The organism is Kitasatospora sp. NPDC085895 (assembly GCF_040702125.1).
Taxonomy (GTDB): Bacteria; Actinomycetota; Actinomycetes; order Streptomycetales; family Streptomycetaceae; genus Kitasatospora; species Kitasatospora arboriphila.
The window spans coordinates 1-109601 of record NZ_JBFBJY010000015.1; the positions used below are offsets into that span (position 1 = coordinate 1).

The following is a 109601-nucleotide window of genomic DNA, read 5'->3' on the forward strand; positions in this document are numbered from 1 at the left end:
CGGGATCACCCCGGCCAGGCCATCACCCCGCCGCGGAAGGCGAACAAGAGCTGCCCACCGGAAGTCCACGAGGCCCGCGAGCGGGCCCGCCACCAGCACTCCTCCCAGCGCATCCTGGTCGAGCACGCCCTCGCCGACCACAAGCGCTGGAAAGGCCTGACCCGCTGGACCCACCGCCGCGACACACTCCCGGACACCTACCTCGCCATCGCCGGCCTGGTCTCCGACCGCACCGCCACCACCTGAACCGAGCCGCAGCCCAGGCCGCCGCAATCCCCGCCGCAATCACGCACCAGCTCGTAAGACCGTGTCCTATGCGGTGGTGGCTCGTTGGTCGTGGCACGGGGCGGGGTACGTGGAGTTGGATCGTTCCGGACGGGCTGTGGGAGATCGCGAAGCCGTTGATCTCGCCGGACCGGGTGCGGCCGCAGGGCGGTGGGACACCGTCCACCGCCGCTTCCTCATCTGGTCGAGGGCCGGGGTGTGGGGGCGGCTGCACGAGGCGGTTCTGCAGTGCCTCGGCGACGCTGGCCTGTTCGACGTCTCCCGCGTCGTCCTCGACTCCGCCCACGTGCGGGCCGAAAAACGGGCGGACTCACCGGTCCCAGCCCCGTGGACCGGGGCAAGCCGGGTTCCAAGATGCACATCTTGTCGGACGTGGGCGGACTGCCCCTGGTCGTCGACGTCACCGAGGCCAACACCCACGACAGCAAAGCCCGAAACCCGACGTGGAGGCCCACCTGGCGAGACGGGCCCGGGACCCGGACCGCTGGCGCAAGCCCCGGACGCCTCCACGCGGACAAGGCCTTCGATGTTCCCCCGTCTGCGAAAGTGGCTGCGCGGCAAGCGGATTGGCGTCCTGATCGCCCGCAGGGGCATCGAGGCGAGTGAACGTCTCGGGCGCCGTCGGTGGGTCATCGACCGGACCATCTCCTGGATGACCGGCTACCGCCGGCTCAGCCCCCGCTACGAACGCGATCCCGACAACTATCTGGCATTCCTCCGCTGCGCCGCAACCCTGTGCTGCTACGAACGCCTCATCCGCCTCACCACATAGGACACGGTCTTGGCTTGACTCTGAAGCTTCTATAGATCGTCAAGCTGTAGGAGACGGCCCGGGTGTGCCGCTGAATGCGGGGATCTTGGTCGCTGCTGCGTCAGCTGGTGGCTCGCCAGGAGCGTAGGCGCGGGATGCCCTGCCGCCGGCGCTCCGGACGCTCGCCGACCTCACCCCGTGGAGCTGCGCCGTGGCGGACGTCGCGGCCGCCTTCCCGCCCGCCGTCCCGCGGGAGGGCGGTGCGCCGACCCGGTGGCAGCTCGGCTTCACCGCCCCGGACGCCACCGGGCGGCCGTAGGCCTGCACCGCCGACTTCACCTGGGGCCTCCTGTAGGAGGTCCGCATCGAGGCCTGAACGGCGTACGCCGTTACCGGGTCGCCCCATCGCCCTCACAGCGGACGGCGCACCAGTCCACCAGCAGCAGGTCGAACTCCCGCATCAGTGCCGCCAGGCCCGGCACCGCGGCTGCCTCTGCCGCGGTCGCCGGGGTGAGACCGAGTTCGAGGACCCGGTCGCCGGCGCAGCGGCCGTACACGGCGACCGGCCCGACCCGGGCGGCGAAGGAGTCAACCACCCGGCCCTGCCCGTCCGGCAGCGCAACGCCCGCGTACGTCCGGGAAGCGGGAAGCAGTTCGAACAGCCGCTGCCGGGTGAGTGCGCCGGTCAGTGGTTGGGCGGGGTCCTCGCGCAGGTGCAGGCTCTCGAAGACCCGGACGGCGGACTCGCCGTCCCCCGCCGTCCGGGAGTGTTCCCGGTAGACCCGCATGACCTCGTGCAGCTGCGCCTCGACCTCTGCCAGGCAGCCGCGTTCGACCAGTTCGGCCTGTCGCCAGTCGTCCTCGTGGAGCACCAGGTCGTCCGCCGCTCCGTCCGGGGGCGCCAGTGGCGGCAGCCCGGCGCAGATCGTGGGCAGGGAGAAGGCGACCTCCTGCGGGTCGACCGTCCGGAACCGGCGAAGCGTCAGCACCGTCCGGCCGGCGGCCGGGGCCGAGGCCCTGTCGGCCGGTGCCGCGTGCAGCACCTCCCACAACGCCCCGGCGAGGCCGAGCCGGGTGTCCGGCTCGAAGGACTCCGGCAGCTGCGCGGCTGGCAGCTCGGTGCGACCGAACGGCCGGCCGTCCGCCGCGTCGACGAACACGACTTCGATCAGTCCGTTGTCAGGCATGCGCGCATGCTACCCAGCCGTGCGCGACCACCCGCCACCGAGTTTCCGGTGCTGGAACCCTGGCGCCGTCGAACCCTCTCGCGGGGGTGTGCAACACGACCGGCGCCATCGCGCCGGGCAGGCGCGGACCGGTCGGACGGCACTCGGGCCGCCGGAATCCCTGGTGCGCGCCAGGGGCGGCTGATGCCCCGTCACCCATTGGCGGAACCGTCCGCCGGTTTCCGGCCGCTCCCCGGTCTACCTTCGCTGACCTGCGTAAACGGCGGCATTGGCCACCGCGCCACGCCCGACCGGACGACGCAGGTGGCAGCCCGTCAGGTTGCGGAGCTGACGACCTGTCGGTTTCCTCGGGCGCAGGGCACGGAACAGGTGCTGGACAGCCCGGCCGCGTGCCCGCTCGGAGGAAACACCTATGCACATTTCACGCGTCGTCACCGGTTCCGCGGCCCTGGCCCTGGGCGCCCTCGCCCTGGCCGTGCCCTCGGCCGCGGCCGAGGACTCCGGCTTCACCATCAGCCCCCGGAGCGCGAGCCCGGGCCAGACCGTCACCATCAGCACGACGGCCTGCGGGCCGGACGTGACCTACGGCAAAGCCTTCTCCGATTTGACCGATCAGATCAACCTCCTCGCGGGCGATCAGAAGGGCACTCTGGTCGGGACGTTCCAGGTGCCGGAGGACGCCGCGCCCGGCGACAGCGGAATCACGGTGAAGTGTCCGCCGCGGATCCAGATGACGGGCACGCTCACGATCATCCCCCGCCCGAGCGGTGCGGCTGCGGCCGGTTCCGGAGGCGCAGCGGGCAACGACCCCCGCCCGAGCGGTGCGGCTGCGGCCGGTTCCGGAGGCGCAGCGGGCAACGATCCCCGCCCGAGCGGTGCGGCTGCGGCCGGTTCCGGAGGCGCAGCGGGCAACGACCCCCGCCCGAGCGGTGCGGTCGCGGCTGGTTCCGGAGGCGCAGCGGATGCCGACGGCAGCCAGGTCGCACTGGGCACTGTGCTGCTGGCCGGCGCCGTGGCCGGCGGTGCCGTCAAGATCCGCCGCCGTTTCGGTGCCGCGCGGGTCTGAACGGCCCGCCGCCGTCGCGCCAGCGCCCCGGATGCCATCGGCCCGGGGCGCCGGGCGCATTCCGCCCACGTACGCGAACAGGGGCCTGACCTACATGGATGCCGCGCACCGCACCCCGCTTCCCAAACGCTCGACCGTGCCTTCGACCGTCCTGGTGGTGTGTGCGCTCGCGATCGGCAGCTGGCTGGTGGGCCACGGCGACCACGCCGAACGACCGCCGCAGCCCTCCCCGGCCCAGGCCTTCCCCACGCCCGGCCTCCCCGCCTCCGCCGGGCCCGCCTCCGCCGGGCCCGCCTCCGTCCCGCCCGCCGGGGCTTCGCAGACTGCTGCCGCCCCGGGTGCCGCTTCAGGTGCCGACGGGTCGGCCGCGTCTGCGCAGGTCCGTCCCCTGCCGCCGTCCGATCCTGCCGGCGTCCGCATCCCCGCCATCGGTGTGGACGCCCCCCTGGCGAAGCTGGACCTCGACGCGGCGGGCGCCCTGCAGCCTCCGCCCCCGGACAACCCCCGCCTCGCCGGCTGGTACGGCGGCGGCCCCACCCCCGGGTCGACCGGCACGGCCGTCATCGCCGGCCACGTGGACACCCGCTCCGGGCCCGCGGTCTTCTTCCTGCTCGGTGCCCTCACCAAGGGCAGCACCATCGAAGTCGACCGCACCGACGGCCGGACGGCGGTGTTCACCGTCGACGCCGTCGAGTCCTACGCGAAGAAGGACTTCCCCGACCAGAAGGTCTACGGGAACTCCGGCCTGCCCGAACTGCGGGTGATCACCTGCGGCGGCGTCTACACCAAGGCGGGCGGATACGAGAACAACATCGTGGTCTACGCAACACTCTCCGCCGTCCGGTAGCGGCGCAGCCCGCGGCAGTGCGGCGGTGTACTGCACCACGGCGCTGAGATCGCCCTGTTGCGTGACGTCTACCGGGCCCGGCCGCACTGAACCCCCTCACCAGCGGCTCACGCAGCGTGGTAGCCAAGTTGTCTTTCGAGAAAAGAGCCGCGCGAAGCTTGGGCACAAGCGGCCTCATGCCGCTGCGCTGCTGCGCCCATGTGATGATGCCGATCTTGGCTAATGTGATCACGCGTCGGAGCTTTGCAGAGTGACCCCGCTCGCCGGGCTGAGCCTGCGGCACTTCCTGGCTCATCGGGGAACCGTCACTCGGTGACCGGCAGTGGGGAGAGCTCGGTGGACCCCGACATCACAGCTTCGATCTTCCCTGGTTCTCGGCCCCCCACTTGATGCGGCAGGCGAAGCAACGCGAGTGGCTTTCGGCCCGGCGCCGTTCGGCAGCCTTGGTGGTGACCTTCACGGTGCACCCGCAGACCGGGTAGGTGTGCGGGACACGGGGGTCTGCGCAGTGTCGGCAGGCGCGGCCACGTCTCCGTTCTTCCACTTGGGCATCGTCGGCCGTTGCGCGACCTTCTCCTGCCATTCGTGGCCGGCCGAGCAGCGCCACCAGGCGTTGAAGGAGGACTGCGGGGCGATCCGGTCCGGTGTCAGGGAGCCGTTGCGGCCCGAGTGCCATGTGGGTGACAGCGCGGGGTAGGCATCAGCGAGCGAGCGGGCGCACGGGCGACCCACCCTGGTGGACGGGCAGGCCGGGGCTGCGGGAGTCTTCACGGCCCCGCTCTGGAGGTTCGCCGACATCTTGTACGCCGTATGAGCAATGCATCAGCGATACGACAGTCCTTTTCACCCAAACAGAGCAGCTCGCCAAACGCCCACAGCGGGAGCTGCCGGTCCACGGCGCCCGCGCCCGTCATGTCCCGGACACCGTCGTCGCAGTCGCCACCCGGCCGCTGTTCGGCTCCGCGTACCTGCAGCTCCGCGTCGGCGTATCGATCTTCGCTCGCGCCGCCTTCCACAGTGAGAGGGACACCCGCGTGGCGCCTGTCGGGCCCCGAGACTGCTTCAACGCTGCGAGATGTCGGAGCCGCACGCTGCGGCCCGCGTGCCGGGGCCTTCACCCGCGACCGCACCACTCTCCACGTCATGCTCAAGGGCGGCGACTGGGCCTTCGGCTGCCAGCTCGTCGACGGCGCACCCCCGCGCCGCCGCGATCCGCCCCTGGCACATCGGCGAGGGCGCCCACCCCGCCATGGTGGCGGCCGCCGCCCGGTGCGGCTACGACCTCACCGGCCACCGCGGCGTCCAGGTCAGTCCCGACCTGCTGGAGTGGGCCGACACCGTCCTCACCGTGGACCAGTCCGTCCACGGCGCCCTCACCGCGCAGATCACCGGCCCCGCCACCATGGCCAAGGTCCACCTCTACCTCGACGGCCAGGACGTCCCCGACCCGTGGGAGCAGCCCGAGGAGGCCTTCATCGCCTGCGTCACCGTCGTCGAAGCCGGCGCCAACCGGCACCTCCAACCCGCCACCACCTGACCCAGGCCGACCCCAGCAGGGTGCCGGGCACCGCACGGCGGCGCCCGGCACCCTGCTGGGCGCGGGAAAGAGCTGTCCCTGCCACGGGGCTGCCGGACAAGGTGGGTGTCCGCTCTGCGACCTCGACGCCCGCGGCATGCAGGGGGAGGCGCTCAAGGGACGGGGCCGCCCGGCACGCCGTGGAAGCGACGACCCGTGAACGTCCGGGCCCGGTACGACCTACCGGGCCCGGACGGTGCCGTTCACGCGCTGGTGCGGCGGGTGGCCCGCTTGGCCGGTGTCGCCTTCTTCGCGGCCGCCGGCGCGGTCTTCTTGGCGGCCGCCGTGGTCTTCTTGACCGCGGAGACGGCCTTCCTGGTGGTGGCCTTCTTCACGGGCGTGGAGGCGGTCGTGGCCGCGGGGGTGGTGCGCTTGGCCGCGGTTCGCTTCCGGCCGGGCGCGGCTGCGGCGCTCTTCCCGGCGGTGAGCGAGCCCTTGGGGGCCTTGGCGGTGGCCGGGCCGGACTTCGGCAGCTTCTTGGCGCCGGAGACCAGGTCCTTGAAGCCCTGGCCGGGGCGGAAGCGCGCCACGTTGGTCTTCTTGACCCGCACGCGCTCGCCGGTCTGCGGGTTGCGGGCCATGCGGCCGGCCCGCTCCACCTTCTCCAGCGTGCCGAAGCCGGTGACCTGCACCCGCTCCCCGGCCACCACGGCACGGACCATGACGTCGAGGACCGCGTCCACGGCATCCTCGGCAGCGGCACGGCTGCCGAGCTGCCCGGCCACCGCCTCGACCAGCTGTCCCTTGTTCATGACGACGACTCCACAACCATATCGGGAACTGTTTGTCCTATTTCATCCCGAACATAGGGGCTGCTGGAGAATTCTGCCCGCCGATCAGCACCTCGTCTCCAGCCGCCTCCGTGTCAGTTCGGTGCGGTGGCACCGCCGCCCTTCTTGATGGCGTCGATCACGGCCTGGTGGACGGTCTGCAGTTTCTTGCCGGCGGGGATGTCGGTGGGGCTGCCTTGGACGGTGCACCACTCGTCTGCGTCGTCGTACTGGATCTCCAGCACGGCCTGATTGCCCTGCCGGGTGGTGCGCAGGGTGAGGTCGCCGGTGATGACGCCGACCTCGACGGTCATGACACCGCCGGGCCCGGCAGTGACGCCCATGGTGACCAGCGGGCCCTCGCTGGTGCCGCCCGTGCCGCCTGTGTCGTGGTTCTTGTCGGTGGTCATCGGGGTGCCTCCGTGGTGCAGGTGTCGAGCATCCGGTTCAGGGCTGCCTTCTCGCCGTCGCGGGCGAGGACCTTCTCACGGGTGTCGCAGGAGTTGCCCTGGGCGGCCCGGTGCGGGAACTTGTCCCGGCCGTAGCCGGCCATCGAACCCGCCGCGGCCACCGGCAGCGCGGCGAGCCCGCTGCGTGCGAGGGCGGCGAGGGAGGGCTGCGGACCCGGCCGGGCACCACCGGAGCGCGCCGGGCCCGGCGCGGTGGCGGGACGGACGGATTGACGCTGCCGGCCACGCCTCCACCCGGGGTGGTGCTGGTGCAGGCGGTGCCCGCCGCGGCGAGTGCGGCAAGGACGGCGGGCAGTGCGAGCCGGACTGCCCGGCGTGCGGTGCGGAAGGCTGCCATGGGTCACTGATACCCGCCCCGGGCCGGCTCATCGGCGGCGCAACGCCGCGGTCGGTGTCCGGGGGCTATGGCCGGTCGGTCGGGGCCGGTCCGGTGCCGTCGTCGGAGGGCAGGTCCCGCTCGTAGTGGACGAAGCGGTCGGCCGGGACGAAGGTGTCGTAGAGGCGGCGGGCGGGGTTGTCGTGCGCGGTGAGCCAGTGCAGGCGGGCCCAACCACGGGCGGTGGCGAGGTCGAAGAGGTCCTGGAGGAGCAGGCGGCCCGCCCCGAGCCCGCGGTGGGCGGGGTCCACGAAGAGGTCCTCCAGGTAGCAGACCTGGCCGGTGAGCCACGTGCTGTGGTGGAGCACGCTGTTGGTGATGCCGATGACCGTGCCATTGTGCTCGGCGACGCGGCCCAGTACTGGCTGGTGCGGATCGAGGAGCCGTCGCCAGGTGGAGTCGGTGACCGCTGCGGGCACGGTGGACTCGTAGAAGTCGAGGTACCCGGCCCACAGCCGGCGCCAGTCCTTCTCGTCAGCCGCGGCGAGGTCACGGATGATGATCGTAGGGGATTCGGACATCCGGGCTCCAGGTGAGCGTGGTCGCGAGCGCTTGTGGGCGAGCGGGCCGTGGTGACGGCGAGCACAGCGAGAGTCTCGCCCAGGTCCTCCACCCCGCTCCACCCGGGGGTGCAGCGAAAGTCGTCAACGGCCCTGCTGCGCCCCGCGGTATGGCCGTGCCGCGGGGCGCGGGCCGGTCCGGCTTCGGGCGGCTGGTGCTCGCGGGTGAAGCGCTGCAGGTGGGCGGCGTGCTGCCGCGGGGCCGGCCGGTGGTGGCCGTAGCGTCCCGGGGTGGAGAGGTTGGCTCTGCGGCCGTTCCCTCTTCCCCCGGCCCGGCCGCCCTCCCCCTGTTTGGGGCGGCCGGGCCGTATGCGTATTGCTCGCATGCCTGCACGGGGACGGGGCGGTGGGTGCCTCGCTCCGGTCCTCAGCAGGACGCCGGTTTTGTCAGGACGCGGGTGCGGTCGCCGGACGGCGGCAGTGGGGGTTGGCGTCGGAAGAGGGTTCCGCAGGGCCGCCGACGACACCCGGTGGCCCCTGGCCGAAGGCCGCCGGGAGAGCCCTCGGGGCGCCGCAGCCGGGTCGACGGCTGTGCAGGCTCTTCCGGCCGGCTTCAGGCTGGAGTGCATGAGCGAGCGTCTCTACGACGGCGAAGCCGTCCTGCACATCGGCGGAGCACAGTACCGGTGCCGGGCCTCACTGGTCTGGTGGACCGACCCGGCCCCCGCCCCAGTACAGGCCATAGGGCCGGCCCGCGGGCCGCAAGGTCTGGGCCGGTGGGAGGGCAAGCTCCGCCTGCACAGCGAGGACGACGCCGCCAGCGCCTGGTTCGCCTCCGACGAGCGCCATGCCCTCGTCCTCGTCCAGGGCCGGTTCGCCGCGGTGACGGTGGCCGACATGGACGGCCCGTTCCTGCTCGTGGACGGTGCCGGATTCCCGCCCTTCTGACCCTCCTGGAAGGCGCCGTGCCTCCCGCGTGCGCACACGGGAACCCCTACGTGTCGGGTCCCGCCGCGGACGCGTGTCCGGTTGCGAATTTCGGCTCCGGCCCGGCTGTCTCGCGGCCGGTCGAGCGCCTCTACGGCGGGCTGGGGCCGAGGTGTGGCTCCGGGGTCGGGCCGACGGCCGGCAGCGGGCGGTACACGGGTCGGTGTTCGTGACCACCCGGGAGTTCCGGGCCGCCCTCGCCGACCGGTAGAACCGCAGGTCTCATGGGTCCGATGCGGGCGGCGGACCGGTCCCGGCCGGATGCGCGAGGGCAGGGCTGCGCCGTTCGGCGTGCTGACGGGCGGTCATACTGGCGCTCATGAATGGTGATCGCCGTCCTCTGGGACTGCCGGAGTTCTCCGCCCCCGCCACCGACCGGCCGGACCCGGCCGAGCGGCGCCCGCTGCTGCCCGTGGACCGGGACCTGTTCCTGCCGCCGCCCGGCACCGAGCAGCCGGCCCCCGCACCCGCGCGCCGCCCCCTGGCCGACGGCGGGCTGACGTTCTCCGGCGACGCCTGAACGCGGCGCTCCCGCACCACCAGGCGGAACCGTCCACTGCCGCCACCGAGGCCGTACGCGGGACTGTGCTACCCGCGCGGCACCATGCCTGCCCGCCCTGCTCCTGGCCGGTGCCCGGCTCGACCGTCTTCCCCTGCGGTGAACAGGCCGCGTGGGTGCCGGCGGGCGGCTGGTCAGGTCCAGGCTGCGCGCAGCTGGTCGGTGTGGGCGGTGAGCCAGGTGGCGAAAGACTGCAGTTCGGGATTGAGTTCGCGGACCGCGTCGAGGTCGCGGGCGGCGGTGAAGCGTTCCTCGCATTCCGCGTAGTACTGGAACATGTTCCCGACTTCGTCGGCACCGGGGAAGCCGAGCGCGCGAAAGGCGTCCGGGGTCAGCGGCAGGTACTGCACGGGGACGCCGACGGCCTCGGTGAGAGCGGCAGCCATGTCGGCCAGTGGCAGGTGCTCACCGGCGATGCTGACGGTGGCGCCGATGAGGTCGGTGCCGCGCTTGAGGACGGACAGCGCCGTTTTGCCGATGTCGTCGACGGCGATGCCCGATAGCCGGCTGCTGCCCATGGGGAAGACGAGCTGGAGGGCGCCGTCCTCGCCGCGCTGCGGGCTGAAGGCCCCGTACAAGTTCTCCCAGTAGAACGTGGAGCGCAGGAAGGTGGTGGGCACGCCGGCGTCCGTGAAGTAGTGGTCGGCCTCGGCCTTCGCGTCGAAGTGCGGCACCGTGTAGGAGCCCTGCAGGACCGGTGTGCGCGGGTCGTCGGGGGAGAGGCACTCACGGGTGTCCTCCAAGGTGGACCAGACGGCGTGCTGGATCCCGGCGTGGCCAGCGGCGTCCGCCAGGGCCCGGGCCTGGGCCTTCTCCCGTTCGGCCGACAGGTGCTCCCAGAAGTTGGTCACCAGGTAGGCGCCGTACGCGCCGTCGAACGCCGCCCCCAGCGTGGCGGGATCGTCCATGTCGGCCCGGACCACCTGGACGCCGAGCCGATGCAGTTCCCGTGCGCGGTCGGAGTCGGTGTGGCGAGTGACAGCCCGGACGGCGAAGTCGCCGCCCTCGTCCGCGAGGACGGCCCGGGCGAACCCGCCGCCCTGCTGCCCGGTCGCCCCGAACACAGTGATGATCTTCTTCTCGGCCACGGCGCACCCTTTCCCAACCTCGCACCCGGCGCGGGCGCGGCAACCTCCAGCGCACCCCAACCGAGAGTTCTCGGCAATCCGAACCGGACCGATCGTCGGCGCGCAGCCCCCCCTCGGGGTAGCTGGACGGGGTGAGAAACCCGGTGAGAATGCCGGACCGTGTCCAAGGAGCGTCCTTCCGTGAAAGAACCTCCTCCAGCTCGCCGTCCGAGTGCTGCGCCCGCCGCGCCCCGCTTTCGGGATCGCCGTGCACCCCGGGCACGCTGCCGGTGCGGCGTGTTCACACCGTCACGGCTGGATGTGGGGGCGATCACCGATCGCTACGGTCACGTCACGGCCGGTCCGTCCTCGTCCGCCGCCAGTGGCCGTCTCGGCACGGTCAGGGTGAACACGGCACCCGGCCCGGCGGCAACGGTGAGGGTTCCGCGGTGCAGGCGCGCGTTCTCCCGGGCGATCGCCAGCCCAAGGCCGTTCCCCGGCGCAGAACCGCGTCCGGCCCCCCGGGCGGGATCCCCGCGGACGAACCGGTCGAAGACCCGGTCGAGTAGCTCCTCCGGCACACCGGGGCCGGCGTCGGCGACCCGGACCACGACGTCGGGCCCGGCCGCACGGACGCTCACCTCGACCGGTTCGGCGCCGTGCCGGAGGGCGTTGGAGACCAGGTTGGCGATCACGCCGTGGATCCGACGCGGGTCGATCTTTGCCGTGGTGTCTCCGTCCGCCAGGACACGGCAAGCGGTGGGCGCATCGCTGTGCGCGACGACGTCCGCCACCAGTCCGGCGAGGTCCACCGGCTCCAGTACGACGACGGCTTCGGAGGAGTCCAGGCGGGAGATCTCCAGCAGATCTTCGGTCAGGGTTGCCAGACGGCGCAGCTGAGGGGTGATCAGGGCGGCCGCATCGTCGCGGGTGGAGGGATCCTCCAGTGCCGCCGCCGCCGCGAGCAAGGAGGCGGTGGGAGTGCGCAGCTCGTGGCTGACATCCGCGACGAACCGGCGCTGCCGTTCCTCGTACCGGGTGAGGTGGTTGATCGTTTCTGCCAGGCGGTCGGCCATCCGATTGAACGACACGCTCAGATCCGCCAGTTCGTCACGACCGTCGACCGGCAGCCGGACCGTCAGATCGCCCTCCCCGAAAGCGTGGGCGGCGGCACCGGCCGCCCGCACCGGCCGCTGGACCCGTCCTGCGACCAGCCAGGCGAGAGCTGCACCGACGGCGACCGTGACCGTCGACACCACGAGGAGGCCGACCAGGTAGAAGCCCGCCTCGGCTGCGACCGGCGCGAAGGAGTGGAACTCCACGGCCACGAGCGGGGCCCCCGGGTAGCGGTCGGCCGGACCCTGCCGCCCCACTACGGCGCCGATCAGCAGCCCCGGCCGGTCGGGGGCCGGAACAGCCGCGAGGTGGTGTTCGTCGAGCAGGGCGATGTTGTCACCGCTGTCCAGGAAGCGCCCGAGCAGTCCGGGAAGCGCCTCCGGGGCGACCGGCATGGCGAACGTGCCCACCGAAGTGGCCAGCGGCCCGGGCCAGGCCCCGGATTCGTCGTACGGCGGGTTCGGGCCCGGAGCGGTGAAGCCGCCGTCGCCGTCCGGCTTCATCGAGTACACCAGGTAGGGGTTGAACTTCCGTACGGCGAGTGCCTCGTTGGCGCTCAGCAGGGCCGTGGGCCGGATCCCCTGCCGGACGGAGTTCGCCGCGGAGGTGAAGTCCGACAGCGCGCTCGACAGCGCCTGTGACCGGAAGCTCTCCTCCGCGCGTCCCGCAGCACCAGGTAGCCCAGGGTCGAGAGCACCAGCGACGGCAGCGACAGCGCGAGGACCAGGGTGACGGCGATCCGCCCTCGCAGCCCGAGTGGCCGCCTCACGGGAGGTCCAGACGGTAACCGACCCCGCGGACGGTGGTGATCAGGACCGGTCGGGCCGGGTCGTCCTCGGTCTTCGCCCGGAGCCGCCAGACGCAGGCGTCCACAATGCGGGAGTCCCCGAGGTAGCCGTAGTCCCAGACCCGGTCCAGCAACACCTGCCGGGTCAGCACCTGCCCGGGGTGGAGCGCGAACTCCAGGAGCAGGCGCAGCTCGGTGGGGTCAGCTCGAGCCGGTCGCCGTGCCGGGTGACGATCATCGCCCGGGTGTCGATCCGCACCGCTCCCAGCTCCAGGACCTCCGTGCTGCCGGATGCCGGGTCGACGGCCGGCGCCCCGATTGCCGGGGTGACCCGCCGGAGGACCGCCTTGATCCGGGCGTCGAGTACCCGCGGCTCCACCGGTTTGGCGACGTAGTCGTCCGCGCCGCACTCCAGCCCCACCACCACGTCGATGGGCTCCGAACGAGCGGTGAGCATGATGATCGGCAGAGTCCCGGCACGCCTGATCCGGCGGCAGACCTCGAACCCGTCCGAACCGGGCAGCATCACGTCCAGTACGACGCAGTCGACCTGCCGTGCCCCGGCGGCGAGGACGCGAAGCGCATCGTCGCCATCCGGTGAACCGAGGACCTCGTGGCCGAGGCCACCCAGGGCCAGCACCAGTGCTGCCCGGAGCCCGTCGTCGTCTTCGACGAGCAGTAGCCGTGCCATGCCCGTCCCTCCTCACCGTTGTTGTCCCCGCAGCCTGCTTGCGCTGTGTGTGAGCGACATGTGTGCCGTGTCACCGTTGGGCAACAGCCGCCATCCCGCGCTCCGGCGTGTCATGCCAGGCGGCCTCAATCCCGGTCATGGGCGAGCAACCGAGCCAACGCCCGAAGTGGGCGTCGTCGTACACGTCGGCGGCGCGTTCGTCCGGATCGGACCGCCGGAACACTGGCTGGCAGCCGGGCCGGGCGCACCCGTGTCGATACGGGGATCGCGACGATCGGCTGCCGCCGGGTGGCGTCCCACGGCTCCGGCAGGGGGTCGGCCGTGGCAGTCGGCGCCCCTGCAGTGGCACACGCCCACCGGACCTCCTCCGCGGCCGTTCACGAGGATGTTGCCGCACCGGGCGGATCCTACGAATCACTGGATGCTCCAGCGGTACGGATGGACGGGATCGGTGGGGCGGACGAAGACGTTGAGCTCGCCGTATCGACCCACGGTGACTTCCGTGGGAGTGGCGCGGTGATGGGAGGTCAGGTCTCGGTCCTCCAGTGGCTTCCAGCTGCCGCTGCCCCCGTCCCACTCCGAGCTGTCGACGGTCAGCAGCAGATGCATTGATGCCATGCAGGTCGCCCGCGGCCGCGCTGCTGCGCCACCCGACCCAGCCCTGCTGGGACAGGCGGCTGCCCGTGCCGTTCGTCCGGCCGGGCACCCCGGTTGTCACCGCTGCTCCGCGCCGGGCCCGCCCGCGTGGCCTGCTCCGCGCCGGGCCGGCCCGTCCGACTCCGGCCTTGCGTGGCAGGGGGCGGTGTTCAGGGCCCGGGGGAGCCGAAGGCGCACAGGGTGTAGCCGGTGGGTTCGACGGGGCATCTCACCCGCGCAGGGGCGGGAGCAGAGCTCTGGCCGAGAAGAATGACGGTCAGACCACCAGAGAGCGTCAGGGCCGCCCAGAGCCCGATCATCCACCACTGCCACCGCTTCACCATGTTCCCCCAACCCGGACTTGTCCGTGGTCACCCTAGGCGAGGCGAGACCGACGGTCTCCGGCTGCCGCCCCGCCGTCCTGCCTGCCCTCGGGCCCGGCTTGACCGGCCCCGGCCCGCACTACCGCATTCCGGTGGTGCCGGTGGGTCAAAGCCCTGTTGGGCCGGGCCGTTCATCCGGTTACCACCGCCCCGTGCGCCAGCGGCCTCGATGCTGCGCCGGCCCGGCCGGGCCGCTTGCCTGCCGCAGCGCGGCGCGACCGAGGCCGACGTCGCATGTGCACTGCTGCCCGGCCTGCCCACCTTTGTGCACTCGCCAGTAAGAAGCGGACGGCCGCTACGGTGTCTCTGGACACAAGCAAGATCCAGGGTAGTCGGACCGATGTGAGCGGGAGCCGGTCGTGGCTTCGAATGCGGGGCCGAACAACAGTTGCGGACCGCAGTCGCGTACGGGCTGAGTGCGGTGCACAGCGGGCGGAGAACGGCAGCGCCCAGGGCCGGCAGGAAGGTGTGGTGAGTTCGATCGGTACGGCCGATTCTGTGTTGACGGCGTGGCTGCGCACTCTGGATGCGCCCGGTTTGGGCCGGGTGCTCGCTGCGCGGCCGGATGCGGTGGCCGGCCCGGTGCCGCGCAGCCTAGGGGAGCTGGCCGAGCGGCTGCAGCGCCCCGGGTCGGTGTCCGCGGCGTTGCACCGGGTACCGCTGCCGGGAGTACAGACGGCCGAGGCGCTCGCGGCCCTGGCAGGTCCTGTCGGGGCCGACGGCCTTGCGGTGTTCCTCGGTGTCCCGCTGCCTGACCTGGAGGAGACGCTTCGGGTGCTGGCCGAGCATGCGCTGGTGTGGCCGGACGGGCAGGGGCGGCTGCACATGGCCGCGGCCCTGCGCCGGATGTGGCCTACCCCGCTCGGTCTGGGACCCGGCCTGGAGCAGCTCGCCGGGGCGAAGACATCCGAGGAGCTGCGCACCGTTCTCGCGGTGCTGGGTGTCGGGCAGCCCCGCAGCAAGGCCGAGCGGCTGGCCGCCGTGGTGGCGCACCACAGCGATCCGGTGAAGGTCCGGGCATTGGCAGACGGCGCACCGGCGCACGTCAAGACGATCCTGGAGCAGCATGCCGGCCTGGAAGCCGACGACACGAAGGCCGGTAGTGCACGTCCGCCGGGGCGTGGTCAGGCGGTGCAGTGGGCGCTGGAACGGGCGCTGCTGGTCCGGGTCCCCTACGGGCAGGAGGCGCCGCGGATGCCGGCCGAGGTCGCCCTTGCGCTACGCGGACCTGATTGGTGTCCGTCGTTCACCCCGAAGGCCCCGCTGCCGGAGCTGGTGGCGGTCACCGCCGAGGAGGTGGAGCAGGAGGCCGCCGCGGCAGTGACCGCGTTCGCCGGCCGGGCGGCCGCGGTGCTGGCCGAGTGTGCTCGCCGCCCGCCTGCGCAGCTGAAGGCCGGCGGCCTCGGGGCCAGGGAGCTCGCCCGCCTGGCCAAGGCCACCCGTACCGGCGAGCAGACGGTGCGCCTGGTGCTGGAGATCGCGCACACTGCCGGTCTGCTGGCCCGCTCCGGCGACCAGGTCCTGGCGAGCCCCGCCTACGACGCCTGGACCGAGCAAGAACCCGCCGGGCAACTGGTACTGCTGCTCCGGGCCTGGCGGCGCCACGAGGGCACGCCCAGCCAGTTCCGGGACCGGGACGGCAAGGCGTTGCCCGCCCTGGACAACCCGCCGTGCACCGGCTGCCGCGATGCCCGCCACAGCCTGCTCACCGCCGCGTCCCAACTGCCCGACGGCCACGGTGTACGCCGCACCAGCGAGCTGGGGCCCGCGGTGGCCTGGCACCGGCCACTGGCCGACCGGCTCCCCGACGACAAGACCGTATTCGCCACCCTGATCGGCGAAGCCGAACTCCTCGGCGTCCTGGCTCGCGGCACCCTGTCCCCACTCGGCGAGGCCCTGCTCGCCGACGACCACGACGCCCTCCTCGATGCCGCCGGCAGGCTGCTGCCGGCCGCCAGCACCACCGCCCTGATCGGAGGCGACCTGACCGCCGTCGCCCACGGCGTCCCCTCCACCCACCTGGCCACCGTGCTCAACGCCTACGCCGACCAGGAGAGCGCGAACGCCGCCACCGTCTGGCGCTTCACCCCCACCAGCATCCGCCGCGCCCTGGACGCCGGCCACAGCGCCCGACGCATCCAAGACGCCCTGGCCGCCATCACCACCGCCCCGCTGCCACAGCCCCTCGCCTATCTGATCACCGACACCGCCCGCACCCACGGACGCATCCGCCTCGCCACCGCCGCCACCGTCCTGCACAGCACCGAACCCCCACTCCTCGCCGAAATCGCCGCCCACCGCACCCTCGCCAAACTCGGCCTGCGCCAGATCGCCCCCACCGTCCTGATCAGCCCCAGCCCCCTCGCCACAACCCTCACCGCCCTGCGCGAGGCGGGCTACGCCCCCGTCGCCGAGAACAGTGACGGCACCACCCGCATCGAACGCCTCCCCGCTCAACGTGCCAAGACCACCCGCCCGCCCCGCCACAGCCGCACCGCTGCCGATGACCGATCCGCCATCCCCACCGACCTCGAAGGCCTGACCGATCTCGCCGACCGGCTGCTGACCGCCCCCGCCGCACCGGAGCCGAAACCGGCATCGGAGCCGGTCCGGCGCAGCACGCCCGGCCGCTCCGTGGTCCTGGAGGAATTCACCGGCAGCACCGAGGACGTGATCGCCTCCTACGCCACCCGCCTGTCCGGCAGCGACATCCGCCAACTCGCGCACGCCGTCGACCACGACCTGTCCATCACCATCGACTACCGGGCAGCCACCGGCCGCCACACCACCCGCACCCTCAGCGACCTCGACCTCGACCCGCCCCACCTGTACGCCTGGTGCCACCTGCGCGACGACGAACGCTGCTTCACCCTCGCCCGTATCCAAGGCGTCATGCCCACCTGAACGATCACCACCCTTGGCCGAACCAACCAGCCCCCACGCCTCCTCGGCCTGGCCATCAGGCCACCCGGGTTACACCGCAGGCTGCACAGACCCTCCTGATGCACCGGTGGGCCGAGCGCGACGGCACCTACGACGAACTGGTGGCTCAGCGCTCGGGGGCCCTCACGATGCTCCCGAGCCGGCGGGGACGGCGATGAACAACGGGATTGCACCGGCCGCCGGGGCCGCATCGGGCACCGCCGGAATCTGCGCCCCGTGCCCGGGCAGCGAAGGGCTGCCCGGTACAGGCGGCCGTTGCCTTCACCATCGGTCCTGCGGACGTCGACGCCTGACTCGACCCCGCCCCTACCGGCAGCGACGAACTCCGCGCGCTGCTCCACACCCCCGCCGGCGGCCGGCCCACCGTCACCCCGGTCAGCGCTTTTGCGTGAGCGACGTCCAGGAGGGCGTGTCCGCCTGACAGGCGGCTGATCCGCGGTGCCGGTGCCCTGCCGGTAGGGGGCGGGGCCTGTCGGGGCCTGTCGGTGGGATGCCGGTGGTTCGTCAGCGGAGGTCGGCACCTTTCCAGAGACGGCCGGCCGGAGCTCACCGGGCGGCCCGGTCCCGAAGGAGTCACCATGCACACCCCGGTCACCATCATCGGCGCCGGACTCGGCGGGCTCACGCTGGCCTGCGTCCTGCACCTCCACGACATCCCGGTCACGGTCTGCGAGGCCGATTCCTCCCCGACGGAGCGCACGCAGGGCGGGATGCTCGACATCCACGACTACAACGGGCAGCTCGCCCTCGAAGCGGCCGGCCTGATGGAGGAGTTCCGCGCCATCGTCCTGGAGGGCCGTCAGGCGATGCGGGTCCTCGACCGGGACGGGACCGTCCTGTTCGAAGAGACCGACGACGACACGGGCGGACGCCCCGAGGCGATGCGCGGCGAGCTGCGAGGCATCCTGCTCGCATCGCTCCCGGCCGGCACCGTTCGGTGGGGGCACAGGGTCGGCGACGCCCGCGCCCTCGGGAACGGCCGCCACGAGGTGACCTTCGCCGACGGCACCACCGTCGTGACGGGCCTGCTGGTCGGCGCGGACGGCGTGTGGTCACGGGTTCGGCCGCTGCTCTCCACCGCCACACCGCAGTACGTCGGCACCTCGTTCGTCGAGACCTATGTCAGCGGCCAGCAAGAATTCCCCACGGACGGCCAGTTGCGAGCGTAACCCCCCAGTGACGGTACGACGATTGGATCCGTCGACTTCGAGGGTGCGGTAGGTGCCCGCCCCGTCAGCTGAGGAAGGACTCAGGCCCGAGGCGGCCCCAGGCCACGAAGGCGGCCAGGAGGATGTAGACCAGGTCCACTGCCACGAGCTTGAGTTCGTGGCGCCGGAACCGGGTGACCGCCGCGCCGAGCATGAGTATCACCAGGCCGAGGGCAGCCAGTGGCACCAGAACCGGCGCGATGTCGAGTGTGGCGGGCAGGATGAGGCCGGCTGCGGCCAGGACCTCGACGGCTCCGATGGCCTTGACCCCGCCCGCACTGAAGTCATCGACCCATCGGCCGCTGGCTCCCGCGGCGGCGATTTTCTCCTTGGGTGTGACCACCTTGAAGACGCCCCCCAACAGGTAGACGGCGGCGAGCAGTCCGGCGACGATCCATAGTGCGACGTTCATTCAGCTTCTCCCTGAACGGATACGGATTTCGGCAGTGCACCCGAGACGGCGTTGACGCCGGTAACGGGAGTGCGTAGGGCCTCCCACTGCTGGCGTGTGCTCCCGTGTCGCTGTTCCACTGGTGCCCTCTATGACGGGGTACGCAGGCTGGCTGTGACAGAAGCAGACGTGACCTGCCTCACCTGCCGGGATGTCCCAGGCGGATGGCGAGGACTGGATGCTCTGTGCATCCTCGGACGAGGCGGCGAGGGCGACGCTATGTCATCACGCACCGTCACATTCGCGGCCAGATGGCTCCCCGGTAAGTGGCCGCCGGTGGGGAATTGGAACTGGCCGCCGACAGACCTACCTGTTCGACGCCGACACCCGGCACACCTCCGCCGCGAAAGCGGTCGGCGGCGGGTCGATGATCGCGCCCACGCCGGGCAAGGAGATCTTCGCCCACCGGGAGAGCGGCGACACCCTGCACACCTACGTGGCGCTGTCCAAGCCGCAGGACTGGTTCGCCGCGATCGACTTCACCGATGCCGCCACGGCCACCGCGCGGATCGCGGCAGAGTTCGACGACTGGGCACCGGAACTCACCGCGCTGATCACCGGCAGCGACACCACGCCGGTCCTGCGCCCCCACTACGCCCTGCCGACCGGGCACCGGTGGGACCGGGTGCCGGGGGTCACCCTTGTCGGCGACGCCGCCCACCTCGCGGCCCCGAACGGTGAAGGCGCCAATCTGGCCATGCTCGACGGCGCCGAACTCGGCAAGGCCCTCGCCGCACACCCCGGCGACGTCGAGGCCGCGCTCACCGAGTACGAGCAGGCCATGTTCCCCCGCAGCGCCGAGGTCGCCACCTTCGAAGGCGTCGAGGTCCACCGGATCGACTCCGAGGACAACACGGCCCACGGCCTGGTCACCATGTTCACCGAGTTCACCGAGAAGCGCCGATGAGCCACTCAAGCCCTGGGCCGATGCTCTCCTCACCACCCCCGGGCGGTCGCCGCGCGAGGCTGCCCGGGCCGGCCGGACCGCCCTGAACCCCTTCAAGAACCTGGGTGCATTCAGGAATCCTCGTCAACCGGAGGGCCGTCACATCCCGCCTCGGGTCGGCGCTGCCGGGGCCGCCCTGCCGGGGCGTTCCGGCACGCCGCACCGTGGCCGCCCGATCATCTCCGTCCCGCCGCAGTGGGACCGGGGGTGGACGGGCGGGTGAGCGTCCAGGAGGCGAGGAGGTCGAGGGCCCGTCTGGAGGGGGAGGCGGCTTCGGTCGTGTAGAGGAACAGGACGGTCTCACTGCCGCCGGGCAGGGGGAGGGTTTCGTACGCGACGGTGAGTTCGCCGACCAGGGGGTGCAGCAGCTTCTTGGAGCCGTGGGTCCGCTGGTGGACCCGGTGCTGCCGCCACCAGTGGTCGAAGTCGGCGCAGCGCTCCCGTAGTTCGGCGATGAGTGACCGGGTGGCTTCGTCGCCGGGGTCACGGCCGACGTCGAGGCGGAGGTTCTCGACTGCGGCGCGCGCCTGTGCCTGCCGGTCGACGAACAGGGCGCGTGCGTCCTGGTCGAGGACGTCGACACGGGCGACTGCTGCCGCTGCCGGTCGACCTGACCGACGAAGCCCGGGTCAAGGACGCGGTCGAGCGCGCGGTCGAGCGTTTCGGCGGCTTGGACGTGGTGGTCAACAACGCGGGCTACGGCTTCCTCACGGCGGTCGAGGAGACCGGCGACCAGGAGGTGCGCGACATGCTCGGCGTCCAGGTGAGCACTACCCGATGCTCCGGGCCATGGTCGCGGACCATCTCGACCTGCAGGGCCGTCAGCTCGGCGACCCCGTCGAGGGAGCCGCGGCGATCATCCGCCACGCCACGAACCGGGACAGCCCGCTGCGGCAGGTGCTGGGGTCGGACGCCCACGCCTTCGCCACCGCGAAGGTCGACGCACTGCGGGCCGACCTCGACGCCGCTGCCGCTTCCGCCACCGACTTCCCGGCCGCCTGATCCCCGCCGCCGGCCGGGCGATCCCGCCCGGCCGGCGCAGGACATCGGCCGACCTCGGTGCCCATGAGGCGTACATCAAACGCGGATGCGTCTACCTCGGCACCGTCACCACAGCCGCCCTCGTCATCTGACTCCGCACGTGATCGACCGGACGAGTCCTAGCGCCGTCGGTCCGCCAGCTCCTCGGACGACGCGTCCCACTGGTGCGGGACCTGCGGGAGGGGCGACGGTGCGCCCGTGCCGTCGTGCTGGAGCGAGACCGTGCGGGTGGGGGCGGGGATCGAGATGCCCTCCGTGCGGTACCGCTGGTGCAGGCGCTTGATGAACTCGTGCTTGATCCGGTACTGGTCGCTGAACTCGCCGACGCCCAGGATCACCGTGAAGTTGATCCTGGAGTCCGCGAAGGTGTGGAAGCGGACGGCACCCTCGTGGTCGGGCACGCCGCCGCTGATGTCGGCCATCACGCTGTCGACGACCTCGAGGGTGACCTTCTCCACGTGCTCCAGGTCGCTGTCGTAGCCGACCCCGACCTGGACCAGGATCGACAGCTTCTGCTCGGGCTGGGAGTAGTTCGTCATGTTCGTCCGCGCCAGGCGGCCGTTGGGGATGATCACCAGGTTGTTCGACAGGTTGCGCACCACGCTGTTGCGCCAGTTGATGTCGACGACGTACCCCTCCTCCCCGCTGGTCAGCCGGATGTAGTCACCGGGCTGGACGGTCTTCGAGGCGAGGATGTGCACGCCCGCGAAGAGGTTGGCGAGGGTGTCCTGCAACGCCAGCGCGACCGCGAGGCCGCCCACTCCGAGGGCGGTGACCAGCGGGGCGATGGACACCCCGAGGGTCTCCAGGGCGACGAGGACGCCCATCGACAGCACCACGATGCGGGTGATGTTGACGAAGATGGTCGCGGACGCCGCGACGCCCGTCCGGGACGCGGCCACCGACTGCACCAGCCCGGCCACCACCCGGGCCGCGCTGAGCGTCGCGATGACGATGAGCACGGCCGTCAGCGACTTGTCGACCAGCCCTCCGATCCGGGCGGTGAGCGGCAGCGCCGAAGCGGCCACCGCGGCCCCGGCGACCACGGCCGCCCAGGGGACGACGGTGCGCAGCGCGTCGACGATGATGTCGTCGCCGCTCCACTTGGTCCGGCCCGCGTGCTTGCCCAGCCACTTCATCAGGGCCCGCAGCACCAGACCGGCCACACAGCCGGAGGCCAGGGCGATGCCGGCCACCACCCAGTCGTGCAGGACCAGGTCCCGGGTCACCGTCACCGTCCCGCCTCCGCAGCGTGGAGGGCGAGGGAACGGGCCGCGGCCGGCTGCCGTATGTACTGTGTCGTCACCGTGTCGCCTGTCAGGTCGTGTGGTGCGCAGCCGCATTGGAGCGGATGTGCGCATTCCGAACGGACTGCCATCCTGCCCCATGGCCCGGTCGCCGCCACAGCCGGACCCTGCCTTCCGGCCGTCCGTGTCAGGCGTTCCGCGCGGTGATGCCCTGGGCGTAGTGGAAGAGGCCCGCCGGGTCGTATCGGTGTTTGACCTGGGCGAGGCGGGTGTAGTTGGCGCCGTAGTAGGCGTGCTGCCAGTCGGGGAGGTCGGGGTCGGGGAAGTTGACGTAGGCGCTGTCGGTGTCGAGGCGGCGGCGCAGGGTGCGGTGGGCGGCACGGGTCTGGGCCAGCAGGCGGTCCACCTGGTCGGACGGGGTGCCGGGCTTCCAGTGGGTGCCGATGTCGATGACGTACGTCGCGTCGCGGTGCGGGTAGGCGGTTTCGTCGGGCCGGGGCCGGTCGCTGGTGCCGCCCATGGCGAAGAGGGTGACGTAGCCGGTCGCGCCGGAGGGACCGGGCCGCCAGGAGCGGGTCCACTCGACGACGTCCGCCACGGCGGAGGGGCTCAGCCACCGGTCGGGGACGAGCGACTTGGAGGCGTAGCAGTCCGGTGCTCCGGGGGTGTCCATGAGGTGGTCCTGGGCCGTCCAGAAGTCGCGTTCCTCGATGAACGCCTCGTCGGGGCGCAGTTCGAGGAGCGGGGCGAGGAGGCGGCGCAGGGTGTCCTCGGGGCCGAGGAGCTGGCCGAGGGTCCAGAGCGAGGTCCGGCCGTCGCCGGTGTTCCTGAAGCCGATGCGGGTGTCGAGGTCGCCGGTCCGGTCGGCCTCGAGGAGGCGCTGGAGGTGGTCGACGGCGGGTTGGGCGGCGGTGAGGGGGAAGGCCAGGTCGAAGACGGTGGCACGCTGCCGGTCGACCGGGACGGCGTCGAAGACGAAGGCGGTGTTGATGCCGAAGTTGCCGCCGGCGCCGCCGCGGCAGGCCCAGAACAGGTCGGGGTTCTCGTCGGCGGTGGCGCGGACCGGGGTGCCGTCGGCGAGGACGAGGCGGGTCTCGACGAGACTGTCGCAGGTCAGGCCCCACTTGCGGTCGTTGAAGCCGAGTCCGCCGCCGAGGGTCAGGCCGGCCACGCCGACGCCGGGGCAGCGCCCGCCGGGGAAGTACAGGCCGGCGGCGCGGGCGGCGTAGACGTCGGAGTTGGTGGCGCCGCCGCCGAGGTGCAGCCGCCTCCCGACCGGCGTGACCCGGTTCATCGCACGGAGGCTGACGACCAGGCCGGTGGTGGTCGAGTACCCGGCGTAGTTGTGGCCGCCGGAGCGCGGTGCGAGGGGCACGTCGTGGGCGGCGCACCAGCGGACGGCGACGCGCACGTCGTTCTCGGTGGCGCAGGCGAGCACCCCGGCCGGTCGGATCGCGGCGTAGCGCTGGTTGTCGGCGACGGCCTCCAGCGGGTAGTCGGGGTCGCCGGGCCGGTAGAGGCGGGCGGCCGGGCTGAGGAGGCGGCGCAGCTCCCGCCAGGCGGCGGGCCCGGGGTCCTGGCCGTGGGTGTGCGAGGCGGCGGCCGCGGGGATGGGGGAACCTGGGGCGAACGCGAGACCGGCGACGGCGACGGCGCCGGTGCGCAGGACGGATCGTCGATCGAGCGGCATGGGGCTCCCCGTTCTGCGCGGCGTCCGGCGGGCCCTTCCCGTGGCGCACAGACAGAGGGTGGGGCCGCGCCGTGGTATGAGCGGCAGTGACACTCCGTGGGCGAACGGGGTTCACGCGAACGCCCGCCGCCGGGTGGTCCGCGGCGACCGGTGGCGGGACGCCCCGAACGGGAGTCCGTCTCAGAGGCGTCGGGGGCCGGCGCCGTCCTCGGCGAGCGCGTCGCCGGGGTTCAGCAGGGCACAGGCCTTCATCGAGAGGCAGCCGCAGCCGATGCAGCCCGTGAGTTCGGCCTCCAGCCGTTCGATGGTCTGCCGGCGCTCCTCCAGACGGCGCTTCCAGCCGCGGGAGGCGCGCTGCCACTCGTCGTGGCTCGGCGGCCGGTGGAGCGGGACGTCGGCGAACGCCTCCCGGAGGTCCTGCAGCGGGATGCCGATCCGTTTCGCCACCGAGATCAGGGCGACCCGGCGCAGCATGTGCCGGGGGTAGCGGCGCTGGTTGCGCTCGTCGCGTTCGGACGCGATCAGGCCGAGCTCCTCGTAGAACCGCAGGGCGGACACCGCCGCGCCGGTCCGTGCACTGACCTCGCCGATGGCCAGCCAGTCGTCCGGGGTGGCCCCGGCCTCACCGGGCTGTCGGGTCGTCATGCACCGCCTCCTGTTGACCTCAAGCTTACTTGAGGCCCTACGGTCGGCCGTGCCAGAACGGCGAGCAGCACCGACCCGGAGAGGACGGTAGCCCGATGACGTTTGTGATCGCCCTGCCCTGTGTGGACGTCAAGGACAAGGCATGCCTGGACGAGTGCCCCGTCGACTGCATCTACGAGGGGGAGCGGATGCTGTACGTCCACCCCGACGAGTGCACCGACTGCGGCGCCTGCGAGCCGGTCTGCCCGGTCGAGGCGATCTACTTCGAGGACGACACCCCGGAGCCGTGGCGGCAGTTCAACACGGCGAACGCCGAGTTCTTCACCGACCTCGGCTCCCCGGGCGGCAGCGCCGGGCTCGGCCCGATCGGGAAGGACCATCCGATGGTGGCGGCGCTGCCGGTCCAGGACACCGCCTGACCCGCAGGGGCGCTCGGGTGGTTGATCCAGGGGCGCTGGAGTCACCGCCCGAGCGCCATGTGAAGACGGCCCCTAGGCCTCGCTGATGTTGACCAGCCAGGTGATGCCGAAGCGGTCGGTGCACATGCCGAAGACGTCGCCCCACATCTGCTTCTCCAGCGGGACGGTCACCGTGCCGCCCTCGGACAGCGCCGCCCAGTAGCCGCGCAGTTCGGCGTCGTCGTCGCCGCTCAGGCTCACCGTGATGTTGTTGCCCGGCCGGTGCTCCATGCCCGGCGGGTTGTCGGCGCCCATGAGGGTGTAGCCGCGCGGGGTCACCAGCATGCCGTGCATGATCCGGTCGGCCGTCTCGCCGGTCTGGTCCGGGTCGAACTGGCCGAAGGTGTTCAGGTCCAGGTCGCCGCCGAAGACGACCTGGTAGAACTCCATCGCCTGGCGGGCGTCGCCGTCGAAGCTGATGTAGGGGTTGAGCCGGGATGCCATGAGGGGTCCTCTCCTGACGACGCGTCGGTCTGCCGCAGCGTAGGCGACCGTCCCGCCGTCGGCGGGGAGGGCGCACCGGCCGTCGCCGCATCGGCCCGAACGGAGCCCGGCGGGCCGCGCGGCTACGGGGTGACCGTCCGGCCGTCCATCCGCTCGAACGACGTCGCGACCAGCTCGGCGAGCACCGCACGGTCCACGTCGGCGAGCCGTTCGAGGTAGAGGCAGCCCTTGCCGGTGGTGTGCGGGCCGAGCCGGGCCAGCAGGCCGGCGTACGGCTCGAAGCCCTCGGCGACGTACAGCACCAGCGCCTGCCTGCGCGGGGCGAACGCGATCGGCGGCCACTCGCCCGAGCGGCCGCTCGCGTAGCGGTAGCGGTAGCTGCCGAAGCCGACCATCGACCCGCCCCACATCTCCGCGGGTGCGCCCGTCGCCCCGGCGAGCAGGTCGCACAGCTGCTGCGCGTCGGCGCGCCGCCGTTCGTCGCCCACGCCCGCGAGGAACGCGGCGGGGTCGGCACCCGTCCGCACGGTCTTCGGCTCAGCCGTCGCGGTCACCCATCCCCCCAGCATGCCCGCGGAGGACCGGGCCGTCGGGCGGCGACGCGCGGCGGCGTAGGCTGGCCCGCATGGCCGTGGTCGAGGTGGTGCAGCTCCTGGTGTCGCCGGCGCACCGGTACACCGGACGCCCGTCGGAGGGGCCGTCCCCGGCGCACCCGGACGAACTCGTCGGCAGCGCCGAGGTGCGGCAGGGCCTCGGCCTCGTCGGTGACCGCTACTACGCCCGCCCGGCCCACCGGGACGCCGCCGTCACGCTGATGGCCGCCGAGAACCTCCCGCTCGACATCCGGCCCGGCACGGACCTGCGTCACACCCGCCGCAACGTGCTGCTCCGCGGGGTCGACGTCGACGCACTCCTGGGCCGGACGGTCTCGCTGGACTGCGGCACCGGGCCCGTCCTGCTGGCCGTCCGCCGCGCCGCCCGGCCCTGTGCGTGGATGGACGCCGTGATCGGCCCCGGCGCGCAGCGGGCCCTGCGCGACAGGGGCGGCGTCCGCTGCACCCCGCTGAGCGACGGCGTCCTCACGCTCGGACCGGCGGAGTTCCTCGTCCTGCCCGACTGAGGACCGGCCGGAGACCGGCAGTCGCCGTCACAGGTCCACCACCGTGCCGAGGCCGCGGGTGCGCGCGGCGCGGTGGACCACCGAGGCGGCCGCGACGTCCAGGGCGGCGTGGCCGGTGGACTTGAAGACGGTCAGCTCGTCGGGGGAGCGGCGCCCGGGTGCGGTGCCGTCGAGGACGGCACCCAGCAGGGTGAGGCGTTCGGCGGGGACGTCGCGGAGCTCGTGCGCGCCGGCCGGCGGGGGAGAGGCGGCGCCCGGCCACTCGACGAAGAGCGCGCCCTCCCGCACGGTGGCGGCGTCCAGCTCCGGCCCGCGCGAGCCGCCGACCGAGCTGACGTGGGCCCCGGGTGCCAGATCCGCCCGCCGCAGGACGGGCTCGGACGCGTCCGTGCAGCAGAAGACCACGTCGGCACCGGCCAGCGCCTCCGCGACCGTGCAGGCCACCGCCCCCGGGAGCAGCTCCGCCGCCCGGCGGGCCCGGTCCGTGTCGCGGCCGCCGACCACCACCTCCGTCCGCGGGCCGAGCCCGGTCAGCAGGGCGAGTTGGGCGCGGGCCTGGGTGCCGGTGCCGAGCACCGCCACCCGCCGGGGCGTCGGCGCGGCGAGCGCCCGCATGCTCAGCGTCGCGCAGGCGGCCGTCCGGACGGCGGTCAGCGGCTCGGCGTCCATCAGGGCGAGCGGCCGGCCGTCCTGCTCGTCGAAGAGCGCCACCACCCCGCGGTGGTTGCCGCGGCCCGGCGCCGCCGGATCCGCGAAGACCGAGACCAGTTTGGCCGCCAGCCCCAGCCCCGGGACGTGGCCGGGCATGGCGCCGAGCAGCCCGGTGGGCGTCCGGGCGGCGATCCGCGGCGGCGCCGACACCTCGTCCCGGGCGACGGCGACCAGCGCCCGGGCGACCGCCCCGATCACCTCGGCCGGGTCGAGCGCGGCGCGGGTCTGCGCCCGGTCGAGGACGAGCACCCCGCTCACCGGGCGCCTCCTTCCGGGTCCGGCGCCGCGGTGCCGGGCCGGCCCGCGAGGACGTCCTCCAGAGAGCCGGCGGCGGCGAGCAGACGTTCCGTCAGGCCGTCCAGCGCGGGCCCGTCGAAGTCGGTGTCCAGGCCGACCGCGGTCAGCGCGCAGACCGGTGAGCCGTCCCGGGAACGGACCACCCGGCTGATCGAGGCGACCGGCTTCTCGTTGCGCCCGCGCTCCAGCGCGACGCCGGTGCGCTCGACCCGGGCGAGGTCCGCGAGCAGTCCGTCCGCGCCGTCCAGCGGGTACCCGGCCTCCTCTGCGGGCCGCAGGTAGGGGGCCCGCGCGTCGGCGGGCAGGGCGGCGACCAGCGCCAGCGGGCCGGCGAACCGGTGCACCGGCAGCGCCTCGCCGCGCAGGTGGGAGATCATCGCCAGCCGCTCCGGCCGCACCACGTCCACCACCCGCGCCCGGTCGCCCTCCAGCACCTGGAGGTTCACCATCAGGCCGGTGGCCCCGGACAGCCCCTCCAGGACGGGCCGGGCCAGCGCCGTCAGCGAGTGGTGCAGCGCCGCGGCCGAGACCTGCAGCGCGGCCGCGCCCGGCAGGTAGGTGTCGCCGACCCGCAGCACCCAGCCGCGCCGGACCAGGTCGAGCAGGATCCGGTAGGCCGTGGCCCGGTGCAGGTCGACCGACCGCGCGAGGTCGGCGAGCCGGGCGGGGCGGTCGGCGCGGGCGACCGCCTCGACGAGATCGAGGGCCTTGTCGACCGCGGACCGGGGAGCCTGTGACATCCGACCTCTCCACCTCCGGGGGCCACTGGGATACAGTGACGCGAATGTTTCCGCAGACAATACACATGTTGCGCCTGATGCAACAGATGAGTGAGAGGTGACGGATGCCGGACGAGTCCCACGGCGCACCCACCCCCTACGCGCCGCCCGCGCCCGGCGCCGTCACCGTGTACCGCGGAGCCACCGTCTTCGACGGGACGGACCGCCCGCCCCGCCGGGCCGCGATCGTGGTGGACGGCGAACGCATCCGGCACGTCGTCGACGAGACCGAGCTGGCGGCCGTGCTCCCGGACGGCGCCGAGACCGTCGACCTCGACGGCCGCCACGTCACCCCCGGCCTGATCGACGCCCACCAGCACCTCGCCACCCCGCCCGACCGGCCCCGCGCCGAGGCCGTGCTGCGCCGCCTGGTGCACAGCGGCGTCACCGCGATCCGCGACATGGCCGACGACGTCCGCCAGATCGGCGACCTCGCCCGCGCCACCCTGGTCGGCGAGATCCCCGGCCCCGACATCCACTACGCCGCCCTGATGGCCGGGCCCTCCTTCTTCGACGACGTCCGCACCCACCAGGTCACCCGCGGTGCCGTCGCCGGCCAGGTCCCCTGGATGCAGGCCGTCACCCCCGACACCGACCTGCGGATCGCCGTCGCCCTCGCCCGCGGCACCCACGCCTCCGCGATCAAGGTCTACGCCGACCTCGACGCCGCCGCGGTCGCCGCGATCACCGCCGAGGCCCACCGCCAGTCCATCCCCGTCTGGGCACACGCCGCCGTCTTCCCGGCCGGCCCGCGCGAGGTCGTCGAGGCCGGCGTCGACACCGTCTCCCACGTCACCCTGCTCGCCCACGCCTGCGCCACCCGGCCCCTGACGACCTACCGCGACAAGCCGCCGATCGACCACGCCCGCCTCGCCGCCGGCGACGACCCGGTGCTCGCCGAGCTGTTCGCCCTGATGCGCCGCACCGGCACCGTCCTCGACGCCACCGCCGCGCTCTGGGCCAGCGCGGAGATGACCGGCGGCGGACCCGAGGCCGCCGAACGCGCCCGGCGGAACAGCGACCTCGCCGCCGCACTCACCGCCCAGGCGCACCGCGCGGGCGTCCCGATCGCCACCGGAACCGACTACGAGACCCCGCCGGACGACCCCTTCCCCGCCCTCCACGAGGAACTCGCCTTCCTCGTCGACCGCTGCGGCCTCACCCCCGAGGACGCGCTGCGTTCCGCCACCGCCGTCGGCGCCCGCAGCGCCGGTGCGCAGCAGCTGCGCGGCACCGTCGAGGCCGGCCGGCTCGCCGACTTCGCGGTCTTCGACGAGGACCCGCTGCAGGACGTCAAGCACCTGCGCACCGTGCACCTGACCGTCAAGCGGGGCCGCCGCCACGCCCGCGCCGACTTCGAGGCGGGCCGATGACCGACTCCCCGTTCCCGCCGGTCGTCAACGCGCTCGGCCAGCTGGACAACCCCAACGCGCCCCGGTCCGCCGAGGCCGCCGCCGAACTCAACCCGTCCAGCTCCCAGCTCACCGTGGACGCCCGCGCCCTGGCCGACGCCCACGCCTCCGGCCTGACCGCCGTCAACATCACCCTCGGCTACACCATGGGCGACCTCCCGCCCTACGAGCACACCCTGGAGGAGATCGACGTCTGGGACGCGATCGTCCGCGCCAACCCCGCCGACCTGCTCAAGGTCCGCACCGCCGCCGACCTCCACCGGGCCGCCCGGGAGCGGAGGATCGGCATCGTCTACGGCTTCCAGAACGCGGTGGCCGTCGGCGACGACCCCGACCGCGTCCGGGTGTTCGCCGACCGCGGAGTGCGCGTCGTCCAGCTGACGTACAACCAGGCCAACCAGCTCCGCGACGGCTCCATGGCGCCGGAGAACCGCGGACTCACCCCGCTCGGCCACCGGGTCGTCGAGGCGCTCAACGACAGCCGGCTGATGGTCGACCTCTCGCACAGCGGCGAACGCACCTGCCTGGACGCCGCCCGGGCCTCCCGGCAGCCCGTCTCGATCAACCACACCGGCTGCCGCGCCCTGGTCGACCTGCCGCGCAACAAGACCGACGAGGAACTGCGGCTGGTCGCCGACCGCGGCGGCTTCGTCGGCATCTACTTCATGCCCTTCCTCAGCCCGACCGGCCACGCCACCGCCGCGGACGTCGTCGAGCACATCCACCACGCCGTGAACGTCTGCGGCGAGGACGCCGTCGGCATCGGCACCGACGGAGCGATCACCCCGATCGACGACCTCGACGCCTACCGGGCCGCCCTCGCCGAGCACGTCGAACTGCGGCGCGCGAGCGGCGTCGGCGCGGCCGGCGAACGGGCCGACACCCTGCCGTTCGTCGAGGACCTCCGCGGCGTCGACCAGTTCCGCGACCTGGCCCGGCTGCTCGAACGGCGCGGCTACCGCTCGGAGCGGATCGAGAAGATCCTCGGCCGCAACTTCGTCGACCACGCCGAACGCGTCTGGGCTCCCGCCTAGGACCGGCAGCACCCCACGCGCCCGCAGATCCGTGACCGTCGACCGCCACGAGGCGCATGGTGGGCCCGGGACCGGGCACACAGTGGGTCATGTCGGACATACTGCCTGCTGTGGACCCCCGAACCGACCATCCCGTGGAGGCCGGCGCACCGCAGGCCGGCGACACCACCGAGAGCACCGTCACGGTGGTCGTCGCCGGCCTGTGCAACCTCGGCATCGCCGTGGCCAAGGCGCTCGCCGGCCTGGTCAGCGGCTCCGGCGCCATGCTCGCGGAGGCCGCGCACTCGCTCGCCGACACCGTCACCGAGGTGCTGCTCTTCCTCAGCCTCAAACGCAGCACCCGCCCCGCCGACGACACCCACCCCTTCGGGTACGGCCGGGAGCGGTACGTGTGGGCGCTGCTCGCCTCGTTCGCGACCTTCATCGGCGGCGCCGTCTTCTCGATCACCGACGGGGTCCGCACCCTGCTGCACGGCGAGGAACTCGGCAGCCCGACCGCCTCCTACATCGTGCTGGCCGTCGCCTTCGTCCTCGAGTCGGTGTCGCTCTCCCGGACGGTCCGCCAGGTCCGCGGCGAGGCCGGCAGGCTCGGGGTGACCGGCCGCCGCTACCTGCGCGGCACCCCCGACACCGCCGTCAAGGCGGTCTTCCTGGAGGACGTGGCCGCGCTGATCGGCCTCGTGCTGGCCTTCGGCGGAGTCCTCGGCACCGAATGGACCGGCGACTCGGCGTGGGACGGCGTCGCCTCGCTGCTGATCGGGGCACTGCTGGCCTGGGTGGCGGTGGTGCTGGCCCGCGCCAACGGCTCGCTGCTGATCGGCCGGGCGCTGCCGCAGAGCGCGGAGGACAGGATCGCCGAGACGCTGCGCGGACAGCCGCAGGTGCGACAGGTGGTCGACCTGGTCACCCTGGTCAGCGGACCGCAGGACGTCCTGGTCGCGGCGAAGGTCGCCTTCGAGGAGCCCGCCACCGCACGGGACGTGGAACGCGCCTGCGAGGAGGCCGAGATGGCGATCCGCGCCGCCCACCCGGCGGTCGCCCGGGTCTACCTCGACCCGACCCCGGGCCGTACCAAGGAGCTGTAGGGGGACTGACCGAAGGGGCGCGGGGAACCGCACCGGGCCGGGCCTTGGTCCGAAGACCGGCCCGCATCCGAATTGCGCAGTTCCCCGCGCCCCCGGGGTGCTGCCCCTTGAGCGCCGGCCCCGGTTCTAGGCGGCAGCCTTGGTGCGGCGGTCGCCGGGGGAGGGGTCGAGGGTGTTGAGGGCCTGGAGGATGGCCTCCACGCTCTGCTTGGCGTCGCCGAAGAGCATGCTGCTGTTCTCGCGGAAGAACAGCGGGTTCTGCACGCCCGCGTAGCCGGACGCCATCGACCGCTTGAAGACGACCACGTGGCCCGCCTCCCACACCCGCAGCACCGGCATGCCCGCGATCGGGCTGGTCGGGTCCTCCGTCGCCGCCGGGTTGACGGTGTCGTTGGCGCCGATGACCAGGACGACCGACGTGTCGGCGAAGTCCTCGTTGATCTCGTCCATCTCCAGCACGATGTCGTACGGCACGCGGGCCTCGGCCAGCAGCACGTTCATGTGCCCGGGCAGGCGGCCCGCCACCGGGTGGACGCCGAAGCGGACCTCGACGCCGCGCTCGCGCAGCACCCGGGTCAGCTCGGCGACCGGGTGCTGGGCCTGGGCGACGGCCATGCCGTAGCCCGGCGTGATGATCACCGAGTCGGCCTCGGCGAGCATCTGCGCGGTGTCCTGCGCGCTGCTCTCGCGGTGCTCGCCCTGCTCCGCGTCCTGCGCGGCGGGCGCCTCGATGCCGAAGCCGCCGGCGATGACGGAGATGAAGGACCGGTTCATCGCCTTGCACATGATGTACGACAGGTAGGCGCCGGAGGAGCCGACCAGCGCACCGGTGACGATCAGCAGGTTGTTGTTCAGCAGGAAGCCCGCCGCCGCCGCCGCCCAGCCCGAGTAGCTGTTCAGCATGGAGACCACCACGGGCATGTCGCCGCCGCCGATCGAGGCGACCAGGTGCCAGCCCAGCAGCAGCGCCAGCACCGTCACCGCGATCATCAGGCCGAGGCTCGGGCTGATCGTGAACCACACCGTCAGCGCCGCGAACGCCACCAGCGCCGCCACGTTGAGCGCGTTCTTGCCCGGCAGCATCAGCGGGCTCGACTTGATCCGCGCCGACAGCTTCAGGTAGGCGACGATCGAGCCGGTGAAGGTGACCGCGCCGATGAAGATGCCGATGAACACCTCGGCGTGGTGGATGCGCAGCAGGTCCGAGCCGACCAGGGTCTGCGCGGTGCCGTGCCGCTCGACCTCCAGGTAGCTGTTCCAGCCGACCAGCACCGCGGCCAGGCCGACGAAGCTGTGCAGCACGGCGATCAGCTCGGGCATCTGGGTCATCTCGACCCGGCGGGCCCGCCACAGGCCGATCGCGCCGCCCGCGGCCATGGTGACCACGATCAGCGAGACCGCGCCCGCGGAGATGTCGTGCGCCGCGACCACCACGGTGGCCACGAGCGCGAGCGCCATGCCGGCGATGCCGTAGGCGACACCGGCCCGCGAGGTCCGGTGCTGGGAGAGCCCGGCGAGGCTGAGGATGAACAGCAGTGCGGCGACCAGGTCCGCGGCGTGGGCGGCCGTCGTGTACGTCATCGGTCATCGGCCCTTCGAGAACATGCCGAGCATCCGGCGGGTGACGGCGAATCCGCCGAAGATGTTGACGCTGGTCAGCAGAATCGCCACCGCGGACAGCACGGTGACCACCGCGTTCTCGCGCCCGATCTGCAGCAGCGCGCCGATCACGACGATGCCGGAGATCGCGTTGGTCACCGACATCAGCGGCGTGTGCAGGGCGTGGTGCACCTTGCCGATCACGTAGTAGCCGATCACCACGGCGAGCGTGAACACCGTGAAGTTCTCGGCCAGTTGGGCCGGGGCGAAGGCGACCAGCAGGAACATCGCGAGCATGCCGAGCCCGACCAGGCCGAGGCGCGCCCGCACCGAGAGGCCGGACGGCTTGGCGGCGACCGGGGCCGCGGGGGCGGTCGGCGCGGCGGCGGCCGGTGCCGCCGAGACCTGGACGGGCGGCGCCGGCCAGGTCAGTTCGCCCTCGCGGACGACCGTCACCGAGCGCTGGACGACGTCCTCGAAGTCCAGCGACAGCCGGCCGTCCTTGCCGGGCGTGAGCAGCTTCAGCAGGTTGACCAGGTTGGTGCCGAACAGCTGCGAGGCCTGGGCCGGCAGCCGCGAGGCGAGGTCGGTGTAGCCGATCAGGGTGACCCCGTTGTCGGTGACCACCACCCGGCCGGCCACCGTGCCCTCGACGTTGCCGCCCTGCGCGGCCGCCATGTCGACGACCACGCTGCCCGGGCGCATCGCCGCGACGTCCTCGGCGGTGATCAGCCGCGGCGCCGGACGGCCCGGGATGAGCGCCGTGGTGATGATGATGTCCACGTCCGCGGCCTGCTCGTGGTAGAGCGCCGCGGCCGCCCGGTCGTAGTCCTCCGAGGTGGCCTTGGCGTAGCCGTCGGTGCTGCGCTCCTGCTCCACGTCGACCGCGAGGAACTCGCCGCCGAGCGAGCGGACCTGGTCGGCGACCTCGGGCCGCGGGTCGGTGGCCCGGACGACCGCGCCGAGACTGCTGGCCGCGCCGATCGCGGCGAGGCCGGCCACACCGGCGCCGGCGACCAGCACCTTCGCCGGCGGCACCTTGCCGGCCGCGGTGACCTGGCCGGTGAAGAACCGGCCGAAGACGTGCGCGGCCTCGATGACCGCCCGGTAGCCGGCGATGTTCGCCATCGAGCTGAGCACGTCCATCGACTGCGCGCGCGAGATGCGCGGCACCGCGTCCAGGGCCAGTGCGGTCACCGGACGCTGCGCCAGCAGGTCGACGAGTTCCTTGTTCTGGTTGGGGCCGAGCAGGCCGACCAGGGTCGCGCCGTCGTTCAGCCGGGCGACCTCCTCGGCGGAGGGCGCGTTGACCTTCAGCACGACGTCCGCGTGCCAGGCCTCGCCGACCTGCGCACCCGCGTCGCGGTAGGCGTCGTCGGTGAACCCGGAGGCCGAACCGGCCCCGGACTCGACGACGACCTCGTAGCCCAGGGCCAGCAGCTGACGCACCGTGGCCGGTGTTGCCGCGACCCGGGTTTCCCCGGAGGCCGACTCCGCCACGACGCCCAGGCGCTGCGGTGGAGGGTTGGCCGGTTCGTGAGCAGACATGACACCTGTCTCCCTTGTCGGAGGCGCGGCCGGCGGCGGGTCTTCCGCGGTCGGCCGTTGCCAGGATTCTGCGATCTGGGGGAGCCCGCACCCCTGGTCGCAGGAACGTACACCCCTGCCACAGGCCGTGACGACGGCCCCTCCGGTGACCTTCCTCACGTGGACATCAGGCCCCGGAACAGCAAACACCGGTCCCGGCGGAGCGCCGGGACCGGTGTTCTGAGGTCGGGTCGGACACCGACCGTCGGTGCCGGCTACGCGAGATCGAACCGGTCCAGGTTCATCACCTTCACCCAGGCGGCGACGAAGTCGTCGACGAACTTCTGCTTCGCGTCGTCGCTCGCGTAGACCTCGGCGAGCGCCCGCAGTTCGGAGTTGGAACCGAAGACGAGGTCGGCGCGGGTGCCCGTCCAGCGGACGGCGCCGGTCGCGGCGTCCCGGCCCTCGAAGGTGTGCGCGTCCTCGGAGGTGGCCTGCCAGGTCGTGCCGAGGTCGAGCAGGTTGACGAAGAAGTCGTTGGTGAGCGAGCCCGGCGTCTTCGTCAGGACGCCGTGCGGCGAGTCCTGGTGGTTGGCGCCCAGCACCCGCAGACCGCCGACCAGCGCCGTCATCTCGGGGGCGGTCAGGGTGAGCAGGTTCGCCCGGTCGAGCAGCAGGAACTCGGCCGGCAGCCGGTTGCCCTTCCCGTGGTAGTTGCGGAAGCCGTCGGCGGTCGGTTCGAGCGCGGCGAACGACTCGGTGTCGGTCTGCTCCTGCGAGGCGTCGGTGCGCCCCGGCGCGAACGGCACCTCGACGGCGAAGCCGGCCTTCTTCGCGGCCTGCTCGACGCCGACGCCGCCGGCGAGGACGATCAGGTCGGCGAGGGAGACCTGCGCGCCGCCCGGGCGGGCCTCGTTGAAGGACGTCCGGATGCCCTCCAGGGTGCGCAGCACCGGCGCCAGCCGGTCGGGGTCGTTCGCCTCCCAGCTGCGCTGAGGCTCCAGGCGGATCCGGGCGCCGTTGGCGCCGCCGCGCTTGTCGCTGCCGCGGAAGGAGGAGGCGGCCGCCCAGGCGGTGGAGACCAGCTGGCCGACCGTCAGGCCGGAGCCGGCGATGTCGTCCTTGAGCGCGGCGATCTCCGCGGCGCCGACCAGCGGGTGGGACACGGCGGGCACCGGGTCCTGCCAGAGCAGCACCTCGGAGGGCACCTCGGGGCCGAGGTAGCGCACCACCGGGCCCATGTCGCGGTGGGTGAGCTTGTACCAGGCGCGGGCGAAGGCGTCGGCGAAGGCCGCCGGGTCCTCCAGGAAGCGGCGCGAGATGGGCTCGTAGACCGGGTCGAGGCGCAGCGAGAGGTCGGTGGTGAGCATCGTGGGGGCGTGCGTCTTCGACGGGTCGTGCGCGTCGGGGACGGTGCCCGCGCCGCCGCCGTCCTTCGGCTTCCACTGGTGGGCGCCGGCGGGGCTCTTGGTGAGCTCCCACTCGTGGCCGAAGAGGGTCTCGAAGAAGCTGTTGTCCCAGGTGACCGGGGTGGGCGTCCAGGCGCCCTCGAGGCCGCTGGTGATCGCGTCGCCGCCCTTGCCGGTGCCGTGGGTGCTGCGCCAGCCGAGGCCCTGCTGCTCCAGCGGAGCGTCCTCGGGGTCGGCGCCGACGCTGTCCGCCGGGCCGGCGCCGTGGGTCTTGCCGAAGGTGTGGCCGCCGGCGATCAGGGCGACGGTCTCCTCGTCGTTCATCGCCATCCGGCGGAACGTCTCGCGGATGTCGCGGGCCGCGGCGATCGGGTCCGGGGTGCCGTTCGGGCCCTCCGGGTTGACGTAGATGAGGCCCATCTGGACGGCGCCGAGCGGGTTCTCCAGGTTGCGGTCGCCGGAGTAGCGCTCGTCGCCGAGCCAGGTCTGCTCGGGACCCCAGTAGACGTCCTCCTCCGGCTCCCAGACGTCCTCGCGGCCGCCGCCGAAGCCGAAGGTGGTGAAGCCCATGTCCTCCAGGGCGACGTTGCCGGCCAGGATCATCAGGTCGGCCCAGGAGATCTTCTGGCCGTACTTCTTCTTGACCGGCCACAGCAGGCGGCGGGCCTTGTCGAGGTTGGCGTTGTCCGGCCAGCTGTTGAGCGGGGCGAAGCGCTGCTGGCCGGCGCCCGCGCCGCCGCGGCCGTCGCTGATCCGGTAGGTGCCGGCGCTGTGCCAGGCCATCCGGATCATGAACGGGCCGTAGTTGCCGTAGTCGGCCGGCCACCAGTCCTGCGAGGTGGTCAGCACCTCGGAGATGTCCCGCTTCACGGCGGCGAGGTCGAGCGAGGTGAAGGCCGCGGCGTAGTCGAAGGACCCACCGAGGGGGTTGGCCTCGGCGGGGTTCTTGGCAAGGATCCGCAGGTTCAGCCGGTTCGGCCACCACTGGCGGTTGCCGCCGCCCTGGGTCGGATGAGGGGCTCGCCCGTGCACCACCGGGCAACCGCCGGTCCCCTCCGTCTTCGCGTCGGTGACGATTGCGTCAGGGTTCTCGGACATGTGAATCCTTCCAAGCTGGACGATCAGTTCCGAAGATGGGTCGGCCGGAAGAAGCGCGCGCACCCGGACCGGCGGGCCCGGGCACCGGGATCCCGTCCCGGGCGGGCGACGGACCGGCCGCGCCCGCGGTCACCGGAGCCCCGCGGCCGGCGCGGGACGCATCCGTCCCCGTCGTCCGGCGGGCAGCCACGAGCAGCAACGTCAGGCCGTCCTCTTCCGTTCAGCAGTGCCGATTTCGACCCTACATTAGACCTTGTCTAAGTCAATGCCGACACAAAACTTCAGCCGATTCCAGTCGCCTGGTACCCTCGCCCCATGAGTGACCTGTTGGAACGGCTCCGGAACCGCGGCTGGCGGCTCACCGCGCAGCGGCGGGTCGTCGCCCAGGTCCTGGACGGCGACCACATCCACTACACGGCCGACGAGATCCATGCCCGCGCGGTGGAAATGCTGCCCGAGATCAGCCGCGCCACGGTCTACAACACGCTGGGCGAGCTGGTCTCGCTCGGCGAGGTCATCGAGGTCAGCACCGACGGGCGGGCGAAGCGGTACGACCCCAACGCCCACCACGCCCACCAGCACCTCGTCTGCCAGTCCTGCGGCACCATCCGCGACGTCCACCCGACCGGGGACCCGCTGGCCTCGCTGCCCGACGGCGAGCGCTACGGCTTCACCCTCTCCGGGGTGGAGGTCACCTTCCGCGGTCTCTGCCCCAGCTGCGCCCAGGTGCAGTAGTCCCGGCGATTCCCGGCAGTAATTCACCCGATCGGGCGAGTCGGTGTCGGTCGGGGCCGGTTCACCCCAGCGGTTCACCCAGTGCCCAGCCCCCGGCGAGCAGGGCGTCCACGGCCGTCAGCGCCCGCCGCAGCCGCTCGACGCGGTCGCCCCGCAGCTCGATCCACGGCACCGCTCCGGCCGCCAGCACCTCGCGGAACCGGCCGGTCATCCACGGGCGCAGGTGCTCGCCGTCGCGCAGCCCGTCGTCGTCGAAGGCCACGCCGTCGTCCGAGGTCAGCAGGTACAGCGCGCGCGGCGGCATCCCCTCGGCGAGCCGGTGGACGGCCTCGGTGGCGCGGCCGCGGTAGCGCTCCTGCCAGACCGTGGTGGCCAGGGTGTCGGTGTCGCAGACCAGCACCGGCCCGCCGCAGCGGGCCGCGCGCTGCTCGGCCTCGTTCTGGCGGCGGCCGACCAGCTCGAAGTCGGCGTCCGTCCACTCCAGGTCGAACACGGTCGGCACCGGACCGCCGGGCCGGGCGCGGCCGCGCGCCACCGCGAGCTTCGCGGCCGTGAGCTCCCGCCCGTACTCGGGTACCCAGCGGGTCGCCGCGTGCGGACCGCCGCGGCCGCGGAGGGCGGCCGCCAGATCGCGGGAGAGCGTGGTGGTGCCGGTGGACTCCGCGCCGAGCACCACCACCCGGCGGGCGAACCAGGCCCGGACGGGCGGCTCCAGGTCGTCCCAGTGGCCGACCGGATCGGCCCGGACCTCGGTGCCGGACACGGCGAAGGTGTCCCGCGGCACGTCCAGCAGCACCGGTGCGGCGTCGAACCGCCGGGCGAGTTCGGTGCCGTACGGCTCCGAGCTGAACACCGCGTCCACCGGTGGCGCGGGCGGTGCCGCGGCCACCGCCTCGCGCATCAGCGCGACGTGCCCGGCCCAGACCTCGTCGCTCCCGTAGTCGACCGGCAGGTCGTCGGCGATCCCGGCGACGGCGACGTGCGGCTCGCCCGCCCAGTGTTCGCGCATCCAGGCGACCCGGTCGGCCAGCGGCACCGACTCGCACGCCGCCGCCATCACGACCACGGTGACCCGCTCGCAGGCGTCCGCCGCCGAACGGATCAGGAAGTGGTGGCCGGCGTGCGGCGGGTAGAACTTGCCGATCACCAGACCGTGGGCGAACCGGCCGCCGTCGGTCGTGCCGTCGTCGGCCCTGACGCCGCTCATGCCGGCACCCCCGCCGGGGCGGCGGCCGGACGGGCGGCGGCGGTGAGTTCGCGGTGCCAACTGCGCAGGCCCACCCCGCACAGGGCGAGGAAGAGCACGTACACCGCGGCGGTCAGCACCAGGTCCTTGGCCGCGTACAGCGGGATGTAGACCAGGTCGGCGGCGATCCAGAGGTACCAGTTCTCCACCTGCTTGGCGTTCAGCAGCCACTGGGCGGCGAGCGACAGGGCGGTGGTGAGGGCGTCCCAGAACGGCGCGCTGTCGCCGGCCCGGGTGAGCAGGGCGGTCAGCCCCCAGGTCGCCGGGACGAGCAGGGCCGCCAGCACCAGGAGCGTGGTCGGCGAGGCGTGGCCCATCGGCCGCCCGGTGTGCCGCTCGCCGCCGCGCAGCCAGCGGTACCAGCCGTGCGCGGCCAGCAGCAGGAAGACGATCTGCAGCGCGGCGTCGGCGTAGAGCCGTGCGCTCCAGAACAGCGCGAAGAAGAACAGGTTGTTGGCGATGCCCACCGGGAAGTTCCAGGAGCTGGCCCTGACGCACAGCCAGACGCAGACCGCGCCGGTGGCGAAGCCCAGCAGTTCGGCCGTGGTGACGGCGTCGCGGCCGAGCAGGAAGAGTGGGTGGTTCAGCGGTGCGAGCAGGTCGGCCAGGGTGTCGGAGACGGACACGGGTTCCCCCTTCAGGAATAGCGTCAGGGTGACGATAAGGGGTGGCCGGTCGATCCCGCAACGCCCTTCCGGCAGGTCGGGGGCGGGCCGGGGCCCCGACGCCGCTGCGCGCGGACCGTTCGCCCACCGCCCGGAGGATCCACTGACCCGCCGGCGGCGAGGCCGCCGCCGGCCGGCCGGACGCCGGGCCGGCCGATGCCGCGGTGGTGTGTCGCTGCCGGGCCCGGTGCGCCGCGGCACCGATACTCCGAAGCGATGCGGAGGAGAGGGCGCCGATGGAGTTCCTGGTCGACATGGTGACCACCGTCCCCGACGGCACGTCCGAGGAGGCCGTCGCCGACATGCGGGCACGGGAGGCCGTCCGGGCACGGGAACTCGCCGCCCTCGGACACCTGGTGCGGCTGTGGCGACCGCCGCTGGCACCGGGGGAGTGGCGCAGCTGGGGCCTGTTCGACGCACCCGACGCGGAGCAGCTGGAGCAGCTGCTCGCCTCCATGCCGTTGCGGGCCTGGCGCCGGGACACCGTCACCCCGCTCACCCCGCACCCCAACGACCCCGGCCCCGGGGCCGCCCGATGAACGGCGGACCCGGCGGCGAGCAGGACCTGCGCGGCGTCCTCGACCGGTGGAAGGCCGCCGTCGACGCCCACGCACCCGAGCGGGTCGCCGCCTGCTTCACCGAGGACGCGATCTTCCAGGGCCTGCACCCCTACACCGTCGGCCGCACCGGCATCGCCGACTACTACCGCGCGCAACCGCTCGGCATGACCGCCCATTACCGGATCCTGGAGACCCGCCGCCCCGCCGACGGCCTCCTCCTCGGTTGGCTCGCCGTCGACTTCGCCTTCACCGACCGCCCCACCCTGAGCGTGCAGCTCGGCGTCCTGCTCCGCCGGACGACCGACGGCTGGTCCATCGGCCACTACCAGGTGTCGCTGCTGCCCTGACGCCCCGCGCACCGCGACGGCCGCCCGCCCCGCCCGTCCGCGGCCGGCCTCAGCCCACGGTCACCACCCGGGCCCAGGCCGGCGGCGCGTCCGGGACGTAGTCGGGATCGTCCTCGTTCCAGGACCGCCGGGAGCCCTCGCGGTGGAACAGCCCGACCACCGTGCGGCAGGCGGGCCGCTCCCGCGGCCACGGGGTCTGACCATCGGTCAGGACCACCACCACGTCCGGCCGCGGCCTGGACCGCAGCGCCGCGGCGAAGCCCTCGCGCAGGTCGGTGCCGCCACCGCCGATCAACGCGAGTCCCTCCTCCCGGCAGAGCGGCAGCACCGCGCCGGCCGCCGCGTCGCACGACACCACGCCGACCTGGTCCCGCCGCCCGCCCACCGCACGGGAGATCGCCGCCACCTCCAGCAGCGCGCTGCCCAACTCGGCGTCGCTCACCGACCCCGAGGTGTCCACCACCACGCACACCCGCGGCGGTCTGCGGCGCAGACTCGGCAGCACCGCACCCGGCACCCCGGCCGACCGCCTCGACGGCCGCCCGTACGAGTAGTCCTCGCCCGCGCCCGGCCCGGACGCCGCCGAGCGGACCGCGGCCCCCAGCAGCTCCCGCCAGGGCTGCGGCGGATGGAAGACCTCCTCCGCCCACCGCCGCCACCCCTGCGGGGCGTCCCCCGGACGGCCCCTGACGGCCTCCGCCACCCGGAACCGGACGGCGTCCTGCTCGTGCGGGGCGAGGCCGTGCGCACCGCCCGGGCCGAGGTCCCACGCGCGCTCCAGACCGTCGGCGCCGCTGCCGCAGTCCAGCCACGCCAGGTGCTGCGTCAACGGCCCCAGCCCGAACAACCACAGGTAGTCCTCCATCAACCCGCCCTCCGGCAGCCGCAGCGCCGCCGGCAGCACGGCCCCCTCCGGACGCACCAGACCGTCGCCGAACACGTCGTCGTTGATCTCGCAGTCCGCCGCGATGTTCATCCGCAGGCGCTCCGCCCGACCCGACAGCCCGCGCTCCCGGGCGACCCGGTCGCTGCGCCCGTGGTGGTCCCGCAGCAGGTGCGACACCTCGTGCACCCACACCGAGGCGAGCTCCTCCACCGGCGTCCGGTGCACGAACGCAGGCGAGACGTAGCACCGCCAGTGCCGGTCGACCGCCATCGTGGGGGACCTGCCGCGACTCCACCACGTGCAGGGCGAACAGTGCCGTCGCCAGGTACGGCCGCGCCCGGGCCGCCTGGAGCCGGGCGGCGTACAGCTTGTCGAGGTCCAGGCCCGGGGACCTTGCTGCGCCGGGCGTCACCGGGCCACCGTACCGGCCGCCGGGTGCCTCGCCGCCCGGTCCGCCGCCCGGTCCGCCCGGCGGGAGAGCGACACCGCACCGGCGAGCCGTTCGACGGACGCGGGCACGTCCCAATCCTCCTGGCGCAACGCAGCGAGCGTGGTCGCCGGGACGACCACCAGGTCCGGCGCGCCGGTCTCCAGGGCGCGGGCCAGCAGGGTCCAGGCCGCGTCCCAGCGCGACCGCTCGGGACGGCGGCGGACGGCGTCCACCACGGCGTCGAGCGCGGCCTGCCGCAGATCGCCCCGTTCGGGCAGCACGGCCGAGGCCGGATCGGCGAGCAGCGACTCCGGGTCCGGCAGGTCCATCCGGTCCAGGGCGGCCAGGAGTTCCAGGCCGGGGCCGTCCCCGACGGCGCCCCGGACGAGCAGCGAGAGCACCTCCCGCGAGGAGCCGGCCGCAGTGGCGAAGGCGAGCAGACGCAGCGTCATGTCCCAGCTCCGCGGCGAGGGCCACGCCCCGCCGCGCCGGGTCTCGTCGCCGGGCAGCCGGTGCACCAGCGCGGGACGGGCCGAGAGCAGACCGCACACCGCGCGGCGGGCGAGCTCCACCGCCTCCGGCAGCCGACCGGGATCGAGCCGGGGCAGGGTGGCGCGCGGCCAGACACCGCCGAGGCCGCGCACCACCACCTCGTGGTCGTGCGTCCAGGCCAGGTGGACGAACCGGTTCGCCAGCGGCGGGCTCAGCTCCCAGCCGTCGGCGGCCGAGGAACGCGGATTGGCGGCGGCCACGATCCGCACCCCGGGCGGGAGCTGCAGGGCGCCGATGCGCCGCTCCAGCACCAGGCGCAGCAGCGCGGCCTGGACGGCGGGCGGCGCCGTCGACAGCTCGTCCAGGAACAGCAGGCCGCGGCCGGCCCGGACCAGCCGCACCGCCCAGTCCGGCGGGGCCATCGGCACGCCCTGCTCGGCCGGATCGTCGCCCACCACGGGCAGCCCGGAGAAGTCGGACGGCTCGTGCACGCTGGCGATCACGGTGGTCAGCGGGAGGTCGAGCGCGGTGGCGAGCTCGGTCAGCGCCGCGGTCTTGCCGATTCCCGGCTCGCCCCACAGCAGGACGGGCAGGTCGGCGGCCACGGTCAGGGTCAGCGCCTCCAGTTGGGCGTTCGGGCGCAGCTCGGTGCTGGTCCTGCCGAGCAGGGCGAGCAGCTCGCCGGCGACGTCGAGCCGGGAGCGCCCGGCGGTCCCGGCGTCGGCGGCGGTGGGGGCGAACGGTGTGCGTGCAGGCATGGGTGATCACCTCAAGGGTTTGCGGGACAGGGGTTCGGGTGCTGCGGTCCGGGTGCTGCGGTTGGGTGCAGGGCCCCGGGGATGCGGGACGGGCCGACCGGCGGTCGGATCAGCGAGCCCGGCCCCGGCGCGGCCGGCCGCGGCCGGCGGTGCGGCGGACGGGGTGGGCCGGGTCGCTCGTCGCTCCGGTGAGGCCGGCCCGGAACAGGCCGTGGGTGACCCGCCGCGCGGCGGCCGCGGCGAGTTCGTCCCGCAGCGCACCGGCGCGCAGTAGCGCCCCGGGCCCCAACAGACCCTCCACCACGGCCAGTGCGCCGACGGTGTCGCCGTGGTCGAGACGTGCCCGGACGTCGTCGAGGCACTCCGGTCGGCGGTGCACCTCGTCGATGACCCGCAGACAGGGCAGCGGAGTCCCGGTCAGCGCCGCCAGCAGCTCCTCGCGGCGGATCTCCTCCGGGTCGTGGTCGAGCGGCACCAGGACGCCGTCGACCAGGCCGATCCGGTGCCGGGCGCCCCGGCACTCCACGATCCGCGGCCGCACGGCCGGATCCGGCCCGCCGGAGCCGTCGCCCGGTGACAGATCCGGGGACAGATCCGGTCCCGGGTCCGGTGCCAGGGCCGCGGCGACCAGTGGGTGCAGACGCTCGGCGCCGATCAGCCCGGCTCGGACGAGCTCCAGGTCGGGCAGCACCCAGGTCGCGGCATCGGGCAGCACCGGCAGCGGCGTGCCCGCGCGGCGCGGCCGCACGTCCGTGATGTCCGCCGTCATGTCCGCCGTCGACCCGCCCCCGGCCGGGGGCGGTCCGACGTACAGCCGGTTCCCGGCCCCGAGCCGCACCTCGACCGGGCCGTCCGGCCGTCCGTCGGCGCGCAGCAGGATCGCGGCCTCCTCCGCCCACCGGTCGACGGCGCAGCGGTAGCCGGGCCCCGTCGTGTGCGGCGGGACCGGGCCGGCGCCGGCGTCGCCCGGCAGCAGGTCGGCGCCGGACCGCACCCGCAACTCGTCGGCCCGCAGCGCGTCCCAGAGGTGGCGGTGCAGGTCGAGCCGGAAGCGCCGGTGCGGGCGGGGATGCGGATGGAGGCCCGCGCCGGCCGAGGGCCGGGAGGAGTCCCAGAGTGCGAGGGCGATCCGCTGGCCGCCGTCCGCCCAGGCCGGCGGGGTCCGGGCGACCAAGTGCACGGGGCCGTCCCGGTCGCGTCCGGAACCGCCGTACCGGGCCAGGGTGACGGTCAGCCCCGGGCGCAGCAGACCGGTCGGGGCGATCCGCGGCCAGTGCCAGCGCAACAGGTCGGGGGCGAGCCGGCGCAGGTCGGAACGGACCGGCGCCGCGAACTCGCGGCCGTGCGTCCGTGCCAGGGCACGCGGACTGACATCGACGTCCACGCCGGCGGCGGCGCACGCCCCGGCCCAGTCGCCGGCGAGCCGGCGGGCGGTGGCGGTCGCGATCACGGAGGGCGGCACGGCGAACTCGCGCACGCGCAGCCAGAAGGAGAGACGGGAGTCCCCGTCCGCGGTGGGAGTGCCCATCAGCACTCACCTTGCGCGGACGGGACCCCCATTCTGTCGACAGAGTGAGTGGTCATCGCGCAGGACAGTAGCCGTCGGCGCCCGACACGGCCACCGGTTTACCGTCGCCGACGGGCGGCGGGCGGGGTCGGGCCGGGACAGATCTACCCATGGCCGCGGGGCCGTTCTGCCCCTTGGGGGCCCGGGCGGCCGACGGAAGAATGGTGCGGCGGGGACGAGACATCCGAACCGAGGAACCCGCCATGAAGCACCTCTGCACCTTCGTTCCACCCCACGTCATCGAGCACATCGCCCGCGTCCAGGGCCGCGAGAGCCTGGCCCCCACACCCGCCCAGCGCACCGCCGTGGTGTCCGCCCAGTTCCGCAAGGCCCGCCGGCTGGGCACCCCGGACGTTCCCGCGGCCACCGTGCCCCCGGCGGCTCCGAAGATCACCGCCGTGGCCGGCGTGACCGTTCCCGCCCCCGGAACCGCAGGCCGGGCGATCTACGACGACCAACACGAAGCCTCCTACAGCACCACCGTGATCCGTGGCGAGGGCGACCCCGCGGTGGCCGGCCTCAACGCCGACCTGGCCTACGACAACCTCGGCTCCGTCCGCGAGTTCTACAAGAAGCTGCTCGGTCGGAACTCCATCGACAACGCCGGACTGGACCTCGCCGCGCACGTCAACTTCGACAACGACTTCGCCAACGCCTTCTGGGACGGCGAGGCCCAGGTGATGGTCTTCGGCAACGGCGACAACGTCATCTTCAAGGACCTCACCGGCGACCTCGACGTCTCCGCGCACGAGCTCACCCACGGCGTCACCCAGTTCACCGCCGGCCTCAACTACACCGACGACCAGAGCGGCGCGCTCAACGAGTCGTTCAGCGACATGATCGGCTCCGCCGTCGACGCCTGGGCCAACAACCGGGACGCCGACAGCCACAACTGGCTCATCGGCGACGAGATCATGGCGGACAGCCTCGCCGGCGAGGCCCTGCGCAGCATGGCCGAACCCGGCTCCGCCTACGACAACCCGGTCATGGGCCGCGACCCGCAGCCCCGCGACATGAGCGGCTACTCCGAACCCGCCGACCCGCACCTGATGTCGGGCATCACCAACCGGTGGTTCTACCTGATCTGCAAGGAGATCGGGCTCGACGCGGGTACGCTGATCATGTACCAGACCCTGCAGAACCTCTGGCCGACCGCCGGATTCAACGACGCCGCCGTGGTGGCCGCCGCCCAGGCACGGATCCTGGCCGAGACCAAGAAGGTGCCGCCCGAGGCCGCGCAGGTGGTCCGCGCGGCCGCCCGCCAGCAGGGCTTCTGGTAGACCGCCGATCCGGGCGAAGGAGAACGACGTGGTGCGCGTGTCACTGGAGCGCAGCGGTGGCTTCACCGGCCTGCGCACCACCTCCTCGCTGGACACCGACGAACTGGCCGGGCCCGAGGCCGACGCCGCCCTCCAGGCCCTGGAGGCGGCCGGGCAGGCCCGGGAGGCGGCCGGCCCCACTGCGCCGGCCGCCCTCCCGCGCTACCGGTTCACCGTGCACGCGCCCGGCGGCGACCGGACGGTCGAGCTGACGGAACCCCAGGTCCCGCCCGCCCTGCGCCCGCTGATCGCCGAGCTCAAGCGACGGCAGCGCCCGGCCGGCCCGCCGGGCTGAGCCCGGTGGCCGCCGCGGCCACCCCGAGGATCACCAGAAGCGCGGCTGGTGCGGCACGGACTCCAGGTCGGTGAGCACCAGCTCGCGGTCGTCGTCCTCGGCGATGTCCTCGGCGGCGGCCAGCGCCTGCTCCGTCCAGACGCGGGCCTGCGCGGCGTCCCCGGCCACCGCGTGGGCGCGGGCCAGGGCCTCGTACGCGAAGGCGAGGTCCCAGTCGCCGATGCCGTGCTCGCGGCAGATCGCCAGGCTGCGGGCGGCGTGGTGGATCGCCGGCTCGCCGCGGCCCAGCACGCTGTAGACCCGCGAGCACTGCCACTCGCCGCGACTGAGGTTCACCGGCTGCCCGACCTCGCCCCAGTGGTGGCGGGAGGCGTGCGCCATGTGCAGCATCCGGTCGTCCTCCTCCACCGTGCGGTCCTCCTTCTCCAGCAGGCGCCACACGCCGTTGAACAGGTCGACGGCGAGTCGGCGCCCGCCGTCGTCGGGAGGGGTGGCGGCGGGCTGGGTTGCACTGTCGGTCATGACTCGGGCGACTCCGTCCTGGAGGAGATGGTCGATGCGGTGGAGGTCGCCCCGGACACGGTCCAGGCGGGCCCGCAGCCGGAGCCGGTGCCCGGCCAGCACCCGGGCCGTCACGGACTCGTCGTCCGGATCGGCCAGGCACAGCCGCACCTGCTCCAGCGGAACGTCCACGGAGCGGAGCAGCCGGACGAGACGCGCCTGCGCGACCTGCCCGGCGCCGTAGTAGCGGTACCCCGTGCCGGGATCGACCACCTCGGGCCGCAGCAGGCCCACCCGGTCGTAGTGACGCAGGGCCTTCGCGGTCAGCCCGGCCCGACGGGCCAGCTGACCGACCGTGAGCAACTCCGGGCCGTCCACCATGCCCCGACCCTAGGACCTTCCCCCGGGGGAACCTCAAGCCGGCCGGAACCAGGATCCGGCACACGCCGAGTCGGGCGGACCGGCCGCCGTGACGGGTGTGCAGGGCGGGCGGCCGCCGATCGTGACCAGGTTCGGCGCGGTGCCCACGGTGCCGGGGCCGAGGACGCGGGACGACGCCGGGCGCAGCGTGTCCGCCGAGGCCCGGCGGTGCGGGCTGCGCGCCGTCGACCGGCTGGACGGACTGACGGCCACCCGGCCCGACACCGAGGCGGGCAGCGCGCTGCGCGGCCTCGCCGTGGCCGTGGCCGTGGTGCTGGTGGGCTTCGAGGAGGTCCTGCCCGGTCTGGACGGCGAACGGCTGACGGCGCTCGGCCGCCCGCTCGACGTGCACACGAGCCCTGGGGGGTCGCTGATCGCCCGCCGCCGCGGCGGCCGGCTGACCCCCGAGGAGCTGACCGCGGTGGCCGCCCTCGTCGCCGTCGTCCGCGGAGCGGCCGGCTGCGCCCGCGACCGCCGGCCGCAGGACCTCCCGCCGGCCCTGGAACTGATCGACCACATCCTCACTTCGGCGGGCGCGCCCTGAGAACCGCTGCCCGGCCCTGTCGGTGCCCGGTGGCAGGATCCGGGCCGGTGGGAAGCCCGGCGGGACCACCGGCCCAGGACGTGGAGACGGGAGAGCGACGTGGATGTGCCGCGGATGCACCTCGGCGGGGAACGTGGCTGGAGACGGTCCACACCAGGGGGAGGACCGGCGGGTCACGGCGAGCCGGCACCCGTCGTTCACCGCCGACTTCCCCGCCTTCCTCACCGCGGAGGAGGTCGCGGAGTTCGCCGACGGAACGGTCGCGCGGCTGAGCGCCCCGACGGGCGCCCGGTTCTCGGCGCGGGTGACTCCCGGTCGCAACGATCCGCTGACGCTGACGGCCGAACCCGTCGGCGAACGGTTCGCCTTCCTCGCCGCCGGCTTCGCCGCGCTGCGCGCCTCCCTGGCGGTCCGACCGCGCGCCCGGCCGGTCAGTCGTCCCAGGCCACCACGGCGAGACCGCGGGCCGCCGCCTCGCGGTAGAAGGAGCGGAGCAGGTCGAGGTGGTGGGCCAGGTGGACGGCGAGGTCGCCGTGGTGACCTGCCGAAGCCGCAGGACTCGGCGGCCTCGTCCGGGTCGGACGGCAGCCGGGCGAGCACCGCGGCGGTGTCGACCGCGCCGAGCCGGCCGGCCACCTCGGCCACGGCGTCCCGGGTCAGCAGGGTCGGCGGGTCGCCGAAGCGGTCGTACACCTCGCGGTGGTCGAGGAAGGCGACGGCGGCCGCGTCGTCGCCGGAGATGCCGCGGTCGAGGAGGGCGACGGTCGCCGGTGCTGCCTCCACCGCGCGGAGGTGCCGCAGCAGGCCCCAGAGCGCCCGGTCCAGGTCGAGCAGGTCGCCGGCCGGTGGGTCCCACCGCGGATCGCCGTCGGGGGAGCCGGCCGCGTTCCGGCGGCACCGGTCGAGGTGTGCGGGGCACACCCTCGCCAGCTGCTGCGTCAGTGCCACGGGCCGGATCCTGTCGATCCAAGGCCGCGGAGGTCACCCGCTTTTCCGCCCCGCGGGGCAGCCGGAACGGGCCGGATTTGCACGCACCGGACGGCGCGCGCAGAGTCGGTGGCATGAGTTCGCCGGTGTACCGGGGCCCCGCGCTGCTGCTCGCCGACGACCGGGAGATCCCGGTCGAGGCCGAGCTGACCGGGAGCGTCCCGAGCATCGGCCTGCCGAGCTGGACGGGCACCCTCCAGGCGGGCGACACGCGGCTGGCGAGCGGCGCGATCCGGCGGGGCCGGCTGCGCCTCCCCGGGGGGTGGGAGGGCGGATTCGCGGTGATGCGGAGGGTGCTCGGCGTCTCGATCGTGTGGGTGCGGGGGAACGACCAGGAGGCCTCGCCCGCCGACTGGCCCGGGTGACCCGCGCGCGGCGGTGCCCGAAGAGCTCCGGGCGGTGCCCGAAGAGCCCCGAAGAGCTCCGTGCGGTGTCCGGACAGCCCGAAGGGGGCCCGGCGCGGTGCGCCGGGCCCCCTTGCGGGTGCCCCGGGGGTCCCTGTCCGGCCGCCGGGGCGGTGCGGGAATGGTCGTGCGGTGCCGGACGGGGCTGGTGAGGTGCCGAGGGGTCGGCTCAGTACCAGTGGTGGGTCTGCCAGAAGGACCAGGCGGCGTTCGGGCTGCCGTAGCGCGAGTTCATGTAGTCGTAGGCCCACTTGATCTGGGTCTTCGGGTTGGTCTTCCAGTCGGCGCCGGCGGAGGCCATCTTGGAGCCCGGCAGGGCCTGGCCCAGGCCGTAGGCGCCGGAGCTCGGGTTGGTCGCGTGGACGTTCCAGCTCGACTCGTGGCTGATGATCTGGTTGAACGAGGCCAGCTGGTTCGCGGGCACGATCTGCGCGGCGATGGCCTGCGGCGACTGGGTCGCGGCGGAGGCGGTGGCCGGCATCAGACCGGCGCCCAGGGCGGTGACACCGGCGGCGCCGGCAAGAAGAACAGCAGAAGTGCGCATACGAAGCTTAAAAGCGGGCATGAAGAACAGGACCTCAATCGGGTTGGGCCGGTGTCCCGCCCGCTGACGTCCCCGGGCCGGACAGGGGCCACGGGGTCGGAGGGCGGGACTCGGCGGAGAGCCGCACCCGGCGGGACAGGTGCCGGTGCGGCCTGACGACTCGCCCCAAGCTGCCAGACCGCCGGGGCCACCGCCAAGACCCCCTGATACGACCTGCCGTCGTAGCAACGCCCCTCGGCGCGGACCGGGAATACACCCCCGGGCGGTACCCCGTGCCGTCCGCCGGGACCGGCCCGCCGGCCGGTGAACCGCCGGGCGACCGGGCGGGAGGGCACCACCGACGGGCGACGGCCGGAGCCGGGGCGCCGGTCCGCGGTCGACTACGACGCACCGTCGTGGCGGCCCGGGGGGTGTGAGGACCCTCACCGGGCCGCGGGCCGCGGTTCGGCAGTCCGTCGAAGGCCCGCCACGCTCCGTTCCGTGAGCGCCGTCTCAACCCGGCCGCCACCACGGGCCCGGAGCACCGTGCACCGCTCCGGAGGGAACGCGCCATGGCCGACCGCGACGACGATCAGAGGGACGACCGGCAGACGGACGGACAGGGGGACGAAGGGCAGGGGCGGGACGCGGCGCTGGGGCAGGGGGAGCAGGAGCGGTACGCCGCCGCGCTCGACGCGGCCGAGGAACTGCTCGGGATGCGGCTGGAGCGGTTCCTGGTGCGCGGCGCCGGCGAGCCCGACAACGGCGCCGACTTCAAGCGGCTCGCGACGGTCCACACCTTCGGCGACTCATGGCCGCGGACGGACGTCCTCGACACCCGTGCGCGGGCCCTCGTCTCCGTGACGATCGCCGCCGCGCTGGGCACGCTCGAACCGCTGCGCGGCCAGCTCCGCATCGCGCTCAACAACGGCGTCACCGCCGAGGAGATCGTCGAGGTCTTCATCCACCTGGAGGCCTACGCCGGCGCGGCCCGGGCGTTCGACGGCTACCGGATCGCCCTGCAGGTCTTCGCCGAGCGGGCCCAGGCGGACGGCGGGTAGCGGCGGCCCGGCGGACGGGCTCCGGGCGTCGGCCTTCAGCCGTCGGCCTTCGGCTGCGGCGCCGCGGGCCGCGGGGTGCGCAGCTCGGCGTACACCGACCAGGCCACCGAGACCGCCGGGACGGCGACCACGGCGCCGATCACCCCGGCCGCGATGCTGCCCGCCAGCACCGAGACGGCGACCACCACCGGGTGCAGGCTGACCGCCCAGCTCATCACCAGCGGGTGCAGCAGATGGCCCTCGATCTGGCCGATCACCACGATCAGCAGCAGCACCACGATCGCGATCACCGGGCCGCGGCCCGCCAGCGCCACCAGGGAGGCGATCAGCATGGCGATCGGCGAGCCGACCAGCGGGACGAAGGAGGCGAAGAACTCCAGCACCGTCAGCGGCAGGGCCAGCGGCACCCGCAGCAGGTAGAGGGCGATGCCGACCATCGCGGCGTTGCTGGCCGCGACGATGAAGATGCCGCGGGTGTAGCCCGCGAAGGTGCTCCAGGCGGCGCGGCCGCCCCGGTCGAGGTGGTCGCCGGCCGCGGCGGGCAGCAGGCCCGCCGTCCACCGCCACATCCGCTCGCCCGAGTGCAGGAAGAACACCGACATGAAGAGCGCGAGCGCCGCGCCGGTCGCCACCTCGAACACCCGGCCGGCGCCGCTGACGGCGGTGCTGATCAGGGTCGAGCGGTGCTCGGAGAGGAAGTCGGTGACCTTCTTCTGGAGGTCGTCGAAGGTCTGGTGGGCGATGTGGAAGGGGGAGCCCTCCAGGGCCCTCTCCAGCCGGTCCAGGCCGCCCTGGAACTCCTTGGTCAGACTGGACAGGTCGTTCGCGACGGTCTCGCCGATCAGCGCCAGCAGCCCGGCCGGGACGAGCAGTGCCACCGTCAGCCCGGCCAGCACCGCGAGCGGGCGGGGGAGGACCCGGGCGGCCAGGTCGACCACGGGCCGCACGACCGAGGTGATCACCAGCGCGAGGAACCCGGCCAGCGTGATCAGGTGGAACTTCCCCAGCACCGCCAGCACCAGGTACCCGGCCGCGGCGACGACCAGCAGCCGCCACGCGTAGTCGGAGAGGTGCCGCAGCCCCGGCGGCGCCCCGGTGCCGTCCGCCGGGCGGCGGTCGGGCCGTCCGCCCCCGGGTCTCCTCACCGGCATACCGCACCGCCGGTCGCTGCCCCCGCCGTTCCCGCCCGCCGGGTCGCCGCCCTCCGCGCCGCTGCCCGCCGGTTCGCCGCCCGTGGAGCCGGGGCCGGTCGGGCGGGGGAACGGCGGAGGGGCCCGGGAGGGCCGGGGTGCGAAAGCGACATGAACCCTGGATAGCGGGTGGAGCGCCGTCCGGGCTGTTCCCGCGCCGACGGGCGCCCGCCCTCCGGCCGATCCTTCACCCGCGGGGCGCCGCCCGCCGGTCCGGGAGTGAAGGATCGGCCCGCGGACCGGCTCGGGGACCGGTGCGGCTCAGGCCTTGGTGCGGACGCCGTCCAGGGCGATGCCGAGCACCCGGTCGCGCTGCTCCTCGTCGGGGAACGCCACCGAGGTGATGCCGGAGACCAGGCGCAGCAGGTCGTCGATGCTCATGTCCGTGCGCACCTCGCCGGCCTCCTGGGCCCGCAGCAGCAGGGGCGTGCCGGCGTCGTACATGGACTGGCGGCAGGCCAGGAAGACGTCGGTCTCCTCGCCCTCGAGTGCTTCGCGGATCGCGCGCTTGGTCATGGCGTAGTCGACGAAGCGGCGCAGCCAGGCGGCCAGGGCCTGCCACGGCGGTTCGCCGGAGACCTCGGCGGCGACCCGCCCGAGGTCGTCGACCTCGTTGGCGTACACCGCCTCGAAGAGGTGCCGGCGGGTGGGGAAGTTGCGGTAGAGGGTGCCGATGCCGACCCCGGCGCGGCGGGCGATGTCCTCCAGGGAGGCGTCGGCGCCGTGTTCGGCGAAGGCCTCGCGGGCGGCGACGAGCAGCGCGTCGAAGTTCCGCGCGGCGTCGGCCCGGCGCGGGCGCTGGGCGGCGAGGAACTCGCTCACCACGATCTGGTCCGGCACGGTGACCTCGTTTCGACGCCCGGATTGAACCGGAGGGGTACCTCCGCTAATGTGGAGGCATGCCTCGACTTTAGCACCGGGGCCTCCGCTTCGGCCTGCCGTCAACGGCCGGCCGTCCCCCGTCCCGTGTCCCGTCGGCCGCCCGCGCGCCGCCGTACGGCACGTCCGTGCACAGCACGTCCGTACCCACAGCCGTTCCCGTGGTCGTCGCACCGCAGTACCCCGCGCCACGACGTCCGAGTCCCCGAGTCCCGAGAAGGTTCGATGAACCGCCAGTCCCATCGCCTCACCTTCGGCGTCCTCGCCACCGGTGCCGGCGTGTTCGCGCTGCTCCAGTCGCTGATCACGCCCGCGCTGCCGATCGTCCAGTCCGCGATGCACACCTCGCAGTCCACCGTCACCTGGGTGATGACCGCCTACCTGCTCTCCGCCTCCGTCTTCACGCCGATCCTCGGCCGGGTCGGCGACATGGTCGGCAAGAAGCGCACGCTGGTCGCGGCCCTCGTCGCCCTGCTGATCGGCTGCCTGGTCGCCGCCCTCGCCCCGAACATCACCGTGCTGATCGTCGCCCGCGTGCTGCAGGGCATCGCCGGTGCGCTCTTCCCGCTCTCCTTCGGCATCATCCGCGACGAGTTCCCGGCCGGCCGGGTGCCCGCCGGCATCAGCAACCTGTCCGCCGTGATCGCGGTCGGCAGCGGCCTCGGCATGGTCCTGGCCGGCCCGATCGTCGGCGCCCTGGACTACCGCTGGCTGTTCTGGTTCCCCGTCATCGTCGTCGCCGCCACGGCCCTGCTGGCCCACCGCTACGTCCCCGAGTCGCCGCACCGCAGCGAAGGCAGCGTCAACTGGCTGTCCTCGGTGCTGCTCTCCGGCTGGCTGGTCGCCCTGCTGCTCCCCGTCAGCCAGGCGGCGAAGTGGGGCTGGGGCTCCACCCCGGTGATCGGCCTGCTCGTCGTCGCCGCCGTCCTCTTCGCACTCTGGGTCGTCGGCGAGACCCGCTCCCGGAACCCGCTGATCGACATGCGCGTGATGCGGCTGCCCGCCGTCCGGACCACCAACGCCGCGGCGCTGCTCTTCGGCGGCGGCATGTACGCGGTGTGGGCGTTCCTCCCCGGCTTCGTCCAGACCCCGGCCTCCGCCGGCTACGGATTCGGCTCCAGCGTCACCGGCGCCGGGCTGCTGATGCTGCCGATGCTGGTCGCGATGTTCGTCTCCGGACTCCTCAGCGGCCGGCTGGCCGGACGCTTCCCGGCCAAGGCACAGCTCGTCACCGGGGCCCTGCTCGGCGCCGCCGCCTGCGCGCTGCTCGCCGTCCGGCATCAGGCGCCCTCGGACGTCGCCCTCGCCGCGGGAGTCTTCGGACTCGGCATCGGCCTGGCCTTCGCCTCGATGAGCAACCTGGTCGTGCAGAGCGTGCCGCCCGAGCAGACCGGCGCGGCGACCGGCATGAACGCCAACATCCGCACCATCGGCGGTTCGATGGGCGCGGCCCTGATGACCGGACTGGTGACCGGCCACCTGCAGGCGAGCGGCCGCCCCTACGAGGCCGGCTACACCCACGGGTTCACCCTGCTGGCGGTGTTCTGCCTGGCGGCCGCGGTGGCCGCGCTCGCGGTGCCGACCCGGCGCAGCGCGCCGTACCCGGTGCCGGTCGCCGCCTCCGTGCCGGAGCGGGAGTCGGTCGGCGGCTGACCGGCCTGACGTCCACGGCGACAGGTGCGCGGCGGGTCCCGGGGCAGTGCGCCCGGACCCGCCGCGCACCTGTCGGCACGGCCGCATCCTGGCTGCGCCATGCCGCGGGGCGGCCATGACATCTGTCACGTCCCCTTGCTGACACGCCGTCGCTACCCGCGGGCGGGCCGCCCTGGGAGAGTGGTGATCATCGCGGGGGCGAGCGGCCCCGGCGGGGACGACACCACGGGGGACACCATGCGGAGCACCGCCACCGGCACCACCACGACGACCGGCACCACCACGACGACCGGCACCACCACGACGACCGGCACCACCACGACGACCGGCACCACCACGACGACCGGCACCGCCGCGACGACCGGCACCGCCGCCGGCGCCGGTGCGGCCGCCGAGGTGCTGCCCACGGTCGGCGAGATGCGGCTGCCCGCCTGGTTCTTCGGGTTCGAGGGCGTCCTCGCCGGTGCCTTCGACCTGCTGCGGGCCTTCCCGTCCGCCTGGCCCGCCCTGGTCGCCCTCGCGGCGGTCAACATCACCGTCTCGCTCACCCTGCTGCGCCGGCGGCTGAAGCTCGCCAAGCTGCTCTGGCGCGGCAAGGGCACCCGCAAGGTGGCGTTCGCGCTGGTGGGCCTGCGGATCGGCACCCACGTCCTGCTGGGCGTCCTCGGCCTCGCCCTGACCTCCGCGTTCGGCCACGTCCTGATGGCCCTGGTGATGGCGGGCATCACCGTCGGCCTGCTGGCGTACGTCCAGCGGACCGCGCTGACCGCCCTGGTCGCCGCCGGCAGGGTCACCGCCTGAGCCCGGGCCGCAGCCCCGTCGACCTTGCCGTCCCGCCGCCCCCGGCACCCGAATCGAGCAACCAATGGTTGCGCATTCGCCGGGGTCGTCGTAGGGTTATCTGCAACCAAAGGTTGCAGATGGAAGGAGCGGCGGCATGGAGGAGTACGGCAGCATCGAGCGGGAGATCCGGGTGGACGCCCCGCCCGAGGTGGTCTACGAGGTCATCAGCACCCCGGAGCACCTGCGGGAGTGGTGGCCCGACGAGGCCGAGCTGAAGCCGGTGCCCGGCGGGACGGGCGTCATCACCTTCGGGGACGGCTCCTCGCCGGACGCCAAGGTGGAGCGGCTCACCGTGGTGGAGGCCGACCCGCCCCGCCGGTTCTCCTTCCGCTGGGTGTACGACGGCCCCGAGGCCCCCGCGCCCGGCAACTCCCTGCTGGTCACCTTCGACCTGGTGCCCGCCGGCGCGGGCACGCTGCTGCGCTTCAGCGAGTCCGGGTTCCGGGAGCGGGGCTGGGAGGCCGCCGTGCTGGAGGAGACCTACCGCGACCACGACAGCGGCTGGAACCGCTTCCTGCCCCGTCTGGTCGGCTACCTCGACCGGCTGGTGGCCGCGCCGTGAACGCCGTCATCGACGACGAGCTCTGGTCGGCGGTCGGCGACCCGATGCGCCGGCGCATGCTCGACCTGCTGCTCACCGAGGGCGGCGGAACGGCGACCACGCTGAGCGGCCGGCTGCCCGTCACCCGGCAGGCCGTCGCCAAGCACCTCGGCGTGCTCGACCGGGTCGGCCTGGTCCACGCCACCCCGTCCGGCCGGGAGCGCCGCTACGAGGTGGACGAGGCCCAACTCGCCCGCGCCGTCGCCCAGCTGTCCTCCGTCGGGGCCGCCTGGGACGCCCGGCTCGGCCGGATCAAGCGGATCGCCGAAGCCGTCCACCGCAGCCAGGAGGGCTGAGCCCTTCACCCACGAGGCGCCGCCCGTCCGCGGCGGCGCGGCCGGATCGCGCCCGGACACCGGGCGCCCACACCGAAATGAGGTGTCGACATGTTCGACATCCTGCACAGGATCGGCGTCACGTCGTCCCCCGAGGCCGTCTACGACGCCCTCACCACGATCGACGGGCTGGCGGGCTGGTGGACGGAGGACACCACCGGCGACAGCGAGGTCGGCGGCGTGGTCCGGTTCCGCTTCCTGCCCGGCGGATTCGACATGAAGGTCCTGGAGACGAAGCCCGCCGAGCGGGTGCTCTGGGAGGTCGTCGACGGCCCCGAGGAGTGGATCGGCACCCAGGTCCGCTTCGAGCTCAAGCAGGAGGACGACTACACCGTCGTCCTGTTCCGGCACCTGGGCTGGCGGGAGCCGGTCGAGTTCATGTACCACTGCAGCACCAAGTGGGCGAGCTACCTGCTGAGCCTCAAGAAGTACGTCGAGACCGGCACGGGCGACCCCGCCCCGCGCGACGTCCGGATCAGCAACTGGCACTGAGCAGCACCGCGGCCGCCGCCCGCCGGACCTGCCGACCGGGGCCGGTGGGCGGCCGTCGCGGGTGTCAGGCCGTCCACGTCCTGAGCCGTGCGGCCACCTCGCGCACGGGCAGCCCCTCCCGGGCCGCCCGTGCGAGCGGGAGCACCGTGTCGAGCCCGGGCTTCACCGGCAGGTTGCACGCGGAGAGGTAGGCCGCGGTGACGGCGGCCGCGTACAGCAGGTTGCGCACCTCCAGGCAGGGGTTGCGCGTGAGCTCGCACAGCAGTGCGGCCGCCTTGTGGTGCGGCTCCGGGTAGACCTCGCGGCCGAGGACCTCGGCGCGGTGCCGCGCCTCCGCGGCGATCGGCACGCCGTAGTCCACGATCTGCGGGTCACCGGGGATCTCCTGCGCCAGCGCGAGGATCCAGGCGAGGTCGACCCTGAGGTTCACGCGGCGTACCCCGGTGCGTCGTGCGGTTCGTGGGCCCCGTGCGGTCCGTGGGCCCCGTGCGTGCCGTGCGCCTCGTGCGGGTTGTGTGCGGCACCGCGGGCGGGCTCGCCGGGGTAGCGGTCCTCGCCGAACTCCTCCTCGAAGGCGTCGGCGTACGCGGCCAGGAACGCCTGGGCACCGGCCAGGAACGCCGCCCGGGACTCGTTGACGTCCTGCTCGATCAGGTCGGCGACGTAGCCCTGCAGGCTCAGGCCCCGGCGCTTGGCCCGCTCCTCGGCCGCCGCCCGGATCTCGTCGTCCAGTCGGATGTTGGTCTGCTTCACCATGTCCGACAGCATAGCTAGCACCTGCTATCGGAGGCTAGCATCCGGGGGCGCGCGGCCGCCGGTTCACCCGGACGCGCCGCGCCGGGATGCCGCGCGGACCGCCGCCGGGCCGGTTCCCTGGAAGGCACGGCCAGGAGGAGGACACGGGTGCTGTTGGAGAACAGGAACGCCGTGATCTACGGCGGCGGCGGTGCGATCGGCGGCGCCGTGGCGCGGGCGTTCGCCGAGGAGGGCGCCCGGGTCCACCTGGTCGGCCGGACGCAGGCCCGGCTGGACCGGGTGGCCGAGGAGATCCGCGCGGCCGGCGGCGCGGCCGAGACGGCGGTCGTGGACGCGCTCGACGAGACCGCCGTCGACCGGCACGCCGACGCGGTCGCCGAACGGTTCGGCGGGATCGACATCTCCTTCGACCTGATCTCCTACGGCGACGTGCACGGCACCCCGCTGGCCGCCATGTCGCCGGAGGACTTCGAACGCCCGGTGGTGAACGCCGTCCGGTCGATGTTCCTCACCGCACGGGCCGCCGCCCGGCACATGATCCCGCAGCGGTCCGGGGTGATCCTCAACTTCGGCGGCGACGGCGGCCACGACCCGATCCGCGACTACTTCATCGGCGGCTTCCAAGTGGCCCTGGAGGCGACCGGCACCCTGCGCCGCCAGCTCGCCGCCGAACTCGGCCCGCACGGCATCCGCGTGGTGACCCTGCACACCGGCGGCATCCCCGAGACCGTCCCGGCCTCCGAGCCGGCCCGCGACGCGATCACCGAGATGATCGTCGGCAAGACCATGCTCGGCCGCGCCGCGAACCTCGCGGACGTCGGCCGGGTCGCCGCCTTCCTCGCCTCGGACGGAGCCGCCAGCATCACCGCGGCCTCGGTCAACATCACCTGCGGCGCGGTGGCGGACTGACACCCCCGCGGCCTGACACCCCCGCGGACCGACACCCCCTCGGCCCCGCGAAGTTTTACCGAACGGTCGACCAACGGCCCCGCCCGTCCGGATAGGTTCCAGGCAATCCCGAAAACCGCATCGGACGCCCCGCACGGGGGCGTGCCGCCGAGGAGGCCTGCCGTGACCGCGATCGACCCGACCCCCGCCCACCCGACCCCCGCCCACCCGATGCCCGTCGCCCCGGTGCCCGTCGACCTGACCGCGGCGGCCGCCGCGCTGCCCGACGCCTGGAGCTCCCGTCTGCTCGGGCACGTGGGCAGCGCCGCCGTGAAGGTCCTCCGGATGGACGGGCAGCCGCTCGACGTCGAACACCACCCCACCGCCGAAGCCCTGCTGGTCCTCGACGGCCGGCTCGAACTCGTCGTGGACGGCGCCGGAACCACCGTCGGCCCGGGCGGCCTGGCCTGGGTCCCCGCCGGAGCGCGGCACGCCGTCCGCCCCGGCAGCCGCGGCACACTGGTCATCGTCGAGGTGCCCGAGGGGTGACCCCCGGTCACCGACCCGGCCGAACGAAGGGACGCCATGCCGACGGCGCAGCAATGGATCGACTCACTCGGTCTGGAACCGCACGTGGAGGGCGGCTACTTCCGGCGCACCCACCAGGCCGACCACCGGCCCGCGGTGCGGACCCCGGCCGGCGAACGGTTCGCCGTGACCGCCATCCACTACCTGCTGACGCACTGGTCGCCGATCGGGCACTGGCACCTCAACCGTTCCGACATCCTGCACTTCCACCACCACGGCGACCCGATCACCTACCACCTGCTCCACCCCGACGGCCGGTACGAGAGCGCCGTCCTCGGCCAGGACCCGGGCCGCGGCCAACTCCTCACGCTCGCCGTCCCGGGCGGCGTCTGGAAGGCCTCCCACCTCACGGCCGGCGACCACGGCCTGATCAGCGAGGCCGTGGTGCCCGGCTTCGACTACGCCGACATGACCCTCGGCCGGGTCGAGGACCTCCTGCGGCGCTTCCCCGGCCACGAGGAACTCGTCCGCCGCTACTGCCACCCGGCCTGACCGCAGCGGACCCCGGGGGCGCGGAAGTCGTACCGAACCCTCGCTCGGACGGTCACCCCACGCGCCCCTGGGAGTGGGCCCGCACGCCCTCGGTCACCGGACCCGCGGGCGCAGGGCCAGGGCGATCGGGGTGCCGAGGGCGCAGGCCAGTGCGCAGACCGTCCAGACCGCCGTGTACGCGCCCTCCCGCGGGACGCCCTGCCGCAGCAGCAGGGCGTCCAGCACGGCAGCCGCCCCCGCGCCCGCGGCGGCGCCCGCCAGCGACTTGAGGGTGTTGTAGACACCGGTGCCGATCCCCGTCAGGTCGCGGGGCAGACGCCGCATCAGCAGACCCGGCAGCAGGCTCAGACCCAGCCCTGCGCCGAACCCGCAGACCGCACCGGGAACGGCGAACTGCCAGACGGCGTGGTGCCCCGCCGCGATCGCCGCGTAGCCGGCGGCGCACAGCCCGAAGCCCACCGCGAGGACTCCCGCTGCGCCGTACCGGCGGGCGAGACGGTCGGCGACGACCGCCCCCGTCATCGCGGCCACGGTCTGCGGCAGGTACAGCAGCCCCAACTGCAGCGGCACCGCGCCGAGTCCGTAGCCGGTCTCCGCCGGGTCCGCCACCTCGAAGGCCAGGGTCGGGCCCTGCGCGCCGTACAGGGCGCAGCCCAGCAGGAAGCTGAGCGCGAAGACCGGCGCCGTGGCGCGCCGGGCCAGCAGCCGGACGTCCACCATCGGCCGGTCGGCGCGCAGTTCGTGCCGGACGAACAGCGCCAGCAGCACCGGCCCGAGCACCAGCAGCAGCACGGCCGCGGCACCCGGCAGCACGGCACTGCCGCCGAGGCCGGCCAGCAGCAGGGTCAGACCGAGGGAGAGCAGCGCCGCACCGGGCCAGTCGATCCGGCCGTGCGCCCGGGTCCGCGAGTCCGGGACGAACCACCACACCACCGGCAGTGCGAGCAGCGGCAGCACCGCGAGCGCCCACAGCAGCGGACGGGTGGCACCGTCGCCCGTGCCGAGGCCGCCGACGGCGAGCGCGCCGAGGGTCGAGCCGACGGTGAGCGAACCGACCAGCGGGCCGACCGCCCGGCCGCCGCGCTCCTCGCCGAGGCCGTCGCGCAGGATCGCGAACTCCAGCGGCAGCCAGCAGGCCAGTAACCCGGACAGGGCGCGGCCGAGGAGCAGCAGCGGCAGGTCCGGGGCGAGTGCCGTGCACGCGGCGCCGAGCAGGGTCAGCAGCACGGTGACGCGCAGCAGCAGCCGGTGGCCGTGCAGGTCGCCCAGCCGGGAGGTGAGCGGCACCGCGACGCCGGACACCAGGAACTCGACGCCGAGCGCGAGGCTCAGGTCACCGGCGTCGAGGGGCAACCGTTCGCCGAGGCGCGGCAGCAGGATCGGGAAGCCGCCCTGCAGGACGCCGCTGGCGAACTCCACCAGGACGAGCAGCGGGACGGTCGCCCGGACGGCCGTCCGGACGGGGGTGACCGCAAGGGGGACGGTCTCGGTCATGGGCACATCCGTGGGGGCCGGAGGGGCGGTGGGGGTGGCCGTAAGGATGGCTAACCTGGGGGTCCACGAGCCCGAGCCGCACGATTTCGCGCCTGCGGCCCTCCCCGCGCAAGGATCGGCCATGATCGACGAGCTGGACCTGGCCCTGGTGGACGCGCTGCGGGTGGACCCGCGGGCCCCCTGGTCCCGGCTGGCGGGACCGCTCGGCGTCGACCCGGCGACCCTGTCCCGCCGCTGGGCCAAGCTGGAGGCGGACGGCGACGCCTGGGTCACCTGCTACCCGTCGGCGGACCGGATCGGCCGCGGCCTCACCGCCCTGATCGAGGTCGAGTGCTCCTCCGGCCGGGTCGCCGAGGTCGCCCACGCCCTGTCCGGGCACCCGCAGATCGCCTCGGTCGAGGTCGTCACCGGCAGCGCCGACCTGCTGCTCACCGTCGGCGCCGCCGACCCGGGCGCCCTCGCCGGGCACCTGCTGGAACAGATCTGCGCCGTGCCCGGGATCGGGCGCACCCGGACGTCCCTCGTCGAACGGACCGTCCGCGAGGGCAGCCGGTGGAGCGGCGGCGCCCTCGACGCCGAACAGCGCCGCGCCATCGCCGAACCGCCCGGCGAGCTCCGCAGCCCCCGCGGCGGCCGGCAGATCGAGGAGGACCTCGCCCTGATGCAGGCCCTCGGCGGCGACGGGCGCATGCCGTACGCCGAACTCGCCGAACGGACCGGCCTGCCCGCCACCACCGTCCGCCGCCGGCTCGCCGAACTCCGCGACTCCGGACGGCTCGTGCTGCGCTGCGACGCCTCCCCGAGGGTCACCGGCAACCCGCTCGCCGTGCTGCTCTGGCTGGAGGTGCCGCCCGCCCGGCTGGAGGAGGCCGCCGGCTGGCTGGCCGGCCTGCCGCAGGCCAGGATGTGCGCGGTGACCGTCGGCCGGGCCAACCTCGCGCTCTACCTGATGGTCCGCCGGCTCCCGGACCTGCGGCGGCTGGAGGAGGAACTCGCCCGGCGCTTCGACCGGCTGCGGGTCCGCGACCGGCTGGTGACCCTGCGCACCGTCAAACTCGTCGGCCGGCTGCTCACCCCGGACGGCCGGGCGCACGGCTACGTCCCCATCGACCCGTGGCCCGCCGGCCCGCCCGGGGAGTGATCCCGGGCGGCCCGACGGGCCACGGCACGCGCCGAGCAGCCGCGGGTCAGCCGCGCTCCAGACGGCCGAGCGCCAGCGCCGCCAGCAGGGCCGCCGCGTCCGGCAGCACCGCGTCGTCGAACTCGGCCTGCGCCGAGTGGTTGTACGCCGCCGTGAAGGGGTCGCGCCCGGGCGGGCAGGCACCGAGCATCAGGTACGCCCCCGGTACCAGCTGCGCCAGCACACCGAAGTCCTCCGAGCCGGCCAGCGGACGCGGCATCTCCACGTACCGGTCGTCACCGAGCAACCGCCGCGCGGTGTCCGCGGCGAAGGCAGCCTCCGCGGTGTCGTTCACCGTCACCGGGTAGCCCGGCTCGACGACCGCCGTCACCTCCGTGCCGTGCGCCTCGCCGACACCCCGCACCACCCGCACCGCCTCCTCGACCACCCGCTCGCGCGCCTCCGGCGAGAAGGAGCGGACCGTCGCCGCGAACACCGCCTCGTCCGGGATCACGTTCTCCACCGTCCCCGCGTGGAAGGTGCCCACCGTCACCACCACCGGGTCGAACGCGTCGAACCGCCGGGTCACCATCGTCTGCAGCGCGAGCACCGCCTCGCAGGCCGCCGGGACGGGGTCCAGTGCCAGGTGCGGACTCGATCCGTGGCCGCCGCGGCCCCGCACCGTCACCCGGAGCGTGTCCGAGGCCGCCATGATCGGCCCCGGCCGGCTCGCCACCCAGCCGCCCGGCAGCAGCGCCGCCCCCACGTGCAGCGCGTACGCCGCCACCACCCGCTCGCCGGCCGCGTCCAGCACCCCCTCGTCGACCATCAGCGCGGCCCCGCCCCCGCCCTCCTCACCCGGCTGGAACATGAACACCACGCTGCCCGCCAACTCCTCCCGCCGCTCGGCCAGCAGCCGGGCCGCGCCCACCAGCGCGGCGGTGTGCAGGTCGTGACCGCAGGCGTGCATCACCCCCGGCACCTGCGAGGCGTACGGCAGTTCGGCCGCCTCCTGCACCGGCAGGGCGTCCAGATCGGCACGCAGCAGCACCGCCGGGCCCGGACGGCCGCCGCGCAGCACCGCCGTCACCGAGCTCAGCTTCTCGCCGAGGGACACCTCCAGCGGCAGCCCCTCCAGGGCGGCCAGCACCCGAGCCCGGGTCAGCGGCAGATCGAGCCCGATCTCGGGCTCGCGGTGCAGCGCCCGCCGCAGCTCCACCAGACCGGGCCGCAGCCCTTCGGCCGACTCGCGCAGCGCGGACAGGTGAACGGGAGCCGACATGGCCACTCCTCCGGGGTAGACGGTCCCCGAATGGTCCCCCCGCAGGACGCCCCGCCCGCCGCAACCGCACGGAACCTGCGCCCGCCACCACCCGCACGCACGATTCCGCCGACCACCCTCCGGCGCGGACCGCCCGCGGCGCATGACAGCATGCCGGGATGACCACGAGCGAACCGCGGACCACGGCCGAGGCGGTGGAGGAACTGCGCACCATCGCCCAGGGATGGGCCGACGGCCGGCGCGGCAACACGACGCAGCTGATCCGCGCGGCCGACCGCGCCCTGTGGGCCGGGGTGGACGCGCCCTCACTCGCACCGCTCGCCGAGCTGCTCAGCACCGAACGCGACCTCGCCGCGGAGCTGTTCGGCCGGGTCACCGACGAACTCGGCTTCGGCCTGCCACCCGCCGACGGCGGCCCCGGCGGCCTGCTGCTGGCCCGCTGGTGGGCCGCCGAGATCGTCGCCGGCCGCCTCGACCCCCACGAGGGCGCCACCCTCATCGTCGAGGACGTCGTCGAACTCCACGGCGCACGAGAGGAACTGACCCCCATGCTCGACGCGGTACGCGACCTCTGGAGCGACCGTCCCCCCGGCCCCTCCCGCGCCGAGTCCGACGCCCGCCTCACCCGGGCCGCCCGCGAACTCCTCACCCGCATCCCGGACCCGAGAGGGTGAGCCGGGTGGCGCCCCCACGCGCCCTGGGCCGACCACCCGACCGGTGGGGACGGCGCACGCGAGCCGACCGCCTCCCTGCACCGATGCACCGTGACACTCTGTCGGCCCGGTCCTGGGCCTCGCTCGTGCTGCGGCGCGGCCGTACCGACCACACCCCCTGCCCCGGCCGGCCCTGAGCCGCGGGCCGTGGGACACGGTCAGCCGCGGGTGAGGAGCCGGCGCAGACCGTACGCGGCGGCGCCGGCGGCGAGCACCGCGGCGCCCTGCAGGACCGAGGCGGCCGGCAGGGCGAAGGCCAGGACCAGGCAGCCGGCGGCGCCGACCAGCGGGACGGCGCGCGGCGGGCGGCCCTCGGCCGGGGCGAGGGTGAGGGCGGAGGCGTTGGCGACGGCGTAGTAGACGAGCACGCCGAAGGAGGAGAAGCCGATCGCGCCGCGGACGTCCGCCGTGGCGGCGAGGACGGCGACCACCGTGCCCACGGCGAGTTCGGCGCGGTGCGGGACGTGGAAGCGCGGGTGGACGGCGGCCAGTGCGTGCGGCAGGTGCCGGTCGCGGGCCATCGCGAGGGTGGTGCGGGAGACGCCGAGGATCAGGGCCAGCAGGGAGCCGAGCGCGGCGACGGCCGCACCCGCCCGGACCACCGGGACGAGTCCGGGGGCGCCCGCCGCCCGGACGGCGTCCGCGAGCGGGGCGGTGGTGGCGGCGAGGGCGTCCGGACCGAGCACCGCCAGGGCGGCGAGGGCGACCAGGGTGTAGACGACGAGCGTGACCGCCAGGGCGAGGGTGACGGCCCGGGGGACGGTCCGGGCGGGGTCGCGCACCTCCTCGCCGAGGGTGGCGATCCGCGCGTAGCCGGCGAAGGCGAAGAACAGCAGGGCCGCCGCCTGCAGCACGCCCTGCGGCCCGGCGTCCGCGCCGACCGCCCAGTGGGCGGGATCGGCGGTGCCGCCGGACAGGCAGGCCGTCACCACCGCGGCCAGCACCGCCAGCACGACGGCGACGATCGCCCGGGTCAGCCGGGCGGCCTTCTGCACCCCGACGTAGTTCACCGCGGTCAGCGCCACCACGGCCGCCACCGCCACGGCGTGCGTCTGCGCGGGCCACAGGTAGGCGCCCACCGTCAGCGCCATCGCCGCGCAGGACGCGGTCTTGCCGACCACGAACGCCCAGCCGGCCAGGTACCCCCAGAACGGCCCGAGCCGCTCGCGGCCGTACACGTAGGTGCCGCCCGAGGCCGGGTAACGGGCGGCCAGGCGGGCGGAGGAGGTGGCGTTGCAGTACGCCACCGCCCCGGCGAGGGCGAGGCCGGGCAGAAGCCCGGAGCCGGCGGCCGCGGCCGCCGGGGCGAGTGCGGCGAAGACGCCGGCGCCGATCATCGACCCGAGGCCGATCACCACGGCGTCGAACAGGCCCAGGTGCCGTTGGAGCCCGGCCTGCCCGGCCGGTGCGGTCGACATGCTCATCGTTCTCTCCCCCTGGGACTGGTCGGACCGCGCCGCACAATAGACGACCTCGGTGTACGGCTGCCGAACGGGCCCGCCCCGGGGCCGTGCGAACCCTTCTCAGACGCCGGCGGCGACGAGCACCGCGTCGGTGCCGAAGCCGAGCAGCAGCCCGAGCAGGATCATCCAGGCGGTCAGCTCCTTGGCGCCGGCCCGCCGGGCGACGGCCAGCAGCTCGATCACCACGTAGAGGATCGAGCCGGCGGCCAGGCCGAGGAAGGCGACGCCGACCGTCTCGTCGACCACCCGCTGGCCGATCAGGGTGCCGACGAAGGTCGGGCCGCCGGCGATCACCCCGAGCACCGCCAGGCCGCCCCAGGACGGCCGTTCGCCCGCGGCCGCCAGCGGCGCGACGATCCCGAATCCCTCCGTCGCGTTGTGCAGGCCGAAGCCGATCACCAGCAGGACGGCGAGCGAGATGTCGCCCTGCGCGGCCGAGTTGCCGATCGCGAGGCCCTCGGCGAAGTTGTGCAGGCCGATCCCGGTGGCGATCATCAGGGCGAGGCCGGCGGCGTGCGAGCGGGCGCCGACGGCCCGTTCGGTGGCCGCCGCGGCACCGGGGCCGGGGGAGCGGGGCGGGGCCGCCGCGTTCCGGCGGGCCGCCCACCGTTCGTAGCGGACGAGCCCCAGCAGGCCGACCGCCAGCCCCGCGGCCAGCACCAGGCCGTTCTGTGCCGCCGTCCCCCAGTGGTGCGCGGACAGCGCCTCGTCGGTGGGCTCCCAGGCCGCGCCGAGGATGTCCCAGAGCAGGAACAGCAGGACACCGATCGCGACGGCGTTCAGCGCGGCGCGCAGACGTGGCGCGGGCCGGCGCAGGCGGGCCACCGGCAGTCCCAGGAAGACGGTGACACCCGCGACGGCGCCGAGCAGGGCGATCTGCGGACCGGACATCGGACACCCTCCGGGAGGACGCGGCGGCGGACGGCCCCGGGTCGACTGTGGTTAGCCTCACCTAAGGGGCGTCGTCTCCAGCCTGCCGTCCGCCGCGCCGGCCCGCACCTCCGCCGGTCCGCACCTCCGCCCGCCGGTTCCGCAGGTTCGTTCCGCCGACTGACAACCTTTCCGCCCCTCCGGCGCGTGTGAGGAGCGTGAGTCGATCAACGAGAGACGCCGACTACGCGGCCTTCGTGCAAGCCGCCTGGCAGCGCCACCTGGCAGCGCCACCTGCGGACCGCCGAACTGCTGACCGGCGACCCGCACCGCGGTGAGGACCTGCTGCAGGACTGCCTGGTCAAGCTGTACGTGCGATGGCCCCGGTTGGCCGCGGACCCGCACGCCTACCTGCGGCGGATGCTGGCCAACGGCAGCATCAGCCGCTGGCGCCGCCGTCGCCGCGAACTGCTCACCGCCGAGACCCCCGACACCGCCGACCCGACAGGCGACCCCGCCGGGCGGGGCCTGGGGCCGGACGGCGAACTGCGCCGCGCCCTGCTCGCCCTGCCCGACCGGCAGCGGGCCGTGGTGGTGCTGCGGTACGTCGAGGACCTCAGCGAGAAGGAGACCGCCGCCGTGCTCGGCTGCACGGTCGGCTCGGTCAAGAGCCACAACTCCAGGGCCATGGCGCGGCTGCGCGCGGCCCTGCCCGAGCGCCAGGAGGCCGCACCGTGACGAACCCGCAGGACGAACTGATCGAGGCGATCAGGACACTGTCCGGCCCCGTGCCGGCCCGGCCGGCCCCGGTCGGCGCACTGCTGCTCCGCGGGCACCGGGCCCGCCGGACCCGGCTCGTGACGCGCACCGCGATCGGCGCCGGGGCCTTCGCCCTCGCGGCCGCCGCGGTCGGGGTGTTCCCGCCCTTCGCCGGAGGGTCCGCGGCGGGGCCGGCGTCGCCCGCGTCGGGGGCGCGCGGCACCGGGTACCGGGTCACCCTGACGTACACCGTGGAGGGCCCGGGGCGTCCCGACCGCTTCCCGCCGCCCCAGACCTACCGGGGTGCGGCCGATCCCGCCTCGCACCGGGCCCAGCTGGCCTGGGAGGGCGGCGGGACGGAGTGGCGCATCCTCGGCGCGGAGGAGTTCAACCGGACGGGCGGCCGGCCCTGGCACGCGGGCAATCCGCCGGTCGGTCCGCGCGGCACCCTCCCCACCGCCGGCCTCGTCGCCGTGCAGCCCCAGGAGCTCCTCGCCGAACTGCGCTCCCGCGGCACCGTCACCCGCACCGCGGGCTCCGGCGGCAGCGAGACGTACGACTTCTCCTACGTCTCGCACGACTCCCCGTACACCGGGGAGCGGGGGACGGGCGACAACACCGTGACCGGCCGGGTCGAACTGATCGGCGGCCGGTACCGGTCCGTCACCGTGCAGACCGTCCTCACCGGCCGAACCGGGGACGCCGACCCCGAGCCGGTCGTCCGGCGGACGGTGATCGACTTCTTTGACTACGGCATCCCGGTGTCCGTCGAGCGGCCCCCGCTCGGCGGCTGACCGGCCGCGCCGCGGCTGCGCCGGGGCGCCGCCGGCCCTGCGGAGTCGGCCGCTCCCGCGCAGGGGACGGGAGCGGCCGGCCGCGGTCAGCCGCAGGCGCAGCCCGCGGCGGCGGTGTCGGCGGCGGCGTCGGAGGCCGTGCCGCAGCAGGCGGCCTGGCCGTCGGCACCCTTGGTGAGCGTGTCGGCGTCGGCCTTCACGACGTACACCTCCCAGGGCTCCTGGCCGGGGCCGTGCACCCACACCTTGTCCTGGAGGGCGTAGCAGCAGGAGGTGTCGTTCTCCTCGAAGGTGGCGAGGCCGGCCTCCTTGAGCCGGCCGGTGGCGGCGGCGACCTGCTCGGTGGTCGTGACCTCGACGCCGAGGTGGTCGAGGCGGGTGGCCTCGCCGGCCTCGCCCTCGATGAGGACGAGCTTGAGCGGGGGCTCGGTGACGGCGAAGTTGGCGTAGCCGGGGCGGCGCTTGGCGGGCCCGGTCCCGAAGAGCTTGGAGTAGAAGGCGACGGAGCCTTCGAGGTCGGCGACGCGCAGGGCGAGCTGAACACGGGACATGGCGGTCTCCCCGATCCGAGGTGTTGTATCGACGGCTGTCGATACAGATGAGCTTGCCCCCCTGAATCGATGAATGTCAACATAGGCGCATGTCGAAATCAGGGCTGGTCGTCCTCGGCCGGGGCGACGCGGCGGCCTGCTGCGGGCGCTGCTCGCCTCCACCGACGCGGCCGGCATCCGGACGGTGCAGTCCGGCGTCTTCCCGGAGAACACCGCCGGCCTCGCCCTGCACGCCAGGGCCGGCTTCCGGGTCGTCGGCACCCGCGAGCGCCTCGGCCGTCGGGACGGCCGCTGGCGCGACGTCGTCCTGCTGGAGCGCCGCAGCCCGGTCGTGGGCTGACAGGGGCCCGGCGCCGGCACCTCGTGCGGGCCCGGTACACTCGAGGTGCGAAGGGGAGTAGTCCCGAAACACCGGCAGGTCGACACACTGGACGCCCGCACACCAGCGGACGGCCCGGCCGCCGGGCCGCAGCACCTCCGGGTGGTGCGGCGGACGAGACCTTCGGCAAGGCATGACCGACGCCCGCACCCGCGGGGGTCCATTCGTCGTGCCGGGCCGAGGCGTCCTCCCGGACCACCCACGACGGGTGTTCGCACCGACACTCCGGCCCGGCCCCAGTAGAGAGCCTCCGGATGTCCCTCGACCCCCTGGCGATCCTCACCGCCTTCGGTCTGATCTTCCTCGCCGAACTCCCCGACAAGACGATGTTCGCGTCCCTCGCCATGGGCACGCGGATGCGCCCGCTCTACGTCTGGATCGGCACCTCCAGCGCCTTCGTCGTCCACGTCGCCATCGCCGTCGGCGCCGGAAGCCTGATCGGCCTGCTGCCGAACGTCGCCGTGAAGCTGGTCTCGGCCGCCCTGTTCGCCTTCGGCGCCTTCGTGCTGCTGCGCAGCGGCGGTGACGAGGACGGCGCGGACGAGGCCGGCCGGACGGTCACCGGGTTCTGGCCGGTGTGGACGGCGGCGTTCATGGCCGTGTTCATCGGCGAGTGGGGCGACCTGACCCAGATCACCACCGCCAACCTCGCGGCGACCAACGGCGTGCTCTCCACCGCGATCGGCTCGGCCGCGGCACTGATGAGCGTCTCCGCCCTCGCCCTGGTGGTCGGCCGCTTCATCGCCAAGCGGGTGCCGCTGCGGATGGTCCAGCGCGTCGGCGGCGTCTGCATGGGCCTGCTCGCCGTCTGGTCCGTGGTCGAGGCCTTCACCGGCTGACGCGCCGCACCCCTCCTTCTGCCGCCGTCGGCCCCGTGCCGGCGGCGGCAGTCGCATGCGGGCCCACGGCCGGGGCGCGCCGGGCCGGGCGAGGGGCGCACGGCAGTTGCGGTGCGCGCGCCGGGGGGACTGTGGCTGCCGCGGGGCCCGGATCAGAAGCGGATCTCCTTGGCCGACTGTCCGTCAGGACGTGAGGGCCTAGAGTGGCCGGATGGTCACGGTGCTGGTCAACGGGCTTCCCGGATCCGGAAAGACGACGCTCGCGCGGGCCCTTGCGGCCGAGCTGGGCCTGCCGCTGTTCAGCAAGGACGCGATCAAGGAGGTACTGGCGGACACGCTGGCGGGCCTGCGCCCGCCGGAGTGTTCCGACCCCGAGTGGAGCCGGGTCCTGGGAGCTGCCGCCGCCGAGACCCTGTGGACGCTGCTCCGTGACGCGCGGGGCGGGGCCGTTCTGGAGAATTCGTGGTTGGCCCACACACGGCCGATCGTGACGGCCGGACTTCGGCGCGCGGGCGTGGCCGACGTGCAGGAGGTCTGGTGCGGGGTGCCGCTGGTGGTGGCCCGACGCCGGTTCGCCGAACGGTCGGCCGGACGACATCCGGTGCATCCCGAGCGCCCCGGTGGCCCCGACGGGGACTGGGACCTGTGGTCGCGCGGTGCCGAACCGCTCGGGCTGGGGATCGTCCACTGCGTGGACACCACCGGGCCGGTCGACATCCCCGCGCTGACCGCCTCGCTCACCGCCCCTCGCTGACGGCCCGACCGGTACGAGAAGAGCTCTGGTGCGCCGCAGCCGAGCCGGAGCGGGCGGTCAGGACGACGGCGGGGAGCACGGCGAGCGCGAGGAGGCCGCCGCCGAGCGCCAGCACCGGGTAGCCGGCCAGGTCGACGACGGCGCCCGAGGCCAGGCCGCCCGCGGCGCCGGAGACGGCGATGGCGACGTCGACCATGCCCTGGGTCCGTGCCCGGGTCGCCAGTGGCACCGCGTCGGTGATGATCGCGGTACCGGCGACCAGCCCGAAGTTCCAGCCCAGACCGAGCAGGGCCAGCGCCAGCGCCAGCAGCGGGACGGACCCGCCGGGTGCGAGCGCGGCCAGCACGCCCGCCGCGAGCAGGGTCAGACCGGAGGCCGTCGCCAGCGCCGTCCGCCCGTAGCGGTCGACCAGCCGGCCGGTCAGCGGCGACGGCAGGTACATCGCGCCGATGTGGATCGCGATCACCATCCCCGAGGCCGCGGTCCCGTGCCCCATGTCGTGCATGTGGACGGGTGTCATGGTCATCACGGCCACCATGACGACCTGGGTGAGGACCATCACCGAGGTGCCGAGCAGCACACCGCGCCGGATCCCCGCGGCCGGCTCCTGCACGGCGTCCGCCCGGCCGGCGGCGGCATCCGCACCGGCGGCCCCGGCGCGTTCCCGGGCGAGCAGCAGCGGGTCGGGGCGCAACCCGATCGCGAGGACGGCGGCGGCCGCCGCGTAGGCGATCCCGGCCAGCAGGAAGGGCCCGGCCAGCCGGGGTATGCCGAGGACCGCCGCGAGGTCCCCGGTGGGTGCGGCCAGGTTCGGGCCCGCGATGCCGCCGAGGGTGGTGGCGACCAGCACGGTCGACACGGCCCGGGCCCGGTGGGTGGGCGCGGCGAGGTCGGCCCCGGCGTAGCGGGCCTGCAGGTTGGTCGCCGTGCCGGCGCCGTACACGAGGAGGGCGGCGAACAGCAGGACGGGACTGTCGGCGACGGCGGCGGCGATCACCCCGGCGCTGCCGACCGCGCCCGTGGCGTAGCCGAGCGCCAGCCCCGGCCGGCGGCCGCGGGCCGCCGAGACGCGGCTGACCGCGATCGCGGCGATCGCACTGCCCGCGGTGAACAGCGCACTGGGCAGGCCGGCCAGCCCGGCCGAGCCGAGCATCTGTTGCGCCAGCAGGGCGCCGACGGTGATCCCCGCGGCGAGGCCCGCCCCGCTGAGCACCTGGGAGGCGACCAGGACGGTCAGGACGCGGCGCTGCGCGGCGTCGGCGGGCGCGGCGGGGTCGGGGACGTCGCCGGGGTCGGGGGCGGTCGAGGGCGTCGAGGCGGTACTCGTCACGGAGCGGGCCCTTTCGGCGGCAGGTCGGGGACCGGCCCGGACTTCCGGGCCGGCGGGACAGAGGCATCATGCCGTCGGCCGCGTCGCGGGGGAACGCCCGGGCCGCCCCCACGGCCGACGGCATCCCGGAGCGGCGCCGGCCGCCGCCGGACACGGCGGCATCAGCCTTCGGCCCGGGCCGGGGCGGCGCGGCGGGGACCGGTCAGTGCTGCGGCAGGACCTGCTCGCCCTCGCCGACCGGCTCCTCGAACGCGGACAGGTAGCGTTCCAGCAGCTGCTCGTCCACGGTGACGGCATCGGCGCCGACCTCGCGGTTGCGCACGGCGAGCCGGCGTTGCAGCGTCGCCCGGTCCGCCTTGAGGTGGACCAACTCCCACCGGCAGTCGTGCTGTTCGACCAGCGCCTTGTAGTCCTCGCGCGCGGCCCGGCTCCAGAAGCTGTAGTCCACCACCACGTTCCGGCGCGCCCGCATCAGTCGGATCAGCTCCTGGCGCTGCTCGCGGCGGACCTCCTCCTTGAGCGCGTCGAACGCCGCCTCCGCCAGCACCAGGCCGGCGTCGCGCCGCCCGAGCCGCTGCCAGACCACCTCGTCGATCGACAGCCGGACGTACCCGCGACGGACCAGCGCCCGCGCGTACGTGGTCTTGCCCGCCCCGGGGAGACCGCACATCAGGACCACCGTGCCCGTGGGCTCCACCATGCGGCCACCCCAGTGCCCGACCGGACGACCCGTCAGCCGGGTTGCCGCAGGCATGAGGGCAAGAGGGCCCGCGGGCATGAGGACGGCCCGGCGGTGCCGTCTCCGGCCGCCGGGCCGCCAACGCCGCGTCAGGTGCTACTTGGTGCGGGGCTGGGTGAAGCGCAGCATGTTGCCGGACGGGTCGCGGAAGGCGCAGTCGCGCACCCCGTACGGCTGGTCCATCGGCTCCTGCAGCACCTCGGCGCCGGCCGCGCTGACCCGCTCGAAGGTGGCGTCGCAGTCGTCGGTCTGGAAGATGACCCCGCGCAGCATGCCCTTGGCCATCAGCTCGGCCACCGTCTGCCGGTCGGCCTCCGAGGCGTTCGGGTCGGCGAGCGGCGGCTCCAGCACGATCTCCACGTCCGGCTGGGTCGGCGAGCCGACCGTCACCCAGCGCATCCCCTCGAAACCGACGTCGTTGCGGACCTCCAGGCCGAGCGCGTCGCGGTAGAAGGCGAGCGCCTTGTCGTGGTCGTCGACGGCGATGAAGCACTGCGAAAGCTTGATGTCCATGGCCCACACGCTACGGACCGGCGGCCTGTTCTGCTTCTCAGTTCCTGATCGGCCGGGTGTGCATCTTGGCGACGCACGCCGGGATCGGCGCCCCCGGGTCGTGGTCGCGGGCCCGGTACGCGCTCGGGCTCTCGCCGACCAGCTCGGTGAACCGCGAACTGAACGAGCCCAGCGACGTACAGCCCACCGCCATGCAGACCTCCGTCACCGACAGGTCGCCGCGCCGCAGCAGCGCCTTCGCCCGCTCGATCCGGCGGGTCATGAGGTAGCTGTACGGCGTCTCGCCGTAGGCCGCCCGGAAGCTGCGCGAGAAGTGGCCCGGCGACATCAGCGCGTCGCGCGCCAGGGCCGGGACGTCCAGCGGCTCCGCGTAGTCGCGGTCCATGCGGTCACGTGCCCGGCGCAGCCTGGCGAGATCGGCGATGTCCACACCGAGCACCGTACAACGTGCCGCCGACACCGAGCGGGCCGTTGAGAGCGACGCGGGCCGTCGCCCCGGCGCGGATTGCCCCGCACCGCCCGGACGCGGTGGAATCGCCGCAGGGACGCGCGGTGACCGCCACCGGCCGCGCCCCGCCCGAGGGACACACCGCACAGGGGGAGAGCATGGCCGACAGCAGCCGCGGATTCGTCAGGGACGCGCGCGGATGCCGCCACTGGGGACCGCACGGCGCCGCGGGGCTGCTGCTGCTCCGCGGCGAGGACCTGCTGCTCCAGCGCCGCTCCTGGCGGGTCCACCACGGCCGTACCTGGAGCATCCCCGGCGGCGCCCTGGAGGCGGGCGAGAGCCCCTGGGACGGCGCCCGACGCGAGTTCGCGGAGGAACTCGGCAGCCTCCCCGCCCTGCGCCGGCTGCACACCTTCGTCGACGACCACGGCGGCTGGGCCTACCACACCGTGGTCGCCGAGGCCCTGGAGCCGTTCCGCCCGCGCCGCGGCGACGGCGAGGCGGCCGCCCACCGCTGGTGCGGCCGCACCGAGGTCGCCGGGCTGCGCCTCCATCCCGGATTCGCCGCCGCCTGGCCGCAGTTGGCCGCCGGGCTGGACGGCCTCGACCGGCAGCACGGCTGACCGGCGGCCCCCGGAGGTCCGTTCACGCCCCGGGTGTTCACGCCCCGCCCGGGGCGCCGTCCGCCTGCAGCACCAGACTGCTCCAGCGCACGCCGTCCCGGCCGTGCAGGTCGGGACGCTCCGAGCAGTGCAGCGGCCGCAGGCCGTGCGTGTGCCCGGCCGCGACGGTGTCCGCCGCCGACACCTCGAACATGCGCCGCCCGGCGGGCACCGGGCCGTGGCGCAACTGCAGGAAGAAGCGGCCGCCGGGTGCGAGCAGTCCGGCGATCCTGGCCAGGGCGTGCGACCGCTCCGCGGCGTCCAGGTGCATCCAGACCGCGGTGGCGAAGACCGCGTCGAACCGCCGGCCGTCCCCGGCGGCGGCCAGCTCGGGCAGGCTGTCGTCGACCCAGTCGATCCCGGCGCCGGGGTGCAGGCGCCGCCCGTGGCGGCGGAGGGCCGCCGTCGGCTCGACCGCGAGCACGCGGTGGCCGCGGGCCGCCAGGGCGGCGGCGTCGCGCCCCGTCCCGGCGCCCACGTCGAGTACCTGCCCGGGCCGGCCCGGCACGAGGTGCAGCACCTCGTGGTGGACCTGCTCGAAGGTGACCTCCTCGTACTGCACCGCCAGCGCGTCCGCCGCCTCAGCGTAGCCCGCCGTGCCCGGCACCAACCGGCCGCCCCCGCCCACCGCCGGTCCTCGATCGTCCATGGGCAGCAAGGCTAGGCCCACTCTTCCGGCCCGCCGTCGGCCGCCCCGCCGTGATGGCCGCCTGACGCGCCTGACCGCCGGCCGGGCCCGACCGCGACTGCTGCGACTGCCGTGGGCCGGTGGGGCGGTCAGTGCGTGACCGCGCCGACGCTGCGGACCCAGACGGGGAAGGGCTCGGGCTCAGGCACGGTCTCCGAGGGGTCGTGCACCTCGTCGAGGTCGGACCAGGGGACCAGACCCGGCGACCGGTCGCCCAGGAACGCCTCGACGACCCGGCCGAGATCGTCGGAGGGCACGTACGCCCCGCCGAAGGGCAACGCGTCCGCTGTCACCGAACCGGTCGAGCACCGGAGCTGCCCGGCCTGCTCGTCGTGCCACACGTAGAAGGTCGCCACCCCCGGGAAGCCCGTCCCGCGGACACGGCGCCGGATGCCCTCGGCGGTCCGCTCGAAGGCGGTGACCACCTCCGGCACGGTCAGCACCCGCCTGTCCTCCTCCTCCGCACCCAGCCACCAGGTGTTGGTCCGCCACTCCACCCGCCGGTCGGCGGGCTCCAGCACCAGCGGCTCGTCGGCCACTTCGGCAATCCGTCTCAGCAACATCGCATCAGTGTCCCGCCCCGGCGATCGCACCGGACCCCGGGGGAGCCGGACGCGGCAGGGAGGTACGGCCGGGTCAGGGCGGGGCCGCTCGGTCGCTGCCGCGGACGGTGTCCGCCGCCCGGACCAGGGCGGCCAGGACGGTGCGCACGGCCAGCCGGGCGGTGCGCTCGGGCCGGTGCAGGACGTCGACGTGGCGGCTGGCGTGCACCCCGGTCAGCGGGCGGAGCACGACGCCGGGGTGCCGCCGGGCCGTCCAGCGCGGCATCAGCGCCAACCCGCCGCCCGCCGCGACGACCTCCGCCGCGACCGTGAACTCGTTGATCCGGTGGACGATCTCGGGCTGCCGGCCGGCCACCGCCGCGATCGCCTCCACGGTGGCCAGCAGCGGGAAGCCGTCGTGGACGGTGATCCACGGCAGGCCCGCCACGTCGTGCGGCGTCAGCCGGTCGCGGGCCGCCAGCGGATGCCCGGCCGGCAGCGCCACGTCGAGCGGCTCGTTCAGCAGCGGGGTCACCGCCACCGTGCCCGGCCAGTGCGCGGTGTGGTCCAGCCGGTGCGCCAGGACGAGGTCGTGGTCCCGGGTCAGCCGCGGGAACCGCTCCTGCGCGACGTCCTCGTCGGCGAGGGCGAGCCGCGGGAAGTCCGCCCCGGCGGCCGACTGCCGCAGCAGCAACGGGAAGAACGCCGCACCCGCACTGTGGAACGCCGCGACCGACACCAGACCCTGCGGCTGCTCCACGAACCGGTCGACGGCGTGCCGGGCCCGGGCCAGCGCCGCGGACACGTCGATCGCCGCGTCCGCCAGCGCCCGCCCGGCATCGGTGAGCACCAGCCGCCGCCCGGCGCGCTCGGTCAGCGGCACCGGCACCGATCGCTGCAACAGCCGCAGCTGCTGCGACACGGCCGAGGGCGTCACCGTCATCGCCTCCGCGACCGCAGTGACGCTGCCGAGCTCGCCGAGCTCCCGCAGGACCCGCAGTTGGCGTTCGTCCATCCGCACAGTCTAGGCCCGACCGTGTAGGTACCGCTAAAAGATCGTTTCAGTAAGTGGTCCTTGGCTTCACGGTCGCACTCCGGCAGCGTGGTGGCCGTGCCCACCGTGCCTGACACCCGCCGTACAGACCTGGTCCTGCTGCTCGTCGCGATCGTCTGGGGTTCCAGCTATCTCGCCGCCAAGGCCGCGACCGGGGCCGTCCCCGTCCTGACCGTCCTCTTCGTGCGCTACGCGCTCGCCGCGCTCGCGGCCGCCGCCGTGATCGCCGCGGGCGCCGCCCGCAACTCCCGCCGCAGCACCGGCCGTGGCGTCCTGCCGCGCACCCGCCGCCGCGGCCCGGCCCGGCCCCGACCCGCCGAACTGCGGTACGGCGCGGTGCTCGGCCTCACCCAGGCCGCCGTCCTGGCGATCGAGACCTACGGCGTCGCCCACACCAGCGCCGCCAACGCCGGACTCATCATCAGCCTCACCATCGTGCTCACCCCCCTCCTCGACCGCGGCGCCGGCCGCGGCCCGCTGCCGGGCCGGTTCTTCGCCGCCGCCGGGCTGTGCGTCCTCGCCGTCGGCCTGCTGATGTCCGGCACCGGACTGCACACCCCCGGCCTCGGCGACCTGCTGATGCTCGCCGCCGCGGTCGTCCGCGCCGGACACGTCGCCCTCGTCGGCCGCCTCACCGCCGGACGCGAGCTGCGCCCGATGCACCTGACCGCCGTCCAGACCGTCGTCGGCACCGTCCTGTTCGCCGCCCCCGCCGTCGCGGGCCTGCCCGGCCTCGCCCACGCGAGCGCGGCCACCTGGGGATCGCTGCTGCACCTCGCCCTGTTCTGCAGCGTGTTCGCCTTCCTGGCACAGACCTGGGCGGTGCAGCGCAGCTCCGCCAGCCGGGCCAGCCTGCTCCTGGGCACCGAACCCGTCTGGGCGGTCGCCGTCGGCATCGGCCTCGGCGGCGAACGGCTCACCGCACCCGCCGCCCTCGGTGCCGTCCTCATGGTGGCCGGCACCTACTGGGGCCAGGCCGTCGAACGCACCCACCGCACCGCACCGCCGGCCGCCGCCGACCGCCCCGCCGAACCGGTGCCCACCGCCTGACCGGTCCGCGGTCCGACGGCCGGCGGCTACGCCAGGGCGTCCCGGGACACGGCAGCCAACGCCCCGGCCAAGGCCTCGACCAGGGCGTCGACCAGCGGATCGGTGCAGTCCGCGGGCCGGGCGGCGACGATCCGGCTCGGCGGGTGGCCGTCCACCGGCACGAACGCCACCCCGGACCGTGCGTGCCGCACCGAGGCTCCCGCCGGCAGCAGGCCCACCGCGCCCTCCCACACCACGCTGTGCAGGCACTCCTCGACCGAGGCCACCACCGGGCCCGGCGAGTCGTCCTCGGCCGCCAGCCAGTAGGCGCGCCACCGGGCGTCCGTCCCGGGCGGCAACCGGAACCGCGGCCGGTCGGCCAACTCGCCGACGTGCAGCCGCCCACGGGCCGCGAGCGGATCGTCCGCCGGCACGGCCGCCACCACCTGCTCCACTCCGAGCGGACGGATGCTCAGGCCGGCGGTGTCGAAGGGCAACCGGGTCAGCGCCACGTCCACCCGCCGCTCCCGCAGCCCGGCACTCGGGTCGGTCACCGGCGCCTCCCGCAGCCGCACCCGCAGCCCCGGACGGCTGCGCCGCAGCGCCGCCAGGGCCGTCGGGCCGACGTCCAGGCCCGCACCGGCGGCGACACCCACCACCAGCACCCGGCCGGCCCCGGCGCCGCGCACCCGCTCCCGGGCCCGCTCGGCCCGCTCCAGCAGGTCGCGCGCCTCCACCAGCAGCACCTCGCCCGCCGGGGTGAGCCGCGCCCCGGTCGGGATCCGGTCGAACAGCCGGCAGCCGAGGTCCGCCTCCAGGTCCCGGATCCGGCGGCTGAGCGGCGGCTGGGCCAGGTGCAACCGGGCCGCCGCCCGGCCGAAGTGGCCCTCCTCGGCCACCGCGAGGAAACAGCGCAACGCCCGCAGGTCCATGACCGGCCACGATACCGAGAACGGAACCGGAGGCCCGGAACCGGTCTTGGACGGGCACCGGCCGCCCCGGGTGAGGTGGTGGGTGGCGGCGGACGACAGAGCCCGCCGCCACCGTCGAACGAGGAGTCCAGACGTGTACGAGAACCCCGACGACCTGCACCGCGCCCGCTCCGTCGGCCGGGCCGCCCCGGCGGAGTTCGCCGCCTGGCTGGCCTTCCAGGAGGCCGTCGACCGGGAGGACGGCGCCGTGCCGCGCCGCTACCGCGAACTGATCTCGGTGGCCGTCGCCCTCGTGACCCAGTGCTCCTACTGCCTGGACGTGCACACCGCCGCCGCCCGCCGGCACGGCGTCAGCGCCGAAGAACTCGCCGAGACGGCCTTCGTGACCGCCGCCGTCCGCGCCGGCGGCACACTCGCCCACGCCCTCCTGGCCGACCGCCTCTACGAGCAGCACGGCCGACACGCCCACCCGGGTGCGGCGGTCCACGGCTGACGGGCGCCCGGAACCCCCGCAGGGCCGTGCCCGCCCGGGATCAGCGCTCCCGGGCGGCCAGGGCGCGGAGGGCCGCGGCGGCCGCGTTCCGGACGGTCGGGAAGGCGTCGTGCGCGGCCGACCGCCGCAACCGCTCCACCGCGTCGTACGCGCCGACCCGGCCGAGCGCCGTGGCGGCGCGGGCACGGACCCGCTCGTCGGGGTGGGCGAGGGCGCGCTGCAACAGCGGGCCCGCCGAGGGGTCGCCGCGCAGACCGAGCGAGGCCGCGGCCTCCGCGCGGGTGCGGGAGCACGGATCGGAGAGGAACTCCGCCAGCACCCGCACCGCGCGGTCCGTCCCGCAGTCCGCCCGTCCGAAGAACCAGGCGAGCGACTGCCGCAGCCGGCGGTCGGCCTCCCGCATCCACGGCACCCACGGGACCAGCGCCGCCACCGCGGCCGGGCCCGCCGCGACCAGCGCCCGGCTCGCCGCCTCGTGCACCCGCCGGTCGTCCACCGACCCGGTGAAGACGGCCACCAGGGTGCGCACCGCGCCGGGGCCGGGACGCAGGACGGCCAGGGCATCGAGCGCCACCAGGGCGACCGGGCGCGGCGCCGCGCAGAGGCGGACGAGCAGCGGGACGGAAACGGTCGTCGGCGACCCGGACGACCGCCCGCGCCAGCTCCTCGTCCCAGGGCACGTCGGCCGTCGCGGCGGGCCGGTCGAGCCGGTCGAGCAGGGCGTCGACGGGCGCCGGATCGGTGCGTCGGCACAGCCCGAGGACGTGGGCGCGGGCCGCGGACGGGGAGTCGGGTGCCGGCGATCGGTGGGGGACCGTGCAGCTGTCCCCGGACGGCGGTTCCTCTGGCACGGGTGCGATCCAACCCGCCCGGAACACGGTCGCGCAAAGGGGATTCCGGCCCGCCCGGCCGTCGACGGCGGTCAGGGGAGGGTCAGGATGCGCGGCCCGTCCTCGGTGACGGCGACGGTGTGCTCGATGTGGGCCGCGCGGCTGCCGTCCGTGGTGAACAGCGTCCAGCCGTCGTCGCCGGTGCGGTGGTCGTCGCGGCCGCCGGCCATGAGCATCGGCTCGATCGCCAGGACCAGGCCGTGGCGCAGGGGGAACCCCCGCCCGGGGCGGCCCCGGTTGGGCAGGTGCGGGTCCTCGTGCATCCGGCGGCCGATGCCGTGGCCGCCGAAACCCTCCGGCATGCCGCAGCGGGCCCGGCGGGCGGCGGTGCCGATCGCGTGGGAGATGTCGCCGAGGCGGCCGCCCGCCACCGCGGCGGCGATGCCCGCCTCGAGGGCCCGGCGGGTCGCCTCGATCAGGGCGAGGTCGGCGGGCCGGGCGGTGCCCACCGTGAAGCTGACCGCGGCGTCACCCGTCCAGCCGTCCAGCTCCGCCCCGCAGTCGACGCTCACCAGGTCGCCGTCGCGCAGCCGGTACCCGGTCGGGATGCCGTGCACCACGGCGTCGTTGACGGAGGTGCAGATCACCGCCGGGAAGGGCGTCGGCGCGAACGAGGGCTGGTACCCGAGGAACGGGGAGCGGGCCCCGGCCGCGGCGAGGACGCCGCGAGCCACCTCGTCGAGCTCCTGCAGCGACACGCCCGGGCGCGCGGCCGCCCGGACGGCCTCCAGCGCCCGGCCGACCACCCGGCCGGCCTCGCGCATCGCGTCCAGCGCCGCGTCCGACTTGATCTCCACCATGCGCGTGACTCCCACCCTCGTTGGACCCAATACTTATACCGGTATTAGTATCACGGTCATGGTGAGGACTCCATTGACCCCGTGGGAGCGCGAGCGCGGCGAGCGGTTCGGCGCACTGCTGCGCCGGGCCCGCGGCGACCGCAGCATGGTGGAGGTGGCCGCCGCGGCGGGCGTCTCCGCCGAGACCCTCCGCAAGATCGAGACCGGCCGGGCACCCACCCCCGCCTTCTTCACCGTCGCCGCCCTCGCCGCGGCCCTGGACATCTCCCTCGACCGCCTGGCCGCCGCCTGCGCCGAGGACGAGGACGGCCACGACGAGGCGCTGTCGGCCTGAACGGACGCCGGACCCGACATGGGCCCGCGAAGCTCTGAAGGCGCTCAAGTCCGGTGTCGAGCATGGGAGTCGAGGGCATCCGTCGGTTCGTGGCCGTGGTCTCCCCACCGTCGGATGCACCCCGCAGACCGGCACCACGGTCCGGCTCCGGAGGCCGGCGATGGCAACGATCTGGACGGTCTGCTCGGCGGCCGGCGTGCTCCTGGCCGCACTGCTGCGGTGGCTGCCCGTCCGTGGGCGGGCGGAGGGCCTGGGGGCGGTGCGGCTGGCAGCCCTGCGCGGCGGAGGGAAGGCCGCGTTGGCGGTGGTCGTCGTCGAGTACCGCCTCGCCGGGGCGCTGGACGCCGACCGCGGGGGACGGCTACGGCTGCGCGGCCGGGTCGACCTGCCCGCCGAACCGACCCCCGTGCACCGCGCCGTGCGCAGCGGCCTGGCCAGACCGCTCGCTCTCCCCGACCTCGCCGGGCGGCCCGCCGTGCAGCGGTCCCGGCGCGAACTGCGCCGGGACCTGGCCGACCGTCACCTGCTCTGCGGCACCGCCAGGCTCGCCGCGGCACGCCTGATCTCGGTCGCCGCCGCCGGTGCCGCCGTCACCGCGATCCTCCACGGTGCCGTCGTACCCGGCGCGCCGCTCGCCGCCGCGGCCCTCGCCCTCCTCCTCGCCGGACCGCGAACCGTGGCCGGACGACGCGAACTCGCCCGGCTGCGCCGACTCCACCCACTGCCACCGGCCCCCGCCGCCACCGCCCGACCGGTGGACCGACCCGGAGCCGCCGAGGAGGCGGCCCTGCTCGTCGCACTCCACGGCCGACGCGCGCTGCGCACCCTGCTGCCGGTCTTCTCCGCCGGGACGGGACTCCTCGGCGGCCGGACGGCCCGGGACGTCGTCAGCCGCTCCGACGAGGCCCACGGCTTCCACCACGGCTGGATCCCCGGCTCCGGCGCGGGCAACGGCCCCTGAGGCGGCAATTCCGGGTGGCTCGGCACCCCGGTCTTGGCGGGCGGCCGGCAGGCCAGCGCCTTGACCCGGGCGGCCTGCAGGGCGGTGAAGGCGCGCGGCCGGCCCGGGCGCTCGCGATCGGCCAGGCCCGCGAGGCCGTGTTCGGCGAACCGGCCCCGCCAGCTACGGGCCGTGTCCAGATGCAGTCCCGTCCCACGGGCGATCGCTGCGTTGGAGCGTCCACGCGCCGCGTACAGGACGACCTGCGCCCGCACTTGCAGCCGGTGCTCGGTGTTGTGGCCGTAGGCCATCACGACAGGCCGTAGCCTGCCGTGTCCCCCCCTGGGCCGTCGGGCGGGTGTTTGAGAGCCATTTGGACAGCGAAATCGAGCGTCGCGGGTTCGGGCTACGAGATTCAGAGCCGCCTCAGGTGGCGGGTGCGACAGGCCGCGATCAGAGCAATGTCATCGACTGCTCCGATCGGCCGCGCCACCACGCGCACCCCCGCTGCGACCTCGAACGCGCCGTCCGAGTGGAACACCACCTTCTGAACCACAGTTACCGTGGGCGTCTCGGCCAACTCACCGTTCGCTTCACCGTGACCGCGACCAGTGAAGGGTTCTTCCCCGTCCGGACCGCCGAACCGAACAGCACAGCTCGTGGCTGCCCTCGGTCACCGGCGGCTCCAGAAGTCGTGCGGATCCCGGCCCGGGCGAAAGCCCGCGGCCTCCGCCATGTGCGCGGCATCGCTGAAGCCCCGGGCCAGGGCCGTGGGGTCGTGGGCATCGCTCGCGAAGGTGATGGCCTGGCCGCGCTCCTCTCGCCACCAGGTCAGCACCTGGGGGTGCAGCGGAACCCTGGTGTTGACCTCGAGGACCTTGCCGGCGGCCGCAAGGCAGCGCAGGACGTGGCGGTACTCCTCCTCGAAGTCGTGGGGGTCGTAGGGTTTCCCGCCCGCAGGCCAGCGGCGGACCGGGTAGTCAATGTGTGCCAGTACTTCAAACGGCGCGAACTGTTCGATCAGGCGGGCCGTTTCAGCGAGGTAGGCGCGGACGACCTGAGCGGGTGGCTGATCGGCGTAGCGGGCGGAGACTTCGGTGAAGCCGAAACCACTGGCGGCCGGCGCGGAGTGCACCGAGGCCAGCACTCGCTCGAAGCTCCCCGCGCCGAGCAGCGCCTCGGCTCGCGACGGGTGCCAGTGAGGCTCGCTCAACTCGATGCCGGACAGGATCCGCAGCTCTGGATGACGCTGTCGGCATCGTTCGAGGCACTCCCGGTATCCGTCGAGATCGATGGGGGGCGGGGTCAGCACTTCGTCCACGACGAGTGGACTCCACTCCTCCGGCGCCTTCGCGCCTGGGCTGAGTGTCCAGGGCGTGAGGTCCGCGTGCTCGGTGAACGCCACCGACGGCAGCCCGAGGTCGAGTGCGCGCACGCAGGTCTCCTCCATCGAGCCTGCTGGCGCATCCCAGGACCACTGGCTGTGGACGTGACTGTCTGGCGGGAGCATTCCGTGATCCTTTCGGCGGTGACGGGACTGTGAGGGCCTGGTCAGACGGGGTCGTCCTTCAGCCAGTCCAGTACCTGACGGGCGTGCTCGTTCGGCGGGAAGATCGGATGGGGGACGTGCTCGATCACGCCGCCACGGATGATCGGCGTGATGCGCTTGTGGAGCGTCGTTCCGCCGAACTCGAAGGTCGGCAGGCCGAGCAGCGCCGCCAGGCGCAGCGTGGTGTCCGAGAGCATCGCGAAGGGAAGCCGCAGACGGTCGACGACCTCCTGCTGGTATCCGGTGTCCTGGCTGGACAGGCCGAACACGCGGGCCGCACCGAGAGCGGCCAGCTCCTCGTGCTGGTCGCGGAAGTCGCACGCTTCGGCGGTGCATCCGCGTGCGCCGGGGATGGCCTCCCAGCCGTCCGGTACGTCCGTGTCGGGCCGGCCCGTGAGCGGGTAGCAGTAGAGGACGGAACGGCCTTCACCCGGCGTATGCACGGGGACGGTGCTACCCGCGGTACTGGTGAGATCGATGTTCGGCATTGTCCGGCCCACGAGACGGTCGGCCGCGCCGTCGTCCTCGGGGACGGGCAGGCCCGACGGAAGTCGGCTCAGGTCGCTCACGGTGCTCAGGAACGCCGCGGGGTGGCGGCCCGGATCCGAAGGCGCCCCCGGCCCGCGCAACACCGTGCTCGGCGGGGCCGAAGGCGTCTCCCGTGCGACCCTCGGGAGCTCTGCCTCAGCCGACCTGCCCCGTCGGCCGGACCGTGATGTGGTTGATGTCCACGCCCGCGGGCTGGTTGATGGCGAACACGATGGTGTCCGCGATCTGCTCGGCGGTCATCGTGGCGGCTGCCTCCGGGGTGCCGCCGCGGCCGTGCCAGAAGGGGGTGTCCACGATGCCGGGGGCGACAACGGTGACGCCGACTCCGTCCTGGCCGACCAGGAGGCGGGTGTTCTCGGCGAGGGCGTGGGCGGCCCACTTGGTGACGGAGTAGAGGTTGCCGGGGGTGTGGCGGACGCCGGCGACCGAGCCGATGATCACGATCCGGCCCTTGGAGGTCCTCAGGTGGGGCAGGGTCTCCTGGATCAGCAGGACGGGGCCCAGGACGTTGGTGAGGATCATGGCGCGCATGTCCTCGGGGGCGTGGGTCTCCAGGTTGCCGGGCAGGGAGAAACCGGCGTTGGCGATGACGTTGTCCAGCCGGCCCCAGGTGTCCAGCACGTGGCGGACGGCGGCGGCGACGTCATCCGCTTCGCCGGCGTCGCCGGTGATCGTCAGCAGCCGCTCGCCCGCCCCCGCGGTGGTGGCGAAGGCGGCCAGCTTCCCCGCGTCGCGTCCGGTGACGGCCACGCGGTGGCCCTGCTTGAGCAGTGCGCGGGCGGTGGCGGCGCCGATTCCGGTCGAGCCACCGGTGATCAGCGTGACGGGTTCCATGGGACGGCCTCCTCGGCGACGGGTCATCGGGGCGAAGCGCCTGCACTATACCCAGCGATCTTGGACGCTCGCTCCCGACTTTCTCCGACGGCTCCGCTCCTGACCATGGATCAGGAGGCATGCATGCAGCGGCGCGATCTGCCCGAACGCCACGGACCGTGGAAGACGGTGCATGAGCGGCATCGCCGCTGGTCGGCGGACGGCACCTGGGAGTTGCTCCGCCACGTCCACCCGGTCACCCCAGACCCTCTTCCTGGATCTTGCCGGGCACACGACGCCGGCCCTGCACGACGACGGCCTCCGGGAACCCCCGGTCCGCCGGTTCGCCGTGCAGGGCCGGGCCTCAGCCCGCGGCCTTGGCGATGAGCCCGGCGATCCGGGCCTCGGCCTCGGGGGTCAGTTCGGTCAGGGCGTAGGCGGTGGGCCACATGGCGCCCTCGTCGAGGGTGGCGAGGTCGCTGAAGCCGAGGGTGGCGTAGCGGGTCTTGAACTTCTGGGCGCTCTGGAAGAAGCAGACGACCTTGCCGTTCCTGGCGTACGCCGGCATGCCGTACCAGAGCTTCGGGGCGAGGTCCGGGGCGGCGGTGCCGACGATCCGGTGGATCTGCTCGGCGAGGACGCGGTCCGCCTCCGGCATCTCGGCGATCTTCGCGAGGACGTCCTGCTCCGCGTCGGCCTTGGCGGTGCGGGGACTGCGGCGCGCGGACGCCTTGAGCTCCTTGGCATGGTCCTTCATCGCCTGGCGCTCTTCGGGCGTGAACCCGTCGAACGTGCTCTCGGCGTCGCTGCTGCCGGGGGCGGACTTCTTGGTGTTCGGCATGGGAGGTTTCCTCTCGTGGAGCAGGCTGACGGTTGATCAAGGTCCGTGCTGTGCCGGACGGTCAGGCGAGCCAACGGCCGTCGCGCATCAGGGTACGGCCGGACAGTTCGTCCGCCTCCCGCCAGGCCTGGATGCGGTGCGGGCTGATGCGGAACCAGCGGTACGGCGTGGTGAGGGTGCGCGGGTCGAAGCCGGTGCGTGCGGCGAACCGGTCGCCCTGTTCCGGCGGCAGTGCGTCGATCTCGAGGACGTCGACGTCGCCGTCGATCATGGTCACGTCGCGGGTGGGGCCGAGGCCGAGCCGGGCCGTGCGGGTGGCGGCCAGGTTCCTGCCGGTCGGGCTGTCGGCCGGGGTGGCCACGAGCAGCGCCTCGCCGTCCCAGTCGAAGGAGAGCGGCACCAGGTACGGGCCGCCGTCGGCGGAGGCGCTGGCGACCCAGACGTCGACGTCGTGGGTGAGCCGGTGCTCGGTGTCCCGTCGGCGCCGGTCGCGCGGCCTGGGCGCGGCCGCGGCGGGTTCCCCGCCCGTGGCGGCGGACTGCTGACGGAGCTCCTCCGTACCGGTCATGCTCAACTCCTCGGGTCGCGGCCCGCGATCGCCCGGCTCCTTCCGCCGGACCCGCTCGCCGTGGTCACAGCCTCTCCCGAGCGGGGCACCCACCGCCTCCGTGCCGACCACGGAGAACGCCACGGAGAGCAGCGCGGAGACCGGTACGGAGAGCACGCACCACGGACGAACGACGGAGGCCCCGGCGTGGCGTGACCGGCCGGGCCGTTGCTTCAAATACCGGTGAGGGGCGGGCAGCCCGGCTCCGACGATGACCGCCATGACCCGGGACGGCTTGATCCGGCTGGGCGACGGGGACGTGTGGACGACGGACGGCGGGGTGACGGGCCGCCCCTGGTGCTGCTGCACCCCGGTATGGGCGACCGTCGGATCCGGGACGGGCTGCTGCCCGAACTCACGGCGCGCCACCGGGTCATCCGCTACGACGTGCGCGGCTACGGGCGCTCGCCGCAGCCGACCACCACCTGCTCGATGCCGGCCGACCTGCACGCGGTGCTGGAGCACTTCGGCTCGACCGGGTCCACCCGGTCGGCTGCAGCACGGGCGGCGGGACGGCACCCGGTTCGCGCTCCAGCGGCCCGGGCGGGTGGCGTCGCTGGTGCTGGTGTGCCCGGGGTGCCCGGCTTCCCGCGGCCGGCCGAACCGGAGCTGGACGCCGAGTGCGACCGGCTGGTGGCGGCCGGCGACCTGGACGGGCTGACCGCCCACGGCCTGCGCGAGTGGGCGGCGGCCGGTGCGGACGCGGCGGCGGTCGCCCGGGTGCGTTACGGGAGGGCGCCGATGGCGAGGCCGATGGCGTTGAGTTCCTGCCGCAGGAAGCCGGGGCCGCTGGCGCCGGAGGGTGCGAAGGTCTTCAGCTCGACCTCGATCAGGTGGCCGTTGCCCTGCGGCTGGACGTTCTCGACGCCGGCCCGGAAGTAGACGGTGTGCGGGCCGGCCGGCTGGATGTCCAGCTCGATGTCCCGGCCGGGCCAGTCGACGGCGGGGTCCGCGTTCTCCTCGCGGGCCAGTTCGGTGAGGCAGCTCCGCGCGATCCCGGGCAGGACGGCGCGGGCCAGCTGGGACACGTCGGCGAAGGTCCTGGCCTGCTGCCAGACGGTGTTGATCGGCCGGGCGGTGGCGCGGAAGTCGAAGAAGGTCAGGGTGTGCCGGGTGCAGACGTGGTGGACGGCGTCCTCGGAGACCGACACGACCAGGTCGATCGTGGTGCCGTTGAAGGTGAGTCGGTGCCGCCCGGTGCCGACCCGGGTGTTGGAGCCCTTGTACCGGACGATGGCCGGCACGTTGGCCCGGGCGGCGGCGAACAGTTGCTGCCCGGTCTGAGCGCCGCAGTAGTCGGTCAGGCCCTTGCGCAGCCGCTGGCCGGTGACGGTGTCGTGGAGCCACTGCTCCGGCAGCGGCGGGTAGAGCAGCTTGCCCGCGCGGGCCGTGCCGTAGGCGTCCTCGGCGGCCGCGTGGGCCTCGGTGAGGAGGGCCGTCAGCCGCTTCCACAGGGCGGTGTCGAAGTCGCCCTGCCCGTTGCGGGCGCCGCTCGCGGTGTCCCAGGCGTCCTCCAGGGCCTTCAGGTGGGTGGAGACGGCGTCCATCCGCCGCAGCCCGTTCCCGCCCGGGGCCGGTTCGGTGTCGGCGTCGAAGGCCTGCCCGGGGTCGGTCGCCGGGCTCTTCGGGCCCAGCGACACCATGATCGGCAGGTTCCAGAGCAGCCGGTGCGGGCTGGTCTTCGGCTCCGCCTGCATCACGGCCTCGACGACCGGCTGGCCGGCCAGCTGCCAGCACAGCGCCCAGAAGTTCCGGACGGCGGCCTTCAGCCCCTGGTCGCCGGCGTTGTAGAGGCCCGCGATCTGCTCGGCGATCGAACTGAGCTTCTCCTTGGAGATCTTGTGGTGCAGCGCTCCTCCCTGCCACTCGGCGGGGAACGCGTACGCCGCCTTGCCCTTGGTGATCGGGGTGACCGCCCAGTCGGCCTTGCCGGGCACCTTCCGGCCGGTGTTGGGGGCGTTGACCGGGGTGGACGGGACAGCAGTCGTCATGTGCTCCTCTTTCGCCGCGTGCCGCACTGCCGGACTCGCAGGTGACGATCCGTCAGATACCCAGGGTGACGGCTGCAGATGCACGGCGACTGAACGCGCACGACAGGGTGCCTCCCGGCCGGCGGCTGGGGGAACCGGGCCGGCGGCCGCGGCGGGCGGTCGGCGACACCTCGCGGTGCCGTCGGCCGCCCGCCGCGGGGGTCAGGGTGTCGTCAGCTGGTGCCGCCGTTGACGACAGGGCTCTGGATGGCGCCGACGGTGAGCTTGCGGCGGTTCAGGATCTCGTCGTAGGTGCCGTCGGCGACGAGCCGTCGCATGGCCTTGGCGAGGACGTCGCGCAGCTGCTGGTCGCTCTTGCGCAGGGCGATGCCGTACGGCTTGGGCTGGAGCTGGGGGCCGGCGATGTCGAAGGCCTTGCCGCCGGCCGCGGTCTGCGAGTTGTAGAGCGCCTTGGGGTAGTCGGTGACGTAGGCGTCGACGCGGCCGCTGCGGAGCTCCTCCATGGCCCCGGCGTCGTCCGTGGTCTCCTCGACCTTCAGCGGCTTGCCCTGGCCGTCGCAGACCGCCTTCTGGCGGACGGCGAGGTCGTTGTGGGTGGTGCCCTTCTTGACGGCGACGCCGTGCCCGCACAGGTCGTCGATCTTGGCGATCTTCGCCGGGTTGCCCTTGCCGACCATGATGCCGATGCCGGCCATGTAGTAGTCGACGAAGTCGACGCCGTCGTTGACCTGCTTGCCGGTCTTGTCCAGTCCCTGGCGGCGGTTGAGGTTGTCGGTGATGCCGGACATCGCGACGTCGTACTTCTTGTCCAGCAGCCCCGGCAGCACGTTGCTGAACGGGCCGGCGTCCTGGAACTCGACCTTGACGCCGAGGACCTTGGCCATCGCGGCGCCGAGGTCGGGGTCGAGGCCGTCCGGCTGGCCCTCCGTGCCGCGGAAGATCACCGGTGCGGCGGTGAGCGAGGCGCCCACCCGGATCACCCCGGCCTTCTTGACGGCCTCGGGGAGCTGGTCGTGGAGGTCGGCCTCGCTCTTGCCGGAGCCGGTTGCGCTGCAGGCGCTCAGCAGCAGGGCGGAGGAGAGGACGGCGGTGACGGCGGTGCGGCCGCGCCCGGGCAGAGAAGTCATCGTATTCCCAAGTCGTTTCAGAGCGCGGCAAGTTCGGGACACGACGACACAAGGCAGTCCGAGGGCTCTCACAGGCCCCGCTCCGGTGAGATGAGTCGCCTCCGGCCGCCGAGGCCGCCCGGGCATGCCGGGGCGACCTCCGGAGGGACGCTGTACCCGGCCGATGATAGTTCGCAGGGCCGTGGACGCGGCACGGGGGGTCCCGCTCAGCGGACACCGGTGCTGCGGTTTGCGGTTCCGTCCGGCCGCCCGCTTGAATGAATGAACAGGCATTTATTAATGGGAGGAGCGGACATGGCCGGGCGTCCCCGCGGAATCGACGACGTGGTGATCCTGCGCGCGACCGCGGAGGTGATCGGTCGGGTCGGCCCGGCCGGGCTCACCCTGGCCGCGGTCGCACGGGAGGTCGGACTCGTGCCCGGCACCCTCGTCCAGCGCTTCGGCTCCAAGCGCGGCCTGCTGGTCGCGCTCGCCGAGCAGTCCGTCAAGGACGCCGACGCGACGGCCGCCCGGGCGCGCGCGGAGCACGGCACGGCCCTCGACGCCCTCGCCGCGCTGGTCACCGAGTGGCTGGCGCCCATGGCCATCCCCGAGCGCTTCGCCAACCACCTGGCCTTCCTCTGCCTGGACCTCACCGACCCGCAGCTCCACCGGCACGCCCTGGCCGCCCACCTCGCCCAGCGCCGGGCGGTCGAGCGGCTGCTCGCGTCCGCCGCAACCGCCGGCGAACTGCGGGCGGGTACGGACACCGCCGCCCTCGCGGGCTCCGTGCAGGCGGTCACCACCGGCGCCGGCCTGACCTGGGCGTTGGAGCGCAGCGGGACCCTCGCCGAGCGGGTCGAGTACGAGCTCCGGGCCCTGCTCGCCCCCTACGCGACGGCTCCGCACACGACGGCTCCGCACACGACGGCTCCGCACACGACGGCTCCGCACCCCGACACACCCCGGCACCCCGAGGCTCCCCGCCACCCCGACCGCCCCCGCACCCCGGAGGAAGCATGACGATCGAGATCCGGCCGCTGGCCGGCACGGTGGCCCTGGTCGCCGGCGGCACCCGCGGCGGCGGCCGCGGCATCGCCGTCGAACTCGGCGCCGCCGGTGCCACGGTGTACGTCACCGGCCGCAGCAGCACGGCCGGCCGCTCCGACCTGGACCGCCCCGAGACCATCGAGGAGACCGCGGCGCGGGTCACCGCCGCCGGCGGCCTCGGCATCCCCGTGCGCACCGACCACAGCAGCCCGCAGGAGGTCCGCGCCCTGGTCGACCGGATCGCGGCCGAGCAGGACGGCCGGCTCGACCTCCTGGTCAACTCCGTGTGGGGCGGCGACGCCCTCACCGACTGGGAGCACCCGCTCTGGGAGCAGGACCTGGACACCGGACTGCGTCTGCTGCGCCGGGCGGTGGAGACCCACGTGATCACCAGCCGCCACGCACTGCCGCTGATGGTCGCCCGCGGCAGCGGCCTGGTCGTCGAGGTGACCGACGGCAACACCGCCCGCTACCGCGGCAGCTTCTTCTACGATCTCGCCAAGTCCACGGTGATCCGGCTCGCTGTTGCGCAGGCCGCCGAGCTGAAGCCGCACGGCGTCGCGGCGGTCGCGATCACTCCGGGCTTCCTGCGCTCGGAGGCCATGCTCGACCACTTCGGCGTCACCGAGGCGAACTGGCGCGACGGCGTGGCGAAGGACCCGGACTTCGCCCACTCCGAGACCCCCGCCTACCTCGGCCGCGCGGTGGCCGCCCTCGCCGCCGACCCCGCCGTCATGGCCAAGAGCGGCCGCGCGCTGGCCACCTGGGGCCTGTACCGGGAGTACGGGTTCACCGACGCCGACGGCACGCAGCCGGACTTCGCCGCCCACTGGGCCGAGAGCCTGGAGGGGCAGTACGGCCCGCTCGGCGACCCGCTGTAGCCGCCCGGCCCTCAGGCGTCCAGCAGCACCCCGGGGTTGAGGACGCCGTGCGGGTCGAGCGCGTGCTTGGCGGCGCGCAGCGCGAGGGCGAAGGGCTCCGGGCGCTGCCGGTCGTAGGACCGGCGGTGGTCGCGGCCGACGGCGTGGTGGTGGGTGATCGTGGCGCGGTGGCGGCGCAGCACGTCCTCGGCCACGGCCTTGAGCTCGTCCCAGACGGCGTCCTCGTCCCCGTCCCGGCCGCCCGCGATCACGGTGAAGTAGGGGGCGGCGCCGTCGGGGTAGACGTGGGTGAGGCGGCAGTTGACGAGCGCGGGGTGGCCGGTGGCCTTTTGCGCCGCCGCGCCGACCTCGCTGCGGACGTCGTCGATCAGGGCCGGGATCCGGTCCCAGGTGGCGGCCGTCTCGAAGGTCTCGACGACCGCCCCCATGCGGGCGAGTCCGTCCCGCAGGTACGGCATCCGCAGGAAGGCGCTGCGCCAGGCACCGACCGCGGCGTCCGGCGGCGCGCCGTCGCCGCCGGTCGGGTCCGCGGTGCCGCCGTGGGCGAGGGCCAGGTCGACGGCCAGGGCGAGCCGGTCCCCGACGGGGGCGGTGGCCGACTCGAAGCCGAGCACCAGGACGGCCGAGCCGTCGCGGGAGGCGCCGGAGAGCGTGGCCTCGCCGGCGTCCAGCAACCGGCAGTTGGCGGGCAGCAGGTCGGACTGGGCGACGGCGCGCACCGCGTCCAGGGCGTCCTGGAAGCGGGCGAAGGAGACCGCCGCCGAAGCCTTGTGGTGCGGGCGCTCCTGCAGTCGCATCCAGGCCTGCGTGATGATGCCGAGGGAGCCCTCCGAACCGAGGAGGAGCCGGTCGGGTGAGGGGCCTGCGCCGGAGGAGGGCAGCCGCCAGGAGGTGCCGGTGCCGGCGGGGGTGACCACCCGCAGGGACTGGGCGAAGTCGTCGATCCGGGTGCGGCCGGTGGCGTAGTGGCCGCCGGCCCGGGTGGCGAGCCAGCCGCCGAGGGTCGAGAACTCGAAACTCTGCGGGAAGTGGCGCAGCGTCAGCCCGTGCGGCCGCAGCCGGTCCTCCAGGGCCGGACCGAGGATGCCGGCCTGGACGAGGGCCGAGCGGCCGGTGGTGTCGACCTCCAGTACGGCGTCCATGGCGGTGAGGTCGAGGGAGAGCACGGCGCGGTGGGCGTCCCCGCGGTACTCCACGCCGCCGACGACCGAGGAGCCGCCGCCGTAGGGGACGACGGCCGCGCCCTGCTCGCCGGCCCACTCCAGCAGGTCGGCGACGTCCCGGTCGGAGCGCGGGTGGGCGACCAGGTCGGGGATCCGGCCCGGGCGGCCGCGCAGTGCGCGGGCCACGTCGCGGAAGGCCTTGCCCATGGCGTGCGAGGCCCGCGCGGCCGGGTCGGCGGTGACCAGCGGGGCGAGGGCGGCCGGCGGGGTGGCGGCCGGCGGGCCGATCCGCAGGTCGGCGATCCGCGGGAGGGCGAGCGGGCGGGCCAGGGTGCCGGGGACGAGGGCGCCCATCGCGACGCACTCGGCGTCGTCCGGGTGGGCGTCGGCCCAACCCCAGCCCCACCAGGAGCGGGTGCGGTGCGTGCGGGGTGCGGCGGCCTCGGCCATGGGGCTCCCTCGGGCGGCGGTGGCAGGAACTTACCAATCGGTAAATTACCGTAGGGTAAGATCCAGGGCATGGCAATCCCCCCTTCCCGGGCCGGCACCAAGGGCGTCCCGCGGGCCGACCGCGAACGGCAGATCCTCGCGGCCGCCACCGAGGAGTTCGGCCGCCGCGGCTACGAGGCCACCTCGCTCGCGGCCGTCGCCGCACGCGTCGGCGTCACCAAGACCCTGCTGCACCAGTACTTCGGTCCCAAGCAGGACCTCTACCTCGCCTGCCTCGCCCCGGTCGGCGACCGGCTGCTGGAGGCCGTCCGCACCGCCATGGACGCGGACGGCGACGACCGGCCGCCGACGCCCCTGCGGGTGCTGCACAACCTCTTCACCGCACTGGAGGGGCAGCGCGAGGCCTGGTTCGTCCTCTACGACGGTTCGCTGCCGCCCGACAGCGAACCCGCCCGCCTCGCCGCCCGCTACCGGGCCGCCGTCGACGACCTCGCCGCGGCCGGCACCCTCGACCTCCTCCACCGCACCGGCCCCGCCGACGACCCCGGGGCGGACCGGACCGGACCGGACCCGCTCGACGCGGACGCCCTCGCCCACGCCTGGCGCGGCCTGGCCACCGCCCTGGTCCGCTGGTGGATCAAGCACCCCGAGGAGTCCGCGGACGCGATGGCGCAGCGCTGCGCACGCCTCTTCGCCGCCGCCCGCACCGCCCTCGGACCGGCCGCGCCCTGACCCGACGCCGCGAGCCGCCCGGACGGGTGCGGCCCGCGGGCGTGTCCTCGGAGCTCACGGGTGCACCACGGGGACGTGCCCCCAGCGCCCCTGGAGTGACCGGCCGAGCGCCTTCGAAGACATGCGCCCGGCCCCGGCAGCGTGGGTCCGCTGTCGGGGCCGGGCGCCGGGTGCCGCCGTTACGCAGGGGTCTCGGCGGTGTGCAGGGCGCTCACCTCCGCCGCCGTCAGGGCCCGGTCGTAGGCGTGCACCTGGTCGACCGAACCGTTCCAGAAGTCGGTGTTCTGGCCGTCGTACTTGGCGCGGCCGATCGCGAGCGGGCCGGTGCTGACGTCGGCCGGGCCGGAGGGCACGGACGCGGCGAGCACGCCGTCGACGTACAGCTGGATGGTGTTGCCCGCCCCGTCGTGCACGCCGACCAGGTGGTACCAGCGGCCGGGCTGCGGGGTGATCGGCAGCCGGGCGCGGTTGCCGCCGGGCAGGCTGAAGGCGAACGCCCCCTGGCCGTACTGCAGGTAGAAGGGGTTCTCGACGCGCCGGCCGTCCTGGCTGAGGGCGGAGGCGTAGTCGCCGGGCAGGGCGTCCAGGGTCACCCAGGCCGACACCGAGTAGCTCTTGGTGGTGTCGAGCACCGGGCCGGCGGTCTGCGCGTACTGACCCCGGCCGTTGACCTTCAGGGCGCTGCCGCTGACGCCCGGCGCCCAGGAGGCGCCGTTCAGCGTGAGGTCGGCGTGGTTGGGGCCCCGGTCGGCGGCGGTGGTGCCGGTGCCCTCGTCGAGCGCCCAGGAACCGCCGCCGTGCAGCTCGGAGCGGGCGCCGGCGGCGGCACCGGCTGCGATGACCTTGAGGTTGACCGCGCGGACCTGGGCGGCGTCGACCTTGATCTGCCGACGGTCGTACGTCCAGAGGCCGTTGAGCTCGTTCTCCACGTCGGTGACCTGGGTGTAGACCGAGCCGGAGAGCTCGGCGCCGGCCGCCGCCAGGTAGAAGGTCCCGGTGTTCTGGACGTACTTCTGGGTGAGCGCCGCCTTGTCCACCACGCCGCTGTAGATCACGGTCGGGGCGCCGGGCCACATGTGGCCGGGGGAGCGGAGGGTGAAGCCGCCGTGCTCGCCGTCCATGGCGGCCCGGGTGGCGTCCGGGAAGGCCGGGTCGGTGTTGCCGTAGTCGTGGTGGTCGATGACGTCGCCCTTGCCGGAGTCACCCTTGGAGGCACAGCAGTTGACCCCGCTGTGGGCGTTGACCAGGCGGGACGGGTCGGCCGCCTTGACCGCCTCGGTGAGCTTGCCGGTCTCCGTCCGGTCCCACTCGCCCCAGCCCTCGTTGAAGACGATCCAGCCGATCACCGACGGGGAGTTGTGCAGCAGCTTCATCTCCGCCGCGCCCTCGTCCTCGAACTCCTGCCGGCCGGCGGCGGTGCTGTAGTCGCCGGAGACGAAGTCCTGCCAGACCAGCAGGCCCAGCTTGTCCGCCTGGTAGTACCAGCGCGGCGACTCGACCTTGATGTGCTTGCGGACGGCGTTGAAGCCGAGGTCCTTCTGCGTCTTCAGGTCGAAGGCGATCGCGGCGTCGCTCGGCGCCGTGTAGAGGCCGTCCGGCCAGAAGCCCTGGTCGAGCTGGGCGAGCGAGAAGATCGGCTTCCCGTTGAGGACGATCTTCCGGTACCCGCCGACGTCGGCCAGCGCGATCTTCCGCATGCCGAAGTAGCTCTTGACGGTGTCGGTCGAACCGCCGCCGGTCAGGGTGACCTTCAGGTCGTAGAGGTACGGGTCGTCGGGCGTCCACAGGCGCTGGTTGCTCACCGGCAGGTGCAGCAGGGTGTTGGCGGGACCGCTGATCGAGCCGACGGTGTTGCCCTCGGCGTCCTTGGCGACCGCCTTGACCAGCGTTCCGGCGGGCGCGCCGGGGGAGTCGACGGTCAGCGCGAGGGTGCCGGAGTCGATGTCCGGGGTGGCGGTCAGGCTCTCCACCGAGGTGGCGGCGACCGGCTCCATCCAGACGGTCTGCCAGATGCCCGAGGACTGGGTGTAGACGATGCCGCCGGGGGTGTTGGACTGCTTGCCGATCGGCTGGTCCGCCCCGGCGGTGTCGGTGACGGCGACGACGATCTCCTGCGGGCCGGTGCCCTTGACCGCGTCGGTGATGTCGGCGCTGAACCCGGTGTACCCGCCGGTGTGCTCGGCCACCTTCGTGCCGTTGACCCAGACCGTCGCCCGGTGGTCGACCGCGCCGAAGTTCAGCTTCAGCCGGTTGTCCTTGCCGATCTTCCAGCCCTTGGGCACGGTGACGGTGCGCCGGTAGAACATGTGGTCCTCGTGCCGCTCCACGCCGGACAGCAGGGACTCGACCGGGTACGGCACGATGATCCTCTCGGCGAGGTCCTTGCCGAAGACCGGCTGCTCGCCGGCGCCCGCGGCGGTGAACTGCCAGGGGCCGTTGAGGTTCAGCCAGTCGTCGCGGACCAGCTGCGGGCGCGGGTACTCGGGCAGCGGGTGCTTCGGGTCGACCTTGTCGCCGAACGGGGTGGTGAGGCGGTGGGTGGAGGCGTTGGCCGAGGTCCGGGCGATCTGCGGCACGGCCTCGCCGCCGGAGGTGAGGGTACCCGCGCCGTCGTAGCGGAAGCGGACCTGCTGGCCCTTCTGCACCGGCTCGGCGAGCCTGACGATCAGCGACCGCTCGTCGTCGGCGGCGACCGCGACGGACTTCACCGGCATCGGCGTGGTGTCCGCCTCGATCCGCAGGTGCTCGGCGAGGCCCGCCGTGCCGCCGACCTTGCCCTTGAAGGTGGCCTGCAGGCGCAGGCCGTCCCCGGCGACGTTCAGCGCGACCGGGTAGACGCTGAAGCCGTCCGGTGGGGTGAAGGCCGACTCGGGCACCAGCTGCTTCGGCAGACCCGGGCCCGACCAGCGCAGGAACATGTTGGCGCCGCCGACGTCCTGGAACATCTCCAGCCGGAAGTCGTGCCGCTCACCGGCGTCGAGGTGCAGGACGGCGCTGGTCTGCTCGCGGTCCCAGTCCGGCACCCAGTGGTCGATGACCGGCGCACCGTCGACGAACAGCCGGAAGCCGTTGTCGCCGATCGCGTAGAAGGTGTAGTCGCCGGTCGTCGGGGCCTCGATCCGGCCGGTCCACCGGGCCGTGGTGTTCTCCTGGCGTCCCGTCATCTCCTGGAAGGCGCCGGTCAGCCCGGGAAGGTCGATGCTCGGGTCGAGCGAGACGCCGCCGAGCTCCGCGAAGTCGCGGGCGCCCGGGGCCGACATCCGGTAGTACTCGCCCTTCAGTCCGTGCACCTGGGCGTCGGGGTCGCCGGCGGCGAAGGCGGTCGCCCGGTCGGCCGACTCGGCCGCGGACGCGGCGGGGACGAGGCCGGCCACGGGCAGCGAGAGCGTCGCTGCCAACAGCAGCGACCACCTCCCGCGCCACGGTCGGCGGGCTGGGTGTCGTCGTCTCATGCGGATGCTCCTCACAGGGGTGGGCCGCCACCCCGCCGGGCTGCCGTCCCGGCGGGGGGCGGGTGGAGTGATGGCGTGCGGCCGGCACCGCCCGGGCCGGGATCGGCCGGGTCGGCGCGGCGGAGATCGGACGGAACGGGCTCGGGACGGAACGGGCTCGGGACGGAACGGGCTCGGGACGGAGGCCGGTGTCGGCGTTGCCGCCGGCGCGGCCGGGCCGCCTGCCGTGACGCGACGGCCGGCCGCAGCACCCACGACCGCGAGGGGCGGCACGGCGTGCAGAGGGGATGGGTGGAGTTCCGTTCCAACGTTGGAAAATCGGGGCAGCCAGAATGACAGCACGGCCCCGGGGTCGTGTCCACCCCTTCGGAGCGATGCGTTGCGGGAAACTCCTCCGTGTGCTCACTTCATCCGATGTCGGGCAGCGTCGTGCGGAGGTGACGAAGCGTCGAGGTTCGGGAGCGTCAGTCGCGGGTGACCGACGACGGCCTCGTGCGACGGTCGGTCAGGGGGCGGCCGGGGCCGTCGGACGGCGCGTCGGGCGGGTGTCGGGCGGCGCGCAGGGGCGGGCGGCCGGGTCTGCGAGGGGCAATGGCGGTATGGCCGGAATATTCGACGGGAATGCCCTTGCCCGGCGGATCGCACCACCTGTATAACGTTGTAAACGCCGCCGTTGACATTCCCTCGCCCCTTCTTCCAGCCGTCGTGCGGCGAATCCCGCGGCCGGCCGCGGGCCTGTGCTCAGCGCGGCCGGAGCCCGTCGAAGACCACCTCGTAGATCCGCTCCCGGGCGGCCCGGTCGTCCCGCAACTGCTCCATGGTCGTGCCGGTGCCCACCAGCAGGGCGAGCAGCTCCGGCAGGCCCAGGTCGGTGCGGACGGCCCCGGCCCGCTGCGCCCCGGCCAGCAGTCCGGCCAGTCGGTCCCGGATCGCCGCGGTCGACTCCTGCAGCGAGGCGTGCACGTCCACTCCGGCCGCGGCGAGCGCCTGCGTGAACTCGTTCTTGCCCGCGGACCGGTCGACCACCAGCCGGAAGCAGTCGAAGAAGGCCCCGGCCGGATCGGCGCCCGCCGCCAGCTCGGCGGTGTCTGCCGCGATCGCCTCCAGCCGGCGCACCATCACCGCAGCGAGCAGGGCCTCCTTGGTCGGGAAGTGCCGGAACAGGGTGCCCACCCCGACCCCTGCGGCGCGGGCGATCTCCTCGGTCGGCACGTCGACGCCCCGGGTGGTGAACACCTCCGTGGCCGCGTCCAGCAGCCTCGCCCGGTTGCGGGCCGCATCGGCCCGCAGTGGCCGTTCCTGACTGCCACTCATCCCGCTCGTCTCCCTTCCGCGCACGGCGGATCCACCCCCTGGACAACCGGAGTGTCCAGTCCGTATCGTTCGAAGCGGAGTCGCCAGTCCGATTGTACCGACGCTTCCCACGGGGGTTGATCATGTCCGAAACCAGGACGCCGCGCGAGGTCTTCCACGCGCTGCTCGACGGCATCACCGCCGGACGGTTCTCCGAACTCGCCGAGCTCTACGCCGAGGACGCGGTCGTGGAGACCGTCTTCGAGCCGGTCGGACCGCGCCGGTTCGAGGGGCGGGCCGTCCTCGGGGCACGGTTCGCCGAGGTCGCCGCGCACTCGCCGCTGGAGCTGACGGCGGAGAACGTGGTCGTCCGCGAGACCGACGACCCGGAGGTGGTGGTCGCCGAGTTCGACTACCGGGTCCACCACCGCACCGCGGGGAAGGACTTCGAGGTGTCCAACATCCAGGTGCTGAGGGTCCGCGACGGCCTGATCGTCCACAGCCGGGACTTCCACGACCACCTCGCCCTCGCCGCGGCCGGCGGGCACCTGCCGCAGCTGGTGGCGGCGATGGAAGGCCGGTGGGCCCCGGAGGGCCCGGTGGCCGCCGGGTCGCACGGCCCGCGGGCGCGCGGCGCGGAACCGGGCCCGGTCAGTCCGCGGTGACGCGGACGTTGGCGAGGACGGTGGCGTCGTCGGCGGCGAGGGCGACGACGCGGCCGCTGCGGTGCCAGTAGGTGGCGGAGGCGCCGTGGCGGCGGACGCCGACCGGGGTGGGCCGACCGTCGGGGCCGGGGGGTGCGGCGGGGACGTGGAGGGTCAGGAGCGGGCTGTCGGTGGGGCGGCGGGCGGCGTGGACGGTGAGGCCGGCGCTGCCCGGGCCGGGTGCGGGAACGGTGAGCGCCCAGTCGTCGCCGTCGGTGTGCGGGGGCGCGACGGCGAGGCCGTCGACGGTCAGCGGGCCCGGGGTGGGGACACCGAACCAGCGCAGGGTGGTCCGGCCCGTCCCGGGGTCGGCGGTGGTGAGCAGCCGGCCACCGCCGGCGAGCGCGGCGAGGCCCACGAAGGCGTCGGCCGGCCGGAGTTCGTCGTCGGTGAGGGCGACCCGGGCGGTCAGCCGCCAGCCGGGCAGCTCCCAGGTCCAGCACTCGGTGAGGCCGGCGCCGAAGCGGGGCCGGGTCAGCACGACGGCCGAGCAGCGGTCCGCGGTGCGGGACGGCGGGCCGGCCGGGCGCTGGTCGCCCTGGGCGTTGCCGCCGCCGAGTTCGCGCCAGACGACGGTGGGCCGGTCCGCCGCGGTGTCGAGCACGACGAGGCCCCGGCCGTCGACGCCGATCAGCTGCCGGCCGTCGTAGCTGCCGAGCGTGGCGGTGGAGTGCAGGGTGGTCCAGGGCCGTAGCCGCCGGGTGGCGAGGTCGAGCCGGGAGACCTCGGTGACCGGGCCGTGGTCGGCGACCACCAGGGCGTTTCCGCCGTGGTCGGCGAGGACCAGGCGGTCGGCGGGGGTGTCCCAGCGCGCCTTGGTCCGCCCGTCGGGCGTGAGCAGCCGCACGCCCGCCTGGCCGCAGGCGACCAGAAGGGCGCCGGAGTCCAGGTAGGTCGCGTCGAGCACCGGGAGGGTGCCGGGGCGGTCGGCGGCGGTGAGCTCCAGTGGCCGTCCACCGGTCCGGCCGGGCCGGACGGGACGGGGCAGGTCCGCGGCGGCGAGCGGGTCGGCGCGGGCGAGCAGCCGGTCGAAGCGCGCGCGGTCGGTGCCCTGTCCGGCGGGTGCGCCGAAGCCGCCGTCGCGCACGGCGGCACGGGCGGCGGCGGTGGTCAGTTCGCGGTCCACCACCGGGTCGGCGGCCGGGAGTTCGGACAGGGCGGTGAGCAGGGCGGCCCGCCTGCCGGTACCGGCCCGCTCCTCGCCGTCGATCACGGCGCGGGCGAGCCGCACGGTCGCGCCGGGCGCGCCGAGGGCGAGCAGGTGGGCGAGTGCCCGGCCCTGGGCGGGGCCGCCGAGGGCCATCGCGTCGCGCAGGTCGGCGACCACGGAGGTGCGCAGCTCCGCCTCGGGCCAGACCGCCTCGACGGCCCCGATCCGGTCCCCGGCGCTGCGACGGTGCTCCGCCCAGGCGAGCCGCAGGCCGCGGGCCGCCGCCGGGTCGGTGGCGGTGAGCCGTTCGACGGCGAGCGCGAAGGCGCCGTGCCGGTGGGCGGCCCGGACGGCGCGGTCGCGCTCGCCGGCCCGCCACCACAGACGGACCACCAGGTCGGGGTCGAGTTCGCGGCCCTCGGCCAGTTCGGCGGCCTGGGCCGTGCGGCCGTGCCGGTCGAGCAGGGCGACCGCCTCGCCGGGACGGTGCAGCAGGTCGGCGAGGACGAACGCGGCCTCGTCGATGCGGCCTTCGCGTTCCAGGGCCTCGGCGGCCGCGCGGTAGAGGTCGGTGAGGTACTGCTGCACGTCGGGGCCGGAGAGCGCCGACGTGCCTCCCGCGACGGCGACGCCCGGGGTGGCGCGCAGTGCGCCGGTGTAGCGCGCCGGCAGGCCGAGGGTCAGCCAGTCCTGCCGGTCGCCGCCGCCGGGGGCGCCGAGCCGGATGGCGTCGCGCAGCGCGTCCTCCCAGCGGTTCTCCCGGAACGCCCGGTCGAGGCGCTGCAGGTAGCGGGCGTGGCGGCCGCGGACCAGGCCGGCGGCAGGGCTGCGCAGGGTGAGCCGGGCGAGCAGGCCGCGCAGCAGGGGGCGGCGTGGCCCGCCGCCCGCGGCGCCCCCGGCCGCCCCGCGGATGCGGGTGCCTGCGGAGCCGCCGGCCGCGCCCCCGGCCTGCTGCCGCCGGAGACGGATCGCCAGGGCGAGGAGGACCAGGAGGACGGGGCCGAACAGCGTGTACGGCGAGGTGGTGTCGCCCGAGGCGAGCCCGTTCACCGTCCGGACCAGGATCAGCACGAGGCCGGTCAGCACCACGGCGGCACCGGCGAGGTTCACGAGGAACCGCAGGACGGTCCGGGCGCCGTGCAGCACGGACCGCAGGAGGCGGCCGAGACCGCGCGGCGACAGCAGCCCGGCCGGGGCGGCACCGCGGCGCGGAGCCTTCGGCGACGGCCCGGGGCGGGCGAAGCGCGGCCCGCCGGGCGTCCGCCGCAGACGCAGCCGGGGCAGGGCGATCACCGGCAGACGGTCCAGCAACCGGGGCCGCCCGGACTCGCCGAGCAGCCGGCCGGCGGTCGCCGAGCGGGCGCCGAGCCCGGCGGCGGCGCGCAGGTCGGGGGCGGCCGGGGCCGGCACGGCGTCGACGACGGGTGCGGGGTCGGGTGGGGTGCCGACGGGGCCGAGGCGGTGGACGGTGAGGCCGCCGGGGTCGAGCCAGCCCGCCGGGTCGACGGCGGGCAGGTCGGCGGTCGGGTGCGCGGTGACGCGGCCGCCGGTGGTGAGCAGCAGGTGCCCGGCGGGAGCGCCGGTCCCGTCGGTGCCGACGGCGACCAGCGCCCCGGCGGTGCGGCGCACGGGCAGGCCGGGGGCCAGGTCCGCGCGGACGGTGACCGGTGCGGCCAGGGTGAACAGCCAGCGTCCGTCGGGCAGCCGGTGGAGTTCGGCGCCGTCCTGCCAGTGGGCGAGGACCCGGGCGGCGGCCTCGGCCGGTCCGGTGACGGGGGTGTCGAGGACGAAGCCCTCGGCCTCGACGGCGCCGCGGAAGTCCCCGGGCGCGGGCGGGCGGGTGGCGGAGGTGCGCCGGCCCGGCCGGTCGGGGGTCGGACGGGCCGTGCGGGGCGCCTCTGCGGTGCTCACTGGTCGCTCCCGATGACGTGGTGGATCCGCCCGGTGTCCGCGTCGCCGACCAGGATCCGGTCGGGTCCCTTGGGCACGGCGATCAGGGGCAGGGAGGGGTGGAGGGCGGGGCGGCCACTGCCGCCGGACAGCCGGGCGAGGGTGCGCCGACCGCTCGCACGGGCGTGGCGCAGCACGGCGTCCTTGCGGCCGACGGTGACCAGGGCGGCGCCCTCGGCGCCGTGGACCAGCCCGATCACGTCCGCCTGTTCCCGGAGGACGACGCGCTGACGGACGCCGTCGCGGTCGACGAGGTCCCAGGCGCGGCGGTCCTTGCTCCAGGCGACGGCGCCGGCGCCGTGCAGCAGATGGCGGGCGCGTGCGGCTTCGGACGGCAGCTCGCCCTCGAGCAGGCGGGTGTCACGGGCCCGGTCGTACGGCACGCCCGCGGCCTGACCGCCGACCGGCCCGTCGTCCTCGGCCTCGCCGTCCGTGCCGATCCGCCACCAGCGGCCCGCGACCGGCAGCCGCAGGAACCGGCCGTCGACCAGCAACGGCAGCACCGGCTCGGCCAGCAGCGCGTCCAGGCCGGCGCGGTCGAGCCCGAGGGCGGAGCTGTCGCGGACCACGTACTCGCCGCGCTCGCAGAACCGGCGCCCGCTCACGTACGGGACGAGCCGGCGGCCCCAGGCGCACAGCACGATCAGCCGCCGCCCGTTGCGGCCGGCGGCCACGGCGGGACCGGGCAGGTCGTGACGGCGGGCGCGGACCGCGGCGGCGTGTTGGTCGGAGCCGGGCAGGTGCACGGCGAGCAGGACGTCCGCGTCGCGGCCGCGGGCCAGCAGGGTGCGGGAGTCGGTGGTGAAGACGGGCAGGGCGCCACCCCGGACGCCGGTCGGCAGCACCGCCTGCGCCGGGGCGGCGCGACGGAACCCGGCGCCGCGCAGCGCCCGGACGGCGATGTCGGGGGCGGGCAGCGGCAGCAGCGCGGTGGTGGGGGCGGCCGCGCCGGTGGAGATGCGGACCTCGACGCCGGTGGCGCCGTTCGCGTCCCACCGCACCGGCCGGGCGGTCAGCGCCCGGGTGCCGGCCGGGAGGAGGGCGGCGAGGCGTTCCGAGGTGAGCACCCAGGCGCGGTCGCCGTCCTCCAGGAGCTCGCGGGCGTGCCGGACGTCCTCGGGGGTCGGGTCGCTCCGGCGGCGCGCCTCCAGCCAGGCCGGGAGCAGGTCCTCCAGGTCGCCGCCGAGCCAGGTGCCCGAGAGGTCGCCGAGGATGCCGACCCGCAGACCGGTGCCGCGGGCGGCGGCCCTGCGGTGCAGGACGAGCAGGGCGGCGAGCTGGACGAGGCGGGCGGCGCCGGCCTGCTCCGGGCCGGTGTCGGCCAGCACGACCGTCCGACCGGTCGGCGTGGGGGAGGTGAACTCGGGCGCGAGGTGCAGGAGTTCACCGTCGACGAGGCGGCGGAGGAACTCATCGGGGAACTCGTCGGCGAGCAGCCACTCGGAGGGCAGCAGCCGGTCCGGGTGGCCCGTGCGGGTGAGGCCGCCGTGGCCGTCCGGGGTGCCCTCGGCCCGGGCGGCCGGCTCGTGCCCGGCGACCAGGGCGTCCAGGCGGCGCAGCAACGGGCCCAGGGCGGTGGCGAGTTCGGGGGTGAGGGCGGTGAGCGAGGCCGACCAGGGGGCGAGGGCGGAGGGCAGGGCGCTGGTCATGCGGGACGCCTCCCGGTGGGCTGCTCGGCTGATCCGGGGGCGGGGGCGGGTCCAGGGGCGAGGGCGGTGTCGGGCCCCGGCTCGGTGTCGGATCCCGGCTCGGTGCCGGGCTCGGCCGGGAGGAAGCGGTCCAGCGCCGCGGGGTCCGTGGTGGGCGGCGGCGGGTCGGCGACCAGCGCGTGCCCGGGCAGCAGGACGCACACCTGGCCGCGCCGGGCGCCGAGGGCGGCCGGCCACAGGGCGGGCGCGGGCAGCGGGCGCGCCGTGGTGGGGACGAGCAGTTCGCCGTCGCGCCCGAGGTAGCGGGCACCGTCGGCCCAGGGCAGGTCGTCGGCCGCACCCAGAACGAGCAGGGCGCCCGCGTCCGCGAGCGTGCCGAGCCGCACGCCGGCGAGCAGCCGGGCCCGGGTCGCCGCGGCCAGGGCCGGTACGGCGTCACAGAGGGCGAGCACCGCGGCGGGCGGCAGGGGCGGTTCGCGCCGCTCCCAGCGCAGCGCGAAGACGGGCTCGGCGGCCGAGCCGGGCCTCGGAGGCGCCCCGGGCGTGACCGCACCGCCGGGGCCGGGCAGTCGGGCGGGCACGGACGGCCGGGCGGTGGTCACGTCGGGGAGACCGCCGCGACCAGGTCCGCCCGCACGCCCGCGAGCACGGCAGGCAGGTCGTCCGGATCGAAGCCCGCGTCGATCTCGCGCAGCGCGCCCTCCAGCCGCAGCCGCGAGTCCGCTCCGCCCGGGAGCGCGCCGTGCTCGGCGAGCAGCACCGCGGCGGAGCGCGCGAGCCGCTCGGCCCGGGCGTCGGCACTGCGCGACATCTCCTCGGCGGCGTGCACCAGGCTGTGGTTGGCGGACTTCTCGATCAGGTCGGCGAGGGTGTCACGGGCGAGCGCCTGGGCGTCCGCGGTGGGGGCGATGAGCGGCAGCACCCACAGGTCGCGGGTGGTGGCGCGGTCCCGGCCGTCGAGGACGGCGGCGGCAGCCACCAGCCGCTGGGAGCGCACGGCCCGGCGGTCGCTGACGGGGACTCCGGCGGCGCGCAGCCGCCGCAGGGCGGTGGCGACCGCCGGGGTGACCTCGGTGAGGTCGCATGTCCCGGCCGCGGCGGCGAGCCGGTCGAGGGCACCGAGCAGGTCGGTGGGCCGGCCGGGTGCGCCGTGCGCCGCCGCACCGTCGGCCGGCGGCAGCAGAGCCGGGGCCGGACGGCGTCCGGCCTCCAGGAGCTCCTCCAGCCGGGCGTCGGCGACCGGCTCGACGAACAGCCGGGCGAGGAACCGGTCGGCGAAGGCGGCGAGGCCGGGGTCCTCGGGCAGGTGGTTGGCCGCGCCGACGCAGACCCTCAGCGGGCTGGCCAGCACCGTGCCGCCGCGGCGGAAGACCCGCTCGTTGAGCAGCCCGAGGAGGGTGTTGAGGACGGCGGTGGAGCCGAGGAACACCTCGTCCAGGAAGGCGATGTCGGCCTCGGGCAGCATGCCCCGGGTCTCGAACTCGACGCGGCCCTCGCGCAGCCGCCGCAGGTCGACCGGCCCGAACAGCTCGTTGGGCTCGGTGAACCGGCCGAGCAGGTACTCGAAGTAGCGCCCGCCGAGCTGCCCGGCGACCCGCCGCACGGCCTCGGACTTCGCCGTGCCGGGCGCACCGACGACCAGCAGGTGCTCACCGGCGACCGCGCACAGCGCCACGACCTCGGCGACGACCTCGCGGTCGACCATGCCCCGGCCCGCGGCGGCGACGGCGGCCGCCACGAGGTCCGCGTCGGCCGTGCCCGCGCCACCGTGCACAGACGCACCGCCCCCGCCGGGCACCGGGGACGGCGCGGTCGCCGCGGCCGACGGGATCGGCGGGATCGCCGGGGACGCGGAGGGCTGCGGGGCCACGGGGTTCGGCGGGGCCTCGGCGGGTATGTCGGTCATGATCACGGGAGTCTACGGTCCGCCGTCACAGCCTCACCAACGGGTTTCCGTCCGGCCCCGACGGGCTCCGGAGAGCCGACGTCGTGTCACACCCGCCGCCCGGGCCTGTCCCGGCGGCCGACCGGACCGGGACCCGTCAGCCCGGCCCGGTCCGCGGCAGCGTGCCCGAGCGCGCGCGGTGCGGCCCACCTGCTTCGCGCCGTCGGGAGCCGGTGGGCCGGATCCTCGAAGCGCGGCCGAACACCGGCCGGTGTCGACGGCTCGGCGCGGGCCTCCCGGCCTGCGGCCCGGACGGGCGCTGCGCGAACTCGGGGTCGGGCGAGGGCGCTTCGTGGCGGACGTGGCGGGGTCGGCCGGGCCGGTGGTCGCGGCGATCCTCGGGACGGACCCGCCGCCGGCACCCGCCGGACGGGCGGAGCCTGCCGCTGCCGCCCCGCCCGCGCATCCGAGGACCGGGCGTCGCCCCCGGGCGAGGACGTGGCGACTGCCCGGGGCGAGCAGGCCGGACACCGGCTACGAGGGGGTGCCGGGCACGCTCTCCCGGCGGACCAGCCGGGCCGAACGGACGTACCCGTGACGCCGTAGACCGGCCGCCAGGACCTGCGCAGCCGCCGTCAGCCGGGCCTCCTGCCGCGGTCACGGCCACCGGCAGGGCGCGGGCCGCGGTGAGGTGCGGCGCGAGCGCGGGCCACCACGGGGGCGTGGCCCGGGTCCTCGGGATCGACCGCGTGCACGGCCAGCTCCAGCAGGTCGACGAACACCCCGTGTACCGCTTGGGCCGCCTCCGGCTCGTGCGCGAGCGCCGCGCGCACGGCCTCCCTCACCAGCGGATCCACCGTCAGCAGGGACGTCCCGTGGACGAGGCCGATGTCCCGCAACGCGGTCACCGTCCGCTCCAGGACCTCCTCGGTGATCCGCACCCCGCGGGGGTCCTGGAGGCCGACCACTGCCGCCGCCCTCAGCAGGGCGGTCGGAACGGGCTCCGCCGCGAAGAGGGCGAGCAGGGCGAGCACCGGCCGGGCGTGCGGGACACCGTGGCCGGCGAGCAGGTCCAGGCTCAGCCCGTACAACACCGCCACGGCCTGCTGCGGGGTGCGGGGGCGGGGGCGGCCGGCATGCCGCCCCGCACCCCGTCCAGGGCGTCCGCGAGCCAGGCGATGCCGTCCGCGGGGGAGGACCCGTCCGCCGCCGCCCGGGCGTGCACGTGCCGCCCGGCGAGCTGCAGTGCCAACGGCAGGCGACCCAGCCGGGCCGCCAGGGCCGCCAGTTCGGCGTGCTGCTGCTCGACTCCGGCGCCGGTGTGGGCGTGCAGCAGCTCGACCGCGGTCTCGCGGTCCCACGGTTCGGCCCGGGTCAGGGAGACCCACGGCCCCTAGGCTGAGCGGGCGGTGATCCGGGAGGTGACCACGATCTCGCCCACGGAGGGCCAGGGGCCGCGGGGCATCCGCTGCCGGAGGAGGCCGTCGGGCGCCTGGAGTCGCCGCAGGAGGTCCGGGTCGTCCAGCCCGTCCAGGATCAGCAGCCACTGCGACGTCCGGGCGTGGAGCCCGTGGAGCACCAGGTCCTCCGGCGTGCCGGTGCCCGCACCGGGAGACGGCGCCCCGCCGCGCGGGTGGAGGCGCTCCAGCACCTTCAGCAGCCCGGCCTCCAGCGAGCCTTCGTCGCGGGCGGACACCCACGAGATGTCCCGGTAGCTACCCAGCTACGGATCCCAGTTGTGGCCGCCGGTGTAGCTCTCGCCGAGAGCGCGGAGCGTCTTGCCCGATCCTCCCGGCCCGACGAAGGCGCGGACCGGGACCCGTCGCAGGGGCATGCCCGGCCGTGCAGCCCCAACGGCCCGTGGAGCGGCCGCGGCGCCTCGTCGTCCGCACACCCCTGACCGGACGGTCGGACAGGGCCGGGCCGCCGTACAGCCGATCGGGATACAGATGGGTCGGCAGACGGTGCAGGTCCTCCTGCAACGGGCCGAGCGCGCCGACGGGTCGGGGTTCCAAGAGCTCCTCCTCCGGGGAACGGCCGAGCTTCGGGTGTCGAGTCAGTCGGCCGCCGCGCCGGGAAGCCCGACGCGGACCAACTGCCCCACGTGGTCCGAGAGGTGGGCCGCCGGCCCGGACCGCAGCGGCACCGGCTCCGTCAGGAAGACGTCCGCGCCGGTGACGGGGTGGCACTGCGGATCGCCGTGGACCAGGACGTAGTCGACCCGGTGCGCCCGTGCCCCGTCCGGCAGCAGCGCGGCCTGGAAGGTCGGCAGGTCGGCCGCCGCGAACGGATCCCGCCAGGTGCCGCCGTCCACTGCCGCCCGGTAGAGGCCGCTGCTGCTCGGGACGTTGAAGTCGCCCACCAGGAACGACAGCCGGGTGTCGGGGCGGCGGGCCCTTCGCACGGCTTCGTGCGCCGCCTCCAGCTGCGCCAGCTGCAGGGCCTCGTACCGGTTGCCCGGCGACCAGTCCCCGTCGTGGTTCGCCGTCAGATGGGCGTTGCCCACGACCGTCCGGCCGCCGGTGAGTTCGTAGGTCAGCACGCCCTGCAGGCCCGCGCTCGCCGCCGCGCCGGCACGGAAGAGCACGCCCCCGCGCCGCGCCCGGGTACGGCGGAACGACCGGTAGACGGCCGACCGCAGCGGCATCCGGGAGAAGGCGACCAGGCCACCCGCCGGCTGGCCCAGCAGACCCGTCCCGCGGGCGAGGTGGGGGAAGGAGGGCAGCCGGGCACGGAGGAGGGCGAGCAGGCCGGGCGTCCAGACCTCCTGAAGGTTCACCACGTCCACGTCCGTGCGCTCGATGAGCGCGCAGATCCCGGCCGCCCGCTCCTTCGAGGGAGACAGCGTGTTCCTGACCCCGCAACAGACGTTCAGCGACGCCACCGTCAGCGTCTTTGCCCCGTCCCCCACGACCCCACCCGATTCCCTCTCCCGTTCAACCGTACATCGCAGGGGGGATCTTGCGGCAAGGCCCCTTCTGTCGGCGAACATGGCCAGCCGTGCGACGGGACACGGCAGAAGAATCGGGAGCGAACATGCGGGTGCTGCTGTCAACGATCGGCTCGCGGGGAGAGGTCCAGCCGGTGATCGCCCTGGCCCTGCGGCTGCAGGAACTGGGACAGGAAACCGTGGTCGTCGCACCGCCCGATTTCCGTCCGTGGGCGGAGTCACTGGGGATCGCCTACCTGCCGGTCGGCCCGGAACTGCACGGCACGGCGAAGCAGCCGGCAGGGACGGTGCCCACACCCGAACAGCGACGACGGATGATCGAGGGCACGGTCGCGGAGCAGTTCGCGGCGGTGGGTTCGGCCGCCGAGGGATGCGACGTGATCGTGGCAGGCGGTGCGCTGGCCGTCGCGGCCCGCTCGGTGGCCGAACAGCGCGGTGCCGGCTACGTGTACGCCGCGTTCGCGCCCATGACACTGCCGTCCCCGCACCACGCGCCGCCCGTCTTCGGACTGCTGGGGGACGAGCCCGCGGACGGCACGATCGACAACCCGACCCTGTGGGCCCGGGACGCACAGCGCTGGAACGCCCTGTGGGGCGCCGCGCTCGACGCGCAGCGCGCCGCCGTCGGCCTCGCCCCGGCCGGCGACGTCAGGCGCCACATCTTCACCGACACGCCCTGGCTCGCCGCCGATCCCCTCCTGGCGCCGTGGCCCGGGTCGTCGGAGCTCGACGTCCTGCAGACCGGGGCGTGGACGCTGACGGACCACCG

The 109601-nt window shown here is 74.5% G+C and carries 107 protein-coding genes and 11 pseudogenes (1 of these 118 running past the window's edge); 52 read left to right on the plus strand and 66 right to left on the minus strand.

Annotated elements, in window-relative coordinates:
• A partial coding sequence (locus AB0442_RS12290; RefSeq protein WP_366162438.1) for a hypothetical protein occupies positions 1 to 246 on the plus strand: 246 nt, incomplete at its 5' end.
• A gap of 68 nt (positions 247 to 314) precedes the next feature.
• A pseudogene (locus AB0442_RS12295) lies at positions 315 to 1057 on the plus strand (IS5 family transposase).
• A gap of 368 nt (positions 1058 to 1425) precedes the next feature.
• Here the strand turns inward: AB0442_RS12295 and AB0442_RS12300 are convergent.
• Positions 1426 to 2223, minus strand: coding sequence for a hypothetical protein (locus AB0442_RS12300; RefSeq protein WP_366162440.1), 798 nt, complete (start codon positions 2221 to 2223; stop codon positions 1426 to 1428).
• 412 nt (positions 2224 to 2635) lie between these two features.
• Between AB0442_RS12300 and AB0442_RS12305 the strand changes: the two genes are divergently transcribed.
• Positions 2636 to 3289, plus strand: a complete 654-nt coding sequence (locus AB0442_RS12305) for a sortase (protein ID WP_366162442.1) — start codon at positions 2636 to 2638, stop codon at positions 3287 to 3289.
• Positions 3290 to 3425: 136 nt separating this feature from the next.
• On the plus strand, positions 3426 to 4136 hold the full coding sequence (locus tag AB0442_RS12310) for a class F sortase (RefSeq protein WP_366162443.1): 711 nt from the start codon (positions 3426 to 3428) through the stop codon (positions 4134 to 4136).
• A 456-nt stretch (positions 4137 to 4592) separates the two neighbouring features.
• Here AB0442_RS12310 and AB0442_RS12315 read toward each other — a convergent pair whose 3' ends face one another.
• Entirely contained in the window at positions 4593 to 4934 is a 342-nt protein-coding gene (locus AB0442_RS12315) for a zinc-ribbon domain-containing protein (RefSeq protein WP_366162444.1), read from the minus strand.
• A 277-nt stretch (positions 4935 to 5211) separates the two neighbouring features.
• Here AB0442_RS12315 and AB0442_RS12320 point away from each other — a divergent pair, with 277 nt between their 5' ends.
• Entirely contained in the window at positions 5212 to 5673 is a 462-nt protein-coding gene (locus AB0442_RS12320; protein ID WP_366162446.1) for a hypothetical protein, read from the plus strand.
• Between the two features lie 242 nt (positions 5674 to 5915).
• Here the strand turns inward: AB0442_RS12320 and AB0442_RS12325 are convergent, their stop codons facing one another.
• From AB0442_RS12325 to AB0442_RS12340, 4 genes are all read right to left on the minus strand, one after another.
• Positions 5916 to 6464, minus strand: coding sequence for an HU family DNA-binding protein (locus AB0442_RS12325; protein WP_366162447.1), 549 nt, complete (start codon positions 6462 to 6464; stop codon positions 5916 to 5918).
• 113 nt (positions 6465 to 6577) lie between these two features.
• Complete coding sequence (locus AB0442_RS12330) at positions 6578 to 6892, minus strand: hypothetical protein (protein ID WP_366162449.1); 315 nt, start codon at positions 6890 to 6892, stop codon at positions 6578 to 6580.
• Positions 6889 to 7035, minus strand: a complete 147-nt coding sequence (locus AB0442_RS12335; RefSeq protein WP_366162450.1) for a hypothetical protein — start codon at positions 7033 to 7035, stop codon at positions 6889 to 6891. Before AB0442_RS12335 ends, AB0442_RS12330 begins: the two co-directional genes overlap by 4 nt.
• 319 nt (positions 7036 to 7354) lie before the next feature.
• Entirely contained in the window at positions 7355 to 7849 is a 495-nt protein-coding gene (locus AB0442_RS12340) for a GNAT family N-acetyltransferase (protein ID WP_366162451.1), read from the minus strand.
• Positions 7850 to 8455: 606 nt separating this feature from the next.
• Here AB0442_RS12340 and AB0442_RS12345 point away from each other — a divergent pair.
• Positions 8456 to 8776 (plus strand): hypothetical protein, encoded by a 321-nt coding sequence (locus AB0442_RS12345; protein WP_366162452.1) that lies wholly within the window; start codon positions 8456 to 8458, stop codon positions 8774 to 8776.
• 358 nt (positions 8777 to 9134) lie between these two features.
• Complete coding sequence (locus AB0442_RS12350; protein WP_366162454.1) at positions 9135 to 9335, plus strand: hypothetical protein; 201 nt, start codon at positions 9135 to 9137, stop codon at positions 9333 to 9335.
• A gap of 173 nt (positions 9336 to 9508) precedes the next feature.
• On the opposite strand, the gene AB0442_RS12355 is transcribed toward AB0442_RS12350, so the two are convergent.
• The 4 genes and pseudogenes from AB0442_RS12355 to AB0442_RS12370 all read right to left on the minus strand — a co-directional run bounded on the left by AB0442_RS12355 (position 9509) and on the right by AB0442_RS12370 (position 13653).
• On the minus strand, positions 9509 to 10462 hold the full coding sequence (locus tag AB0442_RS12355; protein ID WP_366162456.1) for an NmrA/HSCARG family protein: 954 nt from the start codon (positions 10460 to 10462) through the stop codon (positions 9509 to 9511).
• 326 nt (positions 10463 to 10788) lie between these two features.
• Positions 10789 to 12060 carry a HAMP domain-containing sensor histidine kinase gene (locus AB0442_RS12360; protein WP_366162597.1) on the minus strand — a complete coding sequence of 424 codons (1272 nt, stop codon included), beginning with the start codon at positions 12058 to 12060 and terminating at the stop codon, positions 10789 to 10791.
• Between the two features lie 262 nt (positions 12061 to 12322).
• Positions 12323 to 13035 (minus strand): annotated as a pseudogene (locus AB0442_RS12365) (response regulator transcription factor).
• Positions 13036 to 13449: 414 nt separating this feature from the next.
• Positions 13450 to 13653: a hypothetical protein gene (locus tag AB0442_RS12370; RefSeq protein WP_366162457.1), complete on the minus strand. Its 204-nt coding sequence runs from the start codon at positions 13651 to 13653 to the stop codon at positions 13450 to 13452.
• 983 nt (positions 13654 to 14636) lie between these two features.
• Here AB0442_RS12370 and AB0442_RS12375 point away from each other — a divergent pair.
• Positions 14637 to 16958 carry a helicase C-terminal domain-containing protein gene (locus AB0442_RS12375; RefSeq protein ID WP_366162458.1) on the plus strand — a complete coding sequence of 774 codons (2322 nt, stop codon included), beginning with the start codon at positions 14637 to 14639 and terminating at the stop codon, positions 16956 to 16958.
• Between the two features lie 617 nt (positions 16959 to 17575).
• Positions 17576 to 18121 (plus strand): annotated as a pseudogene (locus AB0442_RS12380) (FAD-dependent monooxygenase); the annotation flags it as partial.
• Positions 18122 to 18230: 109 nt separating this feature from the next.
• Here AB0442_RS12380 and AB0442_RS12385 read toward each other — a convergent pair.
• Entirely contained in the window at positions 18231 to 18617 is a 387-nt protein-coding gene (locus tag AB0442_RS12385; protein ID WP_366162460.1) for a DoxX family protein, read from the minus strand.
• Positions 18618 to 18957: 340 nt separating this feature from the next.
• On the opposite strand from AB0442_RS12385, the pseudogene AB0442_RS12390 reads away from it, so the two are divergent.
• Positions 18958 to 19563: pseudogene (locus tag AB0442_RS12390) on the plus strand (FAD-dependent monooxygenase); the annotation flags it as partial.
• Positions 19564 to 19778: 215 nt separating this feature from the next.
• Here AB0442_RS12390 and AB0442_RS12395 read toward each other — a convergent pair.
• A pseudogene (locus AB0442_RS12395) lies at positions 19779 to 20174 on the minus strand (transcriptional regulator); the annotation flags it as partial.
• Between AB0442_RS12395 and AB0442_RS12400 the strand changes: the two are divergent.
• Together AB0442_RS12400 and AB0442_RS12405 are read left to right on the plus strand one after the other, a co-directional pair.
• A pseudogene (locus AB0442_RS12400) lies at positions 20159 to 20311 on the plus strand (SDR family NAD(P)-dependent oxidoreductase); the annotation flags it as partial. The pseudogenes AB0442_RS12395 and AB0442_RS12400 sit on opposite strands and share 16 nt — an antisense overlap.
• 80 nt (positions 20312 to 20391) lie before the next feature.
• A complete protein-coding gene (locus AB0442_RS12405) occupies positions 20392 to 20604 on the plus strand; it encodes a hypothetical protein (protein ID WP_366162606.1) in 213 nt (70 codons plus the stop codon).
• Positions 20605 to 20762: 158 nt separating this feature from the next.
• On the opposite strand, the gene AB0442_RS12410 is transcribed toward AB0442_RS12405, so the two are convergent.
• The 3 genes from AB0442_RS12410 to soxR all read right to left on the minus strand — a co-directional run bounded on the left by AB0442_RS12410 (position 20763) and on the right by soxR (position 24225).
• On the minus strand, positions 20763 to 21872 hold the full coding sequence (locus AB0442_RS12410) for a mechanosensitive ion channel family protein (protein WP_366162598.1): 1110 nt from the start codon (positions 21870 to 21872) through the stop codon (positions 20763 to 20765).
• A 205-nt stretch (positions 21873 to 22077) separates the two neighbouring features.
• Positions 22078 to 23580 (minus strand): FAD-binding oxidoreductase, encoded by a 1503-nt coding sequence (locus AB0442_RS12415; RefSeq protein ID WP_366162461.1) that lies wholly within the window; start codon positions 23578 to 23580, stop codon positions 22078 to 22080.
• Positions 23581 to 23760: 180 nt separating this feature from the next.
• Positions 23761 to 24225 carry a redox-sensitive transcriptional activator SoxR gene (gene soxR / locus AB0442_RS12420; protein WP_366162462.1) on the minus strand — a complete coding sequence of 155 codons (465 nt, stop codon included), beginning with the start codon at positions 24223 to 24225 and terminating at the stop codon, positions 23761 to 23763.
• Positions 24226 to 24320: 95 nt separating this feature from the next.
• Between soxR and fdxA the strand changes: the two genes are divergently transcribed.
• Complete coding sequence (fdxA, locus tag AB0442_RS12425; protein WP_366162464.1) at positions 24321 to 24644, plus strand: ferredoxin; 324 nt, start codon at positions 24321 to 24323, stop codon at positions 24642 to 24644.
• A gap of 72 nt (positions 24645 to 24716) precedes the next feature.
• On the opposite strand, the gene AB0442_RS12430 is transcribed toward fdxA, so the two are convergent.
• Positions 24717 to 25127: a VOC family protein gene (locus AB0442_RS12430; RefSeq protein ID WP_366162465.1), complete on the minus strand. Its 411-nt coding sequence runs from the start codon at positions 25125 to 25127 to the stop codon at positions 24717 to 24719.
• Between the two features lie 122 nt (positions 25128 to 25249).
• The gene (locus AB0442_RS12435; RefSeq protein ID WP_366162467.1) at positions 25250 to 25681 is read right to left on the minus strand and encodes a DUF1801 domain-containing protein; all 432 of its coding nucleotides are present in this window, start codon (positions 25679 to 25681) and stop codon (positions 25250 to 25252) included.
• Positions 25682 to 25752: 71 nt separating this feature from the next.
• Between AB0442_RS12435 and AB0442_RS12440 the strand changes: the two genes are divergently transcribed.
• The gene (locus AB0442_RS12440; protein ID WP_366162469.1) at positions 25753 to 26247 is read left to right on the plus strand and encodes a molybdenum cofactor biosysynthesis protein; all 495 of its coding nucleotides are present in this window, start codon (positions 25753 to 25755) and stop codon (positions 26245 to 26247) included.
• Between the two features lie 27 nt (positions 26248 to 26274).
• On the opposite strand, the gene AB0442_RS12445 is transcribed toward AB0442_RS12440, so the two are convergent.
• On the minus strand, positions 26275 to 27216 hold the full coding sequence (locus tag AB0442_RS12445) for an NAD(P)-binding domain-containing protein (protein WP_366162470.1): 942 nt from the start codon (positions 27214 to 27216) through the stop codon (positions 26275 to 26277).
• The gene (locus tag AB0442_RS12450) at positions 27213 to 27995 is read right to left on the minus strand and encodes a helix-turn-helix domain-containing protein (RefSeq protein WP_366162471.1); all 783 of its coding nucleotides are present in this window, start codon (positions 27993 to 27995) and stop codon (positions 27213 to 27215) included. The genes AB0442_RS12445 and AB0442_RS12450 overlap by 4 nt, the downstream gene beginning before the upstream one ends.
• Before the next feature lie 104 nt (positions 27996 to 28099).
• Between AB0442_RS12450 and AB0442_RS12455 the strand changes: the two genes are divergently transcribed.
• From AB0442_RS12455 to AB0442_RS12465, 3 genes are all read left to right on the plus strand, one after another.
• Positions 28100 to 29407 (plus strand): amidohydrolase family protein, encoded by a 1308-nt coding sequence (locus AB0442_RS12455; protein WP_366162472.1) that lies wholly within the window; start codon positions 28100 to 28102, stop codon positions 29405 to 29407.
• Positions 29404 to 30480 (plus strand): membrane dipeptidase, encoded by a 1077-nt coding sequence (locus AB0442_RS12460; RefSeq protein WP_366162473.1) that lies wholly within the window; start codon positions 29404 to 29406, stop codon positions 30478 to 30480. Before AB0442_RS12455 ends, AB0442_RS12460 begins: the two co-directional genes overlap by 4 nt.
• Before the next feature lie 110 nt (positions 30481 to 30590).
• Positions 30591 to 31565 (plus strand): cation diffusion facilitator family transporter, encoded by a 975-nt coding sequence (locus tag AB0442_RS12465; protein WP_366162475.1) that lies wholly within the window; start codon positions 30591 to 30593, stop codon positions 31563 to 31565.
• A 126-nt stretch (positions 31566 to 31691) separates the two neighbouring features.
• On the opposite strand, the gene pntB is transcribed toward AB0442_RS12465, so the two are convergent.
• The 3 genes from pntB to katG all read right to left on the minus strand — a co-directional run bounded on the left by pntB (position 31692) and on the right by katG (position 37198).
• Positions 31692 to 33146, minus strand: a complete 1455-nt coding sequence (gene pntB, locus AB0442_RS12470; RefSeq protein WP_366162476.1) for a Re/Si-specific NAD(P)(+) transhydrogenase subunit beta — start codon at positions 33144 to 33146, stop codon at positions 31692 to 31694.
• A 3-nt stretch (positions 33147 to 33149) separates the two neighbouring features.
• Positions 33150 to 34712, minus strand: a complete 1563-nt coding sequence (locus AB0442_RS12475; RefSeq protein WP_366162477.1) for a Re/Si-specific NAD(P)(+) transhydrogenase subunit alpha — start codon at positions 34710 to 34712, stop codon at positions 33150 to 33152.
• 254 nt (positions 34713 to 34966) lie between these two features.
• Complete coding sequence (gene katG / locus AB0442_RS12480) at positions 34967 to 37198, minus strand: catalase/peroxidase HPI (RefSeq protein WP_366162478.1); 2232 nt, start codon at positions 37196 to 37198, stop codon at positions 34967 to 34969.
• A gap of 315 nt (positions 37199 to 37513) precedes the next feature.
• Between katG and AB0442_RS12485 the strand changes: the two genes are divergently transcribed.
• Complete coding sequence (locus AB0442_RS12485; protein WP_344621744.1) at positions 37514 to 37933, plus strand: Fur family transcriptional regulator; 420 nt, start codon at positions 37514 to 37516, stop codon at positions 37931 to 37933.
• A 61-nt stretch (positions 37934 to 37994) separates the two neighbouring features.
• Here the strand turns inward: AB0442_RS12485 and AB0442_RS12490 are convergent, their stop codons facing one another.
• Positions 37995 to 39140: an AAA family ATPase gene (locus AB0442_RS12490; protein ID WP_366162480.1), complete on the minus strand. Its 1146-nt coding sequence runs from the start codon at positions 39138 to 39140 to the stop codon at positions 37995 to 37997.
• Positions 39137 to 39805, minus strand: a complete 669-nt coding sequence (gene pnuC, locus AB0442_RS12495; protein ID WP_366162481.1) for a nicotinamide riboside transporter PnuC — start codon at positions 39803 to 39805, stop codon at positions 39137 to 39139. Before pnuC ends, AB0442_RS12490 begins: the two co-directional genes overlap by 4 nt.
• A 275-nt stretch (positions 39806 to 40080) precedes the next feature.
• On the opposite strand from pnuC, the gene AB0442_RS12500 reads away from it, so the two are divergent.
• A complete protein-coding gene (locus AB0442_RS12500; RefSeq protein ID WP_344621747.1) occupies positions 40081 to 40383 on the plus strand; it encodes a muconolactone Delta-isomerase family protein in 303 nt (100 codons plus the stop codon).
• The gene (locus tag AB0442_RS12505; protein WP_366162482.1) at positions 40380 to 40751 is read left to right on the plus strand and encodes an SgcJ/EcaC family oxidoreductase; all 372 of its coding nucleotides are present in this window, start codon (positions 40380 to 40382) and stop codon (positions 40749 to 40751) included. The genes AB0442_RS12500 and AB0442_RS12505 overlap by 4 nt, the downstream gene beginning before the upstream one ends.
• 49 nt (positions 40752 to 40800) lie before the next feature.
• Here AB0442_RS12505 and AB0442_RS12510 read toward each other — a convergent pair.
• From AB0442_RS12510 to AB0442_RS12520, 3 genes and pseudogenes are all read right to left on the minus strand, one after another.
• Positions 40801 to 42049 (minus strand): annotated as a pseudogene (locus AB0442_RS12510) (VWA-like domain-containing protein).
• Entirely contained in the window at positions 42046 to 43317 is a 1272-nt protein-coding gene (locus tag AB0442_RS12515; protein WP_366162484.1) for a MoxR family ATPase, read from the minus strand. Before AB0442_RS12515 ends, AB0442_RS12510 begins: the two are co-directional and overlap by 4 nt.
• 109 nt (positions 43318 to 43426) lie before the next feature.
• A complete protein-coding gene (locus AB0442_RS12520; protein ID WP_366162485.1) occupies positions 43427 to 44845 on the minus strand; it encodes a hypothetical protein in 1419 nt (472 codons plus the stop codon).
• Positions 44846 to 45087: 242 nt separating this feature from the next.
• On the opposite strand from AB0442_RS12520, the gene AB0442_RS12525 reads away from it, so the two are divergent.
• Both AB0442_RS12525 and AB0442_RS12530 read left to right on the plus strand, forming a co-directional pair.
• A complete protein-coding gene (locus AB0442_RS12525; protein WP_366162487.1) occupies positions 45088 to 46164 on the plus strand; it encodes a M4 family metallopeptidase in 1077 nt (358 codons plus the stop codon).
• A 28-nt stretch (positions 46165 to 46192) separates the two neighbouring features.
• Entirely contained in the window at positions 46193 to 46498 is a 306-nt protein-coding gene (locus AB0442_RS12530; RefSeq protein WP_366162488.1) for a protealysin inhibitor emfourin, read from the plus strand.
• A gap of 30 nt (positions 46499 to 46528) precedes the next feature.
• Here AB0442_RS12530 and AB0442_RS12535 read toward each other — a convergent pair whose 3' ends face one another.
• Positions 46529 to 47380, minus strand: a complete 852-nt coding sequence (locus AB0442_RS12535) for a MerR family transcriptional regulator (protein WP_366162490.1) — start codon at positions 47378 to 47380, stop codon at positions 46529 to 46531.
• Between the two features lie 88 nt (positions 47381 to 47468).
• On the opposite strand from AB0442_RS12535, the gene AB0442_RS12540 reads away from it, so the two are divergent.
• A complete protein-coding gene (locus tag AB0442_RS12540) occupies positions 47469 to 47963 on the plus strand; it encodes a hypothetical protein (protein ID WP_366162492.1) in 495 nt (164 codons plus the stop codon).
• A 1061-nt stretch (positions 47964 to 49024) separates the two neighbouring features.
• Complete coding sequence (locus AB0442_RS12545) at positions 49025 to 49315, plus strand: hypothetical protein (protein WP_363544495.1); 291 nt, start codon at positions 49025 to 49027, stop codon at positions 49313 to 49315.
• Positions 49316 to 49523: 208 nt separating this feature from the next.
• On the opposite strand, the gene AB0442_RS12550 is transcribed toward AB0442_RS12545, so the two are convergent.
• A complete protein-coding gene (locus AB0442_RS12550) occupies positions 49524 to 49898 on the minus strand; it encodes a transglycosylase SLT domain-containing protein (protein WP_363544493.1) in 375 nt (124 codons plus the stop codon).
• Positions 49899 to 50449: 551 nt separating this feature from the next.
• Between AB0442_RS12550 and AB0442_RS12555 the strand changes: the two genes are divergently transcribed.
• Positions 50450 to 50938 (plus strand): carboxymuconolactone decarboxylase family protein, encoded by a 489-nt coding sequence (locus tag AB0442_RS12555; RefSeq protein WP_366162494.1) that lies wholly within the window; start codon positions 50450 to 50452, stop codon positions 50936 to 50938.
• A gap of 35 nt (positions 50939 to 50973) precedes the next feature.
• Here the strand turns inward: AB0442_RS12555 and AB0442_RS12560 are convergent, their stop codons facing one another.
• The gene (locus AB0442_RS12560; protein WP_366162495.1) at positions 50974 to 52083 is read right to left on the minus strand and encodes an AI-2E family transporter; all 1110 of its coding nucleotides are present in this window, start codon (positions 52081 to 52083) and stop codon (positions 50974 to 50976) included.
• A gap of 306 nt (positions 52084 to 52389) precedes the next feature.
• Positions 52390 to 52968 carry a helix-turn-helix domain-containing protein gene (locus tag AB0442_RS12565; RefSeq protein ID WP_344624677.1) on the minus strand — a complete coding sequence of 193 codons (579 nt, stop codon included), beginning with the start codon at positions 52966 to 52968 and terminating at the stop codon, positions 52390 to 52392.
• 264 nt (positions 52969 to 53232) lie between these two features.
• On the opposite strand from AB0442_RS12565, the gene AB0442_RS12570 reads away from it, so the two are divergent.
• The 5 genes from AB0442_RS12570 (at position 53233) to AB0442_RS12590 (ending at position 56931) form a co-directional block, all read left to right on the plus strand.
• Entirely contained in the window at positions 53233 to 54660 is a 1428-nt protein-coding gene (locus AB0442_RS12570) for an MFS transporter (RefSeq protein WP_366162497.1), read from the plus strand.
• A 180-nt stretch (positions 54661 to 54840) separates the two neighbouring features.
• The gene (locus tag AB0442_RS12575) at positions 54841 to 55461 is read left to right on the plus strand and encodes a hypothetical protein (protein WP_366162498.1); all 621 of its coding nucleotides are present in this window, start codon (positions 54841 to 54843) and stop codon (positions 55459 to 55461) included.
• A gap of 136 nt (positions 55462 to 55597) precedes the next feature.
• Complete coding sequence (locus AB0442_RS12580; RefSeq protein ID WP_366162500.1) at positions 55598 to 56065, plus strand: SRPBCC family protein; 468 nt, start codon at positions 55598 to 55600, stop codon at positions 56063 to 56065.
• Entirely contained in the window at positions 56062 to 56400 is a 339-nt protein-coding gene (locus tag AB0442_RS12585) for a helix-turn-helix domain-containing protein (protein WP_366162501.1), read from the plus strand. The genes AB0442_RS12580 and AB0442_RS12585 overlap by 4 nt, the downstream gene beginning before the upstream one ends.
• A 90-nt stretch (positions 56401 to 56490) precedes the next feature.
• On the plus strand, positions 56491 to 56931 hold the full coding sequence (locus AB0442_RS12590; RefSeq protein WP_366162502.1) for an SRPBCC domain-containing protein: 441 nt from the start codon (positions 56491 to 56493) through the stop codon (positions 56929 to 56931).
• Between the two features lie 64 nt (positions 56932 to 56995).
• Here the strand turns inward: AB0442_RS12590 and AB0442_RS12595 are convergent, their stop codons facing one another.
• Positions 56996 to 57361, minus strand: coding sequence for a hypothetical protein (locus AB0442_RS12595; protein WP_366162503.1), 366 nt, complete (start codon positions 57359 to 57361; stop codon positions 56996 to 56998).
• Positions 57358 to 57687, minus strand: a complete 330-nt coding sequence (locus tag AB0442_RS12600) for a CopG family transcriptional regulator (protein ID WP_366162505.1) — start codon at positions 57685 to 57687, stop codon at positions 57358 to 57360. Before AB0442_RS12600 ends, AB0442_RS12595 begins: the two co-directional genes overlap by 4 nt.
• Positions 57688 to 57834: 147 nt before the next feature.
• On the opposite strand from AB0442_RS12600, the gene AB0442_RS12605 reads away from it, so the two are divergent.
• The 3 genes from AB0442_RS12605 (at position 57835) to AB0442_RS12615 (ending at position 59655) form a co-directional block, all read left to right on the plus strand.
• A complete protein-coding gene (locus tag AB0442_RS12605) occupies positions 57835 to 58596 on the plus strand; it encodes an SDR family oxidoreductase (RefSeq protein ID WP_366162507.1) in 762 nt (253 codons plus the stop codon).
• Between the two features lie 210 nt (positions 58597 to 58806).
• Positions 58807 to 59124 (plus strand): cupin domain-containing protein, encoded by a 318-nt coding sequence (locus AB0442_RS12610; protein ID WP_366162600.1) that lies wholly within the window; start codon positions 58807 to 58809, stop codon positions 59122 to 59124.
• Between the two features lie 36 nt (positions 59125 to 59160).
• Entirely contained in the window at positions 59161 to 59655 is a 495-nt protein-coding gene (locus tag AB0442_RS12615; protein WP_366162509.1) for a cupin domain-containing protein, read from the plus strand.
• 93 nt (positions 59656 to 59748) lie between these two features.
• Here the strand turns inward: AB0442_RS12615 and AB0442_RS12620 are convergent, their stop codons facing one another.
• Positions 59749 to 61149, minus strand: a complete 1401-nt coding sequence (locus tag AB0442_RS12620; RefSeq protein WP_366162510.1) for an MFS transporter — start codon at positions 61147 to 61149, stop codon at positions 59749 to 59751.
• A 121-nt stretch (positions 61150 to 61270) separates the two neighbouring features.
• Here AB0442_RS12620 and AB0442_RS12625 point away from each other — a divergent pair, with 121 nt between their 5' ends.
• Positions 61271 to 62290, plus strand: a complete 1020-nt coding sequence (locus AB0442_RS12625; RefSeq protein WP_366162511.1) for an Lrp/AsnC family transcriptional regulator — start codon at positions 61271 to 61273, stop codon at positions 62288 to 62290.
• 46 nt (positions 62291 to 62336) lie between these two features.
• Here AB0442_RS12625 and AB0442_RS12630 read toward each other — a convergent pair whose 3' ends face one another.
• Complete coding sequence (locus AB0442_RS12630; protein ID WP_366162513.1) at positions 62337 to 63551, minus strand: M20 family metallopeptidase; 1215 nt, start codon at positions 63549 to 63551, stop codon at positions 62337 to 62339.
• A 158-nt stretch (positions 63552 to 63709) separates the two neighbouring features.
• Between AB0442_RS12630 and AB0442_RS12635 the strand changes: the two genes are divergently transcribed.
• Complete coding sequence (locus AB0442_RS12635) at positions 63710 to 64225, plus strand: hypothetical protein (RefSeq protein WP_366162514.1); 516 nt, start codon at positions 63710 to 63712, stop codon at positions 64223 to 64225.
• Between the two features lie 197 nt (positions 64226 to 64422).
• On the opposite strand, the gene AB0442_RS12640 is transcribed toward AB0442_RS12635, so the two are convergent.
• Together AB0442_RS12640 and AB0442_RS12645 are read right to left on the minus strand one after the other, a co-directional pair.
• Complete coding sequence (locus tag AB0442_RS12640; protein ID WP_366162515.1) at positions 64423 to 65688, minus strand: APC family permease; 1266 nt, start codon at positions 65686 to 65688, stop codon at positions 64423 to 64425.
• 99 nt (positions 65689 to 65787) lie between these two features.
• Positions 65788 to 66618, minus strand: coding sequence for a ZIP family metal transporter (locus AB0442_RS12645; RefSeq protein WP_366162517.1), 831 nt, complete (start codon positions 66616 to 66618; stop codon positions 65788 to 65790).
• Positions 66619 to 66909: 291 nt separating this feature from the next.
• On the opposite strand from AB0442_RS12645, the gene AB0442_RS12650 reads away from it, so the two are divergent.
• Positions 66910 to 67335 carry a SigE family RNA polymerase sigma factor gene (locus AB0442_RS12650; protein WP_366162601.1) on the plus strand — a complete coding sequence of 142 codons (426 nt, stop codon included), beginning with the start codon at positions 66910 to 66912 and terminating at the stop codon, positions 67333 to 67335.
• Positions 67332 to 68150, plus strand: coding sequence for a hypothetical protein (locus AB0442_RS12655; protein WP_366162518.1), 819 nt, complete (start codon positions 67332 to 67334; stop codon positions 68148 to 68150). Before AB0442_RS12650 ends, AB0442_RS12655 begins: the two co-directional genes overlap by 4 nt.
• An 86-nt stretch (positions 68151 to 68236) precedes the next feature.
• Here AB0442_RS12655 and AB0442_RS12660 read toward each other — a convergent pair whose 3' ends face one another.
• Positions 68237 to 68701: an ArsI/CadI family heavy metal resistance metalloenzyme gene (locus AB0442_RS12660; protein ID WP_366162519.1), complete on the minus strand. Its 465-nt coding sequence runs from the start codon at positions 68699 to 68701 to the stop codon at positions 68237 to 68239.
• 136 nt (positions 68702 to 68837) lie between these two features.
• Here AB0442_RS12660 and AB0442_RS12665 point away from each other — a divergent pair.
• The 3 genes and pseudogenes from AB0442_RS12665 to AB0442_RS12675 all read left to right on the plus strand — a co-directional run.
• Positions 68838 to 69041: pseudogene (locus AB0442_RS12665) on the plus strand (N-acetyltransferase); the annotation flags it as partial.
• A gap of 293 nt (positions 69042 to 69334) precedes the next feature.
• On the plus strand, positions 69335 to 69919 hold the full coding sequence (locus AB0442_RS12670) for a TMEM165/GDT1 family protein (RefSeq protein ID WP_363544462.1): 585 nt from the start codon (positions 69335 to 69337) through the stop codon (positions 69917 to 69919).
• A 211-nt stretch (positions 69920 to 70130) separates the two neighbouring features.
• Entirely contained in the window at positions 70131 to 70673 is a 543-nt protein-coding gene (locus AB0442_RS12675; protein WP_366162521.1) for an AAA family ATPase, read from the plus strand.
• On the opposite strand, the gene AB0442_RS12680 is transcribed toward AB0442_RS12675, so the two are convergent.
• From AB0442_RS12680 to AB0442_RS12695, 4 genes are all read right to left on the minus strand, one after another.
• Entirely contained in the window at positions 70657 to 71910 is a 1254-nt protein-coding gene (locus tag AB0442_RS12680; protein WP_366162602.1) for an MFS transporter, read from the minus strand. The genes AB0442_RS12675 and AB0442_RS12680 overlap by 17 nt on opposite strands.
• A 295-nt stretch (positions 71911 to 72205) precedes the next feature.
• Positions 72206 to 72703: an ATP-binding protein gene (locus AB0442_RS12685; protein WP_366162522.1), complete on the minus strand. Its 498-nt coding sequence runs from the start codon at positions 72701 to 72703 to the stop codon at positions 72206 to 72208.
• Between the two features lie 135 nt (positions 72704 to 72838).
• Positions 72839 to 73255 carry a VOC family protein gene (locus AB0442_RS12690; RefSeq protein ID WP_366162524.1) on the minus strand — a complete coding sequence of 139 codons (417 nt, stop codon included), beginning with the start codon at positions 73253 to 73255 and terminating at the stop codon, positions 72839 to 72841.
• A gap of 37 nt (positions 73256 to 73292) precedes the next feature.
• On the minus strand, positions 73293 to 73685 hold the full coding sequence (locus AB0442_RS12695; RefSeq protein WP_344624657.1) for a helix-turn-helix transcriptional regulator: 393 nt from the start codon (positions 73683 to 73685) through the stop codon (positions 73293 to 73295).
• Positions 73686 to 73861: 176 nt separating this feature from the next.
• Here AB0442_RS12695 and AB0442_RS12700 point away from each other — a divergent pair, with 176 nt between their 5' ends.
• Positions 73862 to 74326 (plus strand): NUDIX hydrolase, encoded by a 465-nt coding sequence (locus AB0442_RS12700; protein ID WP_366162525.1) that lies wholly within the window; start codon positions 73862 to 73864, stop codon positions 74324 to 74326.
• 37 nt (positions 74327 to 74363) lie between these two features.
• Here AB0442_RS12700 and AB0442_RS12705 read toward each other — a convergent pair whose 3' ends face one another.
• From AB0442_RS12705 to AB0442_RS12715, 3 genes are all read right to left on the minus strand, one after another.
• Positions 74364 to 75014: a methyltransferase domain-containing protein gene (locus tag AB0442_RS12705; RefSeq protein ID WP_366162526.1), complete on the minus strand. Its 651-nt coding sequence runs from the start codon at positions 75012 to 75014 to the stop codon at positions 74364 to 74366.
• Positions 75015 to 75142: 128 nt separating this feature from the next.
• On the minus strand, positions 75143 to 75592 hold the full coding sequence (locus tag AB0442_RS12710) for a hypothetical protein (RefSeq protein ID WP_366162527.1): 450 nt from the start codon (positions 75590 to 75592) through the stop codon (positions 75143 to 75145).
• Positions 75593 to 75689: 97 nt separating this feature from the next.
• Positions 75690 to 76610: a LysR family transcriptional regulator gene (locus tag AB0442_RS12715; RefSeq protein ID WP_366162528.1), complete on the minus strand. Its 921-nt coding sequence runs from the start codon at positions 76608 to 76610 to the stop codon at positions 75690 to 75692.
• A 105-nt stretch (positions 76611 to 76715) separates the two neighbouring features.
• Here AB0442_RS12715 and AB0442_RS12720 point away from each other — a divergent pair, with 105 nt between their 5' ends.
• Complete coding sequence (locus tag AB0442_RS12720; RefSeq protein ID WP_366162604.1) at positions 76716 to 77699, plus strand: DMT family transporter; 984 nt, start codon at positions 76716 to 76718, stop codon at positions 77697 to 77699.
• Positions 77700 to 77725: 26 nt separating this feature from the next.
• On the opposite strand, the gene AB0442_RS12725 is transcribed toward AB0442_RS12720, so the two are convergent.
• Entirely contained in the window at positions 77726 to 78610 is an 885-nt protein-coding gene (locus tag AB0442_RS12725) for a LysR substrate-binding domain-containing protein (protein WP_366162530.1), read from the minus strand.
• A 133-nt stretch (positions 78611 to 78743) separates the two neighbouring features.
• On the opposite strand from AB0442_RS12725, the gene AB0442_RS12730 reads away from it, so the two are divergent.
• Positions 78744 to 79103, plus strand: a complete 360-nt coding sequence (locus AB0442_RS12730; protein ID WP_366162531.1) for a carboxymuconolactone decarboxylase family protein — start codon at positions 78744 to 78746, stop codon at positions 79101 to 79103.
• Between the two features lie 40 nt (positions 79104 to 79143).
• Here the strand turns inward: AB0442_RS12730 and AB0442_RS12735 are convergent, their stop codons facing one another.
• Positions 79144 to 79677, minus strand: coding sequence for a HEAT repeat domain-containing protein (locus AB0442_RS12735; protein ID WP_366162532.1), 534 nt, complete (start codon positions 79675 to 79677; stop codon positions 79144 to 79146).
• A gap of 348 nt (positions 79678 to 80025) precedes the next feature.
• A complete protein-coding gene (gene map, locus AB0442_RS12740) occupies positions 80026 to 80793 on the minus strand; it encodes a type I methionyl aminopeptidase (RefSeq protein WP_366162533.1) in 768 nt (255 codons plus the stop codon).
• Between the two features lie 58 nt (positions 80794 to 80851).
• Between map and AB0442_RS12745 the strand changes: the two genes are divergently transcribed.
• Together AB0442_RS12745 and AB0442_RS12750 are read left to right on the plus strand one after the other, a co-directional pair.
• Entirely contained in the window at positions 80852 to 81127 is a 276-nt protein-coding gene (locus AB0442_RS12745; RefSeq protein ID WP_344624646.1) for a helix-turn-helix transcriptional regulator, read from the plus strand.
• Between the two features lie 160 nt (positions 81128 to 81287).
• Complete coding sequence (locus tag AB0442_RS12750; protein ID WP_366162608.1) at positions 81288 to 82088, plus strand: hypothetical protein; 801 nt, start codon at positions 81288 to 81290, stop codon at positions 82086 to 82088.
• Between the two features lie 47 nt (positions 82089 to 82135).
• Here the strand turns inward: AB0442_RS12750 and AB0442_RS12755 are convergent.
• The 4 genes and pseudogenes from AB0442_RS12755 to AB0442_RS12770 all read right to left on the minus strand — a co-directional run.
• Positions 82136 to 82378, minus strand: a pseudogene (locus AB0442_RS12755) (helix-turn-helix domain-containing protein); the annotation flags it as partial.
• Positions 82379 to 82740: 362 nt separating this feature from the next.
• Complete coding sequence (locus AB0442_RS12760) at positions 82741 to 83577, minus strand: PHP domain-containing protein (RefSeq protein WP_366162534.1); 837 nt, start codon at positions 83575 to 83577, stop codon at positions 82741 to 82743.
• 41 nt (positions 83578 to 83618) lie between these two features.
• On the minus strand, positions 83619 to 84185 hold the full coding sequence (locus tag AB0442_RS12765) for a peroxiredoxin (protein ID WP_366162535.1): 567 nt from the start codon (positions 84183 to 84185) through the stop codon (positions 83619 to 83621).
• Between the two features lie 115 nt (positions 84186 to 84300).
• Positions 84301 to 84999, minus strand: a complete 699-nt coding sequence (locus AB0442_RS12770; protein WP_366162536.1) for an SDR family oxidoreductase — start codon at positions 84997 to 84999, stop codon at positions 84301 to 84303.
• 132 nt (positions 85000 to 85131) lie between these two features.
• On the opposite strand from AB0442_RS12770, the pseudogene AB0442_RS12775 reads away from it, so the two are divergent.
• Positions 85132 to 85227: pseudogene (locus AB0442_RS12775) on the plus strand (transposase); the annotation flags it as partial.
• 115 nt (positions 85228 to 85342) lie between these two features.
• Here AB0442_RS12775 and AB0442_RS12780 read toward each other — a convergent pair.
• Entirely contained in the window at positions 85343 to 85819 is a 477-nt protein-coding gene (locus tag AB0442_RS12780) for a DUF1801 domain-containing protein (RefSeq protein WP_366162537.1), read from the minus strand.
• Positions 85820 to 85880: 61 nt separating this feature from the next.
• On the minus strand, positions 85881 to 86387 hold the full coding sequence (locus AB0442_RS12785; protein ID WP_366162538.1) for a pyridoxamine 5'-phosphate oxidase family protein: 507 nt from the start codon (positions 86385 to 86387) through the stop codon (positions 85881 to 85883).
• Between the two features lie 336 nt (positions 86388 to 86723).
• Between AB0442_RS12785 and AB0442_RS12790 the strand changes: the two are divergent.
• Positions 86724 to 86888, plus strand: a pseudogene (locus AB0442_RS12790) (alpha/beta fold hydrolase); the annotation flags it as partial.
• A gap of 263 nt (positions 86889 to 87151) precedes the next feature.
• On the opposite strand, the gene AB0442_RS12795 reads toward AB0442_RS12790, so the two are convergent.
• Together AB0442_RS12795 and AB0442_RS12800 are read right to left on the minus strand one after the other, a co-directional pair.
• Positions 87152 to 88417, minus strand: a complete 1266-nt coding sequence (locus AB0442_RS12795; protein WP_366162540.1) for a hypothetical protein — start codon at positions 88415 to 88417, stop codon at positions 87152 to 87154.
• 212 nt (positions 88418 to 88629) lie between these two features.
• On the minus strand, positions 88630 to 89544 hold the full coding sequence (locus tag AB0442_RS12800; RefSeq protein ID WP_363544425.1) for an ABC transporter substrate-binding protein: 915 nt from the start codon (positions 89542 to 89544) through the stop codon (positions 88630 to 88632).
• A gap of 294 nt (positions 89545 to 89838) precedes the next feature.
• On the opposite strand from AB0442_RS12800, the gene AB0442_RS12805 reads away from it, so the two are divergent.
• A complete protein-coding gene (locus AB0442_RS12805; protein ID WP_366162542.1) occupies positions 89839 to 90546 on the plus strand; it encodes a helix-turn-helix domain-containing protein in 708 nt (235 codons plus the stop codon).
• On the plus strand, positions 90543 to 91454 hold the full coding sequence (locus AB0442_RS12810) for an SDR family oxidoreductase (RefSeq protein ID WP_366162543.1): 912 nt from the start codon (positions 90543 to 90545) through the stop codon (positions 91452 to 91454). The genes AB0442_RS12805 and AB0442_RS12810 overlap by 4 nt, the downstream gene beginning before the upstream one ends.
• An 11-nt stretch (positions 91455 to 91465) precedes the next feature.
• Here the strand turns inward: AB0442_RS12810 and AB0442_RS12815 are convergent, their stop codons facing one another.
• Positions 91466 to 93067 (minus strand): FAD-binding oxidoreductase, encoded by a 1602-nt coding sequence (locus AB0442_RS12815; RefSeq protein ID WP_366162545.1) that lies wholly within the window; start codon positions 93065 to 93067, stop codon positions 91466 to 91468.
• Positions 93068 to 93136: 69 nt separating this feature from the next.
• Between AB0442_RS12815 and AB0442_RS12820 the strand changes: the two genes are divergently transcribed.
• A complete protein-coding gene (locus tag AB0442_RS12820; protein ID WP_366162547.1) occupies positions 93137 to 93799 on the plus strand; it encodes a TetR/AcrR family transcriptional regulator in 663 nt (220 codons plus the stop codon).
• A gap of 179 nt (positions 93800 to 93978) precedes the next feature.
• Here AB0442_RS12820 and AB0442_RS12825 read toward each other — a convergent pair whose 3' ends face one another.
• The gene (locus tag AB0442_RS12825) at positions 93979 to 97251 is read right to left on the minus strand and encodes a LamG-like jellyroll fold domain-containing protein (protein ID WP_366162549.1); all 3273 of its coding nucleotides are present in this window, start codon (positions 97249 to 97251) and stop codon (positions 93979 to 93981) included.
• Positions 97252 to 97992: 741 nt separating this feature from the next.
• Positions 97993 to 98565 carry a helix-turn-helix domain-containing protein gene (locus tag AB0442_RS12830; protein ID WP_366162550.1) on the minus strand — a complete coding sequence of 191 codons (573 nt, stop codon included), beginning with the start codon at positions 98563 to 98565 and terminating at the stop codon, positions 97993 to 97995.
• A gap of 122 nt (positions 98566 to 98687) precedes the next feature.
• On the opposite strand from AB0442_RS12830, the gene AB0442_RS12835 reads away from it, so the two are divergent.
• Entirely contained in the window at positions 98688 to 99209 is a 522-nt protein-coding gene (locus tag AB0442_RS12835; RefSeq protein ID WP_366162552.1) for a nuclear transport factor 2 family protein, read from the plus strand.
• Here AB0442_RS12835 and AB0442_RS12840 read toward each other — a convergent pair.
• The 7 genes from AB0442_RS12840 to AB0442_RS12870 form a co-directional block, all read right to left on the minus strand.
• Entirely contained in the window at positions 99196 to 102309 is a 3114-nt protein-coding gene (locus AB0442_RS12840; RefSeq protein ID WP_366162554.1) for a bpX6 domain-containing protein, read from the minus strand. The two genes, AB0442_RS12835 and AB0442_RS12840, sit on opposite strands and share 14 nt — an antisense overlap.
• On the minus strand, positions 102306 to 103997 hold the full coding sequence (locus AB0442_RS12845; RefSeq protein ID WP_366162555.1) for a hypothetical protein: 1692 nt from the start codon (positions 103995 to 103997) through the stop codon (positions 102306 to 102308). Before AB0442_RS12845 ends, AB0442_RS12840 begins: the two co-directional genes overlap by 4 nt.
• Positions 103994 to 104599 (minus strand): hypothetical protein, encoded by a 606-nt coding sequence (locus AB0442_RS12850; RefSeq protein WP_366162556.1) that lies wholly within the window; start codon positions 104597 to 104599, stop codon positions 103994 to 103996. Before AB0442_RS12850 ends, AB0442_RS12845 begins: the two co-directional genes overlap by 4 nt.
• On the minus strand, positions 104596 to 105903 hold the full coding sequence (locus AB0442_RS12855; RefSeq protein WP_366162558.1) for an AAA family ATPase: 1308 nt from the start codon (positions 105901 to 105903) through the stop codon (positions 104596 to 104598). Before AB0442_RS12855 ends, AB0442_RS12850 begins: the two co-directional genes overlap by 4 nt.
• A gap of 614 nt (positions 105904 to 106517) precedes the next feature.
• Positions 106518 to 106982: a hypothetical protein gene (locus AB0442_RS12860; protein ID WP_366162559.1), complete on the minus strand. Its 465-nt coding sequence runs from the start codon at positions 106980 to 106982 to the stop codon at positions 106518 to 106520.
• Positions 106983 to 107275: 293 nt separating this feature from the next.
• Positions 107276 to 107578, minus strand: coding sequence for a hypothetical protein (locus AB0442_RS12865; protein ID WP_366162560.1), 303 nt, complete (start codon positions 107576 to 107578; stop codon positions 107276 to 107278).
• A 360-nt stretch (positions 107579 to 107938) separates the two neighbouring features.
• On the minus strand, positions 107939 to 108793 hold the full coding sequence (locus AB0442_RS12870; protein WP_366162561.1) for an endonuclease/exonuclease/phosphatase family protein: 855 nt from the start codon (positions 108791 to 108793) through the stop codon (positions 107939 to 107941).
• Between the two features lie 125 nt (positions 108794 to 108918).
• On the opposite strand from AB0442_RS12870, the gene AB0442_RS12875 reads away from it, so the two are divergent.
• Positions 108919 to 109601, plus strand: the 5' portion of a protein-coding gene (locus tag AB0442_RS12875; protein WP_366162562.1) for a glycosyltransferase. The gene runs 541 nt beyond the window's last position; the window shows 683 of its 1224 coding nt (coding positions 1–683); it begins with the start codon at positions 108919 to 108921; its stop codon lies off the right edge, out of view.

What these genes read in the sequence shown, in the direction of transcription:
- fdxA (WP_366162464.1), top strand. Translation starts at nt 24,321, where the DNA reads ATGACGTTTGTGATCGCCCTGCCCTGTGTGGACGTCAAGGACAAGGCA.
- AB0442_RS12820 (WP_366162547.1), top strand. Translation starts at nt 93,137, where the DNA reads ATGGCAATCCCCCCTTCCCGGGCCGGCACCAAGGGCGTCCCGCGGGCC.
- AB0442_RS12550 (WP_363544493.1), bottom strand. Translation starts at nt 49,898, where the DNA reads ATGCGCACTTCTGCTGTTCTTCTTGCCGGCGCCGCCGGTGTCACCGCC.
- AB0442_RS12370 (WP_366162457.1), bottom strand. Translation starts at nt 13,653, where the DNA reads ATGGCATCAATGCATCTGCTGCTGACCGTCGACAGCTCGGAGTGGGAC.
- AB0442_RS12490 (WP_366162480.1), bottom strand. Translation starts at nt 39,140, where the DNA reads ATGAGCGGCGTCAGGGCCGACGACGGCACGACCGACGGCGGCCGGTTC.
- AB0442_RS12725 (WP_366162530.1), bottom strand. Translation starts at nt 78,610, where the DNA reads ATGGACCTGCGGGCGTTGCGCTGTTTCCTCGCGGTGGCCGAGGAGGGC.
- AB0442_RS12825 (WP_366162549.1), bottom strand. Translation starts at nt 97,251, where the DNA reads ATGAGACGACGACACCCAGCCCGCCGACCGTGGCGCGGGAGGTGGTCG.
- AB0442_RS12810 (WP_366162543.1), top strand. Translation starts at nt 90,543, where the DNA reads ATGACGATCGAGATCCGGCCGCTGGCCGGCACGGTGGCCCTGGTCGCC.
- AB0442_RS12620 (WP_366162510.1), bottom strand. Translation starts at nt 61,149, where the DNA reads ATGACCGAGACCGTCCCCCTTGCGGTCACCCCCGTCCGGACGGCCGTC.
- AB0442_RS12415 (WP_366162461.1), bottom strand. Translation starts at nt 23,580, where the DNA reads ATGCCGCTCGATCGACGATCCGTCCTGCGCACCGGCGCCGTCGCCGTC.
- AB0442_RS12600 (WP_366162505.1), bottom strand. Translation starts at nt 57,687, where the DNA reads ATGGTGAAGCAGACCAACATCCGACTGGACGACGAGATCCGGGCGGCG.
- AB0442_RS12520 (WP_366162485.1), bottom strand. Translation starts at nt 44,845, where the DNA reads ATGGGCACTCCCACCGCGGACGGGGACTCCCGTCTCTCCTTCTGGCTG.
- AB0442_RS12505 (WP_366162482.1), top strand. Translation starts at nt 40,380, where the DNA reads ATGAACGGCGGACCCGGCGGCGAGCAGGACCTGCGCGGCGTCCTCGAC.
- AB0442_RS12625 (WP_366162511.1), top strand. Translation starts at nt 61,271, where the DNA reads ATGATCGACGAGCTGGACCTGGCCCTGGTGGACGCGCTGCGGGTGGAC.
- AB0442_RS12430 (WP_366162465.1), bottom strand. Translation starts at nt 25,127, where the DNA reads ATGGCATCCCGGCTCAACCCCTACATCAGCTTCGACGGCGACGCCCGC.
- AB0442_RS12440 (WP_366162469.1), top strand. Translation starts at nt 25,753, where the DNA reads ATGGCCGTGGTCGAGGTGGTGCAGCTCCTGGTGTCGCCGGCGCACCGG.
- AB0442_RS12475 (WP_366162477.1), bottom strand. Translation starts at nt 34,712, where the DNA reads ATGTCTGCTCACGAACCGGCCAACCCTCCACCGCAGCGCCTGGGCGTC.
- AB0442_RS12345 (WP_366162452.1), top strand. Translation starts at nt 8,456, where the DNA reads ATGAGCGAGCGTCTCTACGACGGCGAAGCCGTCCTGCACATCGGCGGA.
- AB0442_RS12770 (WP_366162536.1), bottom strand. Translation starts at nt 84,999, where the DNA reads ATGGAACCCGTCACGCTGATCACCGGTGGCTCGACCGGAATCGGCGCC.
- AB0442_RS12590 (WP_366162502.1), top strand. Translation starts at nt 56,491, where the DNA reads ATGTTCGACATCCTGCACAGGATCGGCGTCACGTCGTCCCCCGAGGCC.
- AB0442_RS12715 (WP_366162528.1), bottom strand. Translation starts at nt 76,610, where the DNA reads ATGGACGAACGCCAACTGCGGGTCCTGCGGGAGCTCGGCGAGCTCGGC.
- AB0442_RS12675 (WP_366162521.1), top strand. Translation starts at nt 70,131, where the DNA reads ATGGTCACGGTGCTGGTCAACGGGCTTCCCGGATCCGGAAAGACGACG.
- AB0442_RS12580 (WP_366162500.1), top strand. Translation starts at nt 55,598, where the DNA reads ATGGAGGAGTACGGCAGCATCGAGCGGGAGATCCGGGTGGACGCCCCG.
- AB0442_RS12515 (WP_366162484.1), bottom strand. Translation starts at nt 43,317, where the DNA reads ATGCCTGCACGCACACCGTTCGCCCCCACCGCCGCCGACGCCGGGACC.
- AB0442_RS12535 (WP_366162490.1), bottom strand. Translation starts at nt 47,380, where the DNA reads ATGGTGGACGGCCCGGAGTTGCTCACGGTCGGTCAGCTGGCCCGTCGG.
- AB0442_RS12615 (WP_366162509.1), top strand. Translation starts at nt 59,161, where the DNA reads ATGCCGACGGCGCAGCAATGGATCGACTCACTCGGTCTGGAACCGCAC.
- AB0442_RS12690 (WP_366162524.1), bottom strand. Translation starts at nt 73,255, where the DNA reads ATGGACATCAAGCTTTCGCAGTGCTTCATCGCCGTCGACGACCACGAC.
- AB0442_RS12835 (WP_366162552.1), top strand. Translation starts at nt 98,688, where the DNA reads ATGTCCGAAACCAGGACGCCGCGCGAGGTCTTCCACGCGCTGCTCGAC.
- AB0442_RS12745 (WP_344624646.1), top strand. Translation starts at nt 80,852, where the DNA reads ATGGTGAGGACTCCATTGACCCCGTGGGAGCGCGAGCGCGGCGAGCGG.
- AB0442_RS12570 (WP_366162497.1), top strand. Translation starts at nt 53,233, where the DNA reads ATGAACCGCCAGTCCCATCGCCTCACCTTCGGCGTCCTCGCCACCGGT.
- pntB (WP_366162476.1), bottom strand. Translation starts at nt 33,146, where the DNA reads ATGACGTACACGACGGCCGCCCACGCCGCGGACCTGGTCGCCGCACTG.
- AB0442_RS12845 (WP_366162555.1), bottom strand. Translation starts at nt 103,997, where the DNA reads ATGACCAGCGCCCTGCCCTCCGCCCTCGCCCCCTGGTCGGCCTCGCTC.
- AB0442_RS12795 (WP_366162540.1), bottom strand. Translation starts at nt 88,417, where the DNA reads ATGACGACTGCTGTCCCGTCCACCCCGGTCAACGCCCCCAACACCGGC.
- AB0442_RS12670 (WP_363544462.1), top strand. Translation starts at nt 69,335, where the DNA reads ATGTCCCTCGACCCCCTGGCGATCCTCACCGCCTTCGGTCTGATCTTC.
- AB0442_RS12405 (WP_366162606.1), top strand. Translation starts at nt 20,392, where the DNA reads ATGGTCGCGGACCATCTCGACCTGCAGGGCCGTCAGCTCGGCGACCCC.
- AB0442_RS12305 (WP_366162442.1), top strand. Translation starts at nt 2,636, where the DNA reads ATGCACATTTCACGCGTCGTCACCGGTTCCGCGGCCCTGGCCCTGGGC.
- AB0442_RS12485 (WP_344621744.1), top strand. Translation starts at nt 37,514, where the DNA reads ATGAGTGACCTGTTGGAACGGCTCCGGAACCGCGGCTGGCGGCTCACC.
- AB0442_RS12660 (WP_366162519.1), bottom strand. Translation starts at nt 68,701, where the DNA reads ATGTCCCGTGTTCAGCTCGCCCTGCGCGTCGCCGACCTCGAAGGCTCC.
- AB0442_RS12685 (WP_366162522.1), bottom strand. Translation starts at nt 72,703, where the DNA reads ATGGTGGAGCCCACGGGCACGGTGGTCCTGATGTGCGGTCTCCCCGGG.
- map (WP_366162533.1), bottom strand. Translation starts at nt 80,793, where the DNA reads ATGGTGGAGATCAAGTCGGACGCGGCGCTGGACGCGATGCGCGAGGCC.
- AB0442_RS12335 (WP_366162450.1), bottom strand. Translation starts at nt 7,035, where the DNA reads ATGGCCGGCTACGGCCGGGACAAGTTCCCGCACCGGGCCGCCCAGGGC.
- AB0442_RS12780 (WP_366162537.1), bottom strand. Translation starts at nt 85,819, where the DNA reads ATGCCGAACACCAAGAAGTCCGCCCCCGGCAGCAGCGACGCCGAGAGC.
- AB0442_RS12800 (WP_363544425.1), bottom strand. Translation starts at nt 89,544, where the DNA reads ATGACTTCTCTGCCCGGGCGCGGCCGCACCGCCGTCACCGCCGTCCTC.
- AB0442_RS12630 (WP_366162513.1), bottom strand. Translation starts at nt 63,551, where the DNA reads ATGTCGGCTCCCGTTCACCTGTCCGCGCTGCGCGAGTCGGCCGAAGGG.
- AB0442_RS12350 (WP_366162454.1), top strand. Translation starts at nt 9,135, where the DNA reads ATGAATGGTGATCGCCGTCCTCTGGGACTGCCGGAGTTCTCCGCCCCC.
- AB0442_RS12555 (WP_366162494.1), top strand. Translation starts at nt 50,450, where the DNA reads ATGGCCGACCGCGACGACGATCAGAGGGACGACCGGCAGACGGACGGA.
- AB0442_RS12635 (WP_366162514.1), top strand. Translation starts at nt 63,710, where the DNA reads ATGACCACGAGCGAACCGCGGACCACGGCCGAGGCGGTGGAGGAACTG.
- AB0442_RS12855 (WP_366162558.1), bottom strand. Translation starts at nt 105,903, where the DNA reads ATGACCGACATACCCGCCGAGGCCCCGCCGAACCCCGTGGCCCCGCAG.
- AB0442_RS12300 (WP_366162440.1), bottom strand. Translation starts at nt 2,223, where the DNA reads ATGCCTGACAACGGACTGATCGAAGTCGTGTTCGTCGACGCGGCGGAC.
- AB0442_RS12340 (WP_366162451.1), bottom strand. Translation starts at nt 7,849, where the DNA reads ATGTCCGAATCCCCTACGATCATCATCCGTGACCTCGCCGCGGCTGAC.
- AB0442_RS12315 (WP_366162444.1), bottom strand. Translation starts at nt 4,934, where the DNA reads ATGTCGGCGAACCTCCAGAGCGGGGCCGTGAAGACTCCCGCAGCCCCG.
- AB0442_RS12815 (WP_366162545.1), bottom strand. Translation starts at nt 93,067, where the DNA reads ATGGCCGAGGCCGCCGCACCCCGCACGCACCGCACCCGCTCCTGGTGG.
- katG (WP_366162478.1), bottom strand. Translation starts at nt 37,198, where the DNA reads ATGTCCGAGAACCCTGACGCAATCGTCACCGACGCGAAGACGGAGGGG.
- AB0442_RS12325 (WP_366162447.1), bottom strand. Translation starts at nt 6,464, where the DNA reads ATGAACAAGGGACAGCTGGTCGAGGCGGTGGCCGGGCAGCTCGGCAGC.
- AB0442_RS12455 (WP_366162472.1), top strand. Translation starts at nt 28,100, where the DNA reads ATGCCGGACGAGTCCCACGGCGCACCCACCCCCTACGCGCCGCCCGCG.
- AB0442_RS12330 (WP_366162449.1), bottom strand. Translation starts at nt 6,892, where the DNA reads ATGACCACCGACAAGAACCACGACACAGGCGGCACGGGCGGCACCAGC.
- AB0442_RS12460 (WP_366162473.1), top strand. Translation starts at nt 29,404, where the DNA reads ATGACCGACTCCCCGTTCCCGCCGGTCGTCAACGCGCTCGGCCAGCTG.
- AB0442_RS12500 (WP_344621747.1), top strand. Translation starts at nt 40,081, where the DNA reads ATGGAGTTCCTGGTCGACATGGTGACCACCGTCCCCGACGGCACGTCC.
- AB0442_RS12320 (WP_366162446.1), top strand. Translation starts at nt 5,212, where the DNA reads ATGTCGGAGCCGCACGCTGCGGCCCGCGTGCCGGGGCCTTCACCCGCG.
- AB0442_RS12760 (WP_366162534.1), bottom strand. Translation starts at nt 83,577, where the DNA reads ATGCTCCCGCCAGACAGTCACGTCCACAGCCAGTGGTCCTGGGATGCG.
- AB0442_RS12750 (WP_366162608.1), top strand. Translation starts at nt 81,288, where the DNA reads ATGGCAACGATCTGGACGGTCTGCTCGGCGGCCGGCGTGCTCCTGGCC.
- AB0442_RS12545 (WP_363544495.1), top strand. Translation starts at nt 49,025, where the DNA reads ATGAGTTCGCCGGTGTACCGGGGCCCCGCGCTGCTGCTCGCCGACGAC.
- AB0442_RS12360 (WP_366162597.1), bottom strand. Translation starts at nt 12,060, where the DNA reads ATGAAGCCGGACGGCGACGGCGGCTTCACCGCTCCGGGCCCGAACCCG.
- AB0442_RS12640 (WP_366162515.1), bottom strand. Translation starts at nt 65,688, where the DNA reads ATGAGCATGTCGACCGCACCGGCCGGGCAGGCCGGGCTCCAACGGCAC.
- AB0442_RS12705 (WP_366162526.1), bottom strand. Translation starts at nt 75,014, where the DNA reads ATGGACGATCGAGGACCGGCGGTGGGCGGGGGCGGCCGGTTGGTGCCG.
- AB0442_RS12785 (WP_366162538.1), bottom strand. Translation starts at nt 86,387, where the DNA reads ATGACCGGTACGGAGGAGCTCCGTCAGCAGTCCGCCGCCACGGGCGGG.
- AB0442_RS12805 (WP_366162542.1), top strand. Translation starts at nt 89,839, where the DNA reads ATGGCCGGGCGTCCCCGCGGAATCGACGACGTGGTGATCCTGCGCGCG.
- AB0442_RS12525 (WP_366162487.1), top strand. Translation starts at nt 45,088, where the DNA reads ATGAAGCACCTCTGCACCTTCGTTCCACCCCACGTCATCGAGCACATC.
- soxR (WP_366162462.1), bottom strand. Translation starts at nt 24,225, where the DNA reads ATGACGACCCGACAGCCCGGTGAGGCCGGGGCCACCCCGGACGACTGG.
- AB0442_RS12830 (WP_366162550.1), bottom strand. Translation starts at nt 98,565, where the DNA reads ATGAGTGGCAGTCAGGAACGGCCACTGCGGGCCGATGCGGCCCGCAAC.
- AB0442_RS12385 (WP_366162460.1), bottom strand. Translation starts at nt 18,617, where the DNA reads ATGAACGTCGCACTATGGATCGTCGCCGGACTGCTCGCCGCCGTCTAC.
- AB0442_RS12700 (WP_366162525.1), top strand. Translation starts at nt 73,862, where the DNA reads ATGGCCGACAGCAGCCGCGGATTCGTCAGGGACGCGCGCGGATGCCGC.
- AB0442_RS12450 (WP_366162471.1), bottom strand. Translation starts at nt 27,995, where the DNA reads ATGTCACAGGCTCCCCGGTCCGCGGTCGACAAGGCCCTCGATCTCGTC.
- AB0442_RS12645 (WP_366162517.1), bottom strand. Translation starts at nt 66,618, where the DNA reads ATGTCCGGTCCGCAGATCGCCCTGCTCGGCGCCGTCGCGGGTGTCACC.
- AB0442_RS12610 (WP_366162600.1), top strand. Translation starts at nt 58,807, where the DNA reads ATGCCCGTCGCCCCGGTGCCCGTCGACCTGACCGCGGCGGCCGCCGCG.